The sequence below is a fragment of the Achromobacter insolitus genome (genome assembly GCF_002209555.1).
Taxonomy (GTDB): Bacteria; Pseudomonadota; Gammaproteobacteria; order Burkholderiales; family Burkholderiaceae_B; genus Achromobacter; species Achromobacter insolitus.
The window spans coordinates 224,500-310,066 of sequence record NZ_NJIF01000005.1 but is presented as its reverse complement, the minus strand read 5'-3'; the positions used below and the strand labels follow the sequence as shown (position 1 = coordinate 310,066).

The window sequence follows — 85,567 nt, the reverse complement described above, 5'->3', positions numbered from 1 at the left end:
TGGGGGCACTTTCATAGCCGCGCCGCCGCCGGGCCGCCCCAAGGCGGCGCAGCCCCCCTCGGGGGGCAGCAAGCGAGCGGAGCGAGCGCCGCGTGGGGGCACTTTCATAGCCGCGCCGCCGCCGGGCCGCCCCAAGGCGGCGCAGCCCCCTCGGGGGGGGCTGCAAGCGAGCAGGGCGAGCGCCGCGTGGGGGCACTTTTTTTTATTTCGGCGGCATGCGGATGGCGCCGTCCAGACGGATCGTTTCGCCGTTCAGCATATCGTTCGTGATGATGCTGTGGACCAGTTTGGCATAGTCTTCCGGGCGGCCCAGGCGGGCGGGGAAGGGGATGCTGGCGGCCAGGGAATCCTGCACTTCCTGCGGCATGCCGAAAATCATGGGCGTGCCGAAGATGCCGGGGGCGATGGTCATGCAGCGGATGCCCGTCTTGGACAGATCGCGCGCGATGGGCAGGGTCATGCCGGCCACGCCCGCCTTCGAGGCAGCGTAGGCAGCCTGGCCGATCTGGCCGTCGAAGGCGGCCACGGAAGCGGTGTTGATGAGCACGCCGCGTTCGCCGGTGGGCTCGGGGGCGTTGGCGCTCATGGCCTCGGCGGCCAGCCGCATCATGTTGAAGCTGCCGATCAGGTTGATCGACACGACCTTCTGGAACAGTTCCAGCGAATGCGCGCCGTTCTTGCCCACGATCTTGGCGGCGGGCGCAACGCCAGCGCAGTTCACCAGGCCGAAGAGCGAACCGAGTTCGAGCGCGGCGGCCACGGCGCTCTTGCCGTCGGCCTCCTGGGTCACGTCGCAATGGACATAGCGCTGGCCGAGCTCCTTGGCCAAGGCCGAACCCGGTTCGTCCTGCACGTCCGCGATGACGACCTTGGCGCCGTTTTCGACCAGCATGCGCACCGTGCCGGCGCCCAGTCCGGACGCGCCGCCCGTGACGATGAATACCTTGTTCGCGATTTCCATGTGTCTACCACCAGTCAGTTCTAGGGATGAAAGCGGCGCGGCAGGCGCCGGATGTGACGAGGGCCTGTTCACATTGGATGTGAACAGGCCCTGGGCCTGCGGTGCCGGCCGGACGCGATGCGTTCCGGTGCCGGCGCCGAAGGCTTGTGAGCCATCGAGGCGCCGATCAGCCTTGGACGGCCTGGAACAGGCGTGCCTTGATTTCTTCGACAGCGCCAACGCCGGAGATCTTGCGGTACTTCGGGGCGTCGGCGGGATTCTGCTGCGCCCAGGACGAGTAGTAGTCGACGAGGGGGCGGGTCTGTTCGCGGTACACGGACAGGCGATTGCGCACGGTTTCCTCGCGATCGTCGTCGCGCTGGATCAGTTCTTCGCCGGTGACGTCGTCGCGGCCTTCGACCTTGGGCGGGTTGAAGCGCACGTGGTAGCTGCGGCCGCTGGGCTGGTGCACGCGGCGCCCGCTCATGCGTTCGATGATGTCTTCTTCGGGGACTTCGATTTCCACCACGTAATCCAGCTTGACGCCCGCGCTCTTGAGCGCGTCTGCCTGCGGGATGGTGCGCGGGAAACCGTCGAACAGGTAGCCGTTGGCGCAGTCAGGCTGCTTCAGGCGGTCCTGTACCAGGCCGATGATGATCTCGTCGGAAACCAGGCCGCCGGCATCCATGACCTTTTTGGCTTCAATGCCCAACGGCGTGCCCGCCTTGACCGCGGCGCGCAGCATGTCGCCGGTGGAGATCTGGGGGATGCCGAAATGTTGGGTGAGAAACGCGGCCTGGGTGCCTTTGCCGGCGCCGGGAGGTCCGAGCAAGATGAGACGCATGAGTGCTCCTGAAGGGGTGTATTTTTTGTGATCCGGGGAATTATGCCGCAATGCAGCAGCCGATGCGGAGCCGCGCCATAGGAAATAACCCTTATATCTGCTTGCTGTAGACCAGTCGGACGCGTTCCAGGTCTGCCGGGGTATCTACGCCTGCGGCAGGAGGGTGGGACGCCCGATGGACGACGATGACGTGGCCGTGTTCCATGGCCCGCAATTGCTCCAGCGACTCAAAACGCTCAAGCGTGCCTTGCGGCAGGGAGGGGTAGCGGCGCAGGAACGACACCCGGTACGCATACAGGCCGATGTGGTGCCACGCGGGCAGCCCCTCGGCCAGCACGCGCACCCCCGAGGCGAGCGCATCACGCGCCCAGGGAATCGGAGCGCGCGAAAAGTACAGCGCGCGGTCGTTCGCGGCGCAGACGAGCTTGACTACATTGGGATTGAACAACGCGTCGGCGTCGGCCAGCGGGCAGGCACAGGTGGCGATGTCGGCCTCTGGGCTGGCTTGCAGCTTGGCGGCGACGGCATCGATGAGTTCGGGTTCGATGAGCGGCTCATCGCCTTGCACATTGACCACGATGGCGTCGTCGGGCAGACCCAGTTGTTCCACGGCCTCGGCCAGGCGGTCGGTGCCGGTCGGATGGTCGGCGCGGGTCATCAAGGCCTGCAGGCCGTGCGCCTGCACAGCTTGCTGGACGCGGACATCGTCCGTCGCCACGTAGAGTCGGGTAGCGCTGGACAGCGCGGCGCGCTCGGCAGTGCGCACGACCATGGGCTTGCCGGCGATGTCGGCAAGCGGTTTATCGGGCAACCGGGTCGAAGCGGTGCGCGCCGGGATCAGGGCGATGAAGCTCATGCGGCGGCGGGTCAGGATGAGGCGGGTGCGTCGTCCAGCGCGCGGGCTTCCGATTCCAGCATGACAGGGATGCCGTCACGCACGGGGAAGGCCAGGCGGTCGGCGCGGCAGACCAGTTCGGCGTGCTGCCGGTCGTGTTCGAGGCGGCCCTTGCACAGCGGGCAGACGAGGATGTCGAGAAGGCGGGATTCCATGAGCGGAATTCTAAAGCAGTTTGCCCAGCGCCGGGTCCAGCGCGGCTGGCAGACGGCCGCGTCCTACGCCCGTGCCGGCGGGGGCAGCGCCTGGGCCAGCCAATCGAACAGCTGCGGGTCGGAAAAACCGGCGCGCACTGGAACCTCCCAGAGGCGCGCATCGTTCAGGGCCGAGCATTTGATAGCGTCCTTGGAGGTGACCAGGATGACGTCGGCCTTGAGCGCCTGGAAGGGCGATTCGGCATAGTCATGGTGATCCGGCAAGGGCAGCGCGGTTTCCAGCTGAATGCCCGCGCTGCGCAGCGTTGTGAAGAAGCGCTCAGGATTGCCGATCCCGGCGGCCGCCGCAATGCGCGGCTGGCCAGCGAAGTCGGTCAGGGGGCGCCTGCCGTGGCCCGAGACCTGACGCGTGCCGTCGGGCTCCAGCCACATGCGGACTTGCCTTGGCCGGCCGCCGGCACTGGCGCCGGGCGGCTCTTGACTGGGTGTGCCGATATTCGTGACCACCACATCGACCTCGCGCAGGCGTTCGGCGGGTTCACGCAAGGGGCCGGCGGGCAGCAGGCGGCCATTGCCCACGCCGCGCTCGTCCTGCACCACGATTTCGACGTCGCGGGCGAGCGCCAGATGCTGCAGGCCGTCGTCCGAGACTATTACGTCCACCTTGGGGTGTGCCCGCAGCAGGGCCTGAGCGGCCAGGGCGCGCTTGGGATGCACGGCAACCGGGGCGGCGGTGGCGCGAGCGATCAGCGCGGGCTCATCGCCGAAGCGGGAGGCTTCCAGGTCGCCGAGCCCGACGCGCGCGTGCGGACCGATCTTGACGCCGTAGCCGCGGCTGACGACACCGGGGGTGTAGCCGCGGGCCCGCAACGCTTGCACCGTGGCGATGACCATGGGAGTTTTGCCCGTGCCGCCAACGTAGACATTGCCGATCACCACGACGGGAACCGGGGCGCGGTAGGCGCTGCGGGTACCGTCCAGATAGCCCTGGCGTTTGCGCGCGACCTCCCAGGCGGTCAGCCTGGAGAGCGGCAGCAGCAGGTTGGAGAGCCAGCCGCCGTGCTGCCATTGGCGCGCCAGCAGCGTCGAGGCACGCTTGGCGCTCACCGGCTGGTCTGCGCGGCGAAGTTGACGCGGCCGATGCCAGCCAGGCGGGCCGCTTCCATGACATTGATCACGGACTGGTGGGTGGCCTGCGCGTCGGCGTTGATGACGACCAGCGGCTCCGTCTTGCCGGCCGCGGCCTGGCGCAGCGCGTCGGCGATTTCGGGCGGCGTGGAGACGTCGATGAGGGTGCCGTTGAGCGCATAGCGGCCATCCTGGCTGATGGCGACTTCCAGCGCGGGCGGCGTGTCTTGTTCCATCGATGCCTGGGGCAGCGTCACCTTCAACTGCGTGAAGCGCGCGAAGGAGGTGGTCGCGGCCAGGAAGATCAGGATGACCAGCAGCACGTCGATGAGCGGGATCAGGTTGATATCCAGCTCGTCCCGGTCGCCGCGGGGGCCGCGGAAATTCATGAACGGCCCTCGCGCAGCGCGGAGCCGGGGGAGACGGCGCGGACCAGGCGCGAAGCAGTCTGTTCCATGGCGCTCAGGTAGCTGTCCACCCGGCCGCGCAGATACCGGTGCGCGATCATGGCGGGAATCGCGATCAGGATGCCGAAGCCGGTGTTGTACAACGCCATCGAGATGCCGCGCGCCAACTGCGCCGGGTCGCCGCCGCCGGGGGTGTAGGAACCGAAGATCTCGATCATCCCGACGACGGTGCCGAACAGGCCCATCAGGGGTGCAACCACCGCGATGGTGCCGATGGCCGAAATATAGCGGCTGAGGTCGTGGGCGACGGCGCGGCCGGTGTCCTCGACCACGTTGCGCAGTTCCTCGCGGGGCAGGTGGCGGTGACGCATGACTTCGGCCAGGATCCGGCCCAGCGGCGAGTTGCGCTCGAGGCGATTGATCGATTCGGGGGTGTCCTGGCGATTGCGCAGCATTTCAGCCACTTGATCGCTCAAGCCACGGGGCATGACCAGCCCGCGGCGCAGGGAGAGGAAGCGCTCGAAGATCAGCGCCAAGCCCAGGACGGATGTCGCCAGCAGGGGCCAGATAGGCCAGCCGGCCTCGCGCAGTATGGAAAGCAAAGCGTTCAACTCCGAGGAGAACCGGCGCGCGCCGGCATCTGATCAAGCCGAAACTGTAACGGTGCGGCGGGGGCCTTGCAAGTCGGTACGACCCCCAATCTATCCACAGATCTTGTGGATAATTCTGTGCAAAACTTCCCGGGAAGGCTTGCAGGCACAGGGCTTGCACTTGTTTGCTTCAATTGCGAGCAGCTCCGATTTTAATAAATACCCATAAAAATCAATAAGTTAATCCTAATTTGCTGGCTTTCGGGCCGGTTGCGGCAAATATGCTGGGACGCGGTATGATGGCGGCCCGCTACGCGGTCCCTGTGGACAGGTACGCATCGGAAAGCCCCATGACAATTGAATCTACGGTCACAAACAACGTATTTGCGCGGGATATCCTGACGGTTGCCCAGTTGAACCAAGCGGTGGGGCAGTTGTTGGAGCGCAGCATCCCGGCATTGTGGGTGCGCGGAGAGATTTCCAACTTCACGGCGGCGGCTTCCGGGCATTGGTACTTCACACTCAAGGACAGCCGGGCTTCCGTGCGCGCAGTCATGTTCAGAAGCCGCGCCAGTTCGGTGGGTTTCCTGCCGCGAGCGGGCGACCAGGTCGAAATCCGGGCGCGGGTGTCCCTGTACGAGCCTCGCGGCGACTATCAACTGCAGGCTGACGCCATGCGGCGGGCAGGACTAGGCAATCTGTACGAGGCCTTCCTGCGCCTGAAGGAGCAGTTGGCTTCCGAAGGCCTGTTCGATCCCGCCCGCAAACGGGAACCCGTGCATCTGCCGCGGGCGATCGGGGTGGTCACGTCGCTGCATGCCGCGGCGCTGCGCGACGTGCTGTCCGCGTTGGCACGCCGCGCGCCCCAGGTGCCCGTCATCATCTACCCGGCGCCGGTGCAGGGAGCGGACGCCGCGGGCCGGCTGGCTGCCCAGGTGCGCATTGCCAATCAGCGCGCCGAGGTCGACACGCTGCTGCTGGTGCGCGGCGGCGGCAGCATCGAGGATCTCTGGAGTTTCAACGACGAGGCGCTGGCCCGCGAGGTCGCGGCCAGTGAGATTCCAGTCATCAGCGGGGTGGGGCACGAGACGGATTTCACCATCGCCGATTTCGTCGCCGACGTACGCGCGCCGACGCCGACGGCGGCTGCTGAATTGGCGTGCGTGCCGCGTTCCGAGTTGTTGGGCCGCGTCATGCAGGCGTCCCAATCCCTGGCGCGCGGCCAGCAACGCCGCCTGGAGCGCGCCGCGCAACGGCTGGACCGCGCGGCGGCGCAACTGGTGTCGCCGGCCCAGCGCCTGGAACATCAGCGTGAACGCCTGAACAGCCTGCGCTTTCGGCTGGCCACGGCCTGGACCGGCCCGCAAGAGCGCCGCGGTGCCCGCGTCAACCTGTTGGCTCAGCGTCTGGCGCATCGCGCGCCCGATACCGGCCGCGCCGCGGACCGCCTGGCGGGCGCTGCGCGTCAGTTGGGGCAGGCGCATGCGCGGCTGCTGGTGCAGCGGCGCAACCGCCTGGCCTCCGCCACCGCGCAATTGCGCGCGCTGGACCCGGGCAATACGCTGGCCCGCGGGTATGCGATCGCTCGCGACGATCAGGGCCGCATCGTGCGTGATGCGGCCGCGTTGACGGCGGGGCAGGCGCTGGACCTGAGCTTTGCGCAAGGCGGCGCGGAAGTTGCCGTCACGCGCACCCGAGATACGCGCGAAGCCTCCTGAGCCCCTGCGCGCCGCGTGGCGCGCGGCGCTCATGAGCAGATGCGTCGAGTCATAAGCACATGCGTCCCTTAACCCCGCGCGAGCGCGGGGTTAACGCGGTATCCTCAGTAGTTGCCGATACAATTGAACGGCTTGATCGTGCACTCAACAGAAGGAACCTCACATGGCACATACTCTTCCCCCCCTGCCTTACGAACTGGACGCACTGGCTCCGCACATCTCCAAGGAAACGCTGGAGTTCCACTACGGCAAGCATCACCAGACCTACGTCACGAACCTGAACAACCTGATCCCGGGCACGGAATTCGAAACGTTGTCGCTGGAAGACATCGTGAAGAAGTCCTCGGGTGGCATTTTCAACAACGCCGCTCAGATCTGGAACCACACGTTCTACTGGAACAGCCTGGCTCCCAAGGCCGGCGGCGCTCCGACCGGCAAGCTGGCTGACGCCATCAACGCCAAGTGGGGCAGCTTCGACGCTTTCAAGGAAGCCTTCAACAAGTCGGCCGCCGGCAACTTCGGTTCGGGCTGGACCTGGCTGGTCAAGAAGGCCGACGGCTCGGTCGACATCGTCAACACCAGCAACGCCGCCACCCCGCTGACCACGGCCGACAAGCCGCTGCTCACCTGTGATGTGTGGGAACACGCCTACTACATCGACTACCGCAATGCCCGTCCCAAGTACCTGGAAAACTTCTGGGCCCTGGTGAACTGGGAATTCGCTGCCAAGAACTTCGCCTGATAGGCGAATTCAGGCCCGCCGCGGCATTGCGCCGCGGCCTGCTGCAAACCCCACGCGCAAGCCTGGGGTTTTCTTTTTGTTCAGCAAAAATTCAGCATTCGAAATCCCTGTCGATTGTCGAATTCATTGCGGCGAAATAACGTGTAAACCGCCTTTTCTTTCGGGTAATCCCTAGGTTTTCCAACCACTATCGTTGGCGCCGGTCTGCGACTGAACCACGGGGTTCACGACTGCGGCATGCCCGCCATAAACCGTGGTAATTACAGGGAAGGGAAGCATGTTGCGGTTTTTTTCGGGTTTGCGCATCGGCGCGCGCCTGTCAGGCGCGTTTTTGCTGGTGGCGGTAATAGGCGGTGCGATCGGGGCCTTCGGTGTCTGGGGGCTGGCGCGCATCAATGAAATGAACGACCGGCTGTACGACACCGAGCTGCGTGGCATCTCGGACATCAAGGAAGCCAATATCAACCTGATCTACGCGGGCCGGGCCCGCAACGGCTATCTGGCCGCATCCACCGATCAGGAGCGGCAGGCATTGCGCAAGCAGTTCGACGACGCCGTCGCCAACATGGACGGCCTGCGGGAAAAAGCCGCAGCCAATTTCTATTCTGAAGAGGGCAAGCGCCTGCTGGCGCAGTTCACCGAGACCGAGCAGGTCTGGAAGCGCGAATCCGCCGCATTCTTCGCTGCCGCCCAGGCACGTCCGCTGACACAGGCGGATCCGCGCGTGGCCGAGATCGAGGCGCGCGTGATCGCCTCGTCGCAGAAGCTGGACGACCTGATGACGACCCTGGCCAAGGCCAAGGAAAGCGTCGCCGCACAAACGGTGCAGAACGGCACGGACCTGTATGAAACGCTGCGCGCAGTCATGATCCTGCTTGCGGTGATCGGCGTGGCGGTCGGCATGCTGCTGGGCTGGCTGGTGACGCGTGGCATCGTGCGTCCGCTGGAACAGGCGGTGACGGCCGCGCGCCAGGTTGCGGCTGGCGACCTGACGACCGACATCCAGGTTGCCACGCGTGACGAAACCGGCGACCTGATGGGGGCGCTCAAGACCATGAACGAAAGCCTGGCGCGCATCGTCAAGGACGTGCGTGACGGTTGCGAGAGCATCGCTTCGGCCTCGTCGCAAATCGCACAGGGCAACGCCGATCTGTCCCAGCGCACCGAAGAGCAGGCTTCGTCCCTGGAGGAAACCGCCGCGTCGATGGAGCAGCTGACCAGCACCGTGCAGCAAAACGCCAACAACGCCAGCGAGGCTGATCGCCTGGTCAATCAAGCCTCCACCGTGGCGGTCCGCGGGGGTGAGGTCGTGGAGGGCGTGGTACAAACCATGAGCGCGATTTCCGACAGTTCGCGGCGCATTGCGGACATTACCGGCGTGATCGACGGCATAGCATTCCAGACCAACATCCTGGCGCTCAACGCCGCCGTGGAAGCGGCGCGGGCCGGCGAGCAGGGCCGCGGCTTTGCCGTGGTCGCGGGCGAAGTGCGCACGCTGGCGCAGCGCTCGGCCGTGGCCGCGAAGGAAATCAAGGCATTGATCGACGAGTCGGTTACGCGCGTCGAGGGCGGGACGCGTCAGGTCGATGAGGCGGGCCGAACCATGCGCGAAGTGGTGGACAGTGTGCGTCAGGTCGCAACGCTGGTGCGGGAAATCGCCAGCGCTTCGGAAGAGCAATCCGCTGGCATCGGTCAGGTCAACCAGGCCGTGGCGCAGATGGACACGGTGACCCAGCAGAACGCGGCGCTGGTGGAAGAGGCGGCCGCGGCGGCCGCCAGCATGCAGGAACAGGCTACCCGCCTGGCCCAGGAAGTGCGCCGCTTCAAGGTGGAGGCAGGCGGCGGATCTGCCCGCGAAGCCCAGGCCCGCCTGGTGCAGGCTGTGCCCGCGCCGCCGCGCAAGCCCGCGGTCGCCGTGGCGCGCCCCGCGCTGGCGCAAGCTTCGGACGACGACTGGTCGACGTTCTGATCCTGCGCTTTGGGCTGTTGGTCAGGAGCGAATGGTAAGGTTAGCCACTTTCAACCGCGCCGGCTCCTGCCCATGAACCTGCCCGACCCTCTACGCCGGCTTTTGGCCGGCCCGCGCCGATGGGCGCATCGCAAGGTGCGCCAGATCAATCGCCTGTCGCGCAAGAGCGTGCAGATGGGACTGCTGCTCGGAGGCGCTGGCCTGGTGGCGTTGATGTCGCTGGGCTTTGCCTATCTGGCCGACAAGGCGCTGGAGTGGAATCGGGAGTGGGTGGCCTACAACGGCTGGCTGGCTCTGCTGGTCCTGCCCCTGAGCCTGGCTGCCTTGCGTTGGCTGACCCTGCGTTTTGCGCCAAACGCCTCTGGCAGCGGCATTCCCCAGGTCATTGGCGCCTTGTCGCTGCCGCCGGGCCCCAGCCAGAACAGCCTGGTCGCCTTGGGGCAGACCCTCTGGAAGATTCCCCTTGCGTTCTTCGGCATGCTGGCGGGTGCATCGATCGGACGCGAGGGGCCGTCGGTCCAGGTGGGCGCCGCCCTCATGCTGGCCTGGGGCGATTTCTGGAAGCGGCGCGGCGTGCAGCTGCGCGGCTTTCATGCCAATGAACTGATCGCCGCCGGCGCCGCGGGCGGCCTGGCCGCCGCCTTCAATGCGCCGCTGGCCGGTGTCATCTTCGCAATCGAGGAGCTGGGCAGGGGTACGGTGTTGCGTTGGCAGCGGCTGGTCCTGATCGGGGTGTTGGCCTCGGGCTTCCTGGTTGTGGCCGTGGTGGGCAACAACCCGTATTTCGGCGTATTTGGCGGCGCGCCGCTCACCCATGGCATGGTGATGTGGGTGGCCATTTGCGCCGCCCTCAATGGCGCGTTGGGCGGCATTTTCGCCCGCTTGCTCGGCAAAGGGGCGGCCGGCAGCGCTCCGCAGTCCTGGCGTGCCTGGATCCGCGCGCATCCGATCTGGACGGCCTTCATCATGGGGCTGATCCTGGCGGTGATCGGCTTGTCCACGGCCGGCAGCGTCTATGGCACGGGCTATGGCGTGGCGGCGGATCTGCTGTCCGGGAAGGATACGGCGCCGGCCAGCTTCGGCCTGGCCAAGCTGGCCGCGACCGTCGCCTCCTATTGGGCCGGCATTCCTGGGGGCATCTTCACGCCGGCCCTGACCACCGGGGCGGGCATCGGCCATCACATCTGGCAACTGGCGGGAGAGGGCGTCGACCACCGCGTGCTGGTATTGATTTCCATGGCCGCTTTCCTGGCTGCCGCGACCCAGGCGCCGCTTACCGCCAGCGTGGTGGTGATGGAAATGACGGGCAGCCAGCCCATGCTGTTCTGGCTGCTGGTCGGATCCTTGCTGGCCTCTGGAGTGTCGCGCCAGTTCTGCCCGCAACCGTTCTATCACCTGGCCGCGGGGCGTTTCCGCAGGCAGGCCATCGTGGACGCGGCGCGCGCCGCCAGACCGCCCGCGCCCTGATCCCGGCCGCGTGCCCCGTCGCGGTGCCTGGGGGCACGCTTAGGGTGAACAGCCATTGGACACTGTCCGTGGGGCGGACATCCCGCAAGTGCACCAACTTGGCGCGAAAGCGCTGCGTTAAGATCGGCCGATCCGGTTTTTTCTCACTTACTTCGAGCTTCCCATGACCGTGCATGCTTATATCTGTGATGCGATCCGCACCCCCTTCGGCCGCTACGGCGGCGCGCTGGCTTCCGTGCGCCCCGACGATCTCGCTGCCGTAGCCATCAAGGCGCTGGTGGCACGCAATCCCGGCGTGCGCTGGGAAGAACTGGACGACGCGATCATGGGTTGCGCCAACCAGGCCGGTGAAGACAACCGTAACGTGGCCCGCATGGCGACGCTGTTGGCCGGCCTGCCGATCGAAGTGCCCGGCGCCACCGTCAACCGCCTGTGCGGTTCGGGCCTGGATGCCATCGGCAGCGCTGCGCGCGCCATCCGCGCGGGTGAAGCCGGCCTGATGCTGGCTGGCGGCGTGGAAAGCATGAGCCGCGCGCCTTTCGTCATGGGCAAGGCTGACAGCGCGTTCTCGCGCAGCGCCGCCATCTACGACACCACGATCGGCTGGCGTTTCATCAACAAACTGATGAAGGCGCAATACGGCGTGGATTCGATGCCCGAAACGGCCGAGAACGTTGCCGACGATTTCAAGATCAACCGCGAAGACCAGGACTTGTTCGCGCTGGCCAGCCAGCAGAAGACCGCGCGCGCGCAGCAGGAAGGCTTTTTCGACACCGAGATCGTGCCGGTGTCGATCGCCCAGAAAAAGGGCGATCCCATCGTCGTCAGCAAGGACGAGCACCCGCGTGAAACCAGCCTGGAATCGCTGGCCAAGCTGAAGGGCGTGGTCCGCGAAGGCGGTACCGTCACGGCAGGTAATGCTTCGGGCGTGAACGACGGCGCCGCTGCGCTGCTGCTGGCCGACGAAAAGGGTGCCGCCCGTCACGGCCTGACCCCGCGCGCCCGCGTGGTCGGCATGGCCACCGCCGGCGTTGCTCCGCGCATCATGGGCATCGGCCCGGCGCCGGCCACGCTGAAAGTGCTGGCGCAGACCGGCCTGAAGCTGGAGCAAATGGACGTGATCGAGCTGAACGAGGCGTTCGCCGCCCAGGGTTTGGCCGTGCTGCGCCAGTTGGGCATTGCCGACAACGACCCGCGCGTGAATCCCAATGGCGGCGCGATCGCCCTGGGTCACCCGCTGGGCGCCAGCGGCGCGCGTCTGGCTACCACCGCGATCAACCAGTTGCACCGCACCGGCGGCCGCTATGCGCTGTGCACCATGTGCATCGGCGTGGGCCAGGGCATCGCGCTGATCATCGAGCGCGTGTAATCGCCAGAGGCGGCGGGCCGCTTGCGGTCCGTTCCTCGCAGGAACGAAAAAGGGAGCCTTCGTGGCTCCCTTTCCGTTGTTGCGTGATGCCGGCTGGGCGCGGCGCCAGCTTCAGGGCAGGCCGTCCAGCTTTTTGCCGGCCTTGATTCCGTGCTGCTCGAACCAGCCCTGCGCCATTTCGAGGGCGTAGCGCACCGGCTTCTTGGCGCAATGTGGATCCTCGGTCTGGGGCGCCATGTCCTCGATGTTGACGATCGTGCCATCGTCGGCGATAAAGGCAATCGAGAGCGGCAGGATGGTATTGCGCATCCAGAAGCACTGCACGTCGGGCTGTTCGAAGACAAAGAGCATGCCGTCGTTGCCGGGCAGCTCCTTGCGGAACATCAGGCCGTCTCGCCGGGTGGCTTCCGTGTTCGCGACTTCTGCGCGGATAATATGGATGCCGGCCGAAAGTTGGGTAGTGGGCAGAGGGGCTTGCGGGCCAGTCTGTTGCGCGCCGGCAACCGCAGGCAAGGCCAGCGCAATGGAGGCCAGGGCTTTCGGCAGGAGGTTTCTGAAGAACGCTGTCTTGAACAACGTGAGGCTGACAGGAAATAAAACGGCGTTCTTGGGCATGACCTGGCGCAATGAATGAAAAATAACAAGGCGGGGCCCGAAAGCCCCGCCTGAATAATGGCGCAACCTTACCGTTGCGCTTTAAAGGGTAACTCAGGCAGCCGTGATATTAAGTGCCTGTTTGCCTTTGGGCCCCTGAATAATCTCGAAGGCCACTTTCTGGCCTTCTTTCAGGGTTTTAAAACCATTCATCTGGATGGACGAAAAATGGGCGAACAGATCTTCACCGCCGTCGTCGGGCGTAATGAAGCCGAACCCCTTTGCATCGTTGAACCATTTGACGGTGCCCGTCGATTTGGGATTGTCCCCTTGGACGGCGGTTGCGGTCGTATCAGACATGCGGACTGCCTCATTGAATCGTATGTTGACGAAGGGCATCGCGGCCTAGACCCCTGTCCCCCCTCCGGCTTCCTGGCAGATTTTCGATGCGTTGAAAACCCCAGAATGCGTGGATAATGCGCCGCTTTTCTTTGCGGCGTCAAGTATGGAAACTACGCATTTCTACGTGTAATTTTCCGTAAGTTGCACGCTAGCCGTCCCCAGTTTAAATAGAATAGCGGCCCTATGAGTTCTACCTTGGATACCCAGCATGATTTGGCCGTCGAGAAGGCTCCGGCGCGCGCCGCGCCGCCTCCGATGTATCAGGTCCTGCTGCTGAACGACGACTACACCCCGATGGAGTTCGTCGTGAAAGTACTGCAAAAGTTCTTCAATAAGAATCACGAAGAGGCTACGAGGATCATGTTGCAGGTGCATCACGAAGGTCGGGGAGTATGCGGGGTGTATCCCCGGGACCTCGCCGCGACACGCATCGCGCAGGTAGCCCAATACGCACGGGCACGCCAGCACCCCTTGCAATGCGTGATGGAACCCGTCTGAATCCCAGCATCCAATGCGCCGCCTGTCATGGCGGCGTTGTGTTGTCAGGTTATTTTGAAAAGTAGTATCCGCGCACCGGAGAAGCGCGCGGAGTGATCAGGTCGGCAGCTCCGCCGCAAAGGAGCGGTGCGTCTGAATTTGAGTGAGCGGGAGATTTACCGTGAGTGGAAAGATCAGCAAGGCCTGGCTGGCGACAGCCGGGGTCGTTGTATTGGCCGGCGCCATCGGCGTGGGCTGGTGGATGGGCAAGGAACGCCAGCCCGCCAATCCGGCGCCAGCCGTCGTGTCGCAGCCTGCGCCTGCGGCGGGCGGCGGCGACGCCAAGCCGGCCTTGCCTGCCAGCGCCGTGGTTGGCGCAGCCGATCCGTTCGCGGCGCTTTCCTGCCAGCCTCGCCAGTACAACGATACGCTGGCGCTGGCGGTGACTTTCACGCAACCGGTAGACGCCAAGGCCAATCTGGACGGCTTTCTGCAGGTGACGGATACCGGCACCGCGACCGATCGGGACACGGAATCGGCCGCCACCAACGGCGATCAGCCGGCCTCGGTACGGCCGGGCGACTCGGCGCCCAAGGGCAAGATCCTGAAGGGCAACTGGGTGGTGGGCGACAACCCCCGCATGGTTTATTTCCCCTATGTGCAGCCGCAGCGTTCCTACGCGATCTCGGTGCGCGCCGGGCTGCCTGGCGCCGGCGCCGGGGTCAAGCTGGCGGACGCATCGAACTGCGAGGTGAATACGCAGGCCATGCCGCCGTCGTTCTATTTCGCCAGCCGCGGCGTGGTGTTGCCGGCCGGGCAGAATGGCGGCCTGCCGGTGGCCACGGTGAACGTGTCCGAAGTGGACGTGCAGTTTCTGCGCGTGTCGCCGGAACGCGTGCCGGAGCTGTTCGACACGGTTCTGGGCGTGGGCCGCAGCAGCGCCTCCGCCGATGAAGAGGATGACGGTGACAGCGAAGAGGACGGTTGGCGCTATTCCGACAATCGCAGCCTGAAAGGCTCGGTCAGCAACTGGGACCTGGACCGCCTGAATTCGCTGACGACCAGCGTCTATCAAGGCCGCTTCCTTACCGACGATAAGCCCAACCGCCGTCATGTGACGTTCTTGCCGGTCGAAGGCATCAAGGAACTGCAGGAGCCTGGCATCTACATCGCGGTGATGAGCCAGCCTGGCCGTTTCCGTTACGAATACCAGGTGACGTATTTCTACGTCAGCGACATCGGTCTGCACGCGCGCCGCTACAGCGACCGCATCGAGGCGTATTCCGTCTCCCTGAAGAGCGGCACCGCGATCTCGGGCGCCGTGTTCGAACTGGTCGACGGCGCAGGCAAGTCGCTGGCCAAGGCCGCCGCGGATGGCCAAGGCCATGTGCGCTTTGACGGCAGTTTCGCCAATGCGCGCGTCATCCGCGCCTCGCGCGACAAGGAAATGACGGTACTGGCCCTGGGCGAACCCGCCCTGGACCTGTCGGAATTCGATACCGGCGGCCATATTTCCCGCCCCAACAACCTGTTTGTCTATGCCGGTCGAAATCTGTACCGCCCCGGCGAAACCTTCAATGTGTCGGTGCTGCCGCGCGACCTGGACGGCCGCGTGCTGACGCCGTCGCCCCTGACCGCCACCATCAAGCGCCCCGATGGCCGCACGGTGTTGACCACGCTGTGGCAGCCCAGGAAGGACCTGCCGGGTTACATCGAGCGCAGCATCGATCTGCCCCTGGACGCGCAGACGGGCACCTGGATGCTGGAACTGCGCGTGGACCCCGCGTCGCGCGCGCCGGACGCGTCCTGGAAGTTCCAGGTCGAGGAATTCCTGCCCGAGCGCATGAAAATGGCGCTGACCTCCGGACAGGAAGTGCTGTCGCCGGACGAAACCCTGACCGTGGACGTGCAGGGCGACTATCTCTACGGCGCGCCCGCCGCCGGCAACCGCCTGCTGTCCAGCTTCCAGGTCAAGCGCGACCGTTATGCGCTGCCCCAGGAATGGCCAGGCTTCATTTTCGGCGACGTTGCCGACGATGCTCGCCGCCACTTCGAGGAACTGCCCGAAACGGCTCTGGACGACAAGGGCCGGGGCGAACTTGAGGTCGATCCTCGCACCAGCGGCACGCGTTCGCCCATGAAGGTGCGCGTGTCGGCCAGCCTGCTGGAATCCGGCGGCCGCCCCGTGGTGCGCTCGATCGAGCGCAGTGTCTGGCCCGCCGATCGCCTGATCGCCGTGCGTCCGCAGTTTGACGGCGACGTGGCCCGCGAAGGCGCGCCCGCCGGTTTTGAAGTGCTGCGCGTGGATGCGCAGGGCAAGATCGCGCCGCTCGCTCAGGCGCAAATGCGCCTGTACCGCGAAGAGCGCCAGTATTACTGGCGTTTCGATGACCAACGCGGCTGGAACAGCGGCTATACCGAAACCGAGGAATTGGTGGATTCGCGCGAAATCGCGCTGAACGACCGCGCCCAGCTGACCGTGCCGGTGAAGTGGGGTCGTTACCGCCTGGAAATCGCGGATCCGGAAACCGGCCAGACCATGCGCTACCGCTTCTATGCGGGCTGGAACGCGCAGGACGCCGATGCCATGGGCAACCGTCCCGACCGCGTGCAGATGAAGCTTGAAGGCGTGCCGGCCAAGCCGGGCGATACCGTCAAGCTGACCCTGACTCCGCCGCATGACGGCCAGGCGCTCATCACCGTCGAAGGCGACCGCATGCTGTGGTCGACCTGGGTGGCCGTGAAGGCGACGGGCACGCAGGTCGAGATCCCCGTTGATAAAAGCTGGAAGCGTCACGACCTGTACATCGCGGCTGCGGTGTTCCGTCCCGGTAGCGAAGGCGATCGCGTGACGCCGGCGCGCGCGCTGGGCCTGACCTTCCTGCCCATTGCCAGCGCCGACCGCAAGCTGGACGTCAAGCTGACGGCCGCCGCCAAGGCCGTGCCGGAGACCAAGACGACCGTGCGCGTCAAGGTCGACGGCGCCCAGGGCAAGCAGGCCACGGTGACCCTGTCCGCCGTGGACGTCGGTATCCTGAACATCAACCAGTACCGCACGCCCGACCCGCTGGATTACTTCTTCGGCAAGCATCGCTACGCGCCCGAATTGCTGGACATGTACGGCAAGCTGATCGAGAAGATGGACGGCACCAAGGGCAAGCTGAAGTGGGGCGGCGACGCCGCCATGCGCGGCGACAGCAAGAGCCTGCCCAAGAAGGTCAAGCTGGTCGACCTGTTCTCGGGCCCGGTGACGCTGAATGCGCAAGGCGAGGCGGACATCCCGCTGGACCTGCCCGACTTCAACGGCACGCTGCGCCTGATGGCGGTGGCGTTCACGCCCGACAACTATGGCAGCACCGACACCGAAATGGTGGTGGCGGCGCCCATCGTGGCCGAGCTGAACACGCCGCGTTTCATTACGCCGGGCGACCAGGCTGCGATCGCGCTGGATGTGACCAACCTGAGCGGCGCCGAACAGAAGGTGACGGTCAAGCTTGAAGCGCTGGACCCATTGGGCATTGTGGACGGCGTCAAGACCGTGACCCTGAAGGACAAGCAGCGCACCACGCTGCGCTTCACTGCGACCACCACGGGCTCGTACGGCCTGGGCCTGATGCGCCTGACCGTCGACGGGCAGGGCGGTGGCAAGCCCGTGCGCATCGTGCGCGAGTCCGTGCTGCAGGTGCAACCCGCCTACGCGGCGGAGCGCCAGGTGCGCCGCTTGCGCCTGAATCCGGGCGAGACCAACGCGCCGCAGGCGTCTTGGGTGGCTTCCTACTACCCTGATTCGACCACGGTCAGCATGACGGTATCGAACCGTCCGCCGATCAACGTCAACCGCCTGGTCGAAGGACTGCTCAACTACCCCTACGGTTGCACCGAGCAGACCATCAGCGCGACCCTGCCGTGGGTCATGCTCGATGAGGCCGCGGCCAAGCAGTTCGGCCTCAAGCCGCGCACGCAGGCCGAGCGCGAAGCCAAGGTGGCCGGCGCGATCGGCCGCCTGGCGGGCATGCGCAATGCCGTCGGTTCTTACAACCTGTGGAGCAGTTCGTCCTCGCGCGACGTGTGGCTGACGGCCTACGCCGTCGGCTTCATGCAGGACGCCCGCGACAACGGTTTCGAAGTGCCTGAAGCATCGCTGGACCGTTCGCGTCAGTGGCTGCTGGAGCAGGTGCAGCAGAGCTCTGGCGCGTTCGGCACCTGGTCGGCCAACCTGAAGCGCAATGTCGAATCCGGACGTTACGATTCCAACGACGCCAACATTCTGCGGGAAGATCACCGCCGCTTTGCCGGCCTGGCCACGGCCGCCCTGGCGCTGGCGCGCGACAAGAAGGCGCCGCTGTCCACGGTGCGCCAGCTGTACGACAACTACCAGGAGCGTGCCCGTTCGCCGCTGCCGCTGGTCCAGCTGGCGGCAGCGTTCAAGCTCATGGGCGACGAAGGGCGCATGAAGAGCGCGCTCGATCAGGCCATGGCGCGGGAGTACGGTTTGAACACCCGCCGCAACTCCGGCTATTACGACGAATGGCTGGGCGACTATGGCAGCAGCGTGCGTGACTACGCGCTGGCCTATGCGATTGCCAACAAGTACGAGCTGCATCACGAGCGCCTGGACAACTTGCTGACGCAGTTGGCTTCCCGCCTGGGTAACCGCTCGTACCTGTCGACGCAAGAGCAGATGTCCCTGCTGCTGGCCGCCCGGGCCATGGGCGGCGACAAGGCCACGCCCTGGTCCGCCACGTTGACCGTCAACGGTTCCACCAAGGCGCTCGCTGGCGGCACCAGCGACCAGACCGTGTCGCTGTCGGCGGCCGATCTGGCCGGCGTGCAGTTGCTGAACACCGGCAGCCAGTCCCTGTTCGTCGAATACGACATCCAGGGCAGTCCGACCACCGCGCCCGCGCCGCGCAATGACGTGATCCAGCTCAAGCGCGGCTGGTACCGTCCGGACGGCCGCCCGTGGGATGGCGGCAGCCTGCAGACCGGCGACATGCTGGTGGTGTGGGTGCAGGCCAGCGCCAACCAGAACATTCCAGATGGCTTGCTGGTGGACCGCGTGCCGGCGGGTTTTGAAGTCGAAAACCTGAACCTGTCGCAAAGCCCCGAGATGCAGGAATGGACCATCGGCGGACGCCGCGTTGCGGAAGCCATGTCCGATCCCAACATCAAGCACCGCGAATTCCGCGACGACCGTTATGTGGCCGCTGTGTCGCTGGGGCGCGGCAAGGTGGACGTGTTCTACCTGGTGCGGGTGGTGACGCCGGGCCGCTACGCGGTGCCGTCGACGGTGGCCGAAGACATGTACCGGCCTGAGATCCGGGGCGTAGGCGAGCAATGGAGCACGGTAGAGATCCGCGATCGCGGCGCCAAGCGTCCTTGAACCCCGCCGCCACCCCCGTGGCGGGCGCCTCGAGCGCCCGCCGCTGGCGGCGGCGAGGAATCTTCGCGGCCAGCGCGTTGTTTGCGCTGGCCGCGTTGTTATTCACGCTGGACCGCCTGTATCCCTTGCCGCCCGTTGATTCGGGCGGTGCGGCCGTTGTCGTTGCCGCCGACGGCACGCCGTTGCGCAACTATCCCAGCCGCGACGGCATCTGGCGCTACCCGGTCAAGCCTGATCAGGTGTCCGAGCGCTATCTGGAAACACTGCTTACCTACGAGGACCGCTGGTTCTACTGGCATCCGGGCGTCAACCCGGTGGCGATGGCGCGCGCGGGCTGGCAGTGGGCCACCAACCGCCGCATCGTATCGGGCGGTTCCACGCTGACCATGCAGGTTGCGCGGCTTATCGATCCGGAGTTGGCCGGCAAGCCTTCACGCTCGATGTCGGCGAAGTTGCGGCAAGCCTGGCGCGCGATCCAGCTGGAAATGCATTACAGCAAGGACGAAATCCTGTCGCTGTACCTGACCCACGCGCCCATGGGCGGCATCGTGGAAGGCGTGGAAATGGGTTCGCGGCTGTGGCTGGGCAAGCCAGCCCGGGACCTGAGTCCGGCGGAAGCGGCGATGCTGACGGCCTTGCCGCAGGCACCGTCGCGCCTGCGTCCCGACCGGCATCCGGACGCCGCCCAGGCCGCGCGGGACAAGGTGCTGGACCGTATGGTCGAACTCGGCCGCTGGACGCCGGCCGAGGTGGCCGACGCGAAGATCGAGAATGTGGTCGCGCCGCCGTTGCGGGCGCGCTGGCTGGCGCCCCTGGCCGCCCAGCGCCTGCTGCAGGAAGCGGGCAGCCAGCGCTCGGCCGGCCGGCGCCCCGGCGAACGGCCGGCCGTGATCACGTCCACCCTGGACGCCGACATGCAGGCGTCAGTGGAACGGATGTTGCAAGACCGGGTGGACGGCTTGCCGCCCAAGGTGTCGATGGCTGTGTTGGTGATGGACAACGACACGCTGGAGGTCAAGGCCTACGCAGGCTCAGCCGATTTTTCCGACGAGAGCCGGGCCGCCCACGTGGACATGGTGCGAGGCGTGCGTTCGCCGGGGTCCACGCTCAAGCCTTTCCTGTATGCGCAGGCGCTCGATGAGGGCCTTATCCACTCCGAAAGCCTGCTGATCGATGCGCCGATGTCATTTGGCGGTTACGCGCCAGGGAACTTCCAGGCGGCTTTCGCCGGTCCGATCAGCGTGGCCCAGGCCTTGCAGCGCTCGCTCAATGTCCCGGCCGTGGACCTCCTGGATCGCGTCGGACCCAGCAGTTTCGCCTCGGCCATGCTGGCCGGCGGGGTGCGGTTACGTTTACCTGCCGGCGCGGAACCCAATTTGAGCTTGATTTTGGGCGGGGGTGGCACCACATTGGAAGAACTGGTGGGCGCTTACCGGGCCCTGGCGCGCGGTGGCGTCTCCGGGCGGCCCCGCCTGCGGGCGGAGCAGCCTCGGGTCGAGTCCCGTATGATGAGCCCTGGCGCGGCCTGGATCGTCCGGGACATCCTGGAAAGCGGCGGGCACCCTGACCGGCCGTTTTACCAGTCTGGCAGTCCGGCGCGGCAACTGGCCTGGAAAACCGGGACGAGTTTCGGATTCCGGGATGCCTGGGCCGTCGGAGTGACCGACAGGTGGACGATCGGCGTCTGGGTCGGCCGTCCCGACGGCACGCCCAACCCCGGATTTTTCGGGGCAAACGTGGCGGCGCCGCTACTGCAGGATATTGTGTCGGCGTTGCCGGAAGGCGCGCAGCAGGTCCGCGTCAGGCCCGAAACGGTGCAGGCGGCGGTGACATGCTGGCCCTTGGGCTACAAGCTCGGCAGCGTGCCGTCCGGAGAGTGTCCGGAACAGCGCGCGGCCTGGGTGCTGAATGAAACGGCGCCGCCGTCGTTTGCCGGCTACGCCGATGCCTCGCGCGGTCCCTTGCGCCTGGGCGGCGTGGCCACCGGTTCGGTGCTGCGGCCAGTGCCCAGCGCACGCCAGGTGGCGCTGGACGTGGATGTGCAAGGAGCAGAAGGCGAAGTATGGTGGATGCTTGACGGGCGCGTGGTTGGTCATGGCGCGTCGGGTCATCCGTTTAATTTAGTGCTGGCCATGGATGGCCGGTATACGCTTACCGTCATGGATGCGCAAGGCCGCCACGACAGAGTGGTTTTTGAAATCGCTGGCGTTACGCCATGATCGGCATAGAATATGAATCGTGTATTTGCCCGCTTCGATGCGTTACGGAGGAAGCGTGATTTCTCAAGAGCTTGAAGTCAGCCTGCATATGGCTTTCGTCGAGGCCCGTTCGGCCCGGCATGAATTTATTACCGTCGAGCATCTGCTGCTGGCGTTGCTCGACAACGCTTCGGCCGTTGAAGTGCTGCGCGCCTGCGCTGCCAACCTGGATGACCTGCGTCGCAACCTGCGCCAGTTCGTCTCGGAGAACACCCCGGTCATCCCCAGCGGAGCCGAGGTCGACACGCAGCCCACGCTGGGTTTCCAGCGTGTGATCCAGCGCGCCATCATGCATGTATCCGCGGGAGGCACGGGCAAGAAGCCCGTCACCGGCGCCAACGTGCTCGTGGCCATTTTCGGCGAAAAGGATTCGCATGCCGTGTACTACCTGCAGCAGCAGGGGGTGACGCGGCTGGATGTCGTCAATTTTCTGTCGCATGGCATTACCAAACAGCCCCAGGTGGAGTCCGCGGCCGTGCAGAAAGAGCAGCAGACCAATGGTGAAGAACAGGGCGAATCTCGTCAGTCGCCGCTGGACCAGTACGCCACCGATTTGAACGCCGCCGCGCTGGCCGGACGCATCGATCCCCTCATCGGGCGCGAGCACGAAGTCGAGCGCGTGATTCAGGTGCTTTGCCGCCGCCGCAAGAACAACCCGCTGCTGGTCGGCGAGGCTGGCGTGGGCAAGACGGCAATCGCCGAAGGCTTGGCCTGGCGCATCACGCGCGGCGAAGTGCCGGAAATCCTGCAGGCCGCGCAGGTCTATTCGCTGGACATGGGCGCCTTGTTGGCGGGCACCAAATACCGCGGCGATTTCGAACAGCGCCTGAAGGGCGTGCTCAAGCAGATTCGCGGCAATCCCGACGCCATCCTGTTCATCGATGAGATCCACACCCTGATCGGCGCCGGTTCGGCGTCGGGGGGCACGCTGGACGCGTCCAACCTCTTGAAGCCGGCCTTGTCTTCCGGGCAGCTCAAGTGCATCGGCGCGACCACCTATACCGAGTACCGCGGCGTCTTTGAAAAAGACCATGCGCTGTCGCGCCGTTTCCAGAAGATCGACGTGGCCGAACCCAGCGTCGAGCAAACGGTGCAGATCCTGCGCGGCTTGAAGAGCCGCTTCGAGGAGCACCACAGCGTGCGGTACTCGTCCGCCGCATTGTCAGCCGCTGCCGAATTGTCGGCCCGCTTCATCAATGACCGCCACCTGCCGGACAAGGCCATCGACGTGATCGACGAGGCCGGCGCCGCGCAGCGCTTGCTGCCGCGTTCCCGCCAGAAGAAGGTGATCGGCAAGGTGGACATCGAGAACATCGTGTCCAAGATTGCGCGCATCCCGCCGCAGTCCGTCTCCAACGACGACCGCAGCAAGCTGGCGACGCTGGACCGCGACCTGAAGACCGTGGTCTTCGGCCAGGACAATGCCATCGAAGCCCTGTCGGCCGCCATCAAGATGGCGCGTTCGGGCCTGGGCAAGCCGGAAAAGCCGATCGGCGCCTTTCTGTTCTCCGGCCCCACCGGCGTGGGCAAGACCGAAGTCGCGCGCCAGCTGGCGTTCACGCTGGGCGTGGAACTGCTGCGTTTCGACATGTCGGAATACATGGAGCGGCACGCAGTGTCGCGCCTGATCGGCGCGCCTCCGGGCTACGTCGGTTTCGACCAGGGGGGGCTCCTGACCGAGGCCATCACCAAGCAGCCGCATTGCGTGCTCCTGCTCGATGAAATCGAAAAAGCGCACCCGGATGTGTTCAACATCCTGCTGCAGGTCATGGACCATGGCACGCTGACCGACAACAACGGCCGCAAGGCGGATTTCCGCAACGTCATCCTGATCATGACGACCAACGCGGGCGCCGAAACCTTGAATCGTCCGTCCATCGGTTTCGCCAATTCGCGTGTGGTGGGCGACGAAATGGCGGAAATCCGCCGCATGTTCACGCCCGAGTTCCGCAACCGCCTGGACGCGATCATCCCGTTCGCGCCGCTGGACCGCGAAATCATCCTGCGTGTGGTGGACAAGTTCCTCATGCAACTGGAAGACCAACTGCACGAGCGTCGCGTGGAAGCCATTTTCACCACGGGGTTGCGCGAGCATCTCGCCAAGGAAGGGTTCGATCCGCTGATGGGCGCCCGCCCCATGCAGCGCCTCATTCAAGACACCATCCGGCGCGCGCTGGCCGACGAGTTGCTGTTCGGCAAGCTGGTCGATGGCGGCACGGTGACGGTGGACCTGGACGAGGAGGGCAAGGTCAAGCTGGACTTCGACGAGAACGGCAAGCCGCCTTCGTCGGATGCGCCTGACAAGCAGGAAGTCGAATTGGTCGACTAGGGTACTCAATGACCGCGGACCGCCAGCCGCTGATCGAGTGCGAACACTGCGCGAGCATCTATCGCCGGCATCAGCTTGAACCTGGAGAGACCGCCAATTGCGCCCGCTGCGGTGCCATTTTGTGGCGCTACAGCGGGCTTACTTTGTCCAATTGGCTGGCGCTCGCCATTTCCGCCCTCATCGTGTTCGGGGTGGCCAATGCCTATCCCGTCGCGTCCATGTCCGTGCAGGGCATGACTCAGCAAGCGTCCCTGCTGGACGCCATTTCCATTACCTGGCGCCAAGGGCATTGGGTTGTGGCCGTCATGACGGGCCTGGCCGGCTTCGCGCTGCCCATGTTGCAGCTGAGCGTGCTGCTGTGGGTGCTGGGGCCGCTATCGCGCGGACGCGAGCCCGCGGCCTTTCGCACGGCCATGCGCCTGTTGGGGGTGCTGCGGCCCTGGTGCATGGTTCCGGTATTCCTGCTGGGAGTGCTGGTGGCCGTGGTCAAGCTGGCCGGCATGGCGGCCGTGGCGCCGGGCATCGGGCTGGCCGCATTCGGCATTCTTACCATTCTGCTGACTATGCTGGGGCGCCTGTCGCCCCATGTGCTGTGGCGTTATGCCGAGTCGGTGGGCGTTGTGCCCGTGCACGTGCCGCAAGCGGGGCCCGACACCGTGCTGACCGGATGCCATGTCTGCGGCCAGGTGCAGGCCGTGCCGCGCGCGGGCGATCCGGAAGAAGAACACCATTGCGTGCGCTGCGACGCCCAGGTGCACTACCGCAAGCCCGACCATCTGGCGCGCACCTGGGCGCTATTGCTGGCGGCGGTGGTGTTCTACATCCCCGCCAATGTATTGCCGGTGATGCAGGTCAGTTCCGTACTGGGTGACAGCGCCCACACTATCCTCGGTGGCGTGGTCGAGCTCTGGGAAATGGGCTCCTGGGATATCGCGCTGATCGTATTCATCGCCAGTGTGGCGGTGCCCCTGACCAAGCTGTTGGCGCTTATCCTGCTGCTCTTGACGGAGCAATGGCGCAGCACCACCAACCTGCGTCCGCGCACGCGCTTGTATCAAATGGTGGAGTTCATCGGCCAGTGGTCGATGCTGGACGTTTTTGTCGTTATATTGCTGGCGGCCTTGGCCGATTTCCAGGGCTTGATGGAGATCAGCGCCGGCGCGGGCGCAGCAGCCTTCGGCGTGGTCGTGATCCTGACCATGCTGTCCGCCATGAGTTTCGACCTGCGCCGGAGCTGGGATCTTGAAGAACAAAGTGAAATAGAATCGCCACCGGTGGAGGGCGGGCGCCAATCGGCGCCTGTTGCCGGCAAGGAAATGGGCTAGGAAGCGCCGCGGCTTCCGTCCACGAACAAGGAAGAGTAGATGTCCGAGCAAGCACCCGGATCTGGTGAAGAGAAGTTCGCGTCACCGGCGATCTCGCGCAAGAAGAAGAGCCGGATTTCATGGATCTGGCTGGTGCCCATCGTGGCGGCCCTGATGGGGTTGTCGCTGGTCGTGCGGACCTGGATGCAGGCCGGGCCGGACATATCCATCTCATTCAACACGGCCGAAGGGCTGGAAGTCGGCAAGACCCAGCTGCGCTACAAGGACGTGAACATCGGCACCGTGAAGTCCATTGGCTTCAATGAAGACCGCAGCAAGGTGGTGGTGCAGGCCGAGCTGTCCAAGGACGTGTCGGACCTGGCGCGCGAAGGCACCAACTTCTGGGTGGTGCGCCCGCGTCTGGATGTGAGTGGCGTGTCCGGTCTGGGCACACTGCTGTCGGGCGCCTATATCGGCGTGGACGCCGTCGAAGGCAAGGATAGTTCCAAGAAGGCGACCAAGCTGCATTTCGAAGGTCTGGAAGTGCCTCCGGCCGTCACGCATGACCGGGCCGGCAAGCGTTTCAAGCTCAAGGCGTCCGACCTCGGGTCCCTGGATATCGGCTCCCCCGTGTATTTCCGGCGCATCAACGTCGGCCGCGTGATCGGCTACGCGCTCGACGAAACCGGCAAGGCCGTGAACGTGGAAGTATTCGTGGACGCGCCCAACGACAAATTCGTTACCCAGGGAACGCGCTTCTGGAACGCCAGCGGCGTCGATTTCAGCGTCAATGCGGACGGACTCAAAGTGCGCACGCAATCGCTGGTGTCGATGGCGGTGGGCGGCGTGGCATTCGAGCCCGTCCTGACCGCGCGCGATTCCGGCAAGCAGGCGCAGGCCGACGCGCAGTTCGACCTGTATGCGACCGAGGCTGCCGCCAAGGCCAACCCGGACGGCGAAGCCTTCCCCATCCGCATGCGCTTTGACCAGTCAATCCGCGGTTTGACGGTGGGCGCGCCCATCGACTTCAGCGGTATCACGCTGGGCAACGTCACCCAGATCAACATGGACTTCGATCCGGTGGCCAAGCGCTTCTATTCGCTGGTGGACGCCACCTTGTATCCGGAGCGCCTGGGCCGCGTGTTCGACGAAGTCCGCGAACGCGCCGTGAAGGACGGCGACGTTGCCGGCGGCCGTCTGCTGGGCGGCATGGTCAAGCACGGCCTGCGCGCGCAGCTGCGTACCGCCAATCTCCTGACCGGCCAGCTGTATGTGGCGCTGGATGATTTCCCCAACGCCAAGCCGGTCGAATTCAAGATGTCGGATCCCGCCATGATCCCGACGGTGCCCGGCAACCTGGACCAGCTGCAGCAGCAGATCAGCAATATCGTTGCCAAGATCGAGAAGATACCGTTCGACAAGATCGGAGAGGACCTGCGCACCACGCTGGCCAGTACCTCCAAGCTCATGAACCGCCTGGACAAGCAAGTCGCGCCGGAAGCGCAGAACATGCTCAAGCAGGCCAAGGAGTCCATGGCGCAGGTCAATGCGCTGCTGGCCTCCGACGCTTCCCTGCCGGTCAACACGGAGAAGGCGATGCAGGAACTGGGCCGCGCGGCTCGTTCGCTGCGGGCCTTGGCCGACTTCCTGCAAGCTAATCCCGAGGCCTTGTTGCGCGGCCGCGGCCCAGACCCGATCCCCGGCGCCGGTCCTGTCAGGAACTGATACCCATGAATAGACGCCCATTCCCCTGCGCCCGCCAGGCGAGCTCGAGTTCCGAGCAAACCCGTGCCGCGGGCAAGCGAGTCTCCCGTTTGCGCCCGGTCCTGTCGTTGCTGGCGCTGTCGGCAGCGCTGGCTGGCTGCGGCGCCTCCTCTCCGGTGCATTACCACACTCTGCAAGCGCCGGCCGCCCAGGCGCCAGCCGCCAGTGTGGCTCCGGCCAGCTTCCTGATCGAGGTGCAACCCGTCAATATCTCGACGCAGGCGGACCAACCCCAGTTGATGGTGCGCACTGGCGAGGGCAGCTTGTCGGCGCTCTATTCCGAGCGCTGGAGCTCGCCGCTGGGCGACGAGCTGCGCGGCGCCCTGTCGGATGCGTTGAAGCGCGAGCTGGGCGCGCTGGACGTGCAACTGGTCAAGCCGGGGCCGGGCGCCGCGGTCTGGCGGGTGCAGACCGACGTGCAGCGTTTCGAACTGGAGCCGGGACGCATGGCCCAGCTGGATGCAACCTGGCGTGTGCGGCCGGTCAATATGAAGGGGTCCGGCCTGCTGTGCCGCAGCGTGGTCACGGAATCGGTGACGGAAGACAGCGTGCCTGCGCTCATCGCCGCGCAACAGCGCGCGGTGGTCAGCCTGGCTGGCGCCATGGCTACGGCCATCCGAGGGCAAGCGCCGGGGGGCTCGGCTGCAGTCCAGATGCTGGGGTGCGCGGCGCTCAAGGATTAGCGCGAAAATTCCTTCTTGATCTCAAGTGGTTAACCTAGGGTTAACCATAGTGCAAACCAAGTTGCAACCTGTCTAGCATACGGTCCTACCCATGCTCGGTCTCCCGTGGACCCGGTATCACCATTGCCATGCGACAGGAAGCAATCTCTTATGGCCAGCACGACCCTAGGCGTTAAAGTCGACGACGCGCTCCGCGACCGGCTGAAGGCCGCCGCGCAAAAGCTCAATTGCACGCCCCACTGGCTGCACAAGCAGGCGATTCTTGCCTACCTGGACAAGATCGAGCGCGGCCACCTGCCTGCCGAGATGTCTCATCTGGGTATGGATGCAGGCGGCGACGACGAATCGGGCGAGGGCCATGCCACGCCCACGCCGCCGTTCTACGAATTCGGCCAGGACGTGCAACCGCAGTCGGTGTTGCGCGCGGCCATTACCGCGGCCTATCGGCGCCCCGAGCCCGAGTGCGTGCCCCTGCTGTTGGGCCAGGCCCGCATGCCCAACCTGGAAAAGATCCACGCCATGGCCGCCGACCTGGTCAGGAAGTTGCGCGGCAAGCGCAGCGGCGGTGGGGTAGAGGGACTGATCCAGGAATTCTCGCTGTCCAGCCAGGAAGGCGTGGCGCTGATGTGCCTGGCCGAGGCGCTGCTGCGCATTCCCGATCGCGCCACGCGCGATGCGCTGATCCGCGACAAGGTCGCCCGCGGCGACTGGAAGTCGCACATGGGCGGCTCGCAATCCCTGTTCGTCAACGCCGCCACCTGGGGGCTGATGATCACGGGCAAGCTGGTGGCCGTGAGCAGCGAGCAATCGCTGTCCAAGGCGCTGACCCGCCTGATCGGCAAGGGTGGCGAGCCGCTGGTGCGCAAGGGCGTGAACATGGCCATGCGCATGATGGGCGAGCAATTCGTGTCGGGGCAGACCATTTCCGAAGCGCTGGCCAACAACCGCAAGTTGGAGGCACGCGGCTTCCGCTATTCCTACGACATGCTGGGCGAGGCCGCGACCACGGCCGAGGACGCCGACCGCTATTACGCGTCGTACGAGCAGGCCATCCACGCGATAGGCAAGGCCGCGGCGGGTCGCGGAATCTACGAAGGCCCGGGCATCTCGATCAAGCTATCTGCCTTGCATCCGCGTTACTCTCGCGCCCAGCGCGAGCGCGTCATGGCTGAATTGCTGCCGCGCGTGAAGGCGCTGACCGTGCTGGCTCGCAGCTACGACATCGGCCTGAATATCGACGCCGAGGAGGCCGACCGCCTGGAAATATCGCTGGACCTGCTGGAGGCGCTTTGCTTCGAGCCCGAGCTGGACGGTTGGAACGGTATCGGCTTCGTGATCCAGGCCTACCAGAAGCGTGCGCCCTTTGTGATCGACTACGTGATCGACCTGGCCCGCCGCAGCCGCCATCGCGTAATGGTGCGCCTGGTCAAGGGCGCGTACTGGGACAGCGAGATCAAGCGCGCCCAGGTCGATGGCCTGGAAGGTTATCCGGTCTACACGCGCAAGGTCTACACGGATGTGGCCTACCTGGCCTGCGCCCGCAAGCTGCTGGGCGCGCCGGAGGCGGTGTTCCCGCAGTTCGCCACGCACAACGCCTACACGCTGTCGGCCATCTACCAGCTGGCGGGCCAGAATTACTACCCCGGCCAGTACGAATTCCAATGCCTGCACGGCATGGGCGAACCCTTGTACGACGAAGTAGTGGGCCCGTTGTCCCAAGGCAAGCTCAATCGCCCGTGCCGCATCTACGCGCCGGTGGGCACGCATGAAACCTTGTTGGCCTACCTGGTGCGCCGCTTGCTCGAAAACGGCGCCAACACGTCCTTCGTCAACCTGATCGGCGACGAGAGCATCCCGGTCGAGCAACTGGTGGCCGACCCGGTGGAAGCCGCCGCGCGCATCGTGCCGCTGGGCGCGCCGCACGAGAAGATTCCGCTGCCGCGGGAACTCTATGGCGATCCGCAGGAAGGCGCCCGGGCCAATTCGGCGGGCCTGGACCTGAGCAATGAACATCGCCTGGGATCGCTGTCCGCCGCCTTGTTGGCGAGCGCCGCGATGCCGTGGCGCGCCGGGCCCATGCTGGGTGAAGGCGAGGGGGCTTGGGATGCCGCCCGCGCCATCGAGGTTCGCAACCCCGCCAACCTGCGCGACGTGGTGGGCCACGTGATCGAGGCACAGGAAGCGGAGGCCGAGGCCGCGCTGCGTGCCGCCGCCAATACGGCGCCCATCTGGCAATCCACGCCGGTGACCGAGCGCGCCCAGTGCTTGCGCCGTGCCGCGCAATTGCTGGAAGAGCAGATGCAGACCTTGCTTGGCCTGATCGTGCGGGAGGCCGGCAAGTCGCTGCCCAACGCCATCGCCGAAGTACGCGAGGCCGTGGACTTCCTGCGTTATTACGCGGACCAGGCCGAGGCGGAGTTCAGCAACGATACGCATCGCCCGCTGGGCACTGTGCTGTGCATCAGCCCCTGGAATTTTCCGCTGGCCATTTTCACGGGCCAGGTGGCGGCCGCGCTGGCCGCCGGCAATACGGTGGTTGCCAAGCCCGCCGAACAGACGCCGTTGATCGCCGCGCAAGCCGTCGCCATCCTGCGCGCGGCCGGCGTGCCGGCCGGGGCCGTGCAGCTGCTGCCGGGCCGCGGCGAAACCGTAGGCGCGCAACTGGTTGCCAGCCCGAGCGTGCGCGGTGTGATGTTTACCGGATCCACCGACGTCGCGCGCATCATCGCCCGCACGCTGGCGGACCGCCTGGACGACGCCGGTCACACCATCCCGCTGATCGCGGAGACCGGCGGCCAGAACGCCATGGTGGTGGATTCCTCGGCGTTGTCGGAGCAGGTTGTGTTCGACGTGCTGACCTCCGCGTTCGATTCGGCGGGCCAGCGTTGCTCGGCGCTGCGCGTGCTGTGCGTGCAGGAAGACAATGCCGACCACGTGCTGACCATGCTGCGCGGCGCGATGCGCGAACTGAGCGTGGGCAACCCCGACCGCCTGTCCGTGGACGTGGGGCCCGTGATCGACACGGAAGCGCGCAATGGCATCCAGCGCCACATCGAGACGCTGCGCACGGCGGGCCACCGCGTCGATCAGGTGGAACTGAATGGCGAATGCCGCCATGGCACCTTCGTGCCGCCCACCATCATCGAAATCGACCATATCAGCGAACTGACGCGCGAAGTGTTCGGCCCCGTGCTGCACGTAGTCCGCTACAAGCGCGATGAGCTCGACGCCTTGCTGGACGCTATCAACGGCACCGGTTATGGCCTGACATTCGGCGTGCATACGCGCATTGATGAAACCATTGCGCACGTGACTGGCCAGGTCCACGCGGGCAACGTTTACGTGAACCGCAATATCGTGGGCGCTGTGGTGGGCGTGCAGCCCTTTGGCGGCGAATGCCTGTCCGGCACCGGCCCCAAGGCCGGCGGTCCGCTCTACATGTATCGCTTGCTGGGCACGCGCCCGGCTGGCTTGCCACCGGCCCTCGATGCGGCAGCGCCCTTGCCGCAGCGCATTGCGCTGCCGGGCCCGACCGGCGAAACCAATACTTATGTGGTCGAGCCGCGCGGCGCGGTGTATTGCGTGGCCGCCACCGAAGCCGGCGCGCGGGCGCAATGGTCGGTCGCCAGACTGACCGGCAACCATGCCTGGTTCGCGGACACGCCGGCGGCGCAGGCGCTGTTGGCGTCGCTGGACGCCAGCCAGCAGGAGCAGGCAGGCATTCTGGCCGATGACGAGGTCGACCAGGCGGACTATCAAGCCGTGCTGTTCGAAGGCGATGGCGACGCGCTGCGGGCGCTGAACCAGCGCATCGCGCAGCGTCCGGGGGCCATTCTGTCGGTGCATGGCCTCACGTCCGACGCGATCGCGGCGGGCGCCAGCTATGTCCCGGAACGCCTGCTGGCGGAGCGCTCCCTCAGCGTCAATACGGCAGCGGCGGGCGGCAACGCCAGCCTCATGACCATCGGTTGAGGCCGGCTGTGGGCAACCCTTGGGTATCCAAGGGTTATCTCCAATATCGGCCGGGGTTGCACTGGAAGCAAAATCCGGTCGCACCTCAAATCCGGAAGTCGCAACCCGGCTTCCGGATCTTGCAGAATTTGCAGGCGCAAGCTCCCGCTACATCGGGCTTGCAGTAGTGAAAAACCAAAAGCCTGGCTAAAAGCTCAGGTATAACAAGGTCTTAAGTCCGACACTCGGAGGATACCCATGAAGTTCCGCACCACTTTGAAGCTTCTCGCCGCCAGCATCGCCGCCGCCGGCATGGCCGCCTCCGCGCAGGCAGCCGACGTCAAGTTCGGTTTTGCCGCGCCGCTGACCGGTCCGCAATCGCACTATGGCGAAGACATGCAGAACGGCCTGAACCTGGCCCTGGAAGAAGCCAACAAGAAGGGCATCAAGGTCGACGGCGAAACCGCCAAGTTCGTGCTGGTGTCGCGCGACGACCAGGCGGATCCCCGCGTCGGTGTGCAGGTTGCCCAGCAATTGGTCGACCAGGACGTGGTCGGCATCCTGGGCCACTTCAACTCGGGTACGACGATCCCGGCTTCGCGCGTCTACCATGAAGCCGGCCTGCCCCAGATCGCCATGGCGACTTCTCCCGAATACACCAAGCAAGGCTACGAGACTACCTTCCGCATGATGACCAGCGACACCCAGCAGGGCGCCGCGGTCGGCAAGTTCATGGTGGAAAAGCTGAAGGCCAAGAAGGTCGCCATCATTGATGACCGCACCGCTTATGGCCAGGGCCTGGCTGACGAGGTCGAGAAGGCCGTCAAGGCGGCCGGCGGCCAGGTCGTGCGCCGCGAGTACACCACCGACAAGGCCAATGACTTCACCGCCATCCTGACCAACATCAAGGGTTCCGCTCCCGACGCCATTTTCTATGGCGGCCTGGACGCGCAATCCGGTCCCATGAAGCGCCAGTTGGCGACCCTGGGCCTGAAGGCGCCGCTGGTTTCGGGTGAAATGACCCGCAGCGATACCTTCATCAAGCTGGCGGGCGATGCCGCCGATGGCACCTACGCCTCGCTGGCCGGCGTGCCGCTGGACAAGATGGCCGCGGGCAAGGACTTCGAGCAGCGCTACCAGGCGCGCTTCAAGAAGGCGCCTGGCGTGTACGCGCCTTACGCCTACGATGGCGCGTGGAACATGATCTCCGCCATCGAGCAGGCCGGTTCCGCCAAGCCCGAGAAGTACCTGCCGGCCCTGGCCAAGCTGAACCGCAAGGGCGCGACCAGCGAGCACATCTCGTATGACGCCAACGGCGATTTGAAGGAAATCTCGGTCACCATCTACGAAGTCAAGAACGGCAAGTGGGAGATGGTTGAAACGATGGTCAGCCAAGCCAACTAAGGCGGTTGGACCCGGGCGGGAAGCCGGCTGCGCGCCGCGTCCCGCCCGCTTTGCAGCGTGCGCGCCGTCCGGCGCGCGCCACGCGCGGCGCCGTGGCAGGCCCGAGGGCCGCCACCGCGCGATTTTTCCAGGCTTATTCCGCGGCCCCTATGGATATCTTCATTCAACAACTGATTAACGGCGTCACGCTAGGCAGCGTGTACGCCCTGGTCGCCCTCGGCTACACCATGGTGTACGGCATCATCGGGTTGATCAACTTCGCGCATGGCGACGTCGTCATGATCGGCGCGATGGCAGCGACCACCATTGCCATTTCGCTGGTGGGCGGTGATCCCTCCACGTCCGCCTTCGTCGTGCTGGGCGTCGGCTTGCTGGTGTCCGTGCCGCTGTGCATGGCGGTGGGCTGGACCGCCGAGCGCGTGGCTTACAGGCCACTGCGCCGCGCGCCCCGCCTGGCCGCGCTGATCACCGCCATCGGCGTGTCCATCATCCTGCAGAACGTGGCCATGATGGGCTGGGGCCGCAACTACCTGAACTTTCCGCAGGTGCTGTCGCCGCAGGTGTTCGAGATCGGCGGCGCGCGCATGAGCTCGCTGCAGATCGCCATCGTGGTGATCGCCGCCCTGATCATGGGCGGGCTGCTGGCCGTGGTGCACAAGACGCGGCTGGGCACGGCGATGCGCGCCACCGCGCAGAACCGCGAAGTGGCCGGGCTGATGGGCGTGAATATCAACACCGTCATTTCGGCAGCCTTCCTGATCGGATCTGCGCTGGCCGCGGTGGCCGGCATGATGGTGGCGACCTACTACGGCGTGTCCCAATACACCATGGGCTTCATGCTGGGGCTGAAAGCCTTCACGGCCGCGGTGCTGGGCGGCATCGGCAATCTGGTCGGCGCCATGGCGGGCGGCCTGCTGCTGGGCATCATCGAATCCCTGGGCGCCGGCTACATCGGCGACCTGACGGGCGGCTTCCTGGGCAGCCACTATCAGGACGTGTTCGCGTTCTTCGTGTTGGTGCTGGTGCTGATCTTCCGTCCCTCGGGCCTGCTGGGCGAACGCGTGGGAGACCGGGCATGAGCACAACCCTGAAGAACAGCGGGTTCTCGACCCGCAACCTGATCGGCATCGCGCTGATCGGCGTGGTCCTGGCGGTGCTGCCGTTTGTCATCGGCATGGCCGGCCAGAGCTGGGTGCGCATCCTGAACTTCGCCTTGCTGTACGTGATGCTGTCGCTGGGCTTGAACATCGTGGTGGGCTTTGCCGGATTGCTGGACCTGGGCTACATCGCGTTCTATGCGGTGGGCGCCTACACCTGGGCGTTGTTGGCTTCGCCGCATTTCGGCCTGCACCTGCCGTTCTGGGCGATCCTGCCGATCGCGCTGGCGGTGGCGTGCCTGTTCGGCGTGCTGCTGGGGGCGCCCACGCTCAAGCTCAGAGGCGATTACCTGGCCATCGTGACCTTGGGTTTCGGCGAGATCATCCGGATCTTCCTGAACAACCTGAATGCGCCGGTCAACATCACCAACGGACCGCAGGGCATCAACCGTATCGACACCTTCAAGGTAGGCGAATTCGCTTTCGGCCGCACAGAGAGCCTGCTGGGTCTGCGCGTGACCGGGCCCGAAAAATACTACTACCTGCTGCTTGCCCTGACGTTGATCATCGTAGTGGTCTGCGTGCGCCTGCAGAATTCGCGCATCGGCCGAGCCTGGGAAGCGATTCGCGAAGACGAGATCGCGGCCAAGGCCATGGGCATCAATACCCGCAACATCAAGCTGCTGGCGTTCGCGATGGGCGCGTCCTTCGGCGGCGTGGCGGGCGCATTGTTCGCGTCGATGCAGGGCTTCGTCAGTCCCGAGAGCTTCTCGCTGATGGAATCCATCTCCATCCTGTGCATGGTGGTGCTGGGCGGCATGGGCCACATCCCGGGCGTGATCCTCGGGGCGTTGATCCTGGCGGCGCTGCCGGAGTTCCTGCGCGCAGTGGTCGAACCCGTTCAACACATGCTGTTCGGTGCCGTGGTGCTGGATCCCGAAGGCATCCGCATGCTGCTGTTCGGCTTGGCCATGGTGTGCGTGATGTTGTTCCGTCCTGCCGGCCTGTGGCCCTCGGCGGTGCGCAAGCGTGAACTGGCGACGAAGACCCAAGGAGGCGCGGCATGAGCAAACTGCTGCAAGCCCAAGGATTGGGCAAGCGCTTCGGCGGCCTGCAGGCGTTGTCGGACGTCAGCTTTGATATCGAGCAGGGGGAGATCTACGGCCTGATCGGTCCCAACGGCGCGGGCAAGACCACGCTGTTCAACGTGCTTACGGGCCTGTACATCCCGGAAGAGGGCAACTGCACTTTCAACGGCGAATCCATGACCGGCAAGAAGCCGCATGAAGTCGCCTATGCGGGGCTGGCGCGCACCTTCCAGAACATCCGGCTGTTCGCCAACCTGAGCGCCATCGAGAACGTGATGATCGGCCGCCACATGCGCACGCGGTCCGGCGTGTTCGGCGCCGTGCTGCGCACGCGCGCCACGCGGGCCGAAGAGGCCGCGACGGAAGCGCGGGCTCAGGAGTTGCTGGACTATGTCGGCATCGGCCATCGCGCCAACGACGTCGCGCGCTCGCTTCCCTATGGCGACCAGCGGCGCCTGGAAATTGCGCGCGCCCTGGCCACCGATCCCAAGTTGCTGGCGCTGGACGAACCGGCGGCAGGCATGAACGCGTCGGAAACCGTGGTGTTGCGCAAGCTGGTCGAGAAGATCCGCGCCGACGGCATCACCGTGCTGCTCATCGAGCACGACATGAAGCTCGTCATGGGCCTGTGCGACCGCGTGCTGGTGCTTGAATACGGCAAGGTGCTGGCCATGGGCAAACCCGCCCAGGTGCAGCGCGATCCCAAGGTCATCGAAGCGTATCTGGGCGCCGGCGCTGCGCAGGATCCGCAGATTCATCAGGAGCGCCCGGCATGACGGCAGCATCCCAACCCCTACTGGAATTACGGGGCCTGCAGGTCTCTTACGGCGGCATCCGCGCGGTGCGCGGCATCGACCTGCGTGTGGACGAAGGCGAGCTGGTCTGCCTGATCGGCGCCAACGGCGCCGGCAAGAGCACCACGTTGCGCGCTATCTGCGGACTGGTGCCGCTGGCAGGCGGTGAAGTGGTTTACGCGGGCCAATCCGTCGGCGGGCAGAAATCGCACGAGCTGGTGCGGCGCGGCCTGGTGATGGTGCCGGAAGGGCGTGGCATCTTCGGCCAGCTCACCATCGAGGAAAACCTGGCGATGGGGGCCTACATCCGCCGCGATGCGGCCCAGATCCGCCAGGACACCGACCGTGTCTTCACGCTGTTCCCGCGCCTGGCCGAGCGTCGCAAGCAGGCGGCCGGCACGTTGTCCGGCGGCGAGCAGCAGATGGTGGCGATGGGCCGCGCGATGATCGCGCGCCCCAGGCTGCTGTTGCTGGACGAGCCCTCGATGGGCCTGGCGCCGCTGATGGTGGAGAAGGTCTTCGAAGTGGTGCGCACCATCGCCAGCGAAGGCGTCACCATTCTGCTGATCGAGCAGAACGCGCGCCTGGCATTGGAAAACAGCCATCGCGGCTACGTGATGGAGTCCGGCGAGATCATCCTGTCAGGTCCCGCCGGCGACATGTTGCACGATCCCAAGGTGCGTGCGGCCTACCTGGGTGAGTCGGAGTAGGGCGGGGCCGGGATCTTCTGGGCGGCAGGGCTTCGAGCTTGCGGATGTCAGGGTTCTTTAGCCGCCGAGGCTGCCCTGCGCCATTCCGATGCTCGCCCCGGCGGGGCTGCGCTTCGTATGGCTCCGGGGTCCTCGGCTGACAGTCGCGCAATGCGCTGGTTTTAGACCGCGTTCATGGGCAGATGCCGTGAGGCGGCGGCCGGGCGGAGGGATCCGAAGCGCAGCCCCATTGGGGCGAGCATCGGAATCCCGCAGTCCGGACGTCGGCGGCGCAAGAACCCTGTCTCATAAGAAGGAAGTGCGGGGCGGCAGGGCTTCGAGCTTGCGGATGTCAAAGTTCTTTAGCCCGCCGAGGCTGCCCTGCGCCATTCCGATGCTCGCCCCGCTGGGGCTGCGCTTCGTATGGCTCCGGGGTCCTCGGCTGGTAGTCGCCCCATACGTTAGTCTTGGACCCCGTTCATGGGCAGGTGCCATGAGCCGGTGGCTGGGCGGAGGGATCCAAAGCGCAGCTCCATTGGGGGGGGCATCGGAATCCCTCAGTCCGGACGTCGGCGGCGCAAGAACCCTGTCTCATAAGAAGGAAGTGCGGGGCGGCAGGGCTTCGAGCTTGCCGATGTCAGTGTTCTTTAGCCCGCCGAGGCTGCCCTGCGCCATTCCGATGCTCGCCCCAATGGGGCTGCGCTTCGTATGGCTCCGGGGTCCTCGGCTAGCGGTCGCGCAATGCATTGGTTTCGGACCGCGTTCATGGGCAGATGCCATGAGCCGGTGGCCGGGCGGAGGGATCCGAAGCGCAGCCCCGCCGGGGCGAGCATCGGAATCCCGCAGTCCGGACGCCGGCGGCGCAAGAACCCCCAGCCTTGCGAAACCAAACGCCAGCGATTCAGCCTAAGATGCCCTAAGCCGGTGCGCGTTCACGGTCTACGGCCGCGACCACGCCGGCGTCTATCAGCGCATCGATTTCCTGTTCTCCGTAGCCGAACTCTCCCAGGATGGCGATGCTGTCCTCGCCCAGGCGCGGCGCCGCGCGATGATACTGGGCGGGTGTGGCCGACAGCTTCACGGGCATGCCCACGGTGCGCACCTTGCCGGCCACCGGGTGATCCTGTTCCACCACCATGCCGCGTGCCAGCGTCTGCGGATGCGACAGCGCCTGCGCGATCGAATGCACCGGCCCGGCGGGCACGCCGGCCTCGTCGAAAACGTCCAGCCATTCCTGCGCGCTGCGCGTCTCCAGGATGGCCGACATCTCTGCCACCAGTTCGTCGCGGTTATTCATGCGGTCGCGGTTGCGGGCGTAGCGCGGATCGTCCGCCCACTGCGGCTTGCCCAGCGCCTGCGCGATGCGCTGCCAGTTCTTCTCGTTGGCGCCGCCGATGATGATCCAGTCGGTGGCCGTGGGGAAGGCCTGGTAGGGTGCGCTGAGTACGTGCGCAGAGCCCGTGGGGCCGGGCGAAACCCCGCTGCCGAAATAGATGGCGGCGTGCCAGTACAGCTGCTGCAGGCTGGCTTCGAGCAGGGAAGTTTCTACGATCTGGCCTTCGCCGGTGCGTTGCTTGTGCTGGTAGGCCGCGAGCACGCCGAATGCCGCCAGCAGGCCAGCGTTGATATCTGCGACGGAGTTGCCGGTGCGCAGCGGCGGCCCGCCCGGTTCGCCGGTAATCGCCATCAGGCCGGAAAAGCCTTGGGCCACGAGATCGAAGCCGCCTTTATCGGCGTACGGGCCGGTGGTGCCGTAGCCCGATACCGCGCAGTAAATGAGGCCGGGATTTTCCTGGCGCAGCGTGTCGTAGCCCAGACCCAGCTTTTCCATCGTGCCTTTGCGGAAGTTCTCCGTCACCACGTCGGCGTCGCGGATCATACGCAGCAGGACCTTTTTGCCTTCCGGGTGCTTCAGGTCCAGCGCGATGGCGCGCTTGTTGCGGTTGAGCATGAGGTAAGGCGCCGAGATGCCGTTGATTTGCGGATCGCGGTACTGGCGTGAATCGTCTCCGCCATCGAGCTTTTCGACCTTGATGACGTCGGCGCCCATGTCGGCCAGCATCATGCCGCAGGTTGGACCGGCCATGATCTGCGACAGCTCGATCACGCGCATGCCGGTGAGCGCGCCGGCGGGGCGCTGGGTATCGTTGTCCATGAATCCTCCTAGTTTGCGTTCAGCGGGCATTGAATTGCGGCTTGGCCTTGGCCAGGAAAGCCTGGTAGCCCGTGCGGAAGTCCTCGGTGTCGAAGCAGTCGAAGGCTTCATCGCGATCCGCGTCCGAGAGCGCCTTGCCGCTCACCAGGTTGCGGATGAACTTCTTGTGCCAGCGCGCGACCAGCGGCGCGCCATCGGCGATGCGGCGGGCGGCGGCCCGGGCTTCCTCGGCAACCTGGGCGTCGGGCGCCACGCGAGTGACCACGCCCAGGCGCAAGGCTTCCTGCGCATCGAAAATCGTGCCCTCCAGCAGCACTTGCAACGCGGCGGACGGACCGACCAGGCGCACCAGCGGCGCCAGTTCGGAATACGACATGACCAGGCCAAGATTCTTGATGGGCACGCCGAAACGCGAGCTCTCGCCGCAGATGCGGATATCCGCCAGGCTGGCTATCTCCATCCCGCCGCCCACGCAGATGCCATGGATCTGCGCCACCACCGGGTGGCGGCAATTGCCGATGGCCTCTATGGTTCGGCGCATGACGGCGCCGTACTCGACAGCCTGGCGCTTGTTGCTGCGCGCGGTCTCGAATTCACTGATGTCGTTGCCCGGCGAGAAGGCCTTCTCGCCCGCGCCGCGCAACAGCACGCAGCGCACGCTGTCGTCGGCATCCAGGTCCAGAAAGGTGTCGCCCAGCAGCCGCCAGCTGTCTATGGTGAAGGCGTTGAGCTTTTCCGGGCGGTTCAGCACCACGGTCACGATGTCGCCTTCGCGCTGGCGCAGGATGGGGGAGGAGTCGGGGGTGGGAGTAGCGCTCATAGTGTTCCTTTGCATGGGCGGGGGCGGGCCCCCGCCGGGTCGCTGCGGGTTACTGCTTGCTCAGGCCCAGGCTGGCGGTGAGCTTGCCGTACTTGCTCCATTCGTCTTGCACATAGCTTGCGAAGGCCGCGGGATTGGCCGGTCCGCCGCCCAGTTCCATGCCCTGGTCGGCCAGCTTGGCCTTGATATCGGGGTCGGCCAGCGTCTGGCTTAGGGCTTGATCAAGCTTGTCCAACACTGGCTTGGGCAGCTTGGCCGGAGCCAGCACGGCGTACCACTGCACGATGTCCAGGCCCTTGATGCCGGACTCGGCCAGCGTGGGCACGTCGGGCAGGCGCTTGCTGCGTTCGGTGCTGGTCACCGCCAGCGGCCGCAGCTTGCCGGCCTGAATCTGGTTGATGGCGCCCGGCAGGGTGTCGAAGTTCATGTCCACGCTGCCGCCCAGCAGGTCCGTCATGGCCTGGCCGCTGCCTTTGTACGGCACGTGCTCCATGCTGACGCCGGCAATCTGCGAAAAGCGCGCGGCGCTAAGGTGCTGCGGGCTGCCCATGCCGGAAGACGCATAGGTCAATTGCTTGGGTTTGGCGCGGGCGTCGTCCACCAGGTTCTGCACGCTGGCGTAGCTGTGCTTGCTCGGATTGACCACCAGTACGTTCGGTACGGAGCCGATGTAGCGCACCGGCGTGAAATCCTTGATCGGGTCGACGCTGGACTGCACGACATAGGGCGCGGCGACGGTGGATTGCATATTGGCGAGCAACAGGGTGTAGCCGTCGGGATCTGCCTTGGCTACGAAGTCGGCCGCGATCAGGCCGGAGGCGCCAGGCTTGTTCTCGACCACGACTTGCTGGCCCAGCAGCGAGGACAGGCGGGCGGACAGGATCCGGGCCGACACGTCCGTGCCGCCGCCGGGCACGAAACCGACGATCAGGCGTACAGGTCTTTCCGGCCATTTCGAGGCGTCCTGCGCCAGGGCTGGGCTGGCGGCGGCAAGGCCGGCGGACAGCGCCAGGGCGCCGGTCCAGGCGCGAGCGTGCTTATGCATATGGGTCTCCTTGGTGGATGTAAGCCTGCCCGCGTGTTGCTTGCTCTATGATGGGGTCAGGTTGGTATTCCTTTGGTGTTTGGTATACCAGATACAAAAAATAGTCGATTTAGCGAGTGCGAACAACTCATGGCTAACCCTGAAGTTATGGACCAGTCCGTCCCCGATTTGGCCATCCATCACCCGACGCTGCCCGCCGTAGTGGCCGAAAAACTGCGGCAGCTCATCATCGACGGCACCTTCAAGCCGGGCACCTGGTTGAACGAGCGGGATCTGTGCGATCAATTGAAGATTTCGCGCACGCCGCTGCGCGAGGCCTACCGCATGCTGGCCTCGGACGGCCTGGTGACCCTGCAGCCCAAGCGCGGGGCAATGGTGATCGAGCTGTCGGCCGATGACATCGAAAACATTTTCGACGTGCTGTCGGTGCTGGAGGGGTTGGCGGTGCGCAGTGCCGCCGAGCGCGCGACGGACGCGGAACTGGCGCATATCGCGCGATTACACGCGCAGATGCTCCAGGGGTATGAGCAGCGCGACATACGCGCGTACTTTGCGGCCAGCATGGGCACGCATATCGCCATCAACCGGGCCGCGCACAACCCCGCGCTGACCCATTCCTACGACCGGCTGAACCTGCAGGTGCAGGCGCTGCGCTACAAATCCAACTTCGACATCGATGAATGGACGGCGGCGGTGGCCGACCACGAGGCTTTCGTGCGTGCGCTGATGCAGCGTGACGGCGAACTTGCGGAGTCCCTCATCCGCAAGCATGTGGGCAGCAAGAAGACCTACAACCTGCGTGGCCGCGCGGGCGGCGCGCCCAAGGCCTGAGCGTCCACCCGCGTGCGCGCCGACGCGTTCAGGCCGGCTGCGGCACCACGCGCTTCCTGCCTATCATCAGCGCGATGACGGCGGCAGCCAACCCCGTCATGCCGGAGATGACGAAGGCCATGAGATAGCTGCCTTGGGCTTCGCGCACGGCGCCGGCCATCCAGGCGGCGCTGGCGGCGCCCAGCTGGTGGCCGGCGACGATCCAGCCGAACACGATAGAGGCGTCGCGTTCGCCGAAGGCTTCGGTGGTCAGGCGCAGCGTAGGCGGTACGGTGGCGATCCAGTCCAGGCCGAAGAAGATGGCGAAGATCGACAGGCTATAGAACGAAAAGTCCGAATAGGGCAGGTAGATCAGCGACAGCCCCCGCAGACCGTAGTAGACGAACAGCAGCTTGCGGGGATCATAGCGGTCGGTCAGCCAGCCGGAAGCAGTGGTGCCGATCAGATCGAATATGCCCATCAGGGCCAGCAGGCCGGCGGCCTGCACCTCGGGCATGCCATGGTCGCCGCAAAGCGCGATCAAGTGCGTGCCTACCAGGCCGTTGGTGGTGAAGCCGCACACGAAGAAGGTGGCGAACAGGAACCAGAAGGTACGGGTACGGGAGGCCCGCGCCAGCGCGCCGAAGGTGGCGGTCAGCATGCCGGTGCGCGGCGCGGCCGGCGCGGGCGGCGCATGGGGATCGCTGCCGAAGGGCACAAGCCCCACGCTGGATGGACGGTCGGGCACCAGCCACCATGCCAGCGGCACCAACGCCGCCGCCGCGGCCGCCACGGCCCACACTACCCGGGTCCAATCGCCCGACGAGGCCAGCGCTGCCAGAACCGGCAGGAACACCAGCGTGCCGGTAGCAGAACTGGCGGTCAGCAGTCCCATCATCACGCCGCGATGCTTGGTGAACCAGCGGTTGACGACCGTCGCCCCCAGCACCACCGCGACCGCGCCGGAGCCCAGCCCCGAGAACACGCCCCAGGTAAGCAGCAGGTGCCAGGACTGGGTCATGAAGGCGCTGGCGGCGCTGGACGCCGCCATCAGCGCCAGCGCGCTGATCAGCACCCGGCGCAAGCCGAAACGTTCCATCGCGGCGGCGGCGAAAGGCCCGACCATGCCGTACAGGAAGATCCCGACAGCGGCCGCCAGCGAGATGGTGCTGCGGCTCCAGCCAAACGCTTCTTCCAGGGGAACCAGAAGCACGCTGGGTGAAGAGCGCAGGCCGGCGGAAACCAGCAGGGACAGGAAAATCACCGCGACGACGACAAAAGCGTACTTTTGGCCGGCGCGCCGGAAAGGGACGGGAGGGTGGGCTATACTCATGTTACTGACCGGTACGTAATGGGGTTTGCGAATAGTACGTACCGGTCAGTAACATCGTCAAGCGATTTTTCGTCGCATCCGTCATCCGGAAAAGGAGCCCATCTATGGCCAGCAAGACTACTGCCGCGGCCCGGCCCGCCTCCAAGCCGCCGCTGGCGGCCGAGCGCATCCGCAAGACCGCGCGGGAGATGTTCTATCGGGACGGCATCCGGGCGGTGGGCGTGGACGCCATCGTCAACGAGGCAGGGGTGACCAAGCCCAGCCTGTACCGCAGCTTTTCGTCCAAGGATGAGCTGGCGGCGGCGTATCTGCGCGATTACGACGCCGAGTTCTGGGCGCGTTTCGATGCCGCGTGCGCGGCGCACCCCGGCGACCCTCGCGCCCAAGTCCTCGATTATCTGTCCGGCCTGGGCGCGCGCGCGGTACAGAACGGGTATCGGGGCTGCGGCCTGACCAATGCGGCGGTGGAGTATCCCGAAGCGGGGCATCCCGCCCGCGCGGTGGCGGTGGAACACAAAGCGGAACTGCGCCGGCGTCTTGCGGCCATGGCAGCGGAAATGGGGGCGGCCGACCCCGAAGCGTTGGGCGACGGCCTGTTGTTGCTGTTCGAGGGCGCCTTCGTCTCCAGCCAGCTGTTTGGCGAAGGCGGGCCTGCCGGCCGCGTCGCGCAGATGGCGGACAAGCTGATCCAGGCGCATCTGGGGGTTCCCGGCGTATCCACCGCTCCAGGCGCGGCGCGGGACTGAAGGGCCCGCCGGCACCAGGCTGGTGCACGCGATAGTGCGTACCTGCACCATTTTTGGTGTTTGTACCCATTGCGCAACGCACAAAAAAATGGTTGAAGATTTTTATTGCGGCGCAGCAAGCGCGGGTCTAAGATGGACTCGTGTTGTTCCACATCGCTTTCTCAAGGAGAGAACCATGAGCGATACCGCGCTGAAGAATGCCCGCATGTCGGATGAGCTGGAACGTACCCTGATCCGTGACGCCATCGTTGCGGAAAGCCTGTCCGGCCATGCCTCCGGTTCGCGCTGGCTGCGCCTGAAAGTGCGTCTGTCCGCTTTCGGCGGCGCGGTGGGCGAGGTGCTGCATGACATGGACGCCGGCCGCCGCCAGCATCCGGTGGTCTCTGCCTACCATTGATGGGTCCCAGTGCGATGCGCACACCGCATCGCGAGCAAAAGCGCCGGCCATGCAGCCGGCGCTTTTTCATTGTGCCGGCATTTTCTCTTCCAGGATTTCGCGCAGGCACACAATGAATTGCCGCGCGGCAGGCGTCAGCTCGCTGCCGCGGCGGTGTATGACGCACACCTGCAGGATCGGCAGTGGATCTTCAGGCTCCAACAGGCGGATGCCCAACTTGCCGAAGACGGCTTTTGCCAAGGGCTCGATGAACAGCCCGATATGATCCGTCTGTGACACCAGGGCCAGCGCGGCGCTGAGCGAATCTCCCTGCACTACGCGGCGCGGCACGGGCAAGTCCAGGGCCGCGAACAGCCGGGTCGTGGCCGAGAGCGGATCGCCGCCATCGCCGGGCAGGGCCCATTCGGCATCCAGCAGGTCACGGATCGAGCGGCGGTTGCGCAACGGATGTTGCTTGCGCATGCCCACCACCAGCCGGACCGGAAACAGCGGCAGGCAGATGAACTCGTCCTGCAGCAACTCCGGATCCGCATGCATGACCGCGAAATCGACCTGCGGTTCGCGCAGCCGCGCAAGCATGCCGGCGGGACCGGCTTCGCTGACGTGCAAGGACACCCCAGGCCGCCGTTCGCGCAGCCGCTGGAATGCCGGCACGAACAGCGTTTGCGCAAACGCCGCGCTGACCGCCATGCGCACCTGGCCGGCATTGCCGTCGCGCAGCTGGGCGACTTCCTCGCGCGCGCGCCGCAGGTCATCAAGCAGCAGGCGGGCTCTGGGCAGCAGAGCTGCGCCGCAGTCGGTCAGTTGAATGCCCTTGACGCTGCGTTCCACCAGTGGCGCGTCGAGCTCGCGTTCCAGCTCGCGCACGATCTTGGTCACCGCAGGCGCTGAAACGCCCAGGCTGCGCGCGGCCGCGCGTATGCTGCGCTGGGTGGCGACGGCGACAAAGGCGTGCAACTGGTTGGGCTTCATGGGTGGGCACGCTTTATATGTAAACCTAATGGAACCGATGATAAGAGAATTTTGGCTTTTCGGTTTACATAGCCCTCCCTAGAATGCGCGTGAGAGCGTATGCGCCGGCGTCCCGAGATTAGCGGAGTCGGTGGAACACGCGCCCCGTGGGATATTGGGATGGGTATGGATCTTTTGGCGGCGATGCGGATTTACGTGCGCGTCGTCGAACGCGAGACGATGTCGGGCGCCGCCCGCGACCTGGGCATGGGCCAGCCGGCCGTCAGCGAACGCATCGAGAAACTGGAGCGGTTCCTGGGCGCCACTTTGCTGCTGCGCACGGGGCGCGCCCTGAAGTGCACGGAAGCGGGCAGGGTCTTTTACGAGCGAAGCCAGGGCCTGTTGGCTGGCGCCGCAGAGGCGGCCGAGGCTGTCTGGTCCGCGAACCAGGAGATCGGCGGCACGCTGCGGATTGCCGCCGCGCACTGTTATGGCGAGAAAGTCGTGGTGCCGACGATCATCGCGGCGCGAACCGAACACCCTGGCTTGCTGGTGGACCTGGTCCTGAACGACGACCTCGTGGACCCGGCGGTGGAAGGCGTCGATCTGTCCATCCGTCTTGGCAGCGCAGGGGACGGGCGCTATCTTGCATATCCATTAGGCGAGGTGGATAGCGTGCTGGTCGCGGCGCCGGAGTACCTGGATCGCTGCGGCCGGATCGCCAGCGGGGAGGACCTGGCCGGGCATCCGTTCATTCGGGTCAAGGACACCTTTCCGAACGGGGTCCTGCCCATGCTGGACGGTGCAACGGGCAGCGCCGTGTTTGCACCAATCCGCACTGCCGTCACCACTACTCACTGGCGCGCGATGTACGACATTATTCTGGGCGCGGGCGGGATAGGCGTTGTCCAGCAACCGGCCTGCGCCGCCGAACTGGCATCCGGCAGGCTGGTGCGCCTGTTGCCGGACCACGGTCTGCGCGCATTGCCGGTGACCGCGCTGGCGCCGGCGCAACGACCGCTGCCGCGCAAGACGCGCGCCATGATCGGCATGCTGCGCCAGGCCATCGCGTCACGTCCGGCCGGGGCGGCGGCAGCGGGACTTCGCGAAGCTGCCCGCTTGCCCCGGCTTCAGACCAACATGTCCGCCACCAGATAACCGTCCAGCAGCAGGATGCCGACCGTGGCCGCGACCGCGGCCCAGGCCCAGCCGCCGTGCAACACATACTTGCCCATCAGGCTTTTACGGCAGGCCAGCAGTACCAGGGGGCCCAGCGCGAAGGGCAGAGCCAGGCTCAGGATCACCTGGCTCAGTACCAGCAAGCCGTCCGGGTCCTGGCCGCCCGTGAACGCCAGCAGCCCAATGGCTGCCGCTCCTGCCACCAGACGCGTGGCCAGGGCGCGCCGGCGGTCGGACCAGCCACTGCGGACCTGGAAGCCGTTGGACAGGATGCGGCCGGCCAGCACGCCGGTGATGGTGGAGCTCTGTCCGGCAGCGTAAAGCGCGATTGCAAACACGATGGCTGCGCCCACGCCCAGCGTCTGGCCGATGACGGCGTGCGCGTCGTCCAGGCTCCCGACGATGATGCCCGAACCGGAAAGCGAGGCGGCCGCGACGATCATGATGGCGGCGTTGATCAGCATGGCCACGCTCAAGGACACGATGGTGTCGTTGCGCGCGACGCGCATGGCGATGTCGCGCGCGACCGGCGGCAAATGCTGGGCGCGCTGGGCGAGCGAGCCGGAATGCAGGTACAGGTTGTGCGGCATCAGGGTGGCGCCCAGGATGCCCAGGGCGATCAGGAAACCCTGCGGGTCGCGCAATGCGCGGCCGGTCTGCGTGACGCCGTGCGCCACCTCGGTCCAGGCGGGGTGTGCCTTGAACAGCAGGAACACGAAGGACAGGGCGACCACCGAAAGCAGCAGGGCGATGAAACGCTCGTGCCGGTCCGCGTTGCCGCGGGTCAAGGCCAGCACCGCGAAGGTGCCAACCCCGGTGGCTGCCACGCCCGCGATCAGCGGCAGGCCGAACAGCAGGCGCAACGCAATCGCGCCGCCGATGAGTTCCGCCAGGGCCGTTGCCAGGATAGCCGCCTCGCCGGCCAGCCAGGCGGTTCGGGCCAGGCGCGGGGACAAGTGGCGCGCTGTCAGCGTGGCCAGGTCCTGCCCGGTGGCCAGTGCGACGCGGGACACCAGGATCTGAAAGCCGAGGGCCAGCAGGGCCGAGGCGACGACGACCAACAGCAGGCCGTAGCCGAAACCGCTGCCGCCCGCGATATCGGTCGCCCAGTTGCCCGGGTCGATGTAGCCCACGGCTACCAGGATGCCCGGGCCCGCGATGCGGCGCAGTCCCGCCGACACCTGGACGTCCTGCGCCAGCGCGGTCCTGCCGCTGGATATCGCGTAGATGAATTGCCCCATGCTTGCTCCTGAGAATGATTCTCATCATCCGCTTGGTAGGCGAGCCCGTCAAATTGATTTTGGACAAACAGGGGATAGGGCGGCCCAATGGCGCCGCCTTGCCAGACGGGCCACGGGCCGGGGCGTGATCAGGACTTGAGCTTGGCGTCCATGGAGATCTTGGCGTTCAGCACCTTGGATACGGGGCATCCTTTTTCCGCCTTGCGGGCGGCATCCTCGAAGGCTTGCGCACTGGCGCCGGGGATGACGGCCTCGACGGTCAGGTGCACGGCCGTGATGGCAAAGCCGTCGTCCACCTTGTCCAGCGTGACCTCGGCCTTCGTGTCCAGGCTTTCCGCGACCATGCCCGCCTCCGAGAGGATATTGGACAAGGCCATGGTGAAGCAGCCGGCGTGCGCCGCGCCCAGCAGTTCCTCGGGGTTGGTGCCAGGGGTATCTCCGAAACGGGTATTGAAGCCGTAGGCCTGGCTCTTGAGCGCGCCGCTCTGCGTGGAGATCGTGCCTTTGCCGGTCTTCAGATCGCCCGACCAGTGGGCGGTTGCAGTTTTCTTCATGCGTGACTCCTGTGAAAGGGCCGCGCCCGTCGCGAGCGCGGCCGGTGTGGAGGGGCGCGAGCCGCCGGCGGGGGCGGGGCGCGATGCCTGGGATGGCATCGACGATGATACGGCCGGCCAGGGCTCACGGCGCGGAAAGCGACTGCGCGTAACGGCAAGCCGATGTAACCGCGCGTCGCGAGCGGGGTTCTTGATGTGGGTCGCGAAGCGGCTCGCACCCATGAGGCAAAATACGGGCATCTGCTTAAACTTTGCCGAGAACCGCTGTTATGTCTCTTAAGCTTGTCCGCTATGCCTGCGCCGTGGCGCTGCTCGCCCCCGCGTTGTCCGTCCAGGCCGAAATCGTAATCGGCGTGGATGTGTCCACGACCGGCCCGGCCGCCGCCATCGGCATCCAGACCAATAACGCGATCCGTCTTTGGCCCGCCACGCTGGGCGGTGAGCCCGCGCGCTATGTGGTGCTGGACGACGGCACCGACGTCAGCCGGGCGGTGAAGAACATGCGCAAGCTGACCTCGGAAGACAAGGTCGACGCCATTGTCGGGCCCAATACCACGGCCGCCGCCCTGGCGGGCCTGGATGTACTGGCCGAGACCGGCACCCCCATGATTGCGCTGGCCGCGTCCAGCGTCATCGTCGAGCCGCTGTCGGATCCGAAGCGCGCCTGGGCCTTCAAAATGCCGCAGAACGATTCGTTGATGGCCACCGCGCTGGTTGCGGATATGAAGAAGAAGGGCCTGAAGAACGTGGCCTTCATTGGATTCGCGGATTCCTACGGGGACAGCTGGTGGAAGGAATTCACCGCTGCCGCCGGGACCGACCTGACCATCGTCGCGCAAGAGCGCTTCCAGCGCACGGACGCCTCAGTGGTCGGGCAGGTGCTGAAGGTCATTGCCGCCAAGCCGGACGCAGTACTGATCGCCGGCGCGGGCACGCCGTCCGCCCTGCCGCAGAAGACGCTGCTGGAACGCGGCTATACGGGCGCCATCTACCAGACCCACGGCATCGGGACCCTGGAATTCCTGCAGGTCGGCGGCACGGATGTGGAAGGCACCTTGTTCCCGACGGGCCCTGGCGTGGTGGCACGCGAACTGCCGGACGACAACCCCGTAAAGAAGGTCGCGGTGGCTTTTGCCGACAAGTACGAAGCGCGTTACGGCGCCAACACGTTGACGCAGTTTGCGGGTGACGCCTACGGTGCCTGGGTGCTGCTGGACTCGGCGGTGGCTCGCGCGCTGAAAACCGGCGCCAAGCCCGGTACGGCGGAGTTCCGCGTGGCGTTGCGGGATGCGTTGGAAAACACGCGTGACCTGGTCGTGCCCAATGGTGTGCTGAACATTTCCAAGGACAATCATCAAGGCTTCGATGAACGCGCCCGTGTCATGGGCGTGGTCAAGAATGGCCGCTTTTCCTACGCGGAATAAGCGGGGACATATCTCCCTACTGTTTGTAACCTGTCCTGACGCCCCATAGGGGCCGGGGCATGAAAAGCAGGCTTGAGCCTGCTTTTTTTGGGTCATATCATTCGTATCGAAATCATTTAATGGCGTATTATTTTTGGTGAACACATATACCTCGAAATAAATATAGGAGAAACTGCCATGAGCCTGATCCGATCCAGACGTTTGCTGGCCGCCTTGAGCCTGGGTGTGTTGGCGGCATGTTCCGACTCCGGATCCGACAAGGCTGCGCCGGCCGCGAACGCGCCGGCTGCCGGATCCACCCTGGACGCCGCCAAGGCCGCGGGCAAGATACGCATCGGCTACGCCAATGAAGCGCCTTTTGCCTATATGGACAGCAAAGAGGCCAAAGTCACCGGGGAATCCGTGGAGATTGCCCGAGTGGTGCTCAAGCGCATGGGCATCAATGAAGTGGAGGGCGTTCTCACTGAATTCGGCTCCCTCATTCCGGGCTTGCAGGCCAAGCGTTTCGACGTCATCGCGGCGGGTATGTACGTCACGCCCGAACGTTGCCAGCAAGTGGCATTCTCGGATCCCACGTATGGGGTCGGCCAGTCCTTCCTGGTCAAGCAGGGCAATCCCAAGAACCTGCACAGTTACGAAGACGTGGTGAAGAACCCCGAGGCGAAGCTGGGTGTCGTGGTGGGCGCGATCGAAGCCGAGTACGCCTCCAAGATCAAGGTCCCGCCGGCGCAGGTCGTCGTGTTTCCCGACGCGGTCAGCGCGCTGTCCGGCGTGCAGGCCGGGCGCGCCGACGCTTACGCGGCCACGGCGCTCACGGTCAATGACCTGATGGGCAAGACCAGCGCGGCCAGCGGCCTGGAAAAGGCCGATCCTTTCAAGGATCCGGTGATTGACGGCCACGACGTGCGCGGCTATGGCGCCTATGCCTTCCGCACGGAGGACAAGGCCTTTGCCGAGGCTTTCAATGCCGAACTGGCCAAGTTCATCGGCACGGAAGAACACCAGAAGCTGGTGGCGCCTTTCGGCTTTACGCCACAAGAACTGCCCAAGGGGGTCACGGCCGCCAAGCTGTGCGCGGGCCAGTAAGGAGGCGCGCATGCGGCTGATATCCGAGCATTTCGCCGAACTGGCGCCGCCGCTGCTGCAGGGGCTGGGAGTCACGCTCCAGATCATGGCTGGCGCGGTGGTGCTGGCGGTGCCGCTGGCGCTGGCCGCGGGCATTGGACGCCTGTCGTCCTTGCGCCCCTTGCGCTGGGTCGCGGCGGTCTACGTCGAGGTCTTCCGCGGCACCTCGGCCCTGGTGCAGCTTTTCTGGTTCTACTTCGTGCTGCCGCTGTTCGGTGTGCAGCTGCCCGCCATGCTGGTGGGTATCGTGGTGCTGGCCTTGAACGCTGGCGCCTACGGCGCGGAAGTGGTGCGCGGCGCGATCCGCGCGGTGCCTCCGGGCCAGCGCGAAGCCGGTATCGCGCTGAACCTCACGCGCGGCCAGATCATGCGCCGCATCGTGGTGCCTCAAGCCGTGCCGGCCATGCTGCCCCCGGCCGGCAATCTCTTGATCGAGCTGTTGAAGAACACGGCCCTGGTGTCCCTCATTACCATCACGGACCTGACCTTCCGCGGGCAACTGCTGCGCAGCGAGACCCTGCGCACGACCGAGATCTTCAGCCTGATGCTCCTGATGTACTTCGCGGTGGCCTTGGTGATCACTGCCGGTGTGCGTCTGCTGGAACGCAAGGTGCGAGTGCGATGAAGCCGATATTCGATTGGTCCTTCGCCCTGGAGATCCTGCCCACCCTGGGTTCCGCGCTGCTCATCACGATCCAGGCCACGCTGCTGGGCATGCTGGTGGCCATCACGCTGGGCCTGGTGCTGGCCTTGCTGCGGCGGTCGCGGCTGCGCATGGTGTCGTTGCCCACGGCCTTTGTGATCGAGTTCGTGCGCAGCACGCCCTTGCTGGTACAGATGTACTTTCTGTTCTACGTGCTGCCATTGACGGGCGTGCGGATGTCGCCATTGGCGACCGGCATCACCGCACTGGGCCTGCATTACGCAACCTATTGCGCCGAGGTCTACCGCGCCGGCATCGAATCGGTGCCGCGCGGCCAATGGGAGGCCGCGACCGCGCTGAACATGTCGCGCTGGCGCACCGCGGTCGGCGTGGTGTTGCCGCAGGCCATTCCCCCGGTGGTCCCGGCCCTGGGCAACTATCTGGTCGCCATGTTCAAGGACACACCGCTGCTGTCGGCGATTACCGTGGTGGAGCTGCTGCAGCAGAGCAAGATGATCGGCTCTGCCACGTTCCGCTACACCGAGCCCCTGACCCTGGTGGGCGTGCTGTTCCTGGCGCTGAGCCTGGTGGCGGCCTGGGGCGTGCGCGGCCTGGAGGCCCGCCTGCAACGATATGGAGGAAAGCGATGAGCGCCAGCGTAAGCATCAAGAATCTGCGCAAGCAATACGGCGAACTGGAGGTGTTGCGCGGCATAAACCTGGAGATACCGGCGGGCCAGACCGTGGCCGTTATCGGCCCGTCAGGATCGGGCAAGTCAACCTTGCTGCGCGTGCTGATGACACTGGACCAGCCCACCAGCGGCGATATCGAGATCGATGGCGTGCCCATGTGGACGGATCCCCAGGGCCGGCGCGCGGGGGCCAACTCGGAGCACCTGCGCAAGGTGCGCGGCAAGATCGGCATGGTCTTCCAGCATTTCAACCTGTTCCCGCACATGACGGCGCTGGGCAATGCGATGGAAGCGCCGTTGCACGTGTTGGGCATGTCGCGCAGCCAGGCGCGTGAACGTGCCGTCGAATACCTGGAAATGGTCGGTCTGGGCGACAAGCTGGACGTCTATCCTGCCCAGCTCTCGGGCGGACAGAAGCAGCGCGTAGGCATTGCGCGCGCGCTGGCGATGTGTCCCGACATCATGCTGTTCGACGAGGTGACCTCGGCGCTGGACCCGGAGCTGGTGGGCGGCATCCTGCAGATCCTGCGCGACCTGTCGGCCCGGCGCAGCATGACGATGATCATCGTGACCCACCAGATGAAGTTCGCCGAGCGCAGTTCGGACCGGACCCTGTTCTTCGACGAGGGCAATATCGTCGAGGACGCGGAATCCTCGGTGCTGTTCGCCCAGCCCAAGGAGGCGCGCACCCGCCAGTTCCTGGATTCGGTGATCGAAGGGCAGTAGCGCGGCGTTGCGGGCAGCGATTTAACCCCGTTCCGGGCTTCGGTATTCAGGTTGCCGGGCGGGGCGGGGCGCTATGCTTTCGAATCCAACGCCCGGAGACCCCAGCATGTCCCTACTCTTCAGCCCCACGTCCATCGGCAAGCTCGAACTGGCCAACCGGATCGTCATCGCGCCCATGTGCGAGTACTCGGCCGAGGACGGCCTGGCCACCGACTGGCACATGATCCACCTGGGACATCTGGCCTTGTCGGGCGCGGCGCTGTTGTTCGTGGAAGCCACCGCCGTGGAGCCAGAAGGGCGTATCACGCCGGGAGACCTGGGGCTGTGGTCCGACGACACCGAGGCGGCCATCGGCCGGGTCGTGGCCGCAGTGCGCCGCTATTCGCCCATCAAGCTGGGCATACAGCTTGGCCATGCGGGCCGTAAGGCTTCCAGCGAAGCCCCCTGGAATGGCGGGCAACTGATCCCGCCGTCAGCCGGCGGCTGGCAGGGCTGGGCCCCGTCGGCGGTGCCGCACAATCCGTCCGAACCCGCGCCCCATGCGCTGGACGCGGCGGGCCTCGCGCGTATTCGCGATGCCTTCGTTGCCAGCGCCCGGCGTGCCGTGCGGCTGGGGTTCGACGCGATCGAACTGCATGCTGCGCATGGCTATCTGCTGCACCAGTTCCTGTCGCCGCTTTCCAACCGCCGCGACGACGCCTACGGCGGTTCGCTGGAGAACCGCATGCGCTTTCCGCTCGAAGTTTTCCAGGCGTTGCGCGAAGCCACGCCATCGTCCCTGGCGCTGGGTGTGCGCGTGTCGGCGACCGACTGGGTCGAGGGAGGCTGGGACCTGGAACAGACGCTTGTGCTGGCGCAAGCGCTGAAAGAGCGCGGTTGCGAATTCATCGACGTCTCCAGCGGCGGCGTCTCGTCCCAGCAAAAAATTCCCGTGGGGCCGAATTACCCAGTGCCGTTCGCCGACGAGATCAAGCGCAAGGTGGGCATGCCCACCATCACGGTGGGCCTGATCACGGAGGCGCAGCAGGCCGAGGACATCCTGGCAAAGGGCCAGGCCGACCTGGTCGCGCTGGCGCGCGGCATGCTTTACGACCCGCGTTGGCCCTGGCACGCCGCGGCGCAGTTGGGCGGCCAGGTCAGCGCGCCGCGCCAGTACTGGCGTTCGCAACCGCGCGATCAAAAGGCGCTGTTCGGCGAAACCAGCTTCGGCCAGCGCTAGCCCGAACCGCTTCCTACGGCCGGGCGCCGTCGTAGGCGTTTTGCAGCAAGGCGCGCAGGGCGGCGCGCTCCAGCGGACGGGGGTTGGGGTAGGGAGTCTGCAACGCGATGTCGCAGGCGCGGTCGAGGTCTTGTTCGCGCATGCCGATGTCGCGCAATGCGGTGGGTGCTCCCAGCGAATTGGCCAGGTCGAACACGCCGGCCGGCGCAGCCGGCGCGCCCAGCGCCGCCGCGATGCGTTCCATGGCCTGTGGCGTGGCTGCGGCGTTGTAGGCCAGCGCGTGCGGCAACACCACGGTGTGGACTTCGGCATGCGGCAGGTTGAAGCTGCCGCCCAGCGTGTGGCAGAGCTTGTGATGCAGCGCCATGCCCACGCTGCCTAGCACCGCTCCGCACAGCCAGGCGCCGTAAAGCGCATCGCTGCGCGCCTGCAGCAGGCGCGCACCGTCCGCCTCGGCCTGGATGGCAGGCAGCGCTCGCGCCAGCGCTCGTATGCCTTCCTGGGCCATCAGGTCCATGATCGGGTTGCCGTCACGCGCATACAGCCCTTCGGCCGCGTGGGCGATGGCATTGATGCCGCTGGTCACACTCAATGTCACGGGCAGGGACAGGCTCAATTCCGGGTCATAAACCACGCAGCGTGGCAGGACGCGGTCATCTTTGCCGGTTTTCTTCAGCCCTGCCTCGGTGATGCCGTAGATCGGCGTCATCTCGGAGCCCGCATAGGTGGTGGGCACTGCGATCACGGGCAGCCCGGAATCCAGTGCGATGGCCTTGCCCAGCCCGATGGTGGAGCCGCCGCCGACGGCCACCGCGCAATCGGCGCCCAGCTCGCGTGCCACCTGTTGCGCCTGTCGCGCGATCTCGATGGGCACGTGCATGACGGCCTGGTCGAAGATTCCTGCCACGCGCGGCCCGCCCAGCAACGCCGCCACCCGCTCGGCCTGGGCGCGCTGCGGCGGCGTGCAGAGCACCAGCGCGCGCCGCAGTCCCAGCGTATCGAGTTCGGCCGCCAGGCCGCCCAGGCTGCCCGGACCGAAGACCACGCGCTGGGCGCGGCTGGCATAGACGAAGGATTGCATGGTGTTCGAAGTCTGCATGTCGGTCATTGTGCAACGATTCCGCGGCTCTTGATGAGTTGGCCCCAGCGTTCGGATTCGGCGCGCACCAGTTTGTCCATGTCGGCGCGGCCGCCAGCCACGACTTCGAAACCGGACTCTGTGATGCGGCCGGCGACGGCCGGGTCGCGCAGCGCCGCGATGGTGGCGTCGGCCAGCTTGTCCAGCGTCGCTGGCGGTGTTTGCGCGGGCGCCACCATGCCTACCCAGGAATAGATCTCGAAGCCTGGATAGCTTTCGGCGATGGCGGGCACGTCCGGCAGGGCGGCTACGCGTTTGGGCGCCGTCACGGCCAGCGCGCGCAGTTTGCCGCTCTGGATGTGGGGGAGCACCAGCGGCAGGCTGGCGATGATGGATTCCACATGGCCGCCCATCAGGTCCGACACGGCCGGGCCGCCGCCCCGGTAAGGCGTATGGATGCCGCTGGTGCCCGCTGCCTGGTGGAACATTTCGGCCGCAAGGTGATTGGAACTGCCCGCGCCCACGGACGCGTACGATACGCTGCCATTCTTGCCGGCCGCGACGTAGTCGGCCAGCGTCTGATAGGGGCCATTGCCCGTTACCGCCAGCACCATGGGCGAGCGCACCATGTACGACACGCCGGTGAGGTCGCGCGCCGCGTCATAGGGCAGCTTGGGATAGATATGCTGTTCGGTGGCATAGGAATCGAACACCATTTCCACGGTATAGCCGTCGGGTGCGGCCTTGGCCACCAGTGCCGTGCCTATGGTGCCTCCAGCGCCGCCGCGGTTGTCGATCACCACCGTCTGGCCCAGCTTGTCCTGCAGGGCCTGTTGCACCTGGCGCGCCACCCTGTCCACGGTGCCGCCCGCCGCAAAGGGCACCACTACCGTCACCGGCTTGCTGGGGTAGGTGTCCGCCAGTGCGGGCGCGGCGGCCGTCCAGGCGCCTGCGGCCAAGGCGGTGCTGGCCAGCAGGTAGCGGGTCGAACGTAGGGGCGCGGTCAGCGGGGGCATGGAGGTCTCCTGGGGTTGTCGTTGTTATTGCCGGCCGTTTATTTTTGTCCAAATTGCCAAAATACGGCCATGCACGGTATCGTAATTGCCAACTTCCCCAGGAAAGCAGGCGCCGCGCGCCAAACCCTTTTGCGCCATACGCACAAATGAAAACCGTCAAATTTGCCGAAAGCCTGTCCATATTCGTGGACGTCGCCCGGGCGCAGAGTTTTTCCGAGGTGGCTCGCCGCCGCGGCATGGTGGCTTCGTCCGTGGCGCGCCAGATCGGAGCGCTGGAATCCGAACTGAAGGTGCCGCTGTTTGTGCGTTCCACCCGTGCGCTCATGCCTACCGAGGCGGGCGAGGTGCTTTACGAGCGCGCCGTCAAAATTCTGCATGACATGACCGAAGCGCGCTCTGAAGTCATTTCGCTGGAACAGACCGTGCAAGGCCTGCTGCGCGTAAGTTGCCTGCCCGCGTTCGCGCGGCGCTATGTGGTGCCCATGTTGCAGCAACTGGGCGAACGCCATCCGCAACTGCAAGTGGAGCTTGAGCTGACCGAGCGCGTGGTGGATCCGGTGGTGGAACGCATGGACGTGGTGGTGCGCGTGGGGCAGCAGCCCGACAGCAGCTTGATCGGGCAGCGCATCGGCAGCCATCGCTACCTGATCTGCGCGGCCCCGTCCTATCTGGAGCGCCACGGCGTGCCGCGCACCTTGGCGGACCTGTCGCACCATCGCCTCATCGACCGGCGCCATAGCACCAGCGTGCGCGGCTGGCGCGAGCTGGGCAACGGGCAGTGGGCGCAGGACGCCCGGTTCGTGCTGGAGTGCGATGACTGCGATGCGCGCCGGTTCGCGGCGCTTGAAGGGCTGGGCATCGCGCTCATGCCCAACTGGTCAGCGGGCGCGGACATCGGCGCGGGCCGGCTGGTGCAACTGGCTTTGCAGGACGCCAGCCCGCCGCCGGAAAGCGGTATCTATCTGCTGCGCGCCATGCCGCGCGCCAATGCGCGGATCCGCGCCTTCACGGAACAGTTGCGTCGGCAGATCGGCTCGCCATCGGTATGGGATGTGGCCATTCAAGCGGCATCGTGAAAGATGATGCCCAGCGTGTGCCGGTTTCCCTTGTGCAGCCGGCCGACCCCATGCCGCAGATTCGCGCGGTAGTAGCCGCGCGCCGAGCGTACTGGCCGGTGGTTGACGGCCAGCACTACGGCATCTCCTTGCCGCAAGGGCACCACGTCGGCCCGCCCGGGCTGCTTGGGGTTGCTCTCGGCCAGTAGCAGTTCGCCGCCCTCGAAGTCCCGCCCCGGCTCATTCAGCAGGAAGATGGCCTGGAACGGGAAAACATGGGCGCCATATAAATCCTGGTGCAGGCAGCAATAATCGTTCGCCTCGTAGCGCAACAATAGCGGCGTGGGCCGCCGTTGCCCGGCGGCATGGCAGATGTCCCGGAATTCGTCGTGGCTTGCGGGAAAGCGCTCGTGGAGGCGCATGGCGGCATGCCAGCGGTTGGCAATGGGCGCCAGGCGCGGATAAAGGGCTTGCCGCAGGCTTTCGACCGTCGCGGGCAGCGGGTAGCTGAAATACTTGTATTCACCTCGGCCGAACGCGTGGCGCTCCATGACGACGCGGCTGCGAAAGCGCGTCTCGTCGGAATAGCAGCCTGCCAGTTGCGCACACTGGGCGGGCGTCAGCAACGCAGGGAGCACGGCGTAGCCGTCGCGTCCGAGGTCGTCTTCGGCGGTAGCCCAGTCCAGCATGGCGATCCGGCTTTCTGGCTTATCGTGCAACGGGCTTGAGGCAGGCATGGCGTCGGTCGGCATCAGGGCGCATCGTGAAAAGACAGTTCCAGCCCGATGCGCTCGCCTTGGCGCACGCGGCTGAGGGCATGTTTGAGATTGACCCGGTAATAGCCCTTGGATCCCTGGAACGGGCGCTCAGCCGTGGCGATGATGGCAGCGTCGCCGAATTTGAGCGGCACCACCAGCGGACGCGACTGCATGCGTGGGCGTTGTTCCGTCATCACGAATTCGCCGCCCTGAAAGCCGGCGCCGGGTTCGGACAAAAGCGCAACGATCTGCATGGGGAAAACCAGTTCGCCCTCATTGCGCTGGTGCAGGGCTACGTAGTCTTCGACACCGAGGCGGCTGAGGTGGGATTGCGCCTGACCCTGGCCCGCGTTCCGGTTGCGTTCCAGGAATTCGCCCAGCTCGGCGGGATAGTGTGCGCGGATCCCCAGGATCTCGTTCCAGCGATTGGCATGAACGGCCAGCCGGCGATAGAACGCGGCACGCCAGTGCTCCAGCGGCGCCGGCAAGCCAGCATCGAAATAGTACAGATCGCCGCGCCCCAGGCCGCTGGATTCCAGGCTTGCCCGCCTGGCTTGCGGTGCGTCGACCTGCCGCGCCAGGCTGCGAGCAGTATCGGCGCCCAACAGTCCGGGCAATAAGGCATAGCCTTCGGCATCGAGCTGCGATCCGATGGCCGCCCAATCGAAACGGTCCAGGTCAGTATCGAAGGCGGTCATGCCGCTGTCACGCATAGGATCCTCGTCTATCGGAAATCGGTGGGGAAGCGATGGTGCCGTCATTTCGCGTCATGGAATATGAGGCCCACCGTGTGGCGTCGGCCGCTGTGCACGCGGCTTACGCCGTGTCGCATGGCGACTTTGCGTGGGCCGCGCGGCCCTGCGGCAGGGCGTTGATGCACGGTGAACACCACCGCGTCGCCCTGGTTCAGCGCGACGACGTCCGCACGCTGGCCTTTGGCCGCAAGCTCGGTCATGATGAATTCACCGCCGGTGAAATCCTTGCCTGGCTCAGACAACAGGATGGCAACCTGCAGCGGGAACACATGATCGCCATAGAGATCCTGGTGCAGACAGTTGTAGTCGCCCGCGCCGTACTGAAGCATCAGGGGTGTGGCCCGGGTCTGGCCAGCGTGGTGGCAGCGTTGCAGGAAGGCGTCCAGCTCGGCCGGGTATCGCGTGTCTGTCCGCAGCAGCTGATTCCAGCGATTCGCCATCGGCGCAAGCCGGGCATAAAGCGCGTGGCGCAGTCGCTCAAGCAGCGGTGGCAGGGGATAGGTGAAATACTTGTATTCCCCCCGTCCGAATCCATGGCGCGCCATGACGATGCGCGAACGGAAGCGCGTGTCGTCCGGGTAGAGCGCTGCAAGGCCCCGGCATTGCGCTGGCGTCAGCAATCCCGGCAGAACGGCGTTGCCGCGGCCATCCAGCGCATGCTCCACGCTTGCCCAGTCATAGTCGCCGGCTGTCATGATCCTGTTCCTCGCGGGCCGCGGCGCGCATAGCCAGACCTCCTTGTGTTTGCAGGCAAGTCCAGTATAGAAATCCACCGCCATTTTGAAACTCCGTTTGTTGCGCCGGCGTCTCCAAAACAAAAACGCCGCATACGCGGCGTTTTTCATGCGGTAGCGCCGTTACGGCTTACAGACGCGAGTACGCCTGTTCCAGGTCGCGGTGCAGCAGATCGGCGAAATCCTCTCGCGCCGGATCCAGCTGCGACAGCAGGCGGGCCAGCACGACGTTGTCTTCCTCGCCGTTCCAGATCTTGATGTAGGTGCCTTCCTTGTAGCCGTGCTGCTGGCGGAAGATGTTCAGCACGTTCTTGGACACGTACTGCGTGTAGGCGTCGTTCCAGCTCATTTCGCAGGACGTCATGGCCTGTTCCAGCACCTTGAAGCTGGCGCGTCCACATACGGCCAGGCCGCCGATCAGTTCCAGCAGTTCCGGCACGTTCAACTGGTCCAGCGCATGCGTCTTGCCGTCCAGGGTGACAGACGCCGGGCTGGCCAGGTCGGTTACGAGCGCGTCGGCGGCGGCGCCGATGTCGCCGCGGGCCTCGACAATGGTGTGCGACAGGTAGAAATGCAGGATGTCCACCAGTTCCATCTGCACTTGCGGCAGGTCGATGGTCTGCTTCTTCCACCACTTCCAGCCGTAATGTTCCAGCGCCTCGGCGGATTCGACGAAGGCCGCGCGCAGGAAGCGGGCGCCGCCATTGACCCAATCCGGATTGATCATGCTGTTCAAGTGGCCTTGCAGCTTCAGCATCGTGGCCGCCTGGGCCTGGTTCAATCCGACAACGTTATTCACTTTCACTCCGTGTTTCGTGGGGTCTTTCGACAGCGGCGGAAATGTTAGCACCATTGTCCGCAAGCGCTGCCCTGGCCGGCATGCTCAGGCCTCGCCATCCTTGCGGTACGAAGAGTGCTTGAACGGCGGCAGCGGCGCCTTGTTGCGCGGATTGCGCGCGTTGCGCGCAGCCTTGAACAGCATGATGGCAAAGAAGGCCAGGAATACGGCGGGCATCGCCTGGTCCAGGTCGAAACCGGGGCCGCGCAGGGCTTCGAAGATGATGCGCGCGGCGGCCCAACCAGCCAGGATGCCGCCTACGGTCAGGATGACGCCGATCCTGCGCTGGGTGGCGTGGCGGGCGAGCGAGACCGTGCCGGCGTCCTCCTGGCCGGGAGCCGGGGGAGCCTGCCAGGGTGGCTGGGACGGCGTGCCTGCATTGCCCCAAGGCGCGTTGGACAGGGTCTCGGCCCGGGGCGTAGGCACGGGCGGCGCGGGGACAGAGGAGGAGGCCGTCCGGGAGGCCGCGCGCTTGTCCGGGACCCTGCCTGGCGTCGCGCCGCCAGCGCGCGTCAGGTTCTCGATATAGCGCGCGAAGTCGCCATTCCTGGGTTCGCCATCTATGGCCATTGCCCTTCTCCGGTTCAATTGCCGCGGCGTTGGCGCGCCGGAATCCGGCGCTTGCGCAGCATGGCTATCAACAGCCCGCATCCTAGCAGCACCGAGAGCCCTGCGCCGATCATCATGGCAATCTGTTGCGCATTGTCCGCCGTGCCCAGGCTGCGCGCCGTGATGTAGCCGGGCGCCAGCATCAGCGGCATCCAGAGAATGGCGGAGGCGATATTGGCCATCTGGAAGCGGCTGTGCCCCATGCCCATCACGCCGGCGACGGTGGGAATGGTGGAGCGGATGGGGCCCAGGAAGCGGCCGATCAGCACGGAGGCGAAGCCATAGCGGTAGAAGAACAGGCGCGCGCGGGCCACGCCGCTGCGCTGTTGCTTGAGCGGCCAGCGGCGCAGGATGCCCGGGCCGGCCCAGCGGCCCAGCCAGTAGGACAGGGCGTCACCGACGATGGCGCCGGCGATGCCCCAGGCGATGATGCCCCAAGGGTTGAGGGTGCCCGCGCCTATCAGGCCGCCGGTCAGCAGCATCAGGGCCGTGGCCGGGATGAACAGGCCCAGCAGCACCATCGATTCGCCCAGCGTGAGCAGGAAGGTGATCGGCCCAGCCCAAGCCTGGTTGGCCTCGATGAACACCGCGATCTGGTCGACGTATTGGTCCATATATACAAAGTTGAAAATTAGCTGAACGCAATCAGGTATGTTAACGCCTCGCGGAACGAGCCGCGCGCCGTATAGTCCGTCTGGATGAAGCCGGTCAGGCGCGCGAACCTGCGGGACGACACCCCAGGACCCATGTGGGCTTCGTCCGATATGAACTGGCCCTATTTTTTTGGAGAGTTATGGATTCGGTTACGCAGGCCGTGCTGGGCGCCGGCATACAGGGGGCCCTGATGGGCCGCGTGCAGGGCAGACGGGCCCTGATATACGGGGCGGCGTTGGCCACGGTGCCCGACCTGGACGTCCTGATGAGCTATCCGGACCCGGTTTCGCTGATGACGTACCATCGGGGTTTTTCGCACTCGGTCTTTGTGCTGACCGGCCTGGCCGCGTTCCTCGCCTGGCTGATCCGCAAGTATTGGCCGCAAGCGCCGTACAGCGGCCGCAGGCTGTTCCTGACCTTATGGTTGGTGCTGGTGACCCATCCCGTGCTGGACGCTTTCACGGTCTACGGGACGCAACTGTTCTGGCCGCTGGCGCGCATACCTGAAAGCTGGGCGGCCATCTTCATCATCGACCCGGTCTATACCGTGCCGCTATTGGCGGCCGTGCTGTTTGCGATCGGCTTCGGGATGACGCGGACGGCGCGCCGGCTGCTGGCCGCCGCGCTGGTCTTCAGCACGGCCTACCTCGGGTTCGGGCTGGCGGGGCGCATCACGGCCGAGGATCGCGTGCGGGCGGCCATGCAGGGGCAGGGCATCGCGGTCAGCGAACTGCGGGCCGTGCCCATGCCGTTCAATACGCTGGTGTGGCGCGTCATTGCCAAGACGCCTGACGGCGACTATTACGAATCGGTCAGCAGCCTGTTCGATGGCGAGCCTCCGGAATGGCTGCGCCAGCCGCTCAATCTGGATGTGGCGCAGCCGTTGGCAAACGTGCCGCTGCACCAGCGCCTGCGCTGGTTCACGGACGATTGGCTGCGCTACGACGTCATTGGCGATGCCTTGGTCGTGACGGATCTGCGCATGGGCATGGCGGGGCATTACACCTTCCGTTTCAAGATGGCTGAACGCGCCGCAGACGGCAGCTGGCATGCTGTGACGCCTTCCAGCTGGCCGAGCGAGCGCGGCGGATGGGCTGAACTGAAGCTGGTGCTGGCCCGCATCCTGCATGCGCAGCCCCCCTTGCCGCTGGCGCAGTGGTCGGAGCTTTCCACCCGATAGGCGCGGCGGATCTACGCGATGACCGGGGGCGGCGCCAGCGGCGCAGAGGCCTGTTCAAATGCTTCGGCCGCCTGCAGCAATTGCAGGTCGCCGTGGCAGCGGGCAACCAGTTGCAGGCCCACGGGCATACCGTCGTCGCCCAGTCCGCAAGGCATGCTGATGGCGGGGTGGCCCGTAAGATTGAACAGCATGGTCCACGGATACCAATGGGCGCGGATGTCGCCGTACGAACGGCCGTCGATGTCTATCGTGTCGAAGATGTCGGTGCCCAGCGGCAGCGCGGTGCGCGACATGGTCGGCATGGCGAGCAGATCGGCCTCGTCGAACAGCGCCTGCACTTTGCGGTAGAGCGCGGTGCGCGCGAACATGGCTTCCTGGTACTGCTGTGCGCTGAATTCCGCGGCCGAGGCGATCTGCCGCCGAAATGTCGGGCTGTAGGCATCCGGTTCGCGCTCGATCAGGGGCAGGAAGCGGGTGCGCCAGACGGTATGGTTGATGACCCGCCAGATAGGTTCGACATCAAATCCGGCGCCATCGAATGCTTCGACCTCCGCGCCCAGGCTTGCCAGGCGCGCCAGAGCCGCTTCGAACGCGCGGCGCACGTCGGCTGCCACGGGGCGGCCAGGGGGCGCCACGCAGTAGCGTATGCGCTTGCCCCGCAGCGTGTCGACCCCAGCAGGCGCGCCTGCGTAGTCGGCCCTGGGCACGCCCAGGGACCACGGGTCGCAGTCGTGCGGTCCGGCCATGGCCGCCATCATCAACCGTGTGTCCGCGACCGTGCGGGTGGTCGGCGTGACATAGGTCTGGTTGCCGATGGCGTCCTGAGCCTGGCTGTGAGGGATGGCGCCCAGGCTCTGTTTGAACCCCACCACGCCATTGCATGCGGCAGGAATGCGGGTGGAGCCGCCGCCATCCGAGGCCACCGCCAGCGCGGTGATGCCGGCAGCCGTTGCCGCCGCGGCGCCGCCGCTTGAACCGCCGCAGGTGCGGTCCCGGTTCCAGGCGTTGCGGGTCTGGCCGAACAGCGGAGAATCGGTCATGGACTTGGAGCCGAATTCAGGCGTCGTGGTCTTGCCGATCAGGATGGCGCCTTGTTCGCGCAGGCGCGCCACGGCAACGGCGTCTTCGGCCGGCACGTTCGCGCTGAACGGCACGGCGCCGAAAGTGGTCCGCACCCCCGCCGTGTTCACCAGATCCTTTACCGTGTATGGCAGACCGTGCAACAGGCCCGTGGGATCGCCGCGCATCAGGGCTGCCTCGGCAAGCCTGGCTTCGGCCAGGGCCTGCTCGGCGCACAGCGTGATGAAACAGTTCAGGACCGGCTGCAGCCGCTCGGCCCGTTCCAGCGAAGCGCGCACCAGTTCCACCGGGGATACCTTCCGGGCGCGGACCAGATGCGCCGCTTCGACGGCGCTCAGCTCGCAAAGAGAATCGCTCATTCAGTGCACGCCTCGCCTATTCGTCGAAAGCAATGCCGGCGGCTTTCACGATGGGCGCCCAATGCGCGCGTTCCACCCCGATGCGGCGCTTCGCGGCTTGCGCGTCCTGGGGATCGACCAGGAAACCGCCGGCCTGGAGCTTCTGCACTAGCGCCGGCCGCTTGCCCGCCGCCAGAAACGCTTGTTCCAGTTTGGCGATGACGGCATCCGGCGTGGCCGCTGGCGCGTATACGCCATACCAGCTGGCAGCGTGCTGGTACTGCGGAAAGCCCTGTTCAAGCAAGGTCGGCACATCGGGCAGGGTGGGCAAGCGGCGGGTGCCCGCCACGCCCAGGAATTTCACCTTGCCGGCGTTATACAGCGGCAGCATGCTGGCGACGGCGTCCCATCCCATCGACACCTCGCCGCCCGCCACGTCCACCAGCATGGGCGCTGCGCCGCGATAGAGCACGGGCACCACCTCCAGGCCGTTCTGGCTGCCCATTTCCAGGGTTCCAAGCTGCCCGGGGCTGCCTTGGGTCGCCAGGCCCAGGGTTGCCTTGGCGCGCGTTTGCTTGGCCCATTTCACATATTCGGCCATGCCCCCGTAGGGTTGGGCCGCGCCGGTCACCGCGGCGGTGGGCACGTCGGCCACCAGTGCAACCGGCCGCAAATCGTGGTCCGGGTCGTATGCCAGCTTCTTGTAGGTCAGCGGAAAGATCACGAACATCGGCGATGAGCCGAGGTACAGGGTGAGGCCGTCCGCCTTGGCTCGTTTCACCACATCGAAACCCAGCTGTCCGGATGCACCGGGGCGGTTTTCGACGATGACGTTGGCATACCCCGCCGTTTGCAATTGTTCGGCATAGGCGCGGGCCACGGCGTCGGCTGCACCGCCCGCCGCATAGCCCACCACCAGGCGCACGACCTTGTCGCTGGCGGGCTCCTGGGCCGTGGCAGAGGGTGGCAGGCATGCCGTCGTGGCGGCGGCCAGAAAGAAGGCAAGCAGTCGGGTGCGGTCAAGCAAGGCAGTCTCCTGTCGGCGCGGCTTCACTCCCGTGGATCCGATGCCCACGGATCGGTCCGTGGCCACGCGCTATGCCGCTATGATCAGGTCGCCTCGGTTTACCGTATAGTGAATTATTTGCACAAGGTGTTGAGGAAATGCTCAAGCCATCCCTGGAGTCCCTGGCTTCTCGCCTGAAGCTGCGGCATTTGCAGATTGCGCTGGCCCTGCGCGACGCTCCCTCTGCCAAGGAGGTGGCCGCCGCCGCGAATGTGAGCGAGTCCGCGGTTTCGAAAACCTTGGCCGAGCTGGAATCGCAATTGGGCTTCAAGCTGTTCGAACGCACGGGCAACACTAAACGCCCGACGGAGATGGGCCGGCAGGTCCTGCCGATGATGGAGGCCGTCGTGGCGCAGGCGCGCGGCCTGGCCCAGACCGTCATGGACGTGCGCAGCGGCCGCCAGGGCGAGTTGCGGATCGGCGTGGCGACGGACATGGGCAAGCTCACACTTGCGCCACTGATCCACGCTTTCAATCAGGCGCAGCCGGGCGTCGCGCTGGACGTGCAGGCCGGCGGGTACCGCGCGATGGCGGACCTGTTGCTGGACGATGAGCTGGATGCCCTCGTGTGTTACGACGCGGCCGAGTTGATCGCGCCCGGCGTGGGCCGATTAAGGCTGGTGCCGCCGCAGCCGCTGGTGGTCGTCGCCAATGCGCGGCTGTCGCCATTGGCGGCCCGCCGCCGGCTGACGCTCAAGGATCTGCACGGGCAACCATGGTGCAAGCCGCGTCCGGGCACGATGATGCATGACAAGCTGACCGCGCTGTTCCTGGCCTGCGACCTGGGGCTGCCTTCGCGCGGGATCCAGGTGAGCGACCTGCTGTTGACCGATGAATTCGTCCGCACGACGGATTACCTGGTCATGCTGCCGCTGGCTGCGGCGCGACGGCTCACCTTGGCGGCCGAGGCGGTCATCCTGCCGATCGACCTGCATGAGCACAACCCGCCCACGGTGGTCGCGTGGCAGCGCGCCGCTGAACGGCAGCCGCTGCTTCAGCAGTTCCTGCAGTTCTGCGGCGCGCCGCCCGACGGGGCGCCGATGAGCTGAAGGACGCTCTGCGGGCCTTCCATGGCCTGCGGCCCCCGGCGATTCCGGGGGCTTTTTCATGGCTGCGCCATATTGACCGCCAGCTTGACCCTGCATTATTCTTGTTCACTTAATAGGAACAAGAGTTCCGTTTTATGGAACAAATATGAGTATTCTCGATGGCGTCCAGCGGGTGCTGGGGCTGTACGCGGAAGGGGCGTCGGAGCTCAGCTTCACCGAAGTGGCGGCGCGCCTGTCCATGCCCAAGAGCAGCGCTTCGCGCCTGCTCAACCAGATGCAGCACTACGGGCTGCTTGACCAGGACGCCGTCACGCGCCGCTATCGCGCCGGCGCGATGCTGGCCCAGGCCGTGCGCGCCGGCATGGCGGCCACGCCGCTGGACGACGCTTGCCGCGCCGTGCTGGCCCGGCTGTCCGACGACAGCGGGCTCACCGCCTACCTCTCCACGTTGAATCAACGCGAAACCGTGGTGCTGCAGCGCCTGAATGGTTCGCACCCGGTCCAGGTGCTGTCGCCGCCCGGCTCGCGCCGCGCGGCGTCGGGCACGGCCATGGGTCGCGCGTTGCTGTCCCGCCTGAGCGAAGCCGAATTCGAGGCGCTGTACGGCGCCGATCCTGATCAGCCGCTGCAAAGGGAAGGCCGGGACTGTCCCGCGACCGTTGGTGAGCTGGCCAGCCTGGTGGCGCAGACCCGCGCGGACCATTGTGGCGTGGCTATCGACCAGGCCATGCCGGGCATCGGCGCGGTGGCAGCCGCGGTACGCGACCCCGCCACTGGTGAACTGCGCGGCCTGTGCCTGTCGTTCGTTTCCTTCCAGGCCGATGCCGCCCGGGTTGCGCGCTTGCGCGAGTCCGTGCTGCGGCAGGTCGGGGCATTGGGGCGCGAACTGAACGATCCCTATTGGCTTGCCTGAACCCTATCCACAGATGCGTCCGCGCCGCCGGACACCCAGAAAATCCCCTTACGGAAATCCTACACATGAACCTACTGCTTCTCAGCAACTCCAGCAGCGATGCCGGCTATCTGGTCCACGCGCTGCCTGACATCCGCGAACTGATCGCGTCGCTGCCGCAAGGCGCGCCGGCTGTTTTCGTGCCTTATGCAGGCGTGACGCGCGACTGGGACGAATACACCGCGCTGGTGGCATCGGCGCTGGCGGATACCGGCCTGGACATCCAGGGGCTGCACCGCGCGGCGGATCCCGTGGCTGCGCTGGAAGGCGCCGCAGTCATCATCGTGGGCGGCGGCAATACGTTCAACCTGCTGGGCCAGTTGCGTCGCCAAGGCCTGCTTGAGGTCATCGCGCGCCGCGTGCGCGCCGGCGCGGCCTATCTGGGTTGGAGCGCCGGCTCCAACCTGAGCTGCCCCAGTATCTGCACCACCAACGACATGCCCATCACGGACCCGAAGGGTTTCGACGCGTTGGGCCTGCTGTCGTTCCAGATCAATCCGCACTACACCAACGCCCATCCGCCGGGGCATCGCGGCGAAACGCGCGCCCAGCGCCTGGCCGAGTTCTGCACGCTGAATCCGCAGATGCCTGTGCTGGGCCTGCCGGAAGGTTCCGCGCTGCGCGTGCGTGGCAGCCAGATCGATCTGATCGGCCCGCACGACGCGCCCTTGTTCCTCGGGCGTGAAGAGCCGCGCGTGTTCCGCCCCGGATCCGTGGAGATCCAGGCATGAAGCACGTCATCGACACCATTGAACTGCTGTCTTCCGCGCACATCACGGGCGAGGCCGTGGCCGAGCAATTGCGCGCGGCCGGCAACTGCGAGGTCGAGGTGACCCGGCTGGAGCGCGACGGCGCCGCAACCGAGTTCCTTTCCATCGTGATTCCCGGCGCCGATGACACCGCGCCGCAACTCGGCATCGTCGGCCGGCTGGGCGGCATCGGGGCGCGCCCCGCAGTCACCGGCCTGGTGTCCGACAGCGACGGCGCGGTGGTCGCCATCGCCGCGGCATTCAAGCTCATGGCCATGGCCCGCCAGGGCGACGTCATGCCGGGCACGGTACGCATCCGCACGCACATCTGCCCGCGCGCCGGCACGCGTCCGCACCATCCGGTGCCGATGATGCGTTCGCCGTTCCCCATGCGCGAAATGATGTCCCATGAAGTCGACCCGCGCATGGACGCCATCCTGTCGGTGGACACCACACGCGGCAACCGGCTGGTCAACAAGCGCGGCGTGGCGCTGACGCCGGTCGCCCGCCAGGGCTATCTGCTGCGCATCCCGGAAACCATGCTGGATGTGATGGGCTGGGTCAGCGGCGAACTGCCGGTGACCTTGCCGCTGACCACCCAAGACATTACGCCGTACGAAAATGGCTTGTGGCACGTGAATTCGCTGATGCAGCCCACGATCGTCACGGGTGCGCCGGTGGTGGGCGTGGCGCTGACCGCGCAGACCACGGTCCCGGGCTGCGCCACCGGCGTCACCAATGCCGTGGACGCCGATGTCGCCATGCGCTTCTGCATCGAAATCGCCAAGCTCTACGGCCAAGGCGCCATGACGTTCGTGGATGAAGCCGAATGGGCTGCGCTGCAGGGCCGTTATGGGTCGATGGCGCATCTGCAGACCGTGGGCCGCGAAAGCGGGAGCGCGGCATGAGCGCGCCACAGCGCCGCGTGGCGTTCTTCACCATCGGACAGTCGCCGCGCAGCGACGTGGTGCCCGAGATGGCGTCGCTGCTGGGCGCGCAGGTGCGCATTGACGAGTTCGGCGCGCTCGACGGCCTGGACGCCGCCGGCCTGGCCGCGCTGGCGCCGAAGCCGGGCGAGTACCGCTTCGCCACGCGCCTGCGCGACGGCTCGCAGATCGTGCTGGATGCAGCCGCCGCCGAGGCGCGGCTGGCTGATGTCATGCGCCAGGCCGATGCCTCGGGCTACGACGTGCTGGTGCCGCTGTGCACCGGCACCGCGATCGCTCCGATGCGTACGCTGGTGGTTGAACCGCAGCAGGTCGTGGACCATCTGGTCGCAGGCCTGGCCGAGCACTGCCGCAAAGTGGGGCTGGTGGTGCCTCTGGAAGCCCAGGTCGACGCCTTCCACATGGTCGTGCCCTTGTCCTGCGAGACCCTGGTCGTGCACGCCTCGCCCTACGAGGCCGACCCCGAGCAGGCTGCCCGCAATTTTGAGCGGGCCGGCCGTGAACTCGCATCCTGCGACCTGATCGTCATGCATTGCATGGGCTATGCCGAGCGCATGCGCCTTGCGGTGGCGCAAGCCTCGGGCCGCCCGGTGCTGCTGTCCAACCGCATGGTCGCGCAGACGCTGGCGCAAATATTGGAATAACGCCGCGGGAACCGTCCCGCAACCTTGCCGCGCACCCGGGTGGGCGGCGGGGCTGGGGCGGACGAGCGGCGAGAGGAGACGAAGCAGGCTTCGTCAATCAATCGTTGGGAGTGTTTTTCATGTTCAGCCGTACTCTGTATCGCGCCGCAGGCGCACTGTTCGCCGTCACCGCCATGACGGCCGCGCCGGCGTTTGCCGCCGACGCCTGGAAACCCGCCAAGCCGGTGCGCCTGCTGGTGGGCTTCGCCCCCGGGGGTTCCGCCGACACCCTGGCGCGTCTTTTGGCCGAGCCGCTGTCGCAGCGCCTGGGCCAGCCCGTCGTGGTCGAAAACCTGGCCGGCGCGGGCGGCAACATCATGGCCTATCGCCTGGCGCAGTCGCCTGCGGACGGCTACACCATTGGCATCGCCGCCGCCGGTTCGATGGCCATCACGCATGTCCTGAACCCCAAGGGCACGAACTACAAGCCGGCCGATTTCACGCCTATCACGCTGGCCGCCGTGCAGCCCAACGTGGTCATCGTGAACAAGGACGTGCCGGCCAACAACCTGGCCGAGCTGAAGGAATACTTCCAGAAGACGCCGACCGCTACCTATGGCACCGCTGGCGTGGGCATTTCCAACCACCTGATCGCCGAGACCATGTTGTACAAGCTGGGCGTGAAGGTGCCGCACGCCGCATACCGCGGCGCCGCGCCCGTCATCACCGATCTGCTGGGTGGCCACATCGCCATGACGATGGACAACATCTCCACCGCGGCGCCGCTGGCCTCGCAGGGCAAGGTGAAGGCGATCGCGGTGGCATCGCTCAAGCGCGCGCCGCAACTGCCCAACGTGCCCACGCTGGACGAGCAGGGCCTGAAGGGGTTCGACATGCCGACCTGGCAAGGCGTTTTCGCGCCCGCCGGTCTGCCTGCCGACGTGCTTGCCGCCTACTACGCGGCCATGCAGGACGTGCTGAAGCAGCCGGCTCTGGTCGAGAAGATGGCGGGTCTGGGTTCCGAGCCGGTCACGGGCATGACGCCTGAGCAATTCGGCCAGTTCCTGGAGAAGGACCGCCAGCAGTGGGCGGACATCGTCAAGGCAGCCAACATCAGCCTGGAGCAGTAAGCCAGGCCGACAAACCCTCCGCTACTCCGGAGGGTTTTTTTATTGCGCGGCCGGTCGCGCTTGACTCTGAAGCGGCTTCAGGCTTTTTTATAGAGCCTTTATCCGACAAGGACAGCAATGAGCGATAGCCATCAGCACGGCGACGTGCGCGCGTTGCCTGAATCCCGCCTCTGGATCGCGCTTGCCCTGACGGGCACGTTCATGCTGGTGGAAGTGGCGGGCGGGATGATCACCGGCAGCCTGGCATTGATTTCCGACGCGATGCACATGCTGACCGACGCCATGGCGCTGTTGCTGGCGCTGGTGGCGATACGCGCGGGCCGCAAGGCGGCCGACCTGATGCGTACCTACGGCTACGCCCGCTTCGAGATCCTGGCGGCGGCGGTCAACGCGCTGGTGTTGCTGGGCGTCGCGTTCTACATCCTGTACGAGGCCTACCAGCGGATATCGGCGCCGCAGGACATCCAGTCGCTGGGCATGCTGGCCGTGGCCGCGGTCGGTCTGGTCGTCAACCTGATCGCCATGCGCCTGCTGGCCAGCGCCAAGGACGAAAGCCTGAACGTGAAGGGCGCATACCTTGAGGTATGGGCCGACATGCTGGGCTCGATCGGCGTCATCGTGGGCGCCGCGCTCATCTGGTTCACGGGCTGGCGCTGGGTGGATTCCGCGCTGGCGGTGGGCATAGGGTTCATGGTGTTTCCGCGCACCTGGGTGCTGCTGCGCGAATGCGTGAACATTCTGCTCGAAGGCGTCCCGCCGGGCATGAGCCTGCAGGCAGTGCGCGATGCCATCGCCAGCACCGCCGGTGTAGCCTCCATCCACGACATTCATCTGTGGGCGGTGACACAAAGCAATCCGATGCTGACGGGCCACGTCGTTCTGGCGGCCGGAGCAGACGCAGAGCAGGTGCGCCGCGACATCGAAACCCGGCTGCAAGCGGATTTCGACCTGCACCATACGACGCTGCAAATGGAGCGCGATGACCGTTCCTCGCAGGAACACATCCACTAGGCACGGCCCGCCCGCGAACAAAGAAAAACCCCCGTCCGCGGACAGGGGTTCATCGGTATCAAGGCCTGGATACCAGGCCCGTTTTTAACCGGGCAATCGGGCTGCGATTTCGGCGATCAGGCGGCGCGCCGCGTCAAGCTTGTCGGCCGCGGGCAGGGGGTGCGTGCCGTGCTCGTCGAACAAGACCAGCTCGGTCGTGTCCGCGTCCATGACTTTATGGGCCAGGTTCCCCACCAGCAACGGGATGCCCTTGCGCATGCGCTTGGCTTCGGCATGCTCGGCCAGCTTTTCGGTTTCAGCGGCGAAGCCCACGCACCAGGGGCCATTGGGCAGCTTGGCCACTTCGGCCAGGATGTCCGGATTGGGTTCGAATTCCATCAAGGGGGCGCCGCCGCCCTCGCTGGTTTTTTTCAGCTTCTGGGTGCTGACGTTCTTGACGCGCCAGTCCGCCACTGCGGCCACGGCGATGAAAATGTCCGCGTCGGCCGCGCTGGCCATTACGGCGTCGTGCATCTGGCGAGCGGTGGTGACGGACAGCGCGGTGACGCCGCGCGGCACCGGCAGGAAGGTCGCGCCTGAAATCAGGGTGACGCGGGCGCCGGCTTCGCGCGCGGCGCGTGCCAAGGCATAGCCGGTCTTGCCGGACGACCGGTTGCTCAACACGCGCACCGGGTCCACGGGTTCGGAGGTGGGGCCGGCGGTCAGCAGGACGTGACGGCCAGCCAGCAGCTTGGGCTGGAAGAAGGCAATCAGGTCGGCCAGCAGTTCATGCGCTTCCAGCATGCGGCCGTCGCCCGTTTCGCCGCAAGCCTGTTCGCCGGCGGCGGGGCCCAGCACGCTGATGCCATCGGCGCGCAATTGCTCGACATTGCGCTGCGTGGCCGGATTGGCCCACATCTCACGATTCATGGCGGGCGCGACCAGCAGGGGACAGGCGCGCGCCAGGCATAGCGTGGACAGCAGGTCGTCCGCCATGCCATGCGCCACCTTGGCCATGAAGTCTGCGCTGGCGGGCGCGATCAACACCGCGTCCGCGCCGCGCGTCAGATCGATGTGCGCCATGTTGTTGGGCACGCGGGCGTCCCATGCGTCCACGAACACGGGGCGGCCCGACAGGGCCTGCATGGTGACTGGGGTAATGAAGTGCGTGGCCGCCTCGGTCATCACCACATCGACTGTGGCGCCTTGTTCGGTCATGCGCCGCACCAACTCGGCGATTTTGTAGCAGGCGATGCCGCCGGTCAGGCCGAGGACGATGCGTTTGCGGGCGAGATCGAGCATGAGGGAGGCGGCGGGTTCAGCGCCGTGAAAACGAGGAACGGACAGTGATTTTATTCTGCATTGCGGCATTGCGCTGTTCGCGATGCGTTCAGGGGGCATCAAACAGAACAAAAACCGGGGAAAGCGGCGGGGGGAGGCCGGGGCGGGCGCCCCGGCAAGCCATGGTCAGGCCTTGGCCTTGCGGCCGCGCAGAAGCTCGTCCAGCACCAGCAGCACGGCGCCGCAGGTGATGCCTACGTCCGCCAGGTTGAAGGCGGGAAAGTAGGAGTCGTTCCAATAGAACAGCAGAAAGTCCACCACGTGGCCATAGACCACGCGGTCGATGACGTTGCCGATGGCGCCGCCCAGGATCAGGGTCAGCGCCAGGCTGAAGCGGGGCTGGCCATGGGTGCGACGCAGGATGATGGTGATGACCACCGCCGCCACGCAGCCCAGGCCGGTGAACAGCCAGCGCTGCCAGCCTTCCTCGGACGCCAGGAAACTGAATGCGGCGCCGCGGTTGTACATCAACGTGAAGTCGAAGACCGGCAGCACATTGACGCGTTCGCCGTACTGGAACGAGGTGTTGAAGTAGATCTTGGTCAACTGGTCCAGCACGATGATGGCAAGCGCCAGCGCCAGCCAGCCGCCCACGCGCGCCGGCGCGGGGCGGGCAGGCGCCGCAGCGCCGGCCACTTCCGGTTCGGAGGCGCGAGCCATGCTCAGGCCTTGTCGCGGGCTTCGCCCGAGCCGAACAGGTTGGACACGCAGCGGCCGCAGATCTCGGGGTGATCAGCGTCCTGGCCCACGTCCAGGCGCCAGTGCCAGCAGCGCTCGCACTTCTTGTGCGTGGACGGCGTGACCTCGACGCGGGTCTCGGCTTCACCCGCATGCACGGTTGCGCGCGAGACGATCAGCACGAAGCGCAGGTCGTCGCCCAGGCTGGCCAGCAGTTCCTGGTCGGCGCCGCTGGCATACAGATCCACTTCGGCCTGCAGCGACGAACCGATGTCGCCGGCCGTGCGCACTTCTTCCAGCTTGCGCTGGACTTCGGCGCGGATGGCACGCAGGCGGGTCCACTTGGCCGACAGGGCGTCTGCGTCCGCGAACGGCGGCAGGACGTGGTAGACCTCGGTGAAGATCGTGGTGCGGGCGGCGTCGGCCTGGTTCTTCAGGGCGGAATCGACCAGTTCCTTCCAGGCTTCCTCGGCCGTGAAGGAGAGGATCGGGGCCATCAGCTTGAGCAGCGTCTGCGTGATGTCCAGCAGGGCCGTCTGGGCAGAGCGGCGCGCGCGGCTGTCCACGGCCGACGTGTACAGGCGGTCCTTCAGGATGTCCAGGTAGAACGCGCCCAGGTCTTCCGAGCAGAAGGTCTGCAAGCGCGACACAGCCGGGTGGAAGTCATAGCGTTCGTAGTTGGCCTGGACTTCAGCCTGCATCTGCGCCGTCATGGCCAGCGCGTAACGGTCGATCTCGAAGAGTTCGCCGTAGGGCACGGCCTGCGTCACGGCGTCGAAGTCGGCCAGGTTGGCCAACAGGAAGCGCAGCGTGTTGCGGATGCGGCGGTAGCCCTCGACCACGCGCTTGAGGATCTCGTCCGAGATGGACAATTCGCCCGAGTAATCGGTGGATGCGACCCACAGGCGCAGGATTTCCGCGCCCAGCGAGTCGGACACCTTTTGCGGGGCGATCACGTTGCCCACCGACTTGCTCATCTTGCGGCCCTGGCCGTCCACCACGAAGCCATGCGTGAGCAGCGCCTTGTAGGGAGGCTGGCCATACAGCATGCAGCCGGTCAGCAGCGATGAGTGGAACCAGCCGCGATGCTGGTCCGAACCTTCCAGGTACAGATCGGCGGGCCAGGCCAGTTCAGCGCCGTGCGAACCGGCGAAGTCGCCGTCCTTGCCACCCAGGACGGTCGCGTGCGTGCTGCCCGAGTCGAACCAGACGTCCAGCGTGTCGCGGTTCTTTTCGTACTGGTCGGCTTCGTCGCCCAGCAGTTCGCGCGGATCCAGCGTCTGCCAGGCCTCGATGCCGCCTTGCTCGACACGCTGCGCCACCTGCTCAAGCAATTCGGACGTGCGCGGGTGCAGCTCGCCGGTTTCCTTGTGCACGAAGAAGGCCATCGGCGTGCCCCATTGCCGCTGGCGCGACAAGGTCCAGTCGGGGCGGTTGGCGATCATGGCGTGCAGGCGGGCGCGGCCCCAGGCCGGATAGAAGGCCGTGGCGTCGATGCCGGCCAGCGCCGATTCGCGCAGGGTCGGGCCGCCGTCCTTGGGGGCGACGTCCATGCCGGCAAACCACTGGCTGGTGGCGCGGTAGATGATCGGCGTCTTGTGGCGCCAGCAATGCATGTAGCTGTGCTTGTGCTTTTCCACGTGCATCAGCGCGCCGGCTTCCTGCAGGGCCTCGACGATCTTCGGGTTGGCGTCCCAGATGGACAGGCCGCCGAACAGCGCCAGGCTGTCCACATACTTGCCGTCGCCCATGACCGGGCTGATGAAGTCGGTGTCCTTCATGCCGTGTTCCTTGCACGACAGGAAGTCCTCGATGCCGTAGGCCGGCGCCGAGTGCACCACGCCGGTGCCGGAGTCAGCCGTTACGTAGTCGCCCAGGTAGGCCGGCGACTTGCGGTCGTAGGCGGCGTTGAATTGCGCCAGCGGATGGCGGAATTCAATGCCCGACAGTGCCGAGCCCGGGGCCGTGGCTATCACTTCGCCTTCCAGGTTCCAGGCCTTCAGGCAGTCCTCGACGCGCTCCTTGGCGATCAGCAGCAGCGGGCCGAACTTCGGCACGGGCGATACGCGCACCAGCGCGTATTCGATTTCCGGATGCAGGTTGAGCGCCTGGTTGGACGGAATCGTCCAGGGCGTGGTGGTCCAGATGACGATGGCGCCGTCGTCCACCGAGTCCAGGCCGAAGGCCTTGGCCAGCTTGGCGTGCTCGGCAAACGGGAAGGCCACGTCGACCGCCGGGTCCACGCGATCGGCGTACTCGACTTCGGCCTCGGCCAGCGCCGAACCACAGTCGAAACACCAGTTCACGGGCTTCAGTCCGCGGAACACATAACCCTTGTCCAGGATGCGGCCCAGCGCGCGGATCTCGTCGGCCTCATTGCTGAAGTTCATCGTCATGTAGGGACGATCCCACTCGCCCAGCACGCCCAGGCGCTTGAAGTCCTTGCGCTGGCGGTCGATCTGTTCGAGCGCATAGGCGCGGGCCTTGGATTGCACTTCGGCCACGGGCAGGTGCTTGCCGTACTTCTTTTCGATCTGGATTTCGATCGGCATGCCATGACAGTCCCAGCCCGGGACATAGTGCGCGTCATAGCCGGCCATGTTGCGGCTCTTGACGATGATGTCCTTCAGGATCTTGTTGACTGCGTGGCCGATGTGGATGTCGCCGTTGGCGTAAGGCGGGCCGTCGTGCAGCACGAAGCGCGGCCGGCCGCGGCTTGCGGCGCGGATCGCCTGGTAGACGTGGTTTTCCTCCCACTGCGAAATCCAGGCGGGCTCGCGGCGGGCGAGGTCGCCCCGCATGGGGAAGGGGGTGTCGGGCAGGTTGAGGGTCTTTTTATAGTCCATGAACGGCAAAATAGGCGCGCGCGTTTCGCGCGTCTTCGGCGATGGCGGCAGTCAGGGAAGGGAGGTCAGGAAATTTTTCTTCGTCCCGCAGCTTTTGCAGGAACTCGACGCGTACGAGTTTACCGTAAGCGTCGACAGTCTCGTCGAGCAGGTGTGACTCCAGCAGCACGCGCCCACGATCTTCCACGGTGGGGCGCACGCCCAGGCTGGCGACCGCCGGCAGCGGATGGTCTGCCAGGCCGTAGACCTGCACGACGTAAATGCCCGAGCGCGCGGCGCAGCGCTCGGCCACGCGCAGATTCATGGTGGGAAAACCCAGCGTGCGGCCCAGCTTCTGCCCGTGGATCACATGGCCGCTGATGTGGTAGGGATGCCCCAGCAGATGACGGGCGCGTTCCAGGTCGCCCACCGCCAGGGCGGTGCGCACCTCGGAACTCGATATCCGGTGCCCCTGTTGGTCGGTCACGTCAGACAGGGTCTGCACCTCGAAGCCATGGCGCAGGCCGGCCTCGCGCAACAGGTCGATGTCGCCGCTGCGTTTGTGCCCGAAACGGAAATCCTCGCCCACCAGCAGCCATTTGGCATGCAGCCCCTGCACGAGCAGTTGCTCGATGAAGGCATTGGCGGACATTTCGGCCAGGCGGGCGTTGAAGCGTTCCACCACGACTTGGGATATGCCGTAGCGCGCCAGCGCCGCCAGTTTGTCGCGCAAACCCGATATACGGGTGGGCGCCAATTCCGGGCGTTGGTTGAGCGTGGCGAAATATTCCCGCGGATGCGGCTCGAAGGTCATCACGGCGGGCGTCAGGTTGCGGTCGCGCGCGACTTGGCAGACGCGCGCCAGCATGGCCTGGTGTCCGCGATGGACGCCGTCGAAGTTGCCGATCGTCAGCGCGCAAGGGGCGCGCCGGTCGGGCGGGGGCAGGGATCGGTAGATGCGCAGCGATGGTTTCACGAGCGAGAGTTTACAATTTTGGATTCCGGGTTTGTTCCTGTCCTTTCCTGCCGCGCGTCCAGGCCATTGCCGCACGCGGGATTGCCGGGGGCGGACGAGCCCGATTTCCCTTGGAATTCCTTATCTTGCCGGAAATATCTCCCCCCAAACGCCGCCTCGTCATCCTGATTTCGGGGCGCGGCAGCAACATGCAGGCGTTGGCCCAGGCTTGCCGTAACGAAGGTTGGCCGGCCGAAGTCGCCGCCGTCATTGCCAGCAAGCCCGAAGCCGCGGGCCTCGAATGGGCGTCCCATCAGGGCATCCCCACCGCCGCGCTGTACCACAAGGACTACGCCAGCCGCGAAGCCTTCGACGCCGCGCTGGCCGCCGAAATCGACCGGTACGAGCCCGATTACGTCATTCTGGCGGGTTTCATGCGCGTGCTGACACCGGGCTTCGTCAATCACTATGCCGGCCGGCTGGTGAACATCCATCCGTCCCTGTTGCCGGCATTTCCGGGGCTGCATACGCACGCCCAGGCCCTGGCGACTGGCGTGCGCGTGCATGGCTGCACCGTGCACTTCGTCACGCCGGTGCTGGATCACGGCCCCATCATTGCGCAGGGCTGCGTGCCGGTCCTGGCGGGCGACACGCCCGAGTCGCTGGCCGAGCGCGTGCTGGCGGTGGAACACCGGGCGTTTCCGGCGGCGGTGCGCTGGCTCGCCGAAGGCCGGGTTACCCTGACCAGCGATCACCGCGTGAACGTGCTGGGCGATCCCGACCGCCTTTTCGCCTGGTCGCCGGCCGCTTGATCGGCCCTGAACCGCATTTTTCGGGCGGAAGCCCTCCGCCCCACTGGAATACACCATGACTAAACCCCAATCTCCGCGTTCTCGTCCGGCAGGCGCCGCCAGGGCCGCCTCCGAAGGCCGCGACGGTCGGTCCTTTTTCTCGCGTCCCAAGGGCGACGCGCGCGCCCCTATCGCACGCGACAGCGCCCGCGACGACCGTTCCGGCGGCAGCCGCGACGAGCGCTCGGGCGGTCGACCGACGCCGCGCCCGTCCTACGACGCGCCGCGCGGCGAAGGCCGCGGCGGTGAACGCGGTTCCTACGGTTCGGACCGCCGCGAAGGCCGTCCGAGCCCCCGTCCGTCCTTCGATCCGACGCGCGGCGAGGGCCGCGGCGAACGCGCTTCTTATGGTTCCGAGCGCCATGAAGGCCGTCCGGGCCCGCGCCCGTCCTATGACGCTCCGCGCGGCGAAGGCCGAGGCGGCGAACGCGGTTCCTACGGTTCGGAACGCCGCGAGGGCCGTCCGGGTCCGCGCCCGTCCTATGACGCCCCGCGCGGCGAAGGCCGAGGCGGCGAACGCGGTTCCTACGGTTCGGAACGCCGCGAGGGCCGTCCGGGTCCGCGTCCGTCGTATGACGCCCCGCGCGGCGAAGGCCGAGGCGGCGAACGCGCGTCCTACGGTTCGGAACGCCGCGAAGGCCGGCAGGATGCGCGGCCATCCCATGGCTCCCCCCGAGGCGGCGAGCGCGGCCAGTATGCCGGTCCGCGTGGCGGCGAGGGCGGCCACGGTCAAGGATACGGCGGCCAGGACCGTCCGCCGAAGCCCCAATTCAACCGCCCGCGCCTGTCGCACGCGGCGATCCGCATAGACCAGGTCCAGCGCGTCCTGGGCGAGATCCTGCAGTGGACCTATCCGGCCGATGCGGCCCTGTCGCACTGGCTGCGCAACCATCCCAACCTGGGCGCGCGCGACCGTTCCGAGGTCGCCGAAGCCGTTTACGACGTGCTGCGCCATCTGCGCCGGTACCGCCAATTCGGTGAAAGCGGCGTCGGGCCCGCCTCGCGCCGCCTGGCCATCCTGGGCCTGGCGGCGACGCTGGGCGCCAACGAACTCTCCGAAGGCATGGACGCCGCCGAAGCCGAATGGCTCCAGCGCGTGTCGCAAATCGACCCGGCGACCCTGCCGCGCGCCGTGCGAGGCAGCATCCCGGACTGGCTGGACGAGCGTCTGGGCGCCATGGACAGCCCCGACACCCTGATCGAGGCGTTGAACCGCCAGGCCAGCCTGGATCTGCGCGTCAATCCCCTCAAGGTCGAGCGCGACGCCATGCTCGCTGAACTGCAGCAAGGCGCCGGGCGCTACGAGCCCGTCGCCATGCGCTATTCGCCCTGGGGCATCCGCATGGAAGGGCGTCCGGCCATCAATCGCTGGCCGCAGTTCGAGAACGGCAGCATTGAAGTCCAGGACGAGGGCAGCCAGTTGCTGGCGCTGCTGGTGGGCCCGCGCCGCGGCGAAATGATCATCGACTTCTGCGCCGGCGCTGGCGGCAAGACTTTGCTGCTGGGCGCGCTGATGCGCTCCACCGGCCGCCTGTACGCATTCGACGTATCCGCGGCCCGCCTGGCGCGTGCCAAGCCCCGTTTCGCGCGCAGCGGCCTGTCCAACGTGGTGCCCGTGGTCATCGATAGCGAAAACGATGCTCGCGTGAAGCGCCTGGCCGGCAAGGCTCAGCGCGTACTGGTTGACGCGCCATGCAGCGGCATCGGTACGCTGCGCCGCAATCCGGACCTGAAATGGCGCCAGCATCCCGAGGCGCTGGCCGAACTGGGGCAGCTCCAGGAACGTATCCTGAATAGCGCGGCGCGCTGCGTCGCCCCGGGAGGGCGCCTGGTATACGCCACCTGCAGCCTGCTGGCCGAGGAAAACGAAGTGCAGGCCGAGCGTTTCCTCGCCAGCCATCCTGATTTCGAACGCCTGGATGCCGCGGAGATCCTGGCTGCCCGTTGCGAAAACCTGAAGCTGGACGGCCCCTACGTCCAGCTGCGTCCCGATGTGCATGGCACCGACGGCTTTTTCGCCGCCGTGTTCGAGCGGCGGAAGAAGGGTGCGGCAGCCGGGGCGGACGACGCCCACGCGGCGGAAACCAGCGAAGTTCCGCCCCAGGAACCCGCCGCAGAAACCCCGGCCGGCGACCAGGACCAGCCGGCCTGAACGCAGGCGCCGGGTCAGGGACCCGGCGTCACCACCACCGTGGCGCTGTAGCGCCGCGTGCCCAGGGTCTTGTTCTGGTATTTCACCTCCCAGGCCAGGGTGTCACTGCCTGCCTGGTCCGCCTGGTAGATTACCTGGGACACCGGCACGGTCTGGTATGCGCAACGTCCGGAATCGCTGGACTGGCCTCGCGTCTGCATGATGTTGGCCTTGCCCAGGCGCGGCGTCATGGTCAGCGCGACCCGCGGCGCGCGCAACGCCAGGCAATCCGATCCGCGGATCTCGTAGTACGAGGCCAGCACGGCGACGTCGCCGGACTTCAGCGTTTGCGCGGAAACGGCGGCGGGCAGGGCGGTTCCCAGCGAGGCCAGGATGCAAAAAAAATAGGGACGTATTTGTTTCAGCAACATCAGTGGGACAAAAGAGACAGTTTGGTAGGCAAAGCACCCGCAGTGTGCGCCAGCCGCAAGTCTGCTTCAAGACCGGATACCAAGCTGACAGGAACTTTAATCGCGAAATTGAGCCCAACCCTTGCGCCTTCGCGTATGCCCCCCACTTTCCCTGGGGAGGACGGCCCTAGCGCCGCGTGCCGCAAGGCTCGGCCTCGCAACCTGCGTTTCCGGTGGCGAGAGTGGGTTTTTGTCCTGAAAAACCGGGGCTTAGTCCTTGATTTCGCTCAAAAACTATTTTGAAACTACCTTGTCATAAGTCGGCCAAGGTAAGCTAAACTCCAGGCACTTCTCTAGCGAGGCTCCTAACAGCTTTATGGATTACATCCTTTCCTTCATTGCCGGCGGTCTGACCCAAGCAACTTGGTGGCAGATTGTCGTGTTCACTCTGGTTGTGACGCACATCACGATTGTGTCGGTCACGGTTTTCCTCCATCGCAGCCAAGCGCACCGTGGTCTGGATTTGCATCCAGCCGTGATGCACTTCTTCCGTTTCTGGCTCTGGATGACGACCGGCATGGTCACCAAGGAATGGGTGGCCATTCACCGCAAGCATCACGCCAAGTGCGAAAAGGAAGGCGATCCCCATTCGCCCATCCTGTTCGGCATCTGGAAGGTGCTGTTCCGCGGCGCGGAACTGTACCGCGAAGAATCGAACAACAAGGAAACCATGGCCAAGTTCGGCCACGGCACGCCTGACGACTGGCTCGAGCGCAACGTCTACAGCAAGCACAGCCTGTGGGGCGTGCTGACCATGCTCGCCATCGACATCGCCCTGTTCGGCGCCATCGGCGTGACGGTTTGGGCCGTGCAGATGGCCTGGATTCCCTTCTGGGCCGCCGGCGTCGTCAACGGCATCGGCCACTACTGGGGCTACCGCAACTACAACAGCCCGGACACCAGCACCAACGTGTTCCCCTGGGGCATCGTGATCGGCGGCGAAGAGCTGCACAACAACCACCACGCCCATGGCACGTCGGCCAAGTTCTCGGCCAAGTGGTACGAGTTCGACATCGGCTGGTGCTACATCAACATCCTCAAGTTCTTTGGCCTGGCCAAGATCAAGAAGGTCGCGCCCAAGCTCAAGCTGGACGACAGCAAGACCGGCATCGACCTGCGCACCCTGCAGGGCGTGATCACGCACCGCTACGAAGTCATGGCCCGCTATGCGGACGTGATCAAGAGCGCCGCCCGCGAAGAGCTGGCCAAGCTGAAGGATTCGCGCAACAAGGGCAGCGCCGAATGCGACTGGACCAAGCTGCACAGCGTGCGCCGCGCCATCCACCGCAACGAGGACATCCTGCAGCCCGAACAGGTTGCCGCCGTGGATCAGGCCATCGCCCAGAACAAGTCCTTGGCCACCCTGGTGCAGATGCGCCGCGAACTCGGCCGGATCTGGGAAAGCTCCAGCGCCAGCAGCGAACAGCTCCTTCATGACCTGCAGGCCTGGTGCCAGCGCGCCCAGCAAAGCGGCATCGCCGGGCTCGAGCAATTCGCTCAACGTCTGCGCCGCTACGCGGCATGATGCTAGAGAAGCTCAATCCTGAACAACGCGCCGCAGTAACCTTAGAACCGCAGCACGCCCTGGTTTTGGCCGGGGCGGGCAGCGGCAAGACCCGGGTGCTTACCACCCGCATGGCCTGGCTGATTCAAACCGGCCAGGCTTCGCCTTTTGGGCTTCTGGCGGTTACGTTCACCAACAAGGCGGCGCGCGAAATGCTTGCGCGCATGTCGGCTATTCTGCCGATCGATACGCGCGGCTTGTGGATCGGCACCTTCCACGGGCTGTGCAACCGCATGCTGCGTGCGCACCATCGCGATGCGGGCCTGCCGCAGAGTTTCCAGATCCTGGACGTCACCGACCAGCTGGCGGCGATCAAGCGCCTCATGAAGGCCAACGGCGTCGACGACGAGAAGTATCCTCCCCGCGATGTGCAGCGCTTTATCAACGGCGCCAAGGAAGAGGGCCTGCGTCCGGCCGATGTCGAAGCCTATGATGCCCATCGCCGCCGCCTGATCGAGATCTACCAGCTCTACGAGGCCCAGTGCCTGCGCGAGGGCGTGGTGGACTTCGCCGAGCTGCTGTTGCGCGCCTACGAGCTGCTGTCGCGCAATGCGCCCGTGCGCGAGCACTACCAGCGCCGCTTCCGCCACATCCTGGTCGACGAGTTCCAGGACACCAACACGCTGCAATACAAGTGGCTGCGCCTGCTGGCCGGCGGCGGCGCCGCGATCTTCGCGGTGGGCGACGACGACCAGTCCATCTATGCGTTCCGAGGCGCCAACGTCGGCAACATGGCCGACTTCGAGCGCGATTACGCGCGCGGCACCGTGATCCGCCTGGAGCAGAACTACCGTTCCTACGGCCACATCCTGGATTCGGCCAATGCGCTGATCGGCCACAATACCGGCCGGCTGGGCAAGAATCTCTGGACCGAGCAGGGCGACGGCGAGCCGGTGCGCGTCATCGAACAACCGTCCGACGGCATGGAAGCGCAGTGGATCGTGGACGAGATCCGTTCCTTGATCCGCGAAGGCAGCCTGCGCCGCGAGATCGCCGTGCTCTACCGCAGCAATGCGCAATCGCGTGTGCTGGAACATGCCATCTTCTCCGCTGGCATCCCCTACAAGGTGTACGGCGGACTGCGCTTTTTCGAGCGCCAAGAAATCAAGCACGCGCTGGCCTATCTGCGCCTGATGGCCAATCCCCACGACGACACGTCGTGGATGCGGGTCGTCAACTTCCCCACGCGCGGTATCGGCGCGCGTACGCTGGAGCAATTGGGCGACGCCGCGCGCGCGCACGACACCAGCCTGTACGCGGCCGTGGCGCTGGTGGGCGGCAAGGGCGGATCCAATCTGGCCCAGTTCGCGCAGCTGATCCACCGCCTGATCGAAGAAACCCGTGACCTGCCGCTGCCGGAAATGGTCGAGCACATGCTCGAGGCCAGCGGCCTGAACGCGCATTACAAGGCCGAACGCGAAGGCGCGGAACGCCTGGAGAACCTGAACGAACTGATCACGGCCGCGGCGGTTTTCGCGTCCGAGGAGAACTACGACGGCATGCCTGCCGGCGTGGTGCCCGAACAGGACACGGCATCCACGCTCAACGCGGGCGTGGTGGACGCGCCCGTCGTGGCGTCCGATGGCCTGACACCGCTGGCCGCGTTCCTGTCGCATGCGGCGCTGGAAGCGGGAGACAACCAGGCCCAGCAGGGGCAAGATGCGGTGCAGCTCATGACCGTGCACGCCGCCAAGGGCCTGGAGTTCGACGCCGTGTTCATCACCGGGCTGGAAGAGGGGCTGTTCCCGCATGAGAACAGCGTGCTGGAAGCGTCCGGGCTCGAGGAAGAGCGCCGCCTGATGTACGTGGCGATCACGCGCGCGCGCCAGCGCCTGTACATCAGCCTGGCGCAAAGCCGGATGCTGCATGGCCAGACGCGTTACGCGATGCGTTCCCGCTTCCTGGACGAAATTCCCGAGCAGCATCTGAAGTGGCTGTCGCCCAAGGCGGGCCTCGCGCAGATCGGCGGTACGGGAGCAGGCTGGGGAGGCGGCAATCGGGGTGACGCTTTTGGACGCAAGCCCACCAATACCATTGCGCCGCGTCAAGCCCGCAGCGTCACCACCGGTGTCACGGTGGGCGACAAGCAGTATCGTGTAGGTCAGGGCGTGCACCACGCGCGGTTCGGCGAGGGCACGATCATCGGCTTGAGCGGAGCAGGGCAGGACGCCCAGGCTGAAATCCAGTTCCGCGACGTGGGCGCCAAGACTTTGGCGTTGGGCATCGCCAAGCTCGATATTGTTCAAGGTTGACATACATGGCCAACAACGATTCTCCCAAAGCCGAGTTGGCGTCGCTGCGCGCCGAGGTCGATGAAATCGACCAGCAGATCATGCTGCTCCTGGGCGTGCGGTTCCGTTGCACGGACATGATCGGTGAACTCAAGCGCGAGCTGGGCATGGATCTGGTGGATCCCCAGCGCGAGGAACAGCAGGTCGAGCGCATCCGCCGCCTCGCGCAAGAGGCTGGCGTGCCGCCCGCGCTTGCCGAAACCATCTTGCGCGAAGTGATCGACACCGTGGTCGATCACCACACCCGCCTGCGCGAGCGTCCCTACTCGTAAAGCCAGGCCGGCGGCGCCCGGGGCTCCGGGCCGCCGCCTTTCCGCTTTCCCCTTATAGAACCTTCATGAACGCCAGCAAGGCGTCGATCTCGTCCGCGCTCAGCGCCAGCGGCCGGATGTGCTCGGACTTGCGCGGCGCATAGGGATCGGGCGGATCGGCGGGCGCCGGGTCTCGGCCCATGCCGGCGTTGTACATGCGCAGCAAGCCCTTGAGGTCCGCGAACAAGCCGTTGTGCATCCACGGGCCGGCCCGCGACACATTGCGCAGGCTGGGCGTGCGGAATTCGCCCAGGTCGGCGGGGGCGCGGGTCACTTCGTAGCGGCCCAGGTCCTGGTTGCGACGTCCATAGAACGACAGGCCGATGTTGTGGAACTGGTGGTCCGTCAGCATCGGGCCGCTGTGGCAGTTCATGCAGCGGGCCTGGGTGCGGAACAGATGCATGCCGATCAGCTCGCCGTCGTCCAAAGCGTCCGATTGGCCGCCCAGAAACGCATCGAAGCGCGTGGGCTCAGGCCGCAGCGTTGCCACGTAGGCGGCCAGCGCGCGAGCCAACCGGTCCGCATCCACCGGAGGTTGCGACGCGGACGCTGGGCCAAACGCCTGGAGAAACTGAGCGGGATATGGCTCGCTTGCCAGCAGGCGCGTCACGGCGCCGTCGGCATCGTGGTTCATTTCACGGGGATCGTGCAGTGGGCCCAGCACCTGTTCCTTGAGACTGGCGGCGCGCCCGTCCCAAAATAGTCGCGGCGCGAACGGCGCCGCATACAGCGGCATGGAGCGCCGCCTGCCCATCAGCTTGTCTTCGCCGATCGCCAGCGCGAGTCCATCCGTGAAAGCGCGCTGCGGCACGTGACAGGAGGCGCAGGACACCTGCCCCTTGCGCGACAACCGGGTGTCGAAGAACAGCATCTGTCCCAACGCGATGACCGCGGGACGGGCCACGTCGGCGGTCAGTTCCTGCTGGCCGCCATTGGGCGCCGTCCAACCCAGGGGAGGGCTGGCGGCGGGCGGCACCGGCCCCCATTCACGCCAGGTCACGCCGGGATCGATCGTGGGCGCAGGCCAGGACGCAGGCGGACCCGAGTAG

Annotated in this window: 74 protein-coding genes (1 of these 74 cut by a window edge); 42 read left to right on the top strand and 32 right to left on the bottom strand. The window is 65.9% G+C overall.

The window, feature by feature from the left end; all coding sequences use genetic code 11:
* Positions 1-202: 202 nt before the first annotated feature.
* The 7 genes from CEY08_RS19210 to CEY08_RS19180 all read right to left on the bottom strand — a co-directional run bounded on the left by CEY08_RS19210 (position 203) and on the right by CEY08_RS19180 (position 4,971).
* Positions 203-961, bottom strand: coding sequence for a 3-hydroxyacyl-CoA dehydrogenase (locus CEY08_RS19210; protein ID WP_063642363.1), 759 nt, complete (start codon positions 959-961; stop codon positions 203-205).
* Between the two features lie 166 nt (positions 962-1,127).
* Complete coding sequence (adk, locus tag CEY08_RS19205) at positions 1,128-1,784, bottom strand: adenylate kinase (protein WP_042794202.1); 657 nt, start codon at positions 1,782-1,784, stop codon at positions 1,128-1,130.
* A gap of 91 nt (positions 1,785-1,875) precedes the next feature.
* The gene (gene kdsB, locus CEY08_RS19200) at positions 1,876-2,640 is read right to left on the bottom strand and encodes a 3-deoxy-manno-octulosonate cytidylyltransferase (protein ID WP_063642364.1); all 765 of its coding nucleotides are present in this window, start codon (positions 2,638-2,640) and stop codon (positions 1,876-1,878) included.
* Between the two features lie 11 nt (positions 2,641-2,651).
* Positions 2,652-2,834, bottom strand: coding sequence for a Trm112 family protein (locus CEY08_RS19195; RefSeq protein ID WP_042794201.1), 183 nt, complete (start codon positions 2,832-2,834; stop codon positions 2,652-2,654).
* A gap of 63 nt (positions 2,835-2,897) precedes the next feature.
* Positions 2,898-3,941 carry a tetraacyldisaccharide 4'-kinase gene (gene lpxK, locus CEY08_RS19190; RefSeq protein ID WP_076814396.1) on the bottom strand — a complete coding sequence of 348 codons (1,044 nt, stop codon included), beginning with the start codon at positions 3,939-3,941 and terminating at the stop codon, positions 2,898-2,900.
* Complete coding sequence (locus CEY08_RS19185; RefSeq protein WP_042794200.1) at positions 3,938-4,351, bottom strand: ExbD/TolR family protein; 414 nt, start codon at positions 4,349-4,351, stop codon at positions 3,938-3,940. Before CEY08_RS19185 ends, lpxK begins: the two co-directional genes overlap by 4 nt.
* On the bottom strand, positions 4,348-4,971 hold the full coding sequence (locus CEY08_RS19180; protein ID WP_063642366.1) for a MotA/TolQ/ExbB proton channel family protein: 624 nt from the start codon (positions 4,969-4,971) through the stop codon (positions 4,348-4,350). The genes CEY08_RS19185 and CEY08_RS19180 overlap by 4 nt, the downstream gene beginning before the upstream one ends.
* A 338-nt stretch (positions 4,972-5,309) precedes the next feature.
* On the opposite strand from CEY08_RS19180, the gene xseA reads away from it, so the two are divergent.
* The 5 genes from xseA (at position 5,310) to pcaF (ending at position 12,224) form a co-directional block, all read left to right on the top strand.
* On the top strand, positions 5,310-6,677 hold the full coding sequence (gene xseA / locus CEY08_RS19175) for an exodeoxyribonuclease VII large subunit (protein WP_076814394.1): 1,368 nt from the start codon (positions 5,310-5,312) through the stop codon (positions 6,675-6,677).
* 163 nt (positions 6,678-6,840) lie between these two features.
* Positions 6,841-7,419 (top strand): superoxide dismutase [Fe], encoded by a 579-nt coding sequence (sodB, locus tag CEY08_RS19170; protein ID WP_013394768.1) that lies wholly within the window; start codon positions 6,841-6,843, stop codon positions 7,417-7,419.
* A gap of 277 nt (positions 7,420-7,696) precedes the next feature.
* Positions 7,697-9,388: a methyl-accepting chemotaxis protein gene (locus CEY08_RS19165; RefSeq protein WP_076814392.1), complete on the top strand. Its 1,692-nt coding sequence runs from the start codon at positions 7,697-7,699 to the stop codon at positions 9,386-9,388.
* 72 nt (positions 9,389-9,460) lie between these two features.
* Entirely contained in the window at positions 9,461-10,855 is a 1,395-nt protein-coding gene (locus tag CEY08_RS19160; protein WP_063961011.1) for a chloride channel protein, read from the top strand.
* Between the two features lie 163 nt (positions 10,856-11,018).
* Positions 11,019-12,224 carry a 3-oxoadipyl-CoA thiolase gene (gene pcaF, locus CEY08_RS19155; protein ID WP_042794195.1) on the top strand — a complete coding sequence of 402 codons (1,206 nt, stop codon included), beginning with the start codon at positions 11,019-11,021 and terminating at the stop codon, positions 12,222-12,224.
* Between the two features lie 111 nt (positions 12,225-12,335).
* Here the strand turns inward: pcaF and CEY08_RS19150 are convergent, their stop codons facing one another.
* Together CEY08_RS19150 and CEY08_RS19145 are read right to left on the bottom strand one after the other, a co-directional pair.
* Positions 12,336-12,839: a DUF192 domain-containing protein gene (locus CEY08_RS19150; protein ID WP_076814391.1), complete on the bottom strand. Its 504-nt coding sequence runs from the start codon at positions 12,837-12,839 to the stop codon at positions 12,336-12,338.
* A 93-nt stretch (positions 12,840-12,932) separates the two neighbouring features.
* On the bottom strand, positions 12,933-13,178 hold the full coding sequence (locus CEY08_RS19145; protein WP_006220277.1) for a cold-shock protein: 246 nt from the start codon (positions 13,176-13,178) through the stop codon (positions 12,933-12,935).
* Positions 13,179-13,403: 225 nt separating this feature from the next.
* On the opposite strand from CEY08_RS19145, the gene clpS reads away from it, so the two are divergent.
* The 13 genes from clpS (at position 13,404) to CEY08_RS19080 (ending at position 36,462) form a co-directional block, all read left to right on the top strand.
* The gene (clpS, locus tag CEY08_RS19140; RefSeq protein ID WP_006383989.1) at positions 13,404-13,718 is read left to right on the top strand and encodes an ATP-dependent Clp protease adapter ClpS; all 315 of its coding nucleotides are present in this window, start codon (positions 13,404-13,406) and stop codon (positions 13,716-13,718) included.
* A 160-nt stretch (positions 13,719-13,878) separates the two neighbouring features.
* Entirely contained in the window at positions 13,879-19,080 is a 5,202-nt protein-coding gene (locus CEY08_RS19135) for an alpha-2-macroglobulin family protein (RefSeq protein ID WP_088607755.1), read from the top strand.
* On the top strand, positions 19,077-21,299 hold the full coding sequence (gene pbpC, locus CEY08_RS19130; protein WP_088607754.1) for a penicillin-binding protein 1C: 2,223 nt from the start codon (positions 19,077-19,079) through the stop codon (positions 21,297-21,299). The genes CEY08_RS19135 and pbpC overlap by 4 nt, the downstream gene beginning before the upstream one ends.
* Before the next feature lie 55 nt (positions 21,300-21,354).
* Positions 21,355-23,667 (top strand): ATP-dependent Clp protease ATP-binding subunit ClpA, encoded by a 2,313-nt coding sequence (gene clpA, locus CEY08_RS19125; RefSeq protein WP_063642516.1) that lies wholly within the window; start codon positions 21,355-21,357, stop codon positions 23,665-23,667.
* Positions 23,668-23,675: 8 nt separating this feature from the next.
* A complete protein-coding gene (locus tag CEY08_RS19120; protein WP_063642373.1) occupies positions 23,676-24,992 on the top strand; it encodes a paraquat-inducible protein A in 1,317 nt (438 codons plus the stop codon).
* Between the two features lie 39 nt (positions 24,993-25,031).
* Positions 25,032-26,696, top strand: a complete 1,665-nt coding sequence (locus CEY08_RS19115) for a PqiB family protein (protein ID WP_042794192.1) — start codon at positions 25,032-25,034, stop codon at positions 26,694-26,696.
* Positions 26,697-26,701: 5 nt separating this feature from the next.
* Positions 26,702-27,418 (top strand): PqiC family protein, encoded by a 717-nt coding sequence (locus tag CEY08_RS19110; protein ID WP_084738569.1) that lies wholly within the window; start codon positions 26,702-26,704, stop codon positions 27,416-27,418.
* Between the two features lie 150 nt (positions 27,419-27,568).
* Positions 27,569-31,390: a trifunctional transcriptional regulator/proline dehydrogenase/L-glutamate gamma-semialdehyde dehydrogenase gene (gene putA, locus CEY08_RS19105; protein ID WP_076814389.1), complete on the top strand. Its 3,822-nt coding sequence runs from the start codon at positions 27,569-27,571 to the stop codon at positions 31,388-31,390.
* A 237-nt stretch (positions 31,391-31,627) separates the two neighbouring features.
* Entirely contained in the window at positions 31,628-32,773 is a 1,146-nt protein-coding gene (locus CEY08_RS19100) for a branched-chain amino acid ABC transporter substrate-binding protein (RefSeq protein ID WP_063642376.1), read from the top strand.
* Between the two features lie 149 nt (positions 32,774-32,922).
* A complete protein-coding gene (locus CEY08_RS19095; RefSeq protein WP_042797170.1) occupies positions 32,923-33,852 on the top strand; it encodes a branched-chain amino acid ABC transporter permease in 930 nt (309 codons plus the stop codon).
* Entirely contained in the window at positions 33,849-34,937 is a 1,089-nt protein-coding gene (locus tag CEY08_RS19090) for an ABC transporter permease subunit (RefSeq protein WP_063642377.1), read from the top strand. The genes CEY08_RS19095 and CEY08_RS19090 overlap by 4 nt, the downstream gene beginning before the upstream one ends.
* Positions 34,934-35,734 (top strand): ABC transporter ATP-binding protein, encoded by an 801-nt coding sequence (locus tag CEY08_RS19085; protein ID WP_076814387.1) that lies wholly within the window; start codon positions 34,934-34,936, stop codon positions 35,732-35,734. The genes CEY08_RS19090 and CEY08_RS19085 overlap by 4 nt, the downstream gene beginning before the upstream one ends.
* Positions 35,731-36,462: an ABC transporter ATP-binding protein gene (locus CEY08_RS19080; protein WP_042794188.1), complete on the top strand. Its 732-nt coding sequence runs from the start codon at positions 35,731-35,733 to the stop codon at positions 36,460-36,462. Before CEY08_RS19085 ends, CEY08_RS19080 begins: the two co-directional genes overlap by 4 nt.
* An 895-nt stretch (positions 36,463-37,357) precedes the next feature.
* Here the strand turns inward: CEY08_RS19080 and CEY08_RS19075 are convergent.
* The 3 genes from CEY08_RS19075 to CEY08_RS19065 are packed head-to-tail and all read right to left on the bottom strand — an operon-like array spanning position 37,358 to position 40,461.
* The gene (locus CEY08_RS19075) at positions 37,358-38,596 is read right to left on the bottom strand and encodes a CaiB/BaiF CoA transferase family protein (RefSeq protein ID WP_076814384.1); all 1,239 of its coding nucleotides are present in this window, start codon (positions 38,594-38,596) and stop codon (positions 37,358-37,360) included.
* A 19-nt stretch (positions 38,597-38,615) separates the two neighbouring features.
* Entirely contained in the window at positions 38,616-39,416 is an 801-nt protein-coding gene (locus CEY08_RS19070) for an enoyl-CoA hydratase/isomerase family protein (protein ID WP_068979596.1), read from the bottom strand.
* 49 nt (positions 39,417-39,465) lie between these two features.
* Positions 39,466-40,461 carry a Bug family tripartite tricarboxylate transporter substrate binding protein gene (locus tag CEY08_RS19065; protein WP_042794186.1) on the bottom strand — a complete coding sequence of 332 codons (996 nt, stop codon included), beginning with the start codon at positions 40,459-40,461 and terminating at the stop codon, positions 39,466-39,468.
* A gap of 129 nt (positions 40,462-40,590) precedes the next feature.
* Here CEY08_RS19065 and CEY08_RS19060 point away from each other — a divergent pair, with 129 nt between their 5' ends.
* Positions 40,591-41,292, top strand: coding sequence for a GntR family transcriptional regulator (locus CEY08_RS19060; RefSeq protein ID WP_223306499.1), 702 nt, complete (start codon positions 40,591-40,593; stop codon positions 41,290-41,292).
* A 28-nt stretch (positions 41,293-41,320) separates the two neighbouring features.
* Here CEY08_RS19060 and CEY08_RS19055 read toward each other — a convergent pair whose 3' ends face one another.
* Entirely contained in the window at positions 41,321-42,604 is a 1,284-nt protein-coding gene (locus CEY08_RS19055) for an MFS transporter (protein ID WP_042794183.1), read from the bottom strand.
* 104 nt (positions 42,605-42,708) lie between these two features.
* On the opposite strand from CEY08_RS19055, the gene CEY08_RS19050 reads away from it, so the two are divergent.
* Positions 42,709-43,350, top strand: a complete 642-nt coding sequence (locus CEY08_RS19050; protein WP_076814382.1) for a TetR/AcrR family transcriptional regulator — start codon at positions 42,709-42,711, stop codon at positions 43,348-43,350.
* Positions 43,351-43,525: 175 nt separating this feature from the next.
* Positions 43,526-43,747: a hypothetical protein gene (locus CEY08_RS19045; RefSeq protein WP_042794181.1), complete on the top strand. Its 222-nt coding sequence runs from the start codon at positions 43,526-43,528 to the stop codon at positions 43,745-43,747.
* 66 nt (positions 43,748-43,813) lie between these two features.
* On the opposite strand, the gene CEY08_RS19040 is transcribed toward CEY08_RS19045, so the two are convergent.
* The gene (locus CEY08_RS19040) at positions 43,814-44,719 is read right to left on the bottom strand and encodes a LysR substrate-binding domain-containing protein (RefSeq protein ID WP_076814380.1); all 906 of its coding nucleotides are present in this window, start codon (positions 44,717-44,719) and stop codon (positions 43,814-43,816) included.
* 165 nt (positions 44,720-44,884) lie between these two features.
* Between CEY08_RS19040 and CEY08_RS19035 the strand changes: the two genes are divergently transcribed.
* Positions 44,885-45,856, top strand: coding sequence for a LysR family transcriptional regulator (locus CEY08_RS19035; protein WP_076814378.1), 972 nt, complete (start codon positions 44,885-44,887; stop codon positions 45,854-45,856).
* Here CEY08_RS19035 and CEY08_RS19030 read toward each other — a convergent pair.
* Together CEY08_RS19030 and CEY08_RS19025 are read right to left on the bottom strand one after the other, a co-directional pair.
* Complete coding sequence (locus tag CEY08_RS19030; protein ID WP_063642383.1) at positions 45,829-47,118, bottom strand: Nramp family divalent metal transporter; 1,290 nt, start codon at positions 47,116-47,118, stop codon at positions 45,829-45,831. The two genes, CEY08_RS19035 and CEY08_RS19030, sit on opposite strands and share 28 nt — an antisense overlap.
* A gap of 128 nt (positions 47,119-47,246) precedes the next feature.
* Positions 47,247-47,672, bottom strand: coding sequence for an OsmC family protein (locus CEY08_RS19025; RefSeq protein ID WP_042794179.1), 426 nt, complete (start codon positions 47,670-47,672; stop codon positions 47,247-47,249).
* 269 nt (positions 47,673-47,941) lie between these two features.
* Between CEY08_RS19025 and CEY08_RS19020 the strand changes: the two genes are divergently transcribed.
* The 6 genes from CEY08_RS19020 to CEY08_RS18995 all read left to right on the top strand — a co-directional run bounded on the left by CEY08_RS19020 (position 47,942) and on the right by CEY08_RS18995 (position 53,500).
* Entirely contained in the window at positions 47,942-49,096 is a 1,155-nt protein-coding gene (locus CEY08_RS19020; protein ID WP_042794178.1) for an ABC transporter substrate-binding protein, read from the top strand.
* A 177-nt stretch (positions 49,097-49,273) separates the two neighbouring features.
* Entirely contained in the window at positions 49,274-50,182 is a 909-nt protein-coding gene (ehuB, locus tag CEY08_RS19015) for an ectoine/hydroxyectoine ABC transporter substrate-binding protein EhuB (RefSeq protein ID WP_082884726.1), read from the top strand.
* A 10-nt stretch (positions 50,183-50,192) separates the two neighbouring features.
* Positions 50,193-50,846 carry an ectoine/hydroxyectoine ABC transporter permease subunit EhuC gene (gene ehuC, locus CEY08_RS19010; protein WP_042794177.1) on the top strand — a complete coding sequence of 218 codons (654 nt, stop codon included), beginning with the start codon at positions 50,193-50,195 and terminating at the stop codon, positions 50,844-50,846.
* A complete protein-coding gene (gene ehuD, locus CEY08_RS19005) occupies positions 50,843-51,514 on the top strand; it encodes an ectoine/hydroxyectoine ABC transporter permease subunit EhuD (RefSeq protein WP_042794176.1) in 672 nt (223 codons plus the stop codon). The genes ehuC and ehuD overlap by 4 nt, the downstream gene beginning before the upstream one ends.
* Complete coding sequence (ehuA, locus tag CEY08_RS19000; RefSeq protein ID WP_042794174.1) at positions 51,511-52,281, top strand: ectoine/hydroxyectoine ABC transporter ATP-binding protein EhuA; 771 nt, start codon at positions 51,511-51,513, stop codon at positions 52,279-52,281. Before ehuD ends, ehuA begins: the two co-directional genes overlap by 4 nt.
* Before the next feature lie 106 nt (positions 52,282-52,387).
* A complete protein-coding gene (locus CEY08_RS18995) occupies positions 52,388-53,500 on the top strand; it encodes an NADH:flavin oxidoreductase/NADH oxidase (RefSeq protein ID WP_076814376.1) in 1,113 nt (370 codons plus the stop codon).
* Positions 53,501-53,513: 13 nt separating this feature from the next.
* On the opposite strand, the gene CEY08_RS18990 is transcribed toward CEY08_RS18995, so the two are convergent.
* Both CEY08_RS18990 and CEY08_RS18985 read right to left on the bottom strand, forming a co-directional pair.
* Positions 53,514-54,608 (bottom strand): maleylacetate reductase, encoded by a 1,095-nt coding sequence (locus tag CEY08_RS18990; protein WP_223306498.1) that lies wholly within the window; start codon positions 54,606-54,608, stop codon positions 53,514-53,516.
* Positions 54,605-55,594, bottom strand: a complete 990-nt coding sequence (locus tag CEY08_RS18985; RefSeq protein WP_088607752.1) for a tripartite tricarboxylate transporter substrate binding protein — start codon at positions 55,592-55,594, stop codon at positions 54,605-54,607. Before CEY08_RS18985 ends, CEY08_RS18990 begins: the two co-directional genes overlap by 4 nt.
* Before the next feature lie 146 nt (positions 55,595-55,740).
* Here CEY08_RS18985 and CEY08_RS18980 point away from each other — a divergent pair, with 146 nt between their 5' ends.
* Positions 55,741-56,670, top strand: coding sequence for a LysR family transcriptional regulator (locus CEY08_RS18980; protein ID WP_042794172.1), 930 nt, complete (start codon positions 55,741-55,743; stop codon positions 56,668-56,670).
* Here CEY08_RS18980 and CEY08_RS18975 read toward each other — a convergent pair.
* The 6 genes from CEY08_RS18975 to CEY08_RS18950 all read right to left on the bottom strand — a co-directional run bounded on the left by CEY08_RS18975 (position 56,655) and on the right by CEY08_RS18950 (position 60,957).
* Complete coding sequence (locus CEY08_RS18975) at positions 56,655-57,386, bottom strand: 2OG-Fe(II) oxygenase (RefSeq protein ID WP_232033834.1); 732 nt, start codon at positions 57,384-57,386, stop codon at positions 56,655-56,657. The two genes, CEY08_RS18980 and CEY08_RS18975, sit on opposite strands and share 16 nt — an antisense overlap.
* Before the next feature lie 14 nt (positions 57,387-57,400).
* Complete coding sequence (locus tag CEY08_RS18970; protein WP_232033836.1) at positions 57,401-58,120, bottom strand: 2OG-Fe(II) oxygenase; 720 nt, start codon at positions 58,118-58,120, stop codon at positions 57,401-57,403.
* A gap of 44 nt (positions 58,121-58,164) precedes the next feature.
* Positions 58,165-58,857, bottom strand: coding sequence for a 2OG-Fe(II) oxygenase (locus tag CEY08_RS18965; protein ID WP_076814370.1), 693 nt, complete (start codon positions 58,855-58,857; stop codon positions 58,165-58,167).
* Between the two features lie 169 nt (positions 58,858-59,026).
* Entirely contained in the window at positions 59,027-59,677 is a 651-nt protein-coding gene (locus tag CEY08_RS18960) for a dUTPase (RefSeq protein WP_076814368.1), read from the bottom strand.
* Positions 59,678-59,779: 102 nt separating this feature from the next.
* On the bottom strand, positions 59,780-60,304 hold the full coding sequence (locus CEY08_RS18955) for a hypothetical protein (protein WP_076814366.1): 525 nt from the start codon (positions 60,302-60,304) through the stop codon (positions 59,780-59,782).
* A 14-nt stretch (positions 60,305-60,318) separates the two neighbouring features.
* Positions 60,319-60,957, bottom strand: a complete 639-nt coding sequence (locus CEY08_RS18950) for a DedA family protein (RefSeq protein ID WP_042794166.1) — start codon at positions 60,955-60,957, stop codon at positions 60,319-60,321.
* A gap of 179 nt (positions 60,958-61,136) precedes the next feature.
* Here CEY08_RS18950 and CEY08_RS18945 point away from each other — a divergent pair, with 179 nt between their 5' ends.
* Positions 61,137-62,177: a metal-dependent hydrolase gene (locus CEY08_RS18945; protein ID WP_076814363.1), complete on the top strand. Its 1,041-nt coding sequence runs from the start codon at positions 61,137-61,139 to the stop codon at positions 62,175-62,177.
* Between the two features lie 11 nt (positions 62,178-62,188).
* Here CEY08_RS18945 and CEY08_RS18940 read toward each other — a convergent pair whose 3' ends face one another.
* Entirely contained in the window at positions 62,189-63,616 is a 1,428-nt protein-coding gene (locus CEY08_RS18940) for an amidase (RefSeq protein WP_076814361.1), read from the bottom strand.
* Between the two features lie 16 nt (positions 63,617-63,632).
* On the bottom strand, positions 63,633-64,622 hold the full coding sequence (locus tag CEY08_RS18935) for a Bug family tripartite tricarboxylate transporter substrate binding protein (protein WP_076814359.1): 990 nt from the start codon (positions 64,620-64,622) through the stop codon (positions 63,633-63,635).
* A 137-nt stretch (positions 64,623-64,759) separates the two neighbouring features.
* Between CEY08_RS18935 and CEY08_RS18930 the strand changes: the two genes are divergently transcribed.
* The 7 genes from CEY08_RS18930 to CEY08_RS18900 all read left to right on the top strand — a co-directional run bounded on the left by CEY08_RS18930 (position 64,760) and on the right by CEY08_RS18900 (position 71,122).
* Positions 64,760-65,710, top strand: coding sequence for a LysR family transcriptional regulator (locus CEY08_RS18930; protein WP_076814357.1), 951 nt, complete (start codon positions 64,760-64,762; stop codon positions 65,708-65,710).
* Positions 65,711-65,855: 145 nt separating this feature from the next.
* On the top strand, positions 65,856-66,623 hold the full coding sequence (locus tag CEY08_RS18925) for an IclR family transcriptional regulator (protein WP_042794164.1): 768 nt from the start codon (positions 65,856-65,858) through the stop codon (positions 66,621-66,623).
* A gap of 65 nt (positions 66,624-66,688) precedes the next feature.
* Positions 66,689-67,393, top strand: coding sequence for a dipeptidase PepE (gene pepE, locus CEY08_RS18920; protein WP_042794163.1), 705 nt, complete (start codon positions 66,689-66,691; stop codon positions 67,391-67,393).
* On the top strand, positions 67,390-68,319 hold the full coding sequence (locus tag CEY08_RS18915) for a DUF1177 domain-containing protein (protein WP_042794162.1): 930 nt from the start codon (positions 67,390-67,392) through the stop codon (positions 68,317-68,319). Before pepE ends, CEY08_RS18915 begins: the two co-directional genes overlap by 4 nt.
* Positions 68,316-69,002 carry an AroM family protein gene (locus CEY08_RS18910; protein ID WP_076814355.1) on the top strand — a complete coding sequence of 229 codons (687 nt, stop codon included), beginning with the start codon at positions 68,316-68,318 and terminating at the stop codon, positions 69,000-69,002. Before CEY08_RS18915 ends, CEY08_RS18910 begins: the two co-directional genes overlap by 4 nt.
* A 119-nt stretch (positions 69,003-69,121) precedes the next feature.
* Positions 69,122-70,111, top strand: a complete 990-nt coding sequence (locus CEY08_RS18905; RefSeq protein WP_076817780.1) for a Bug family tripartite tricarboxylate transporter substrate binding protein — start codon at positions 69,122-69,124, stop codon at positions 70,109-70,111.
* A 117-nt stretch (positions 70,112-70,228) separates the two neighbouring features.
* Positions 70,229-71,122: a cation diffusion facilitator family transporter gene (locus CEY08_RS18900; protein WP_076814353.1), complete on the top strand. Its 894-nt coding sequence runs from the start codon at positions 70,229-70,231 to the stop codon at positions 71,120-71,122.
* An 84-nt stretch (positions 71,123-71,206) separates the two neighbouring features.
* On the opposite strand, the gene coaBC is transcribed toward CEY08_RS18900, so the two are convergent.
* The 4 genes from coaBC to CEY08_RS18880 all read right to left on the bottom strand — a co-directional run bounded on the left by coaBC (position 71,207) and on the right by CEY08_RS18880 (position 76,921).
* The gene (gene coaBC, locus CEY08_RS18895; RefSeq protein WP_076814351.1) at positions 71,207-72,403 is read right to left on the bottom strand and encodes a bifunctional phosphopantothenoylcysteine decarboxylase/phosphopantothenate--cysteine ligase CoaBC; all 1,197 of its coding nucleotides are present in this window, start codon (positions 72,401-72,403) and stop codon (positions 71,207-71,209) included.
* A 165-nt stretch (positions 72,404-72,568) separates the two neighbouring features.
* A complete protein-coding gene (gene lspA / locus CEY08_RS18890; protein ID WP_063642400.1) occupies positions 72,569-73,102 on the bottom strand; it encodes a signal peptidase II in 534 nt (177 codons plus the stop codon).
* Between the two features lie 2 nt (positions 73,103-73,104).
* On the bottom strand, positions 73,105-75,966 hold the full coding sequence (ileS, locus tag CEY08_RS18885) for an isoleucine--tRNA ligase (RefSeq protein ID WP_076814349.1): 2,862 nt from the start codon (positions 75,964-75,966) through the stop codon (positions 73,105-73,107).
* The gene (locus tag CEY08_RS18880; RefSeq protein ID WP_063642401.1) at positions 75,956-76,921 is read right to left on the bottom strand and encodes a bifunctional riboflavin kinase/FAD synthetase; all 966 of its coding nucleotides are present in this window, start codon (positions 76,919-76,921) and stop codon (positions 75,956-75,958) included. The genes ileS and CEY08_RS18880 overlap by 11 nt, the downstream gene beginning before the upstream one ends.
* Positions 76,922-77,055: 134 nt before the next feature.
* Between CEY08_RS18880 and purN the strand changes: the two genes are divergently transcribed.
* On the top strand, positions 77,056-77,712 hold the full coding sequence (purN, locus tag CEY08_RS18875) for a phosphoribosylglycinamide formyltransferase (protein ID WP_088607760.1): 657 nt from the start codon (positions 77,056-77,058) through the stop codon (positions 77,710-77,712).
* Between the two features lie 844 nt (positions 77,713-78,556).
* Entirely contained in the window at positions 78,557-79,903 is a 1,347-nt protein-coding gene (locus CEY08_RS30345) for an RsmB/NOP family class I SAM-dependent RNA methyltransferase (protein ID WP_076817777.1), read from the top strand.
* A gap of 14 nt (positions 79,904-79,917) precedes the next feature.
* Here CEY08_RS30345 and CEY08_RS18865 read toward each other — a convergent pair whose 3' ends face one another.
* Positions 79,918-80,313: a hypothetical protein gene (locus tag CEY08_RS18865; protein ID WP_042794155.1), complete on the bottom strand. Its 396-nt coding sequence runs from the start codon at positions 80,311-80,313 to the stop codon at positions 79,918-79,920.
* 355 nt (positions 80,314-80,668) lie between these two features.
* Between CEY08_RS18865 and CEY08_RS18860 the strand changes: the two genes are divergently transcribed.
* The 3 genes from CEY08_RS18860 to CEY08_RS18850 are packed head-to-tail and all read left to right on the top strand — an operon-like array spanning position 80,669 to position 84,479.
* Positions 80,669-81,877, top strand: coding sequence for a DesA family fatty acid desaturase (locus CEY08_RS18860; RefSeq protein WP_042794154.1), 1,209 nt, complete (start codon positions 80,669-80,671; stop codon positions 81,875-81,877).
* Positions 81,874-84,168 (top strand): UvrD-helicase domain-containing protein, encoded by a 2,295-nt coding sequence (locus CEY08_RS18855; RefSeq protein ID WP_063642404.1) that lies wholly within the window; start codon positions 81,874-81,876, stop codon positions 84,166-84,168. The genes CEY08_RS18860 and CEY08_RS18855 overlap by 4 nt, the downstream gene beginning before the upstream one ends.
* A 5-nt stretch (positions 84,169-84,173) precedes the next feature.
* Positions 84,174-84,479, top strand: a complete 306-nt coding sequence (locus CEY08_RS18850; protein WP_042794152.1) for a chorismate mutase — start codon at positions 84,174-84,176, stop codon at positions 84,477-84,479.
* Positions 84,480-84,531: 52 nt separating this feature from the next.
* Here CEY08_RS18850 and CEY08_RS18845 read toward each other — a convergent pair whose 3' ends face one another.
* Positions 84,532-85,567: the 3' portion of a cytochrome-c peroxidase gene (locus CEY08_RS18845; protein WP_076814347.1), read on the bottom strand. Its footprint extends 146 nt past the window's final position; only the last 1,036 of its 1,182 coding nucleotides appear in the window; its start codon lies off the right edge, out of view; its stop codon occupies positions 84,532-84,534.

Excerpts from the sequence above, each read along its gene's own strand:
- CEY08_RS19210 (WP_063642363.1), bottom strand. The coding sequence starts at position 961 with ATGGAAATCGCGAACAAGGTATTCATCGTCACGGGCGGCGCGTCCGGA.
- adk (WP_042794202.1), bottom strand. The coding sequence starts at position 1,784 with ATGCGTCTCATCTTGCTCGGACCTCCCGGCGCCGGCAAAGGCACCCAG.
- kdsB (WP_063642364.1), bottom strand. The coding sequence starts at position 2,640 with ATGAGCTTCATCGCCCTGATCCCGGCGCGCACCGCTTCGACCCGGTTG.
- CEY08_RS19195 (WP_042794201.1), bottom strand. The coding sequence starts at position 2,834 with ATGGAATCCCGCCTTCTCGACATCCTCGTCTGCCCGCTGTGCAAGGGC.
- CEY08_RS19185 (WP_042794200.1), bottom strand. The coding sequence starts at position 4,351 with ATGAATTTCCGCGGCCCCCGCGGCGACCGGGACGAGCTGGATATCAAC.
- xseA (WP_076814394.1), top strand. The coding sequence starts at position 5,310 with ATGACAATTGAATCTACGGTCACAAACAACGTATTTGCGCGGGATATC.
- sodB (WP_013394768.1), top strand. The coding sequence starts at position 6,841 with ATGGCACATACTCTTCCCCCCCTGCCTTACGAACTGGACGCACTGGCT.
- CEY08_RS19165 (WP_076814392.1), top strand. The coding sequence starts at position 7,697 with ATGTTGCGGTTTTTTTCGGGTTTGCGCATCGGCGCGCGCCTGTCAGGC.
- CEY08_RS19160 (WP_063961011.1), top strand. The coding sequence starts at position 9,461 with ATGAACCTGCCCGACCCTCTACGCCGGCTTTTGGCCGGCCCGCGCCGA.
- pcaF (WP_042794195.1), top strand. The coding sequence starts at position 11,019 with ATGACCGTGCATGCTTATATCTGTGATGCGATCCGCACCCCCTTCGGC.
- CEY08_RS19150 (WP_076814391.1), bottom strand. The coding sequence starts at position 12,839 with ATGCCCAAGAACGCCGTTTTATTTCCTGTCAGCCTCACGTTGTTCAAG.
- CEY08_RS19145 (WP_006220277.1), bottom strand. The coding sequence starts at position 13,178 with ATGTCTGATACGACCGCAACCGCCGTCCAAGGGGACAATCCCAAATCG.
- clpS (WP_006383989.1), top strand. The coding sequence starts at position 13,404 with ATGAGTTCTACCTTGGATACCCAGCATGATTTGGCCGTCGAGAAGGCT.
- CEY08_RS19120 (WP_063642373.1), top strand. The coding sequence starts at position 23,676 with ATGACCGCGGACCGCCAGCCGCTGATCGAGTGCGAACACTGCGCGAGC.
- CEY08_RS19115 (WP_042794192.1), top strand. The coding sequence starts at position 25,032 with ATGTCCGAGCAAGCACCCGGATCTGGTGAAGAGAAGTTCGCGTCACCG.
- CEY08_RS19110 (WP_084738569.1), top strand. The coding sequence starts at position 26,702 with ATGAATAGACGCCCATTCCCCTGCGCCCGCCAGGCGAGCTCGAGTTCC.
- putA (WP_076814389.1), top strand. The coding sequence starts at position 27,569 with ATGGCCAGCACGACCCTAGGCGTTAAAGTCGACGACGCGCTCCGCGAC.
- CEY08_RS19100 (WP_063642376.1), top strand. The coding sequence starts at position 31,628 with ATGAAGTTCCGCACCACTTTGAAGCTTCTCGCCGCCAGCATCGCCGCC.
- CEY08_RS19095 (WP_042797170.1), top strand. The coding sequence starts at position 32,923 with ATGGATATCTTCATTCAACAACTGATTAACGGCGTCACGCTAGGCAGC.
- CEY08_RS19090 (WP_063642377.1), top strand. The coding sequence starts at position 33,849 with ATGAGCACAACCCTGAAGAACAGCGGGTTCTCGACCCGCAACCTGATC.
- CEY08_RS19085 (WP_076814387.1), top strand. The coding sequence starts at position 34,934 with ATGAGCAAACTGCTGCAAGCCCAAGGATTGGGCAAGCGCTTCGGCGGC.
- CEY08_RS19080 (WP_042794188.1), top strand. The coding sequence starts at position 35,731 with ATGACGGCAGCATCCCAACCCCTACTGGAATTACGGGGCCTGCAGGTC.
- CEY08_RS19075 (WP_076814384.1), bottom strand. The coding sequence starts at position 38,596 with ATGGACAACGATACCCAGCGCCCCGCCGGCGCGCTCACCGGCATGCGC.
- CEY08_RS19070 (WP_068979596.1), bottom strand. The coding sequence starts at position 39,416 with ATGAGCGCTACTCCCACCCCCGACTCCTCCCCCATCCTGCGCCAGCGC.
- CEY08_RS19065 (WP_042794186.1), bottom strand. The coding sequence starts at position 40,461 with ATGCATAAGCACGCTCGCGCCTGGACCGGCGCCCTGGCGCTGTCCGCC.
- CEY08_RS19060 (WP_223306499.1), top strand. The coding sequence starts at position 40,591 with ATGGCTAACCCTGAAGTTATGGACCAGTCCGTCCCCGATTTGGCCATC.
- CEY08_RS19055 (WP_042794183.1), bottom strand. The coding sequence starts at position 42,604 with ATGAGTATAGCCCACCCTCCCGTCCCTTTCCGGCGCGCCGGCCAAAAG.
- CEY08_RS19050 (WP_076814382.1), top strand. The coding sequence starts at position 42,709 with ATGGCCAGCAAGACTACTGCCGCGGCCCGGCCCGCCTCCAAGCCGCCG.
- CEY08_RS19045 (WP_042794181.1), top strand. The coding sequence starts at position 43,526 with ATGAGCGATACCGCGCTGAAGAATGCCCGCATGTCGGATGAGCTGGAA.
- CEY08_RS19040 (WP_076814380.1), bottom strand. The coding sequence starts at position 44,719 with ATGAAGCCCAACCAGTTGCACGCCTTTGTCGCCGTCGCCACCCAGCGC.
- CEY08_RS19035 (WP_076814378.1), top strand. The coding sequence starts at position 44,885 with ATGGATCTTTTGGCGGCGATGCGGATTTACGTGCGCGTCGTCGAACGC.
- CEY08_RS19030 (WP_063642383.1), bottom strand. The coding sequence starts at position 47,118 with ATGGGGCAATTCATCTACGCGATATCCAGCGGCAGGACCGCGCTGGCG.
- CEY08_RS19025 (WP_042794179.1), bottom strand. The coding sequence starts at position 47,672 with ATGAAGAAAACTGCAACCGCCCACTGGTCGGGCGATCTGAAGACCGGC.
- CEY08_RS19020 (WP_042794178.1), top strand. The coding sequence starts at position 47,942 with ATGTCTCTTAAGCTTGTCCGCTATGCCTGCGCCGTGGCGCTGCTCGCC.
- ehuB (WP_082884726.1), top strand. The coding sequence starts at position 49,274 with ATGAGCCTGATCCGATCCAGACGTTTGCTGGCCGCCTTGAGCCTGGGT.
- ehuC (WP_042794177.1), top strand. The coding sequence starts at position 50,193 with ATGCGGCTGATATCCGAGCATTTCGCCGAACTGGCGCCGCCGCTGCTG.
- ehuD (WP_042794176.1), top strand. The coding sequence starts at position 50,843 with ATGAAGCCGATATTCGATTGGTCCTTCGCCCTGGAGATCCTGCCCACC.
- ehuA (WP_042794174.1), top strand. The coding sequence starts at position 51,511 with ATGAGCGCCAGCGTAAGCATCAAGAATCTGCGCAAGCAATACGGCGAA.
- CEY08_RS18995 (WP_076814376.1), top strand. The coding sequence starts at position 52,388 with ATGTCCCTACTCTTCAGCCCCACGTCCATCGGCAAGCTCGAACTGGCC.
- CEY08_RS18990 (WP_223306498.1), bottom strand. The coding sequence starts at position 54,608 with ATGACCGACATGCAGACTTCGAACACCATGCAATCCTTCGTCTATGCC.
- CEY08_RS18985 (WP_088607752.1), bottom strand. The coding sequence starts at position 55,594 with ATGCCCCCGCTGACCGCGCCCCTACGTTCGACCCGCTACCTGCTGGCC.
- CEY08_RS18980 (WP_042794172.1), top strand. The coding sequence starts at position 55,741 with ATGAAAACCGTCAAATTTGCCGAAAGCCTGTCCATATTCGTGGACGTC.
- CEY08_RS18975 (WP_232033834.1), bottom strand. The coding sequence starts at position 57,386 with ATGCCTGCCTCAAGCCCGTTGCACGATAAGCCAGAAAGCCGGATCGCC.
- CEY08_RS18970 (WP_232033836.1), bottom strand. The coding sequence starts at position 58,120 with ATGCGTGACAGCGGCATGACCGCCTTCGATACTGACCTGGACCGTTTC.
- CEY08_RS18965 (WP_076814370.1), bottom strand. The coding sequence starts at position 58,857 with ATGACAGCCGGCGACTATGACTGGGCAAGCGTGGAGCATGCGCTGGAT.
- CEY08_RS18955 (WP_076814366.1), bottom strand. The coding sequence starts at position 60,304 with ATGGCCATAGATGGCGAACCCAGGAATGGCGACTTCGCGCGCTATATC.
- CEY08_RS18950 (WP_042794166.1), bottom strand. The coding sequence starts at position 60,957 with ATGGACCAATACGTCGACCAGATCGCGGTGTTCATCGAGGCCAACCAG.
- CEY08_RS18945 (WP_076814363.1), top strand. The coding sequence starts at position 61,137 with ATGGATTCGGTTACGCAGGCCGTGCTGGGCGCCGGCATACAGGGGGCC.
- CEY08_RS18940 (WP_076814361.1), bottom strand. The coding sequence starts at position 63,616 with ATGAGCGATTCTCTTTGCGAGCTGAGCGCCGTCGAAGCGGCGCATCTG.
- CEY08_RS18930 (WP_076814357.1), top strand. The coding sequence starts at position 64,760 with ATGCTCAAGCCATCCCTGGAGTCCCTGGCTTCTCGCCTGAAGCTGCGG.
- CEY08_RS18925 (WP_042794164.1), top strand. The coding sequence starts at position 65,856 with ATGAGTATTCTCGATGGCGTCCAGCGGGTGCTGGGGCTGTACGCGGAA.
- pepE (WP_042794163.1), top strand. The coding sequence starts at position 66,689 with ATGAACCTACTGCTTCTCAGCAACTCCAGCAGCGATGCCGGCTATCTG.
- CEY08_RS18915 (WP_042794162.1), top strand. The coding sequence starts at position 67,390 with ATGAAGCACGTCATCGACACCATTGAACTGCTGTCTTCCGCGCACATC.
- CEY08_RS18910 (WP_076814355.1), top strand. The coding sequence starts at position 68,316 with ATGAGCGCGCCACAGCGCCGCGTGGCGTTCTTCACCATCGGACAGTCG.
- CEY08_RS18905 (WP_076817780.1), top strand. The coding sequence starts at position 69,122 with ATGTTCAGCCGTACTCTGTATCGCGCCGCAGGCGCACTGTTCGCCGTC.
- CEY08_RS18900 (WP_076814353.1), top strand. The coding sequence starts at position 70,229 with ATGAGCGATAGCCATCAGCACGGCGACGTGCGCGCGTTGCCTGAATCC.
- coaBC (WP_076814351.1), bottom strand. The coding sequence starts at position 72,403 with ATGCTCGATCTCGCCCGCAAACGCATCGTCCTCGGCCTGACCGGCGGC.
- lspA (WP_063642400.1), bottom strand. The coding sequence starts at position 73,102 with ATGGCTCGCGCCTCCGAACCGGAAGTGGCCGGCGCTGCGGCGCCTGCC.
- ileS (WP_076814349.1), bottom strand. The coding sequence starts at position 75,966 with ATGGACTATAAAAAGACCCTCAACCTGCCCGACACCCCCTTCCCCATG.
- CEY08_RS18865 (WP_042794155.1), bottom strand. The coding sequence starts at position 80,313 with ATGTTGCTGAAACAAATACGTCCCTATTTTTTTTGCATCCTGGCCTCG.
- CEY08_RS18860 (WP_042794154.1), top strand. The coding sequence starts at position 80,669 with ATGGATTACATCCTTTCCTTCATTGCCGGCGGTCTGACCCAAGCAACT.
- CEY08_RS18855 (WP_063642404.1), top strand. The coding sequence starts at position 81,874 with ATGATGCTAGAGAAGCTCAATCCTGAACAACGCGCCGCAGTAACCTTA.
- CEY08_RS18850 (WP_042794152.1), top strand. The coding sequence starts at position 84,174 with ATGGCCAACAACGATTCTCCCAAAGCCGAGTTGGCGTCGCTGCGCGCC.